At 33.8% G+C, this 115,343-nt stretch carries 95 protein-coding genes, 1 tRNA gene and 1 pseudogene (2 of these 97 running past the window's edge); 51 read left to right on the top strand and 46 right to left on the bottom strand.

Annotated features, from left to right (window positions below):
• Positions 1 to 1,071: the 5' portion of an aminotransferase class I/II-fold pyridoxal phosphate-dependent enzyme gene (locus tag M666_RS12340; RefSeq protein WP_029446091.1), read on the bottom strand. Its footprint begins 54 nt before the window's first position; the window shows 1,071 of its 1,125 coding nt (coding positions 1-1,071); it begins with the start codon at positions 1,069 to 1,071; its stop codon lies off the left edge, out of view.
• A gap of 238 nt (positions 1,072 to 1,309) precedes the next feature.
• Here M666_RS12340 and M666_RS12335 point away from each other — a divergent pair, with 238 nt between their 5' ends.
• From M666_RS12335 to M666_RS20255, 18 genes and pseudogenes are all read left to right on the top strand, one after another.
• Entirely contained in the window at positions 1,310 to 2,707 is a 1,398-nt protein-coding gene (locus tag M666_RS12335) for a nucleotide sugar dehydrogenase (RefSeq protein ID WP_029446090.1), read from the top strand.
• A gap of 554 nt (positions 2,708 to 3,261) precedes the next feature.
• Complete coding sequence (locus tag M666_RS12330) at positions 3,262 to 4,290, top strand: NAD-dependent epimerase (protein WP_029446089.1); 1,029 nt, start codon at positions 3,262 to 3,264, stop codon at positions 4,288 to 4,290.
• 142 nt (positions 4,291 to 4,432) lie between these two features.
• Positions 4,433 to 5,713, top strand: coding sequence for a nucleotide sugar dehydrogenase (locus tag M666_RS12325; RefSeq protein WP_029446088.1), 1,281 nt, complete (start codon positions 4,433 to 4,435; stop codon positions 5,711 to 5,713).
• Positions 5,714 to 6,084: 371 nt separating this feature from the next.
• Positions 6,085 to 8,166 carry an Ig-like domain-containing protein gene (locus M666_RS12320; RefSeq protein WP_029446087.1) on the top strand — a complete coding sequence of 694 codons (2,082 nt, stop codon included), beginning with the start codon at positions 6,085 to 6,087 and terminating at the stop codon, positions 8,164 to 8,166.
• A 137-nt stretch (positions 8,167 to 8,303) separates the two neighbouring features.
• Positions 8,304 to 9,740, top strand: a complete 1,437-nt coding sequence (locus M666_RS12315; protein ID WP_029446086.1) for a lipopolysaccharide biosynthesis protein — start codon at positions 8,304 to 8,306, stop codon at positions 9,738 to 9,740.
• Between the two features lie 484 nt (positions 9,741 to 10,224).
• Positions 10,225 to 10,509 (top strand): annotated as a pseudogene (locus M666_RS20890) (CatB-related O-acetyltransferase); the annotation flags it as partial.
• Positions 10,502 to 11,656, top strand: coding sequence for a glycosyltransferase family protein (locus M666_RS12305; RefSeq protein WP_029446084.1), 1,155 nt, complete (start codon positions 10,502 to 10,504; stop codon positions 11,654 to 11,656). The pseudogene M666_RS20890 and the gene M666_RS12305, both read left to right, overlap by 8 nt.
• Before the next feature lie 15 nt (positions 11,657 to 11,671).
• Positions 11,672 to 12,859: an O-antigen ligase family protein gene (locus M666_RS12300; RefSeq protein ID WP_029446083.1), complete on the top strand. Its 1,188-nt coding sequence runs from the start codon at positions 11,672 to 11,674 to the stop codon at positions 12,857 to 12,859.
• Positions 12,859 to 14,070 carry a glycosyltransferase gene (locus M666_RS12295; RefSeq protein WP_029446082.1) on the top strand — a complete coding sequence of 404 codons (1,212 nt, stop codon included), beginning with the start codon at positions 12,859 to 12,861 and terminating at the stop codon, positions 14,068 to 14,070. Before M666_RS12300 ends, M666_RS12295 begins: the two co-directional genes overlap by 1 nt.
• 119 nt (positions 14,071 to 14,189) lie before the next feature.
• Positions 14,190 to 15,251 carry a glycosyltransferase family protein gene (locus tag M666_RS12290; RefSeq protein WP_029446081.1) on the top strand — a complete coding sequence of 354 codons (1,062 nt, stop codon included), beginning with the start codon at positions 14,190 to 14,192 and terminating at the stop codon, positions 15,249 to 15,251.
• Between the two features lie 7 nt (positions 15,252 to 15,258).
• On the top strand, positions 15,259 to 16,263 hold the full coding sequence (locus M666_RS12285) for a polysaccharide biosynthesis protein (RefSeq protein WP_029446080.1): 1,005 nt from the start codon (positions 15,259 to 15,261) through the stop codon (positions 16,261 to 16,263).
• Positions 16,264 to 16,265: 2 nt separating this feature from the next.
• Positions 16,266 to 16,697 carry a cupin domain-containing protein gene (locus M666_RS12280; RefSeq protein ID WP_029446079.1) on the top strand — a complete coding sequence of 144 codons (432 nt, stop codon included), beginning with the start codon at positions 16,266 to 16,268 and terminating at the stop codon, positions 16,695 to 16,697.
• Positions 16,698 to 16,879: 182 nt separating this feature from the next.
• On the top strand, positions 16,880 to 18,013 hold the full coding sequence (locus tag M666_RS12275) for a polysaccharide biosynthesis C-terminal domain-containing protein (RefSeq protein ID WP_029446078.1): 1,134 nt from the start codon (positions 16,880 to 16,882) through the stop codon (positions 18,011 to 18,013).
• Positions 18,014 to 18,056: 43 nt separating this feature from the next.
• On the top strand, positions 18,057 to 19,190 hold the full coding sequence (gene wecB, locus M666_RS12270) for a non-hydrolyzing UDP-N-acetylglucosamine 2-epimerase (protein ID WP_029446077.1): 1,134 nt from the start codon (positions 18,057 to 18,059) through the stop codon (positions 19,188 to 19,190).
• A gap of 92 nt (positions 19,191 to 19,282) precedes the next feature.
• A complete protein-coding gene (locus tag M666_RS12265; RefSeq protein ID WP_029446076.1) occupies positions 19,283 to 20,479 on the top strand; it encodes a glycosyltransferase family 4 protein in 1,197 nt (398 codons plus the stop codon).
• Positions 20,480 to 20,534: 55 nt separating this feature from the next.
• Positions 20,535 to 21,593, top strand: coding sequence for a hypothetical protein (locus M666_RS12260; RefSeq protein WP_029446075.1), 1,059 nt, complete (start codon positions 20,535 to 20,537; stop codon positions 21,591 to 21,593).
• A 14-nt stretch (positions 21,594 to 21,607) separates the two neighbouring features.
• Positions 21,608 to 22,210, top strand: a complete 603-nt coding sequence (locus tag M666_RS12255) for a sugar transferase (protein WP_029446074.1) — start codon at positions 21,608 to 21,610, stop codon at positions 22,208 to 22,210.
• Positions 22,211 to 22,263: 53 nt separating this feature from the next.
• The gene (locus tag M666_RS20255; RefSeq protein WP_082007910.1) at positions 22,264 to 24,048 is read left to right on the top strand and encodes a NeuD/PglB/VioB family sugar acetyltransferase; all 1,785 of its coding nucleotides are present in this window, start codon (positions 22,264 to 22,266) and stop codon (positions 24,046 to 24,048) included.
• A gap of 30 nt (positions 24,049 to 24,078) precedes the next feature.
• Here M666_RS20255 and M666_RS12240 read toward each other — a convergent pair whose 3' ends face one another.
• From M666_RS12240 to M666_RS12230, 3 genes are read right to left on the bottom strand one after another with little or no spacing between them, the layout of a single operon-like run.
• On the bottom strand, positions 24,079 to 24,792 hold the full coding sequence (locus M666_RS12240) for an acetyltransferase (protein ID WP_029446073.1): 714 nt from the start codon (positions 24,790 to 24,792) through the stop codon (positions 24,079 to 24,081).
• A 26-nt stretch (positions 24,793 to 24,818) separates the two neighbouring features.
• On the bottom strand, positions 24,819 to 26,123 hold the full coding sequence (locus tag M666_RS12235) for a phenylacetate--CoA ligase family protein (protein ID WP_029446072.1): 1,305 nt from the start codon (positions 26,121 to 26,123) through the stop codon (positions 24,819 to 24,821).
• 43 nt (positions 26,124 to 26,166) lie between these two features.
• Positions 26,167 to 26,511, bottom strand: coding sequence for a hypothetical protein (locus tag M666_RS12230; RefSeq protein WP_024480298.1), 345 nt, complete (start codon positions 26,509 to 26,511; stop codon positions 26,167 to 26,169).
• A 206-nt stretch (positions 26,512 to 26,717) separates the two neighbouring features.
• On the opposite strand from M666_RS12230, the gene M666_RS12225 reads away from it, so the two are divergent.
• Entirely contained in the window at positions 26,718 to 28,958 is a 2,241-nt protein-coding gene (locus M666_RS12225) for a TonB-dependent receptor (RefSeq protein WP_029446071.1), read from the top strand.
• Positions 28,959 to 28,962: 4 nt separating this feature from the next.
• Entirely contained in the window at positions 28,963 to 29,325 is a 363-nt protein-coding gene (locus M666_RS12220; RefSeq protein WP_039325712.1) for a heavy-metal-associated domain-containing protein, read from the top strand.
• A gap of 1 nt (position 29,326) precedes the next feature.
• On the opposite strand, the gene M666_RS12215 is transcribed toward M666_RS12220, so the two are convergent.
• The 12 genes from M666_RS12215 to M666_RS12160 form a co-directional block, all read right to left on the bottom strand.
• Positions 29,327 to 30,595 (bottom strand): tyrosinase family protein, encoded by a 1,269-nt coding sequence (locus M666_RS12215; RefSeq protein ID WP_226989909.1) that lies wholly within the window; start codon positions 30,593 to 30,595, stop codon positions 29,327 to 29,329.
• 121 nt (positions 30,596 to 30,716) lie between these two features.
• Positions 30,717 to 33,065, bottom strand: a complete 2,349-nt coding sequence (locus tag M666_RS19985) for a fibronectin type III domain-containing protein (protein WP_029446069.1) — start codon at positions 33,063 to 33,065, stop codon at positions 30,717 to 30,719.
• Positions 33,066 to 33,240: 175 nt separating this feature from the next.
• Positions 33,241 to 34,206, bottom strand: coding sequence for a hypothetical protein (locus tag M666_RS12205; RefSeq protein WP_029446068.1), 966 nt, complete (start codon positions 34,204 to 34,206; stop codon positions 33,241 to 33,243).
• A gap of 2 nt (positions 34,207 to 34,208) precedes the next feature.
• Complete coding sequence (locus M666_RS12200) at positions 34,209 to 35,657, bottom strand: MBOAT family O-acyltransferase (protein ID WP_029446067.1); 1,449 nt, start codon at positions 35,655 to 35,657, stop codon at positions 34,209 to 34,211.
• A 250-nt stretch (positions 35,658 to 35,907) separates the two neighbouring features.
• A complete protein-coding gene (locus M666_RS12195) occupies positions 35,908 to 36,345 on the bottom strand; it encodes a hypothetical protein (RefSeq protein ID WP_029446066.1) in 438 nt (145 codons plus the stop codon).
• A gap of 2 nt (positions 36,346 to 36,347) precedes the next feature.
• Positions 36,348 to 37,490 carry an N-acetyl-alpha-D-glucosaminyl L-malate synthase BshA gene (gene bshA / locus M666_RS12190; RefSeq protein ID WP_024480290.1) on the bottom strand — a complete coding sequence of 381 codons (1,143 nt, stop codon included), beginning with the start codon at positions 37,488 to 37,490 and terminating at the stop codon, positions 36,348 to 36,350.
• Between the two features lie 148 nt (positions 37,491 to 37,638).
• The gene (locus M666_RS12185; protein ID WP_029446065.1) at positions 37,639 to 40,548 is read right to left on the bottom strand and encodes a serine hydrolase domain-containing protein; all 2,910 of its coding nucleotides are present in this window, start codon (positions 40,546 to 40,548) and stop codon (positions 37,639 to 37,641) included.
• Between the two features lie 208 nt (positions 40,549 to 40,756).
• Positions 40,757 to 41,239 carry a hypothetical protein gene (locus M666_RS12180; protein ID WP_024480288.1) on the bottom strand — a complete coding sequence of 161 codons (483 nt, stop codon included), beginning with the start codon at positions 41,237 to 41,239 and terminating at the stop codon, positions 40,757 to 40,759.
• 12 nt (positions 41,240 to 41,251) lie between these two features.
• The gene (locus M666_RS12175; protein WP_029446064.1) at positions 41,252 to 42,043 is read right to left on the bottom strand and encodes a (Fe-S)-binding protein; all 792 of its coding nucleotides are present in this window, start codon (positions 42,041 to 42,043) and stop codon (positions 41,252 to 41,254) included.
• Between the two features lie 12 nt (positions 42,044 to 42,055).
• Positions 42,056 to 43,366, bottom strand: coding sequence for a 4Fe-4S dicluster domain-containing protein (locus M666_RS12170; RefSeq protein ID WP_029446063.1), 1,311 nt, complete (start codon positions 43,364 to 43,366; stop codon positions 42,056 to 42,058).
• A gap of 3 nt (positions 43,367 to 43,369) precedes the next feature.
• On the bottom strand, positions 43,370 to 44,335 hold the full coding sequence (locus tag M666_RS12165) for an MlaD family protein (RefSeq protein ID WP_025614768.1): 966 nt from the start codon (positions 44,333 to 44,335) through the stop codon (positions 43,370 to 43,372).
• A 68-nt stretch (positions 44,336 to 44,403) separates the two neighbouring features.
• A complete protein-coding gene (locus M666_RS12160; protein WP_029446062.1) occupies positions 44,404 to 45,603 on the bottom strand; it encodes an N-acetylmuramoyl-L-alanine amidase family protein in 1,200 nt (399 codons plus the stop codon).
• A 97-nt stretch (positions 45,604 to 45,700) separates the two neighbouring features.
• On the opposite strand from M666_RS12160, the gene M666_RS12155 reads away from it, so the two are divergent.
• The gene (locus M666_RS12155; RefSeq protein WP_051333175.1) at positions 45,701 to 48,481 is read left to right on the top strand and encodes a putative LPS assembly protein LptD; all 2,781 of its coding nucleotides are present in this window, start codon (positions 45,701 to 45,703) and stop codon (positions 48,479 to 48,481) included.
• 11 nt (positions 48,482 to 48,492) lie between these two features.
• On the top strand, positions 48,493 to 48,873 hold the full coding sequence (locus tag M666_RS12150) for a RidA family protein (protein WP_025614766.1): 381 nt from the start codon (positions 48,493 to 48,495) through the stop codon (positions 48,871 to 48,873).
• Between the two features lie 82 nt (positions 48,874 to 48,955).
• Here M666_RS12150 and M666_RS12145 read toward each other — a convergent pair whose 3' ends face one another.
• The 4 genes from M666_RS12145 to M666_RS12130 form a co-directional block, all read right to left on the bottom strand.
• Entirely contained in the window at positions 48,956 to 49,807 is an 852-nt protein-coding gene (locus M666_RS12145) for an N-acetylglucosamine kinase (protein WP_025614765.1), read from the bottom strand.
• 76 nt (positions 49,808 to 49,883) lie between these two features.
• The gene (gene gap / locus M666_RS12140; protein WP_024480280.1) at positions 49,884 to 50,885 is read right to left on the bottom strand and encodes a type I glyceraldehyde-3-phosphate dehydrogenase; all 1,002 of its coding nucleotides are present in this window, start codon (positions 50,883 to 50,885) and stop codon (positions 49,884 to 49,886) included.
• A gap of 35 nt (positions 50,886 to 50,920) precedes the next feature.
• A complete protein-coding gene (pfkA, locus tag M666_RS12135; RefSeq protein WP_024480279.1) occupies positions 50,921 to 51,907 on the bottom strand; it encodes a 6-phosphofructokinase in 987 nt (328 codons plus the stop codon).
• Between the two features lie 158 nt (positions 51,908 to 52,065).
• Positions 52,066 to 56,472, bottom strand: a complete 4,407-nt coding sequence (locus M666_RS12130) for a translocation/assembly module TamB domain-containing protein (protein WP_029446060.1) — start codon at positions 56,470 to 56,472, stop codon at positions 52,066 to 52,068.
• A 108-nt stretch (positions 56,473 to 56,580) separates the two neighbouring features.
• On the opposite strand from M666_RS12130, the gene tsaD reads away from it, so the two are divergent.
• The 3 genes from tsaD to M666_RS12115 are packed head-to-tail and all read left to right on the top strand — an operon-like array spanning position 56,581 to position 58,685.
• Positions 56,581 to 57,618 carry a tRNA (adenosine(37)-N6)-threonylcarbamoyltransferase complex transferase subunit TsaD gene (gene tsaD, locus M666_RS12125; protein WP_025614762.1) on the top strand — a complete coding sequence of 346 codons (1,038 nt, stop codon included), beginning with the start codon at positions 56,581 to 56,583 and terminating at the stop codon, positions 57,616 to 57,618.
• Positions 57,618 to 57,956, top strand: coding sequence for a TfoX/Sxy family protein (locus M666_RS12120; protein ID WP_029446059.1), 339 nt, complete (start codon positions 57,618 to 57,620; stop codon positions 57,954 to 57,956). Before tsaD ends, M666_RS12120 begins: the two co-directional genes overlap by 1 nt.
• Before the next feature lie 12 nt (positions 57,957 to 57,968).
• Positions 57,969 to 58,685: a 16S rRNA (uracil(1498)-N(3))-methyltransferase gene (locus M666_RS12115; protein ID WP_029446058.1), complete on the top strand. Its 717-nt coding sequence runs from the start codon at positions 57,969 to 57,971 to the stop codon at positions 58,683 to 58,685.
• A gap of 27 nt (positions 58,686 to 58,712) precedes the next feature.
• Here M666_RS12115 and M666_RS12110 read toward each other — a convergent pair whose 3' ends face one another.
• Positions 58,713 to 59,474, bottom strand: a complete 762-nt coding sequence (locus tag M666_RS12110; RefSeq protein WP_025614761.1) for a DUF1223 domain-containing protein — start codon at positions 59,472 to 59,474, stop codon at positions 58,713 to 58,715.
• 40 nt (positions 59,475 to 59,514) lie between these two features.
• Here M666_RS12110 and M666_RS12105 point away from each other — a divergent pair, with 40 nt between their 5' ends.
• From M666_RS12105 to M666_RS12095, 3 genes are read left to right on the top strand one after another with little or no spacing between them, the layout of a single operon-like run.
• Positions 59,515 to 60,156, top strand: coding sequence for a DUF4159 domain-containing protein (locus M666_RS12105; protein WP_029446057.1), 642 nt, complete (start codon positions 59,515 to 59,517; stop codon positions 60,154 to 60,156).
• A gap of 3 nt (positions 60,157 to 60,159) precedes the next feature.
• The gene (locus M666_RS12100) at positions 60,160 to 61,260 is read left to right on the top strand and encodes an AI-2E family transporter (protein WP_029446056.1); all 1,101 of its coding nucleotides are present in this window, start codon (positions 60,160 to 60,162) and stop codon (positions 61,258 to 61,260) included.
• A gap of 7 nt (positions 61,261 to 61,267) precedes the next feature.
• The gene (locus M666_RS12095) at positions 61,268 to 62,446 is read left to right on the top strand and encodes a THUMP-like domain-containing protein (RefSeq protein WP_029446055.1); all 1,179 of its coding nucleotides are present in this window, start codon (positions 61,268 to 61,270) and stop codon (positions 62,444 to 62,446) included.
• 3 nt (positions 62,447 to 62,449) lie between these two features.
• On the opposite strand, the gene M666_RS12090 is transcribed toward M666_RS12095, so the two are convergent.
• The 7 genes from M666_RS12090 to M666_RS12060 all read right to left on the bottom strand — a co-directional run bounded on the left by M666_RS12090 (position 62,450) and on the right by M666_RS12060 (position 69,352).
• Positions 62,450 to 63,373, bottom strand: a complete 924-nt coding sequence (locus tag M666_RS12090) for an alpha/beta hydrolase (protein ID WP_029446054.1) — start codon at positions 63,371 to 63,373, stop codon at positions 62,450 to 62,452.
• A 13-nt stretch (positions 63,374 to 63,386) separates the two neighbouring features.
• Positions 63,387 to 64,172 carry a M15 family metallopeptidase gene (locus M666_RS12085; RefSeq protein ID WP_226989908.1) on the bottom strand — a complete coding sequence of 262 codons (786 nt, stop codon included), beginning with the start codon at positions 64,170 to 64,172 and terminating at the stop codon, positions 63,387 to 63,389.
• A 98-nt stretch (positions 64,173 to 64,270) separates the two neighbouring features.
• Entirely contained in the window at positions 64,271 to 64,987 is a 717-nt protein-coding gene (locus tag M666_RS12080) for a gluconate 2-dehydrogenase subunit 3 family protein (RefSeq protein WP_029446052.1), read from the bottom strand.
• Between the two features lie 4 nt (positions 64,988 to 64,991).
• Positions 64,992 to 66,710: a GMC family oxidoreductase gene (locus M666_RS12075; protein WP_029446051.1), complete on the bottom strand. Its 1,719-nt coding sequence runs from the start codon at positions 66,708 to 66,710 to the stop codon at positions 64,992 to 64,994.
• 38 nt (positions 66,711 to 66,748) lie between these two features.
• The gene (locus M666_RS12070) at positions 66,749 to 67,462 is read right to left on the bottom strand and encodes a carboxylesterase family protein (protein ID WP_029446050.1); all 714 of its coding nucleotides are present in this window, start codon (positions 67,460 to 67,462) and stop codon (positions 66,749 to 66,751) included.
• Positions 67,463 to 67,573: 111 nt separating this feature from the next.
• The gene (locus tag M666_RS12065; RefSeq protein ID WP_024480265.1) at positions 67,574 to 68,242 is read right to left on the bottom strand and encodes a bifunctional 4-hydroxy-2-oxoglutarate aldolase/2-dehydro-3-deoxy-phosphogluconate aldolase; all 669 of its coding nucleotides are present in this window, start codon (positions 68,240 to 68,242) and stop codon (positions 67,574 to 67,576) included.
• Positions 68,243 to 68,464: 222 nt separating this feature from the next.
• Complete coding sequence (locus M666_RS12060; RefSeq protein WP_029446049.1) at positions 68,465 to 69,352, bottom strand: LysR substrate-binding domain-containing protein; 888 nt, start codon at positions 69,350 to 69,352, stop codon at positions 68,465 to 68,467.
• A 67-nt stretch (positions 69,353 to 69,419) separates the two neighbouring features.
• Between M666_RS12060 and M666_RS12055 the strand changes: the two genes are divergently transcribed.
• The 5 genes from M666_RS12055 to M666_RS12035 all read left to right on the top strand — a co-directional run bounded on the left by M666_RS12055 (position 69,420) and on the right by M666_RS12035 (position 73,862).
• Positions 69,420 to 70,325: a DUF1338 domain-containing protein gene (locus M666_RS12055; RefSeq protein ID WP_029446048.1), complete on the top strand. Its 906-nt coding sequence runs from the start codon at positions 69,420 to 69,422 to the stop codon at positions 70,323 to 70,325.
• A gap of 149 nt (positions 70,326 to 70,474) precedes the next feature.
• Entirely contained in the window at positions 70,475 to 71,521 is a 1,047-nt protein-coding gene (locus tag M666_RS12050; protein WP_226989907.1) for an alpha/beta hydrolase, read from the top strand.
• A 32-nt stretch (positions 71,522 to 71,553) separates the two neighbouring features.
• On the top strand, positions 71,554 to 71,967 hold the full coding sequence (locus tag M666_RS12045; protein ID WP_029446046.1) for a DoxX family protein: 414 nt from the start codon (positions 71,554 to 71,556) through the stop codon (positions 71,965 to 71,967).
• Positions 71,968 to 71,973: 6 nt separating this feature from the next.
• Positions 71,974 to 72,957, top strand: coding sequence for an NADP-dependent oxidoreductase (locus tag M666_RS12040; protein ID WP_029446045.1), 984 nt, complete (start codon positions 71,974 to 71,976; stop codon positions 72,955 to 72,957).
• A gap of 47 nt (positions 72,958 to 73,004) precedes the next feature.
• Positions 73,005 to 73,862 carry a phospholipase A gene (locus M666_RS12035; protein WP_029446044.1) on the top strand — a complete coding sequence of 286 codons (858 nt, stop codon included), beginning with the start codon at positions 73,005 to 73,007 and terminating at the stop codon, positions 73,860 to 73,862.
• Positions 73,863 to 74,090: 228 nt separating this feature from the next.
• Here the strand turns inward: M666_RS12035 and M666_RS12030 are convergent, their stop codons facing one another.
• The 10 genes from M666_RS12030 to M666_RS11985 form a co-directional block, all read right to left on the bottom strand.
• Entirely contained in the window at positions 74,091 to 74,678 is a 588-nt protein-coding gene (locus M666_RS12030; RefSeq protein WP_029446043.1) for a hypothetical protein, read from the bottom strand.
• 29 nt (positions 74,679 to 74,707) lie between these two features.
• Positions 74,708 to 75,469: a hypothetical protein gene (locus M666_RS12025; protein WP_029446042.1), complete on the bottom strand. Its 762-nt coding sequence runs from the start codon at positions 75,467 to 75,469 to the stop codon at positions 74,708 to 74,710.
• A gap of 387 nt (positions 75,470 to 75,856) precedes the next feature.
• Positions 75,857 to 76,477 carry a DUF6843 domain-containing protein gene (locus M666_RS12020; protein ID WP_029446041.1) on the bottom strand — a complete coding sequence of 207 codons (621 nt, stop codon included), beginning with the start codon at positions 76,475 to 76,477 and terminating at the stop codon, positions 75,857 to 75,859.
• A 45-nt stretch (positions 76,478 to 76,522) separates the two neighbouring features.
• Complete coding sequence (locus tag M666_RS12015; RefSeq protein WP_029446040.1) at positions 76,523 to 77,533, bottom strand: hypothetical protein; 1,011 nt, start codon at positions 77,531 to 77,533, stop codon at positions 76,523 to 76,525.
• A gap of 396 nt (positions 77,534 to 77,929) precedes the next feature.
• Positions 77,930 to 78,724, bottom strand: coding sequence for a DKNYY domain-containing protein (locus M666_RS12010; protein ID WP_029446039.1), 795 nt, complete (start codon positions 78,722 to 78,724; stop codon positions 77,930 to 77,932).
• Positions 78,703 to 79,896, bottom strand: a complete 1,194-nt coding sequence (locus M666_RS12005) for a hypothetical protein (RefSeq protein ID WP_029446038.1) — start codon at positions 79,894 to 79,896, stop codon at positions 78,703 to 78,705. The genes M666_RS12010 and M666_RS12005 overlap by 22 nt, the downstream gene beginning before the upstream one ends.
• 1 nt (position 79,897) lies before the next feature.
• Positions 79,898 to 80,590 (bottom strand): type VI secretion system tube protein TssD, encoded by a 693-nt coding sequence (tssD, locus tag M666_RS19980; RefSeq protein WP_029446037.1) that lies wholly within the window; start codon positions 80,588 to 80,590, stop codon positions 79,898 to 79,900.
• A 288-nt stretch (positions 80,591 to 80,878) separates the two neighbouring features.
• Positions 80,879 to 80,952 (bottom strand) — tRNA-Arg (locus tag M666_RS11995).
• 161 nt (positions 80,953 to 81,113) lie between these two features.
• Complete coding sequence (locus tag M666_RS11990) at positions 81,114 to 81,950, bottom strand: endonuclease/exonuclease/phosphatase family protein (RefSeq protein WP_394331757.1); 837 nt, start codon at positions 81,948 to 81,950, stop codon at positions 81,114 to 81,116.
• 89 nt (positions 81,951 to 82,039) lie between these two features.
• A complete protein-coding gene (locus M666_RS11985) occupies positions 82,040 to 83,491 on the bottom strand; it encodes a sodium:solute symporter (protein ID WP_029446035.1) in 1,452 nt (483 codons plus the stop codon).
• A gap of 244 nt (positions 83,492 to 83,735) precedes the next feature.
• On the opposite strand from M666_RS11985, the gene M666_RS11980 reads away from it, so the two are divergent.
• The 7 genes from M666_RS11980 (at position 83,736) to M666_RS11950 (ending at position 90,338) form a co-directional block, all read left to right on the top strand.
• Positions 83,736 to 84,137, top strand: coding sequence for a response regulator (locus tag M666_RS11980; RefSeq protein WP_024480222.1), 402 nt, complete (start codon positions 83,736 to 83,738; stop codon positions 84,135 to 84,137).
• A 79-nt stretch (positions 84,138 to 84,216) separates the two neighbouring features.
• Positions 84,217 to 84,759, top strand: a complete 543-nt coding sequence (locus M666_RS11975; RefSeq protein ID WP_024480221.1) for a heme NO-binding domain-containing protein — start codon at positions 84,217 to 84,219, stop codon at positions 84,757 to 84,759.
• Entirely contained in the window at positions 84,752 to 87,103 is a 2,352-nt protein-coding gene (locus M666_RS11970) for a PAS domain-containing sensor histidine kinase (protein WP_029446034.1), read from the top strand. The genes M666_RS11975 and M666_RS11970 overlap by 8 nt, the downstream gene beginning before the upstream one ends.
• 4 nt (positions 87,104 to 87,107) lie before the next feature.
• Positions 87,108 to 88,238, top strand: a complete 1,131-nt coding sequence (locus M666_RS11965; RefSeq protein ID WP_029446033.1) for an FIST signal transduction protein — start codon at positions 87,108 to 87,110, stop codon at positions 88,236 to 88,238.
• Positions 88,238 to 89,299 (top strand): sensor histidine kinase, encoded by a 1,062-nt coding sequence (locus M666_RS11960; protein WP_029446032.1) that lies wholly within the window; start codon positions 88,238 to 88,240, stop codon positions 89,297 to 89,299. Before M666_RS11965 ends, M666_RS11960 begins: the two co-directional genes overlap by 1 nt.
• A 1-nt stretch (position 89,300) precedes the next feature.
• Entirely contained in the window at positions 89,301 to 89,621 is a 321-nt protein-coding gene (locus M666_RS11955; RefSeq protein ID WP_024480217.1) for a hypothetical protein, read from the top strand.
• Between the two features lie 3 nt (positions 89,622 to 89,624).
• Complete coding sequence (locus M666_RS11950; RefSeq protein ID WP_029446031.1) at positions 89,625 to 90,338, top strand: LytR/AlgR family response regulator transcription factor; 714 nt, start codon at positions 89,625 to 89,627, stop codon at positions 90,336 to 90,338.
• Positions 90,339 to 90,514: 176 nt separating this feature from the next.
• Here the strand turns inward: M666_RS11950 and M666_RS11945 are convergent, their stop codons facing one another.
• A complete protein-coding gene (locus M666_RS11945; RefSeq protein ID WP_029446030.1) occupies positions 90,515 to 92,584 on the bottom strand; it encodes a tetratricopeptide repeat protein in 2,070 nt (689 codons plus the stop codon).
• 345 nt (positions 92,585 to 92,929) lie between these two features.
• On the opposite strand from M666_RS11945, the gene M666_RS11940 reads away from it, so the two are divergent.
• Together M666_RS11940 and M666_RS11935 are read left to right on the top strand one after the other, a co-directional pair.
• A complete protein-coding gene (locus M666_RS11940) occupies positions 92,930 to 94,168 on the top strand; it encodes an MATE family efflux transporter (protein WP_029446029.1) in 1,239 nt (412 codons plus the stop codon).
• A 129-nt stretch (positions 94,169 to 94,297) separates the two neighbouring features.
• Positions 94,298 to 95,509: a glycosyltransferase gene (locus M666_RS11935; RefSeq protein ID WP_029446028.1), complete on the top strand. Its 1,212-nt coding sequence runs from the start codon at positions 94,298 to 94,300 to the stop codon at positions 95,507 to 95,509.
• Between the two features lie 349 nt (positions 95,510 to 95,858).
• On the opposite strand, the gene M666_RS11930 is transcribed toward M666_RS11935, so the two are convergent.
• From M666_RS11930 to M666_RS11920, 3 genes are read right to left on the bottom strand one after another with little or no spacing between them, the layout of a single operon-like run.
• Complete coding sequence (locus M666_RS11930; protein WP_029446027.1) at positions 95,859 to 97,397, bottom strand: glycoside hydrolase family 2 TIM barrel-domain containing protein; 1,539 nt, start codon at positions 97,395 to 97,397, stop codon at positions 95,859 to 95,861.
• Positions 97,387 to 98,619 carry a hypothetical protein gene (locus tag M666_RS11925; protein WP_151198049.1) on the bottom strand — a complete coding sequence of 411 codons (1,233 nt, stop codon included), beginning with the start codon at positions 98,617 to 98,619 and terminating at the stop codon, positions 97,387 to 97,389. Before M666_RS11925 ends, M666_RS11930 begins: the two co-directional genes overlap by 11 nt.
• Before the next feature lies 1 nt (position 98,620).
• Positions 98,621 to 101,710 carry a putative glycosyltransferase family protein gene (locus tag M666_RS11920; protein WP_029446025.1) on the bottom strand — a complete coding sequence of 1,030 codons (3,090 nt, stop codon included), beginning with the start codon at positions 101,708 to 101,710 and terminating at the stop codon, positions 98,621 to 98,623.
• A 304-nt stretch (positions 101,711 to 102,014) separates the two neighbouring features.
• Here M666_RS11920 and M666_RS11915 point away from each other — a divergent pair, with 304 nt between their 5' ends.
• From M666_RS11915 to M666_RS11905, 3 genes are all read left to right on the top strand, one after another.
• Entirely contained in the window at positions 102,015 to 103,151 is a 1,137-nt protein-coding gene (locus tag M666_RS11915; protein WP_029446024.1) for a response regulator, read from the top strand.
• A gap of 173 nt (positions 103,152 to 103,324) precedes the next feature.
• Entirely contained in the window at positions 103,325 to 104,233 is a 909-nt protein-coding gene (locus M666_RS11910; RefSeq protein ID WP_029446023.1) for a DnaJ C-terminal domain-containing protein, read from the top strand.
• A gap of 10 nt (positions 104,234 to 104,243) precedes the next feature.
• Complete coding sequence (locus tag M666_RS11905) at positions 104,244 to 104,537, top strand: chaperone modulator CbpM (RefSeq protein WP_029446022.1); 294 nt, start codon at positions 104,244 to 104,246, stop codon at positions 104,535 to 104,537.
• A 6-nt stretch (positions 104,538 to 104,543) separates the two neighbouring features.
• Here M666_RS11905 and M666_RS11900 read toward each other — a convergent pair whose 3' ends face one another.
• From M666_RS11900 to M666_RS11885, 4 genes are read right to left on the bottom strand one after another with little or no spacing between them, the layout of a single operon-like run.
• Complete coding sequence (locus tag M666_RS11900) at positions 104,544 to 104,759, bottom strand: hypothetical protein (RefSeq protein ID WP_029446021.1); 216 nt, start codon at positions 104,757 to 104,759, stop codon at positions 104,544 to 104,546.
• A gap of 15 nt (positions 104,760 to 104,774) precedes the next feature.
• Entirely contained in the window at positions 104,775 to 105,452 is a 678-nt protein-coding gene (locus M666_RS11895; RefSeq protein ID WP_025614712.1) for an ABC transporter ATP-binding protein, read from the bottom strand.
• A gap of 8 nt (positions 105,453 to 105,460) precedes the next feature.
• Complete coding sequence (locus M666_RS11890) at positions 105,461 to 106,723, bottom strand: ABC transporter permease (protein WP_029446020.1); 1,263 nt, start codon at positions 106,721 to 106,723, stop codon at positions 105,461 to 105,463.
• Positions 106,723 to 107,799, bottom strand: coding sequence for an efflux RND transporter periplasmic adaptor subunit (locus M666_RS11885; protein ID WP_029446019.1), 1,077 nt, complete (start codon positions 107,797 to 107,799; stop codon positions 106,723 to 106,725). Before M666_RS11885 ends, M666_RS11890 begins: the two co-directional genes overlap by 1 nt.
• A 222-nt stretch (positions 107,800 to 108,021) precedes the next feature.
• On the opposite strand from M666_RS11885, the gene M666_RS11880 reads away from it, so the two are divergent.
• The 6 genes from M666_RS11880 to M666_RS11855 form a co-directional block, all read left to right on the top strand.
• Positions 108,022 to 108,474 (top strand): pyridoxamine 5'-phosphate oxidase family protein, encoded by a 453-nt coding sequence (locus M666_RS11880; protein WP_029446018.1) that lies wholly within the window; start codon positions 108,022 to 108,024, stop codon positions 108,472 to 108,474.
• A gap of 110 nt (positions 108,475 to 108,584) precedes the next feature.
• Positions 108,585 to 110,678 carry a phosphate acetyltransferase gene (gene pta, locus M666_RS11875; RefSeq protein ID WP_029446017.1) on the top strand — a complete coding sequence of 698 codons (2,094 nt, stop codon included), beginning with the start codon at positions 108,585 to 108,587 and terminating at the stop codon, positions 110,676 to 110,678.
• A gap of 31 nt (positions 110,679 to 110,709) precedes the next feature.
• Positions 110,710 to 111,894, top strand: coding sequence for an acetate/propionate family kinase (locus tag M666_RS11870; protein ID WP_029446016.1), 1,185 nt, complete (start codon positions 110,710 to 110,712; stop codon positions 111,892 to 111,894).
• 106 nt (positions 111,895 to 112,000) lie between these two features.
• Positions 112,001 to 113,683 carry an ABC1 kinase family protein gene (locus tag M666_RS11865; protein ID WP_029446015.1) on the top strand — a complete coding sequence of 561 codons (1,683 nt, stop codon included), beginning with the start codon at positions 112,001 to 112,003 and terminating at the stop codon, positions 113,681 to 113,683.
• Between the two features lie 11 nt (positions 113,684 to 113,694).
• Complete coding sequence (locus M666_RS11860; protein ID WP_029446014.1) at positions 113,695 to 114,963, top strand: MgtC/SapB family protein; 1,269 nt, start codon at positions 113,695 to 113,697, stop codon at positions 114,961 to 114,963.
• Positions 114,964 to 115,068: 105 nt separating this feature from the next.
• Positions 115,069 to 115,343: the 5' end (the start) of an exodeoxyribonuclease III gene (locus M666_RS11855; RefSeq protein WP_029446013.1), read on the top strand. Its footprint extends 490 nt past the window's final position; only the first 275 of its 765 coding nucleotides appear in the window; it begins with the start codon at positions 115,069 to 115,071; its stop codon lies off the right edge, out of view.

The raw sequence follows: 115,343 nt of genomic DNA, 5'->3' as shown, positions 1-115,343 counted from the left end.
TAGATTCGAACCACTTGGCAAACAAAGCCCTCTATTAAATAAATCTTCAGAGGTTCCGTTAGAATAGTTTGGTGCATTTTCAAAAATAGGTTGCAAATGCATTGGTTTCCATAAGGGTCTTGACTCTATATTATGGTCTAACAATAATAACCGTACTTTTTCTCTAATCTCAAATGATGGAGTCAAAATACAACTCAACCATCTATTAGAAAAATAACCGGCTGGCTCAGGTAAAAATTCTAATTCGGTACTATATGATAATTCTTTTACGTATAATTCATAATTCGCCCTTCTTGCAGCCACTCTATCGTCTAACACTTCCATTTGACCTCTACCAATACCTGCTAGAATATTACTCATTCTATAGTTGTATCCTACATTAGAGTGTTGGTAATGCGGAGCGTCATCTCTGGCTTGAGTTGCAAGAAAAATTGCCTTTTTTCTATAGGCACTATTTTTAGAGACTAGCGCACCTCCGCCAGAAGTGGTAATAATTTTATTGCCATTGAAAGATAATATTCCTATGTCACCAAAACTACTACATTTAACGCCATTATAGGTACTTCCTAGTGCTTCCGCGCTATCTTCCACTACAGGAATATTATATTTCTCTGAAATTGCTTTAATCTCATTAATCTTATAAGGCATCCCATATAAATGAACAGCCACTATCGCTTTAGGCTTTTTCCCTTTTTGAATGCGATCATTAATTGCTTCTTCCAATAATACAGGACATAAATTCCAAGTATCTCTTTCACTATCTACAAAAATAGGATTGGCCCCTAAGTATTTGATAGGATTAGCTGAAGCAGAAAAAGTAAAACTTTGACATAGCACTTCATCTCCTGAAGACACCCCTAATATTTCTAAGGCCAAGTGTATGGCGCCTGTACCTGAACTTAAAGCAGCTACAGAAACCTCATTCCCAACATAGTCCTGAATAGCTTCCTCAAAAGCATCAACATTGGGTCCTAGAGGGGCTACCCAATTGGTATCAAATGCTTGTTTAACATATTTTTCTTCATTAGTTCCCATATGTGGAGAAGAAAGCCATATTTTTGAGTGTGCCATGTAATAATCTATTAGTGTATAAAATTCGAGGTAAAAATAGACATAGTTTTTTGTTTCCTCTTCTATTACAACCAGAATTCGTTTAAGCTATTAAATTATCGATTAAATACGAGTCCATTTATCGTAATGGTAAATAAACTACACTTTATCCTTTTAAATTCTCAATTATTCCAGAACATAAGGCTCGTTAAAAAATAAAGTTTAATATTTGTATTTTAATTATCAAGATTGTATTCCAATGAAAGAAATCACAAAAATATGTTGTATCGGAGCAGGTTATGTTGGTGGTCCAACCATGTCCGTAATCGCTAAAAAATGTCCACATATTCAAGTAACAGTTGTTGATATCAATGCAGATAGAATTGCACAATGGAACGAGACTGACTTAGACAAGCTTCCTATTTACGAACCCGGTTTAAAAGAAATTGTTGCTGCAACTAGAAATAAAAATCTTTTCTTCTCTACGGAAGTAGATAAGGCTATAGATGAAGCTGATGTAATTTTTATCTCTGTAAACACCCCTACTAAAACCTACGGAAAAGGAAAAGGACAGGCGGCAGATTTAAAATTTATTGAACTTTGCGCTAGAAATATTGCCAAAGTTGCTACCACAGATAAAATAGTAGTAGAAAAATCTACCTTACCAGTAAGAACTGCGGGCGCTATAAAAAATATTCTAGACAACACGGGCAACGGTGTTAATTTTGAAATTCTTTCTAATCCAGAATTTTTAGCAGAAGGTACTGCCATTCAAGATTTACTGCATGCAGATCGTGTTTTAATTGGTGGCGACGAAACCCCTACGGGGCAAAAAGCTAAAGACTTATTAAGTCAAGTATATGAAAACTGGCTACCTAAAGACCGTATTTTACAAACTAACGTTTGGTCTTCAGAACTTTCAAAATTGGTAGCAAATGCATTTTTAGCACAGCGTGTATCCTCTATCAACTCTATTTCTGCACTTTGTGAAAAGACAGACGCCAATGTGGAAGAAGTAGCCAGAGCTATTGGCTATGATTCTAGGATAGGCTCTAAATTCTTAAGTTCTTCTGTAGGCTTTGGTGGTTCTTGTTTTCAAAAAGATATACTAAATTTAGTGTATATCTCTCAAAGTTTGGGTTTACAAGAAGTAGCTGATTACTGGGAACAAGTAATCATTATGAATGATTACCAAAAAAGAAGATTTGCAGATAATATTATCAGCACCCTATACAATACTGTATCAGGAAAGAAAATAGTTTTCTTCGGATGGGCGTTTAAAAAAGACACCAACGATACTAGAGAATCTGCCGCTATTTATGTAGCTGATGCCTTATTGGAAGAAAGAGCTGAATTAAGTATTTTTGATCCTCAGGTAAAAGAACAAACAATATTTAGAGATTTAGATTATTTAAATACTCGTACTCCAGAAGAGAATAAAAATCTTGTGACTGTGGTAGAAAATCCCATGGATCAAGTAGAAAATGCTCATGCGATTGCGGTATTAACAGAGTGGGATGAATTTAAAACCTACGACTGGCAAGAAATCTATGACAAAATGCTAAAACCTGCCTTTATTTTCGATGGCAGACGTCTTTTAGATAAAGCTCAGATGGAAGAAATTGGCTTTAATTATTACAGAATAGGTCAGGTTTAAGTTCCTCTGCAATAAAGACTTAATGGTAAAACCGTAATTAAATTTGATTTTCAAATTTAATTACGGTTTTTTTTATTGCACCAATGTCAGTTCGAGTGATTTTTACGCAGTGCAACGAATTGAAAATTATATCAAACACTCCTAGAAACATGAATACTTCTCGATACTAATTTAAAGCAAAAAAAATGCTTTAAATTCACTCAAAGTGACAATAGTATTCGAGATAAAAATTAAAACACCACAATGTCAGTTCGAGTGATTTTTACGAAGTGTAACGAAGTGAAAATTGTATCGAGAACTTTTGGAAATACAAGTACCTCTCGATACTAATTTAAAACAAGATGAACGCTTTAAATTCAGTCGAAGTGACAACCGTATTCAAAATAAAAATCAAATGACTACAAAATAAACCCATGTTCGCAAGTAGTATCTAATGTGCTATTTCAGTACAAATTACTACTACAAAAAATAGAATCTATGAAACTTAATAATAGATTGTTTACTTTTATATTTTAAAATAAAAAGCATAATTAGCCCACAACAACAAGATTATTATGAAAGTACTCGTAACAGGAGCTGCCGGTTTTATAGGATTCCATACTGCACAAAAATTATTAGCAAACGGACACGATGTTGTTGGTTTAGATAACATCAATGATTATTATGATGTTAATCTAAAATTCGCACGTCTAAATGAGCTTGGCGTTCCTAAAGAAAGTGCTACTTCATTTAACAAAATTACAGAGAGCACTACGTTTAAAGCACGTTATAAGTTTATCCGCCTAAATATTGAAGATCGCGAAAACTTACCTACACTCTTCGCTGAAGAAAAATTTGATATTGTTTGTAATTTAGCAGCGCAGGCCGGTGTACGTTATAGTATTGAAAATCCAGAAACCTATATTGACAGTAATATTGTTGGTTATTTGAATATCCTAGAATGTTGCAGACACCATAAAGTAAAACATTTAGTCTACGCGAGTAGCTCTAGTGTTTATGGTCTGAATAAAGAAATTCCGTTTAAGACTTCTGATACCGTTGATCATCCTATAAGTTTATATGCCGCCAGTAAAAAAGCAAATGAGCTTATGGCACATACGTACAGCCACCTATATGGATTTGCAACCACTGGCTTACGTTTTTTCACCGTTTATGGCCCCTGGGGAAGACCAGACATGGCTCTTTTCTTATTTACAGAAGCGATCAGTAAAAACCAACCTATAAAAGTTTTTAATCATGGAAACATGGAGCGAGATTTTACGTATGTAGATGATATAGTTGAAGGAGTTTTTAGAATCATTGAAAAAGATACCAAAGAAAGAATCGCTACTAATGAAGGGTATAAAATTTACAATATCGGAAATAATGATAGTGTAAAGTTAACCGACTTTATTGCCGAAATTGAAAATAATTTATCAAAAAAAGCAGAGAAACAATTACTTCCAATGCAAGCAGGAGACGTAGCTAAAACTTGGGCAAACGTAGATGATCTTATTAAAGATTATAACTACTCCCCTAAAACTACCGTTGCCGAGGGTATAAAGAAATTCATTGATTGGTATAAAGAATTTTACAAGGCTTAATTGCACTAAAAATAACCAAGACCAAACTTTTTTAATCGCTTCACGTTAAAAAAAATAGTGATAAAGAACATACCAACAAGTCTAAAGATTGGTTTCATCCGTAATTTATGATAGTAGAAATTTTTTCTTTAGATATTAAATTATGAATTCGATAAAAATAGGGGTAATTGGTCTTGGTTATGTTGGCTTACCTTTGGCACGATTATTTGCAACCAAATACGCAGTAGTAGGTTTTGATATCAATCAAAATAGAATTGGTGAATTAAATTCAGGTCATGATACTACATTAGAAGTTGACTCCGAGACGCTAAAGTCGGTACTTAAGTCAAGCTCCAATGATGAAAAAGGTCTATTCTGTTCTGATAACATAGCCGATTTAAAAGATTGCAGCTATTATATCATTACGGTTCCGACCCCTGTAGATAAAAATAATAGACCAGATTTAACACCACTATACAAATCAAGCAAAACTGTAGGTAGCGTACTAAAAAAGGGAGATATTGTTATCTATGAATCTACTGTTTTCCCTGGAGCAACAGAAGAAGAGTGTATTCCCGTATTAGAAAAGGTAAGTGGCTTAGTATTTAACACTGATTTTTTTGCAGGCTATTCTCCAGAAAGAATAAATCCAGGGGACAAAGAACATACGGTTGAAAAAATTTTAAAGGTAACTTCAGGATCTACTCCGGAAATCGGCATTGAAGTAGATAACTTATACAAATCCGTAATTACAGCAGGTACACACCTAGCCCCTACTATCAAGGTAGCCGAAGCAGCTAAAGTAATTGAAAACTCACAACGTGATATAAATATTGCTTTCGTTAATGAATTGGCAAAGATTTTTAATTTAATGAATATTGATACGCATGCTGTCTTAGAGGCTGCGGGTACCAAATGGAATTTTCTCCCATTTAAACCAGGCTTGGTAGGCGGCCATTGCATAGGTGTTGACCCATATTATTTAGCCCAAAAAGCGCAGGAATATGGCTATCATCCAGAGATCATATTAGCAGGAAGAAGACTTAATGACAGTATGGGGAATTATGTCGCTTCAGAAGTTATTAAGTTAATGCTTAAGAATGATTTGAAGATAAAAAATGCAAAAATTTTAGTTTTAGGAATTACGTTTAAAGAAAACTGCCCAGATGTACGTAATACAAAGGCCGTAGATGTGATTACCAATCTAAAAGAATACGGAATAAGTACTACAGTTTATGATCCATGGGCGTCTCCTGAAGAAGTACTACATGAATACAAATTAGAAACTACAAAAAATACGCCTATCGAAAAATTTAGCGCCATTGTATTGACAGTCGCTCATGAAAAATATGAGGATTTAGATTTAAATGAGTTACTGGAAGAAAATGGAGTCATCTACGACGTAAAAGGTGTTTTGAAAGACAGAAGCACCGCACGACTCTAAATACATCACCATAAAAATTAATGAAACCTTATATAAGAAATTCTTATGTAAGGTTTTTTTTATGCCAAAAATTAAAACCAATTATAAATACTTCAACTAGTGATCACTACGTTATAATGTTACCTACTTTACGATACTAAATGACATCCTAATACCATAAAAACTATTTTTTTTACCCCAAATCAAAAAAAATAGTGTATTTCATCGAAAAAACAAGATTTTGAACATCCAAAAAATGAATTCATCCGTAAAAAGATAAGTCGCTTACGGTAGTTCATCGAAAAAAGCAATCTTTTTATCGATAAAGTCAATTTTTTAGAATAGTATTGTAGAACCCAAAGCTTAAATATAGTAATAAAATTGTTTAATTCATGAAAATACCCCATTTCACCAAATGCCTAGGTTCCCTACTAACCTTTGCATTACTAACATTTTCTTGTTCGCAAGATACGGAGACAACCTTTGCCGAGCTTATTGTTGAAGAAACAATAGCTACCGAAACTATCACGCCAGAAGAAGAAGTTACGGAGGAAGCCGCGGAACCTATTATAGATTATCAAAAAGGCACATTAGTACTTTCTGAAGATACAAAGGTAGCTTTAGATATTACTAAAGGAGCTGAAGAAAATTCTACAAGTAAAAAAACCTACTCCCTAAAGAGCATTACGCAACCTAAAAATGGGAAAACGGAAATGAACAATAACAATGAAATTGTATATTCTCCCGCTGCAGATTATAATGGTGATGATAGTTTCAGTTATACCTTAAACATACAAGACTCTACAGAAACGACCGTAGAGCAAGTCAATACTTTCAATATAACTATTACGCCTACCAAAGATGTTGTAGATGATGTGGTTACCACTACGTATGAAACCGCTAAAACCATCGCGCCGTTAGCTAATGACACCTTTGCAGCAAGCTCTAGCGTTAGCATTACAGAAATAAGCCTAGCAAACAAGGGTATTGCGGTATTAAACTCAGACAATACTATTACCTATACTCCAAACAAAGCTACGTCTGGAGAAGATCAAATACAATACAAAACAAGCATCACTAATTCAGATGCCTCAATCTCTACAGAAAATGGAACTCTTAAAGTTACCATATTAAACAATGTACAACCTACGGGGGCTAACATCAAATATGTTACCACTACAGGAAAAAGCACTAACACTGGAGCCACTGAAGCTTCGGCATGGAGTATATCGCATGCTTTTAATACCGCAAAGGCTGGTGATATCGTGTATATTAAAGCAGGTAACTATGGCGCTGTAAATCTAGTTGTGAAAAATTCTGGTAATGCAAGTAATCCAATCCAATTTATAGGATATAAAACCAACCCGGGAGATATAGAAAGTTCAGGTTCACCTACAATTAGCTATGACTCTTATAAGGCTAATGGAAACAAGTTAAACAGCAATGCAATGCCCCTTCTAAGTGGAAATAATAGTGGAATTGCAATTTATTTAGATCGCGATTACGTCAGTGTTAATAACATACAAATTTCGACTTACTCTACCGGTCTATATTCCAAAGGAAAATATATTAAGTTAAAAAATATAATAGGTAATAATTTCGGAAACCAATCGAGTTACAATGCATACGATGGATGGGGTATTATGGTATTTGGTGATTATAGCAGAATTGAAAGTTGTCAGATAATAAATGCTACAGCCGAAGCAATTAAATTATCTGATTCGGATTACTCTCTTGTCGATTATTGCAAAGTTTATGCTGACAATCCAGTTAATCCCACAGATTATTACATACTACTTACAGGAGGAACAAATAATTCAATTGTGCGAAATAGCTATGCCGAAAGAGATATTAATTTAAATCATGGTGGCCATGGAATAGCTTTGAAGGATATAGCAGAAAATAACACAATTGATAATTGTACCGTTAAAAGAACCAGTTTTGAGTTTAATTTCTCTGGAGTTAAATATAACACATTACAAAATTCGTACGTTTATGGAGTTAGCACATCTGCACTAGAATGGCATGCCAGAATTGGCATTTTTAATGGTGCTAATAATAATAACATAAAAAACGTAACGATCCAAGATACTTGGACCGCAATCAATTGGTCTGATTATGATGATGGCTATGTAGGGCCAGATGGTGACAGAGATGAAATTAGCTGTGGATACGATAATACATTTGAATCCCTGAAAATAAAAAATACCAACCGAATCATTAATATAGGTGAAGGCTCTATATTCTCTGCAAAAGCTAAAAGAAATACGATAAGAAATAGCTATTTTGAAAACTTTAACGCAGTTGTTATTTCCAATCTAGGTAGTGAAGATATAATATTTGAAAGCTGTAGTTTCAAAACTGGAAATTACTTAGTTGTTGAAACAAAAGGAATTTATCAATCATACAGTAAAGCCGATATAACGTTTAATAATTGTGATTGGATTGATGTAAATTTCACAATACCTAATTAAATAGATTTACTTATCTTTAAAATATTAATAAAATAAATTTTAGCGTTTAATCGGCACCATTTAAAGTTTTTATTAGTTTACTCTCTATATATTGAAGATATTTGGCCTCAATATATATTTCAACTAATAATTTTTTTATGAGTCTTGGCAAGAAAATGTTTCATGGAATTGCATGGAATGGTATAGAGAGACTATCTACACAATTAATTCAATTTATTATTGGAATAATTCTAGCAAGACTTTTAACTCCTAAAGAGTACGGAATATTAGGGATACTTTTAGTTTTTATTCTTATTTCGAATGTTTTTATTGATAGCGGCTTTACTAAGGCATTAATTCAAAAACAGGATAGAAATGATAACGATATTTCCACAGTCTTTATATTTAATTTTCTAATAAGTCTATTATTTTATTGTATTCTATGGTTTACATCACCGTACATTGCTATATTTTATGATATAGAATCCCTATCATTACTTTTAAAAATATTAGCTATATCACTAATAACGAATGCATTATTTGCAGTTCCCTCTACTTTAATAACTATCGATTTAAATTTTAAGTTACTAGCTAAAATTAATTTTACTTCAAGTGTATTTTCTGGTATCATTGCTATAATTCTTGCCTATATGGGATATGGTATCTGGTCATTAGTCTATCAAACTTTAATAAGATCGACCACCACTCTAATATTGATGTGGTTTTCCCTAAAATGGAAACCTAACTGGAGGTTTTCATCAAAATCATTAAAGTCTTTATTTTCATTTGGGTCAAAATTATTAGTAGCTTCTCTATTAAATGTAGCTGTGAACAATTTATATGCATTGTTTATAGCTAAAGTAATTAGCACAAAAGATTTGGGGTATTATACTAGAGGTACTCAATTTTCAGATGTTGCTTATAACAGCATAACTTCTGTTCTGGATAATGTATTATTATCTGGATTATCGACAATACAAGACAATAAAGAATTGCTAATAAAATATATGCGAAGTATTCTAAAAACTACTACGATGCTGGTAATGCCAATATTTTTATTTTTAGCGATTATGGCAGAACCAATAATTAAGATATTACTAACTGAAAAATGGCTAAGTGCAGTACCAATAATGCAGTTTTTCTGTTTAGCTAGACTTGTAACTATTATTTCTGGAATTAATGTCAATCTATTATACGTTATTGGACGAACAGATTTAGCTTTAAAACAACAATATATTAAAATTACTGTTAGAATAATTTTCTTTATAATTTCATTGAAATATGGTATTATATATATTGCAATGGCCGAACTTTTATCGACCATTATACATTTCTTTATTAACACTTACTATCCCGGTAAATTTATGCAATATGGAGCATTTGCACAATTGAAAGATATGAAATATATAATTTTATCAGGAATAGTAATGTCTTTATTTACTTTAACAACCCTGTATATTACAAATAACATTTTGGTTCAGATTGCTATTGCGCCAATAATTGCCATCGTGGCATACTTTATATCATTGAAAATTTTTAAAATTGACGAACTAAATATTTTAGTATTAAAAGTCAAAGAGATTTTCAAAAAATAAAATATGACTACTTATATTAATTGGTAGAATAATAAAATTTCTTAATCCTAACAGAATGATTAATAAACTAAAAATCGCCTTACTAAGCTCAGAAATAACAAAGAGAATAATTCAATTTATTTTGCAGAAAAAGGTGTCTTATAAAAAAAATATCATCTTTAAAAAAAATGTTTTAATAACTCTTTCAAATGAATATGAAGGGTTTAATTATTTTAATAGAAATACTGTTTTCACAGGTTCTAAAATAGGATATGGGTCGTATTTAGGTGAAAATTGTTTTATAAAGAATACAAAAATAGGAAGATTCACATCCATAGGAGAAAACGTAAAATGTATAATAGGAAAGCATCCTTCTAGTAAATTTGTTAGTACACATCCTGCCTTTTTTTCATTAAGAAAGCAGGCAGGATTTACATTTGTTGATCAACAACTTTTTGAAGAATTTTCAAGACCCTTGATGGAAACGGAAAAATTTACAATATCTATCGGGAATGATGTTTGGATTGGTTACGGTGTTTCTATAATGGACGGTATTACAATTGGTGATGGAGCAATCATCGCTGCCCACTCCCTAGTCACAAAAGATGTACCGCCATATACAATAGTTGGAGGACTGCCTGCTAAGGAAATAAAAAAACGCTTTGAAAACAAGCACGTCGAATTTCTTCTTCAATATAAATGGTGGCTAAAAGATTTAAATTGGATTAAGGCAAATGTCAATAACTTTTCAGATATAGATACATTTTATAAAAAAAATACAAATGAGTAAAGAAATTACACCTATCGTTATCATTGCTTACAACAGGCCAAAATCATTATCTCGTATTTTAAAATCAATATCTCAAGCAAAATACAATACGGAAGATATACCATTAATTATTAGTATAGATTATTCGGATAAAAACAAGGATGTTTTGCAAATTGCTAATGATTTTAACTGGAGTTATGGAGAAAAAATAATTAATTATAATCCGAAAAATTTAGGTCTCAGAAAGCATGTATTACAATGTGGCGATATAGCTTTAGAATATGGGAGTGTAATACTATTAGAGGATGATTTATATGTATCTCCTAATTTCTATCAATTTACAGAACAATCTCTCGCATTTTGTACTGACAAGGCCAATATAGGTGGTATTTCTTTATATAATCATAAATATAATGTACACAAAGGTGTCAATTTCAGCCCTATAGAGGATGGTTATGACAATTGGTATTTTCAATTTGCTTCTTCATGGGGGCAAGCTTGGACTAAAGACCAATGGCTTAATTTCAGAGAATGGTATGAAACTAAAGGAATATTAAAAGCTAAAGATAGTATTCCTGACAATGTTACTTCATGGTCCGAAAAATCATGGCTGAAATATTTTATTGTATTCTTAATAGAAAAAAATAAATATTTTTTATACCCCAAAATTGCTCTTTCAACTAATTTTAGTGATACAGGAACGCATGCGGAATACGATAGCACTTCATATCAAGTTCCTTTGTTAGTGGCCAAAGATAAAAAATACAATTTCAGTACAATCAAAGAATCAAAAGGTGTTTACAATTCTTTTTATGAAAATATCAATATAAGTAAATACCTAAATATAGCAGAAACAGATTTGACTGTAAATTTAAACGATTATAAAATAAACACTAAAACAAAGTTTCTTTTAACAACTAGACAATTAGATTTTAAAATAATTAGTTCGTTCGGTAGATCTCTCAAACCTATTGAAATGAATATTATAAATAAAATTGAGGGGAATGAGATATTTTTATATAATTTGGACGAAACTGCAATAAACAAATTCACAGATAATAAAGTAAAAGAAATATACTACAACTTAAAAATCATCTCATTTGAAAATGTAAAAACATTATTTTTTGCTCAAATAAAAACAAAGATTTTTAAATACTTTAGTAAGTAATATTATTTAGAAATAATGAAAAATCTTATAAAATATATTAAGAGTATTGGCATTGCTCCTCTACTCTTAATAATAATTTATTTATTAAATCCTTTTAATTATGGCTTTTTAATTGGTTATATTTTGGTGCCTGTAATATTATTTGACAGTGATTTTATAAAAAAAAACCTAGATACAGATTTTTATATTCTTTTGCTCTTTTCCGTAATATATGGTTTATTCTATTCATTTGGAGCAGAAAACTCTTTAGGTACCCAGTATATATTTATATATATGATAACCCCTCCCGTTTTTTATCTGTTTGGGAAATATTTAATCAAAGACAAGATCCTAAACCAAAATAATATATTTTACATAATATTATGTGTTGTAACAGTATTTTCTCTATCGGCCGTAATCTCTGTCTTCTTAAATTTTCATGAAGGAGGTTTTGCTCAATTAGACAGGACAATTCCAATGTTTTGGAATGGCGCACCAGTATCTGCAACTATCATGGGTGGTTTCCTAACTTTCAATATGTGTATACCTGCTCTACTTATATCAAATCAAGGTAAAAAAGGAATCATTTTTAATATACTTTTAAGTACTTTATTTGCAATCACATTAGTATGTGTTTTGAGATTGGGTAGTAGAACTCAATTGGGAATATTTTTAATAACTACTATAATTTCTTTAATCTATGTAATCCCAAAACAGTCTTTTAAAAGAAACCTTCTTTTGTTTGTATTTATTGGGGCAATCATTTTTTTTATCACTAAAAACATTTCTTTTGATCTTAATCAAGACTGGTTAACCACATTTGCAGATAGAATGGACAAGGGAGGCAGTGATATAGCTAGCGGTGGAGGCAGAACCGAAAGATGGGAAAAATCTTTTAGAAATTTGTTTGAAAAACCACTTGGTTGGGATGTTAGGGAATTCGGATATTCACATAACCTATGGCTGGATGTCTTAAGAGTTTCCGGCTTTATACCATTTTTTCTACTAGTAATTTTCTCCATAAAATCACTCATTCAAATTAGAAAAATAGTTTTACTTAAGCCCAATAATATACTACTAAATTCTCAGATAATTATTTACTCTATTGCCTTCTTTCTGCTTTTCATGGTTGAACCTATATTTGAAGGTTTATTTACATTCTTTGTGCTTTTTTGTTTGTTTAAAGGCTCAATAAATAAATACTATTTAAACAATTTAAATTAATGAAAAAGAAAATACTATACGTTAGCTCTTTGTGTTCCGAAAAAGTACTGAATTACCTATTTGAATCTTCTAAAAGCAAACCAGAACAAGCCGTCCAAAAATTTCACCGACTCTTAACAACAGGTTTTGCTTTACATAAAGATAAATGTAGTGTAGAGGTATTAAGTTCGTTACCTATTGTCCCGTCTAACCATGACAAAAAAATATGGAATCTAAGGAAAGAGGAATTGGATAATATTACTTTCAATTATATCCCAATGATTAATATTAAATTCTTTAAAAATATTGGAATATTTTTTTATACGTTTTTCAAAATTATATTTTGGTCCTTAACGAATAGAAATGAAGACAAAGTTATAATTTGTGATGTTTTAAATGTATCGATCGCATCAGCTTCACTATTCGCATCAAAAATTTCTTCTTTAAAAATTATTACAATCGTAACAGATTTACCAGGATTAATGGTTACTAATGTCAAAAAGAAAAACTCCATACTAAAAAATATATACACAAAAATCGCGATTTATGTGCTACATAAATTTGATGGTTATATTTTATTGACAATTCAAATGAATGAAATTGTCAACCCATACAATAAGCCCTATATGATCATGGAAGGTTTAGTAGACTTAAATATGAAAGGGGCCCTAAATAATCTTGAGAACAAAAATGAAATAAAGACAGTAATTTATGCAGGTGGTTTATACGAAAAGTATGGTGTTGGAAATTTGATTAATGCATTTCGGAAAATTTCTAATCCAAATATTAAGCTTTATCTCTATGGGTCGGGTGAAATGGTTCCTGAAATGCAGAGCATTACAAAATCTGATTTTAGAATAGTTTATAAAGGGATGGTTCCCAACAAGGAAGTTGTGAACGAACAACTAAAAGCAACCTTATTAATAAATCCAAGACCATCTACGGAAGAATTCACAAAATATTCCTTTCCTTCTAAGAACATGGAGTATATGGTTTCAGGAACTCCCATGATAACCACCAAATTAAAAGGAATGCCTGATGAGTACTTAGAATATGTTTATGTTTTTGAAGATGAATCTGAAGAAGGAATGCACAGAACACTTGTACAAATTTTATCAAAGGATAAAGATGAATTACATAATTACGGATTAAAAGCAAAACACTTTGTTTTGAGCAAAAAAAATAATCTTATCCAAGCAGAACGCATTTTAAACTTCACAGAAAAAATATAAAAACTAAATCAATTCTCACCTTTTGTACCACATAACTAGTAATTTATATACTTCGTAGAAATACAAAGGCTATAAAATAAAATAAATAGTAATTTTGTAACCAATTCATATTGATTTCAATGAAAATTGCTTTACTTTTTCCAAATAATAAATATACTGCTCCATACCTTAAGTACTATACAGATATTCTTAAAAAACAAGAAGTTGAATTCGATTTATATACATGGAACAGATTTAATACGGAAGAAGAAGAATGTATTGCTTTCAACAGTAATTCATCAAAAAGAAATCCTATTAGCTTGATAGTTGATTATATAAATTTCAAAAAATTTATAATAAAAAATTTAAAAAATAACAATTACGATTCTATCATTGTATTCTCTTGCCAATTAGGAATATTTTTACAACCCTTTCTGAAAAAAAAATTTAAAGATAAATATATTTTAGACATAAGAGATTACTCAAAAACAATAGATTATTTCAAAATTAGGTTTAAGAAGTTAATTTCAAATGCTAGTAAAGTTTTTATATCATCTGAGGGATTTAAGGAATGGTTACCAAAAGAAAAAGAATATGTAATGTCTCATAATATTGATTCTCAAATTCTTTCAAACAATGATATAGCAACCAGCAAGAAGGAATATTTCACAAGAAAATCATTAAATATTGATACTATAGGAGCTATTAGAGATTTTGAATCTAACATGAATATAATCAATACTTTAAAAAATAATGAAAATTTTTATTTGAATTTTTATGGAGAGGGTAATGCAACGAGTTTACTAAGGCGTAATAGCGAAAATATAAACAATGTATATTTTCATGGATATTATAAAAAGAAAGATGAACTACCTTTGTTGAAAGACACTGATTTTATAAATATAATTCTAAATGATAATATTCAAAGTAAATTTCTAACTTCAAATAGATTATACTTATCAGCTTTACTTAAAATACCTTGTATTATAATTGAAAAAAATATTGAACAATTTAAAATAGTTCAAAAATATAATTTAGGTGTTATTGTAACAAGTAGTAATGAAATACCTTTAAAAATAAAAGAATTCATAGCAAGCTTTAATCAAACTGAATACATTAAAAATTGCATTCTATTTCTAGATAAGGTAAAAAAAGATCAAGAAATATTTAATCAAAATATATTAAACTTTATAAATAAATAACACTAACATGTTTAAAGATAAAACCTTATTAATTACAGGCGGAACAGGATCATTTGGTAACGCCGTATTAAATCGCTTTCTAGAAACCAATATAAAAGAAATACGTATTTTTTCTCGCGATGAGAAAAAACAGGATGACATGCGTAATTCTTTGAAAAATGAAAAGATTAAATTTTATATTGGTGATGTAAGAGATTATGATAGTATTAATAGAGCCATGAAAGGGGTTGATTATGTCTTTCATGCCGCAGCATTAAAACAGGTACCTTCTTGTGAATTTTTTCCATTAGAAGCGACTAAAACTAATGTTTTTGGGACACAAAATACGATTGATGCTGCTGTTGCCAATAACGTAAAGCGTATTATTTGCCTAAGTACAGATAAAGCAGCGTACCCTATTAACGCTATGGGCATTAGTAAAGCACTAATGGAAAAAGTAGCGGTTGCTGCATCTAGAAATATTCCAAACGATGACACTATAGTTTGCCTTACCAGATACGGTAATGTCATGGCCTCTAGAGGTTCTGTGATTCCTTTATTTGTAAAACAAATTAAAGAAAATTCTCCGCTTACGATTACGGACCCTAACATGACCCGTTTTTTAATGTCGTTAGAAGATGCCGTAGATCTTGTTATTTTTGCCTTTACCAATGGAAATCAAGGAGATTTATTTGTAAATAAAGCTCCTGCTAGTACTATTGGTGAATTAGCAGAAGCCTTAAAAGAAATTTATAAGTCGGATACTGAAATAAAAGTTATTGGTACTAGACATGGTGAAAAATTGTATGAGACCCTTTGTACTCGTGAAGAAATGCAGAAAGCAGAGGACATGGGCGAATTTTACAGAATCCCTGCCGATAATAGAGATTTAAATTATAGCAGGTATTTCTCGGAAGGTGAAACTGATATTAGTAAGATAGAGGATTATCATTCTCATAATACCACACAATTAACTAATGAGGAATTGAAAAGTACGCTATTGGGCTTAGAGTACATCAAAGAGAATAGCTAAGTATGGGGATTACTAAAACCCAGGGAGCTGCACATACCGATGAAAGAGGCAAATTGGTTTTCTTTAATAACTTTTCATTAAAACCCGTTGTACGGTTTTATGAAATAAACCCAAGCAACACTGATGTTGTAAGGGCATGGCAAGGACATTTGAAGGAAACAAAATGGTTTTATTGTTGCGAAGGTGCTTTTTTATTCTATTTAATTGCCATTGACAATAAGGGTAATTTACGACCGGATCTTAAAATAGAACAGTATATCCTGGACAGTGATGACCCTGTAATATTACAGGTACCTGGAGGTTTTGCCTCTGGTTTTAAAGCCTTGAAGGAGCATGCCAAATTAATGGTCTATTCTAATGTCAGTGTAACAGCATCCATCGCTGATGATTTTAGATTTCCTGAAACAGCGCATATAGTAGATTGGACTATTTAATAATTGGCAAGATTTGAAAAAAGATGCCTTTAAAGTCAAAAAAAAATAGCGTATTAGTTTGTGAGACTGCAAACTTAAGATACCAATAGTTGGTATAGCATGATGACGGCGTGCATAGCATTTAATAAATAAAAATATTGATTTAGCTCATTAAGCAAAATCACCATATAAAACACAAAACCATGAAAAAAGTAGGCATCACCGGTCAAGCAGGTTTTGTAGGGAATCACCTCTACACCACGCTATCTTTAGATGATACCATAGAATTAATTCCATTTGAACGTTCTTTTTTTGAAGATTCAAAAGCATTAGAAGACTTTGTTAGCACTTGTGATACCATTGTTCATTTAGCCGCTATGAACCGTCATGAAGATGCCAATGTAATTTACGCGACAAATATTGCTCTAGTAGATCAACTAATTGCAGCTTGTGAAGCTAAAAATGTAACGCCACATATTTTATTTTCTTCATCATCCCAAGAAATAAATGATAACTTGTATGGAAAATCTAAAAAAGAAGGGAAAGAAAAATTAGTAGCTTGGGCAAACACTCAGAAAGCTAGGTTTACGTCTTTGACCATTCCTAATGTTTTTGGTCCTTTTGGAAAACCAAATTACAATTCAGTAGTGGCTACTTTTTGTCATAAAATTACACATGGAGAAGAGCCTACCGTGATCAATGATTCTGAAGTAGGACTAATTTATATTAATGAACTCGTAGCATTATTTATTAATGTTATTAAAGGAACCGAAAAAGGAACCGCTCTTTCTGACTTTAGCACAGAACTAGTTATTGCACCGAAACATTTTAAAAAAGTTTCTGAAATATTAACTTTGCTAAAAAGTTATAAAAAGGATTATATGGAGAATGGTATTTTTCCAACTTTAGAACTTCCTTTTGAAAAAGCATTATTTAATACGTTCAGATGCTATGTACCACAAGATCATTATCCAGTAAAGTTTACAAAACATACCGATCCTAGGGGAAGCTTTGTCGAAATTGCGAGAACACAAACCAGTGGTCAATTCTCATTTTCTACCACCGTACCTGGTATAACTAGAGGAAACCATTTTCATACTAGAAAAGCAGAACGTTTTGCTGTGATTAGTGGCAAAGCTTTAATTCAATTGCGCAAGATAGGTACAAACGACGTGATTGATTACTATTTAGATGGTAAGGAACCCGCTTATGTAGATATGCCTATTTGGTATACGCATAATATAAAGAATATAGGAGACGAAGAACTCATAACACTTTTTTGGATTAATGAGCCTTACAATCCAGAAGATGCTGATACGTACTTTGAAAACGTTTAAAATTTAAGATTTAAAATAGCTAAAAAATACATACATCAAGAAGATGAAAAAATTAAAAGTAGTTACTGTTGTTGGTACAAGACCCGAAATAATCCGTTTAGCCTGTGTATTAACGGCTTTAGAAAATAATGAAGCTATAGAGCATACTTTAGTGCATACTGGGCAAAATTATGATTATGAACTTAATGAAATATTTTTTGAGGATTTAGGAATAAAGAAACCCGATCATTTTCTTAATGCGGCTGGTACGAACGCCACAGAAACCATTGGGAATATCATTATTAAAATAGATCCTATTCTAGAAAAAATAAATCCTGATGCTTTTTTAGTTTTGGGAGATACCAATTCTTGTTTGTGTGCAATTCCTGCTAAAAAAAGGAAAATTCCAATATTTCACATGGAAGCGGGTAACCGTTGCTTTGATCAGCGTGTACCTGAAGAAACCAATAGAAAAATTGTTGATCATGTCTCTGATGTTAATTTAACCTACAGTGATATTGCTAGAGAATATTTATTAAAAGAAGGTTTACCAGCAGATAGAGTCATTAAAACGGGTAGCCCTATGTTTGAGGTACTAATGAAATACAAACCAAAAATTGAAGCTTCTACGGTATTAGATCAATTGAACTTAAAAAAGGGGGAATATTTTGTCGTGAGCTCACACCGAGAAGAAAATATTAGTAATCCCAAAAACTTTGAGGGCTTAATTACTTCCTTAAATTTGATTGCTGAAAAATACGATTATCCTATCATTGTATCTACCCATCCAAGAACACGGAACATGCTAGATGCAAAGAAATTAGAGGTTCATCAGAACATACAATTCTTAAAACCATTAGGCTTTTCAGACTACAATGCCTTGCAATTGCATTCCTATGCGGTATTATCAGATAGTGGTACCATCTCTGAAGAATCATCTATCCTGAACTTTAGAGCACTTAATATTAGAGATGCTCATGAGAGACCTGAAGCTATGGAAGAGGCTTCTGCTATGATGGTAGGACTAAATCCAGAGCGAATACTACAAGGCTTAGTAGCGTTAAAAGCACAAAAGACTAATCCTGAGCGTAATTTTAGACCTGTTGCAGATTATTCTATGCCAAATGTAAGTGAAAAAGTAGTGCGTATTATCTTGTCTTACGTAGACTATGTAAATCGTGTTGTCTGGTCTAAATAGCACCTAAATATTTAGAGGATTTAATAACTAATGATCCATACCATAATTTATGTCTGCACCAGTAATACCATGAGTTGTGTAATTTTATTAAGATGAAAAAAATAATTTTTCTTGCCTTAGGATTTCCTGATGTTGCCAAGTATACTAACTTGTATACAGATCTAATTCATGAATTTCACCAAAACGGACACGATGTTTTGGTGGTAGCTCCAGCAGAGAATTCTAAAGATACAGGGTTAAGGTTAGAGGGCGGAGTGAGCGTATTACGTGTTGCCACCCTACCCTTATTTAATGTAGGAACATTAAAGAAAGGACTTGCAAACTTATTACTTTCTTGGCAATACAAAAAGGCCCTTAAAAAAAATAAAATCACCTTAGATTTTGATCTCATTTTAATGCCCACTCCTCCCATAACATTGACTCCTACGGCTAAATGGGTTAAAAATAAATCTGGTGCAAAACTGTATTTAATTTTACGCGATATTTTTCCGCAAAATGCCGTAGATTTAAAAATGATGGATGGTAATGGCGCTATTCATACTTTTTTTAGAAAAAAAGAAAAAGAATTATATAACGTAGCAGATTATATGGGATGTATGTCTCCTGCCAACATAAATTATATAAAAAAACATAATGCTGATGTAGCGCCATCAAAATTACACCTCCTTCCTAACTGGGAGAATCTTCCCAATTATAAAGAAGGTAAAAGTTCTGAAGCGCTCTTAAATAAATATAAGTTAAAGGATAAATTCATTGTCATCTTTGGTGGAAATATTGGCAAGCCGCAAAAAATGGAAAACATTATTCTATTAGCCAAAGAATGTCAAGACTTTTCTGAAATTGTATTCTTCATTATTGGTACGGGCACGGAAAAACAAAAGTTAACAAATCTTGTGCAAGAAGAGAAATTAGCGAATGTAATTTTGGAAGATAAAATACCAAAAACGGATTATAATGACTTATTAAGGCTTTCTGATGTTGGTTTAATCTCCCTGAGTGAAGATTTTACAATTCCTAATTTCCCATCAAAAGTACTATCCTATTTTGGAAATAAAAAACCTGTATTAGCTTCGGTAGATTTAAATACTGATTTTGGAACTATATTAGAAGAAGTAAAAGCAGGATATTGGGCAGCAGCAGGAGATACTAAAGATCTAAAAAAGAAGTTGCTCCTCATTTACCACGATGCGAGCTTAAGAGCTCAAATGGGAGAAAATGGATATGCTTATATGAAAGAAAACCTACTGCCAGATAAAGCCTACAAAACTATTATCGAAGTTACTACTTAGCAAAAACCATTAAGCATTTTACGCCTTAGTACATAAAGCAATACGAAACAGTCTTATGTTGACGAAAGAAATCAATACCATTGGTTTAGGGTCTTTTTTCCCTAAAACAGATAAAACTACCTTAAAGGAATTTGATGCGCTGCAATCTATTCCAAATTATGAGTTGTTTTATACTGGAAGACATGCTATTAAACATTTGCTTACCTTATTACAAACTCGCAGCACTATTCGAAAAATTTGGCTTCCAAAATATTACTGCCAACATGTTACCAGCTGGTTAAAAGCTAATTTTGATACTATCGACACCTACGACATTGATCCTTTTTTCGAGAATACCACAGTTAATTTTGAGGACTTTTCAACAGAAGAAGACGTCGTTATACTCAATAATTTTTGGGGAATCTATGAGTATAAAATCCCAAATAACACCAAAAGAGCTATCTTTATAGAAGACCATTCACATGGCTGGCAAAGTAAGGCATGTGTAAAAAGTAAGGCCGATTATTGCTTTGCTTCTTTGCGTAAAACCCTTCCTATACCTTTAGGAGGTATTCTTTGGCAACCCAATGGGAATGACCACTTATCAATTAGCAAAAAATCTTCTACTGATGATTTCTCTAGAATTTGGAATTTGATAGATAAAGCCATGATTTTAAAGCAAAATTATAAGGTGAATGGCATCGGCAAAGTAGCGGACTACTTGAACATAATAGGGGAAACTGAAACTTTTTTACACCATCAGTATGATGTTGTACCCGTGAAGAAAGAACACCGTGCCCATTTATTGACGTACCTAAATAAAGATTATTTCGCTGTTAAAAGCACAAATTTTAAGCACATCTTTGAAAAAATAGTACCAAATTCAGCATTTAAAGTTCTTTATAAAGAAAAACATACTTCCTTTGGACTGGAACTGATTTTAAAAGATCGAGATACATTTAATAGCTTAAAACACTATTTGATAGTTCATAAAATTTATCCTTCAGAACTGTGGCCAGACAATACTTTAGAGACCCTATATAAACATGCCCTAAACATACATATTGACTTTAGGTACACTAGAGAGACCATGGATTACATCGCAGATAAACTAAATTCTTGGAATTCTAAATAACAGAAAACACTACCATGTATACACATTTTTTTAAACGATTATTAGATTTGATAATTGCTTTTACGGCTTTCTTACTGCTATCTCCTTTCTTTTTGGGAGTAGCCTTAATTCTGTTATTTACCAACAATGGGAAGCCCTTTTTCTTTCATCCTAGACCCGGTAAAAACGGTGAAATATTCAAAGTAATAAAATTCAAATCTATGAATGATAAAAAAGATGAAAACGGAGAGTTTTTACCTTTTCATTTAAGAGTTACCAAGTTTGGTAACTTCATTCGTAAATATTCATTAGATGAAATTCCTCAATTACTAAATGTTTTAAAGGGTGATATGAGTTTAATAGGGCCTAGACCACTTCTTGTACAGTATTTACCCTTATATAATGCTAAACAAGCAAAAAGACATGATCTAAAACCAGGCATAACAGGTTGGGCACAAGTAAATGGAAGAAATGCCATTTCTTGGGAGAAAAAATTTGAATTAGATGTTTGGTATGTGGAGAACATCTCATTTTTTTTAGATGTTAAAATTTTATTTCTAACGCTAAAAAAAGTACTAATTAGAGAAGGTGTAAATGCTAGCGAAAATGTAAACATGACTACTTTTACAGGTAGTTAAAAAGGCCAAGGTATTTAATTATAACAACCAATAAAAAGCTAAAACATAAAAGCATGAAAAATGCCGTAATATTAGGAGGAGGTACTTATGGTGAAGTATTTTTAACCTATTTGACAGAGCAAGGTTTTAATATTATCGGTTTTATAGATGATAACAAAGAAAGTCTTGGAAAATTAATTCATGGAGTCCCTGTCTTGGGTAATTTTCAAGATTTAGTTAAAAATAATTTTTCTAAAAAAATACACCAGGTATTTTGCCCTATTGGTGATAATATTATTAGGACCAAATACCTAGGAATCTTAAATAGAGAAGGTTTTGAAACCCCAAATTTTATTCATGATACTGCTTTAATTAATAAAGATGTTCAAATTGGGAATGGTGTTTATTTATTACCTGGAGTAATGATTATGCCACATACCAAAATAGAAGATTATGTAATCATTAGTATGGGGAGTCACGTAGCTCATCATACTTTAATTAAGAGAGGATCTTTTATATCTACAGGCGTTAACATTGGAGCCGGAATATTAATAAAAAGAAAAGCATTTTTAGGCATCAGTTCTACCGTGATGACCGGTGTTAAAATAGTTGGAGAAAATACCATTATTGGATCAGGCGCTGTGGTAATCAGAGATGTTGAAGATAACCATGTAGTTGCGGGAGTACCTGCTAAAACCTTAAAAGTTAGAGCTCCTATTAATGATGAAGAACTAATACTAGAGAAACCTAAAAATAAAAACCTTAAATTACTTGGGTATAGCCTGCAGTGTTATAATTTAAAAAGTGAAGATGATATTGCCACCTATAACGTTCATCTGAAAAACTTTGAAGGCTGCGATGTATTCTATAAGACCGCGTTATTTAACATTGAAAATTCTGAAACTGAACATTTAAAATACTTTATTTTAAAGAAAAGAAATACCGTGATCGCTATGATGCCTTTTTCTCTTCGCAAAATTATTTTGCAAGAAAAAAACACAACCTATTATGACGTGAGCTCCTTTTATGGCTATAGCGGACCACTTTTTAACAAAGAAATAAGCCCAACTGACACGGATACCTTCTGGCATTTAGTAGATGATTGGTACATAAACAATAAAGTTATCACAGAGTTTATCCGCTTTAATTTAGAAGGAAATTATAAGCGATATTCAGGAAATTTAATTCCTACCCTAAACAATGTAAAAGGAACTATTTTTTCCGATGAAACTCTGCAATGGGAAGAATTTACACCTAAGGTAAGAAATAATTACCGCAAAGCCGTTTCAAATGGCTTAACTTCTAAAATCTATCATGGTACTATAGATGAAAATTTAATAGAAGTTTTTCATGAAATCTACATTAGCACAATGAAACGTAATAATGCAGATCAGACTTATTATTTTAGTTTAGGCTATTTTAAAAAATTAATACACGCCAACCCCCAAAACACAGTTTTGGCATTAATTTTTAAAGATAAAATTGCCATCTCATCAGAGCTTTTATTACTAAACAGTACTACCATGTATTCTTTTCTTGGTGGCACTTTAGAAAATTACTTTGATTTTAGACCCAATGATTTTTTAAAAATGGAAGCTATTAAATGGGGGCGTGCAAATGGTTACGCTAATTACATTTTAGGAGGAGGAAGATCTAATGACGACAGTTTATATAAGTATAAGAAAAGTTTTTTTCCAAAAAATGATGATGTCATCTATTACACTGGAAGAAAAATAATTAATGAAGTGGTTTATGAAAAATTGACTACGCTAGCTAGAAAATACACATACAAATTAAATAAGAAAGATATCGTCCAAGATTTTTTCCCACTATATCGAAAAGCTGAGAGAGAACAATAGAATAACTTATTTAAAATAAGGTATAAATGGCTATTTTACCTGCTTTAAGACAGCCCTCTTTCCTTTTCGTTCTAAATTAGAAAATAGGTAACGTTCATTTTCCGTACGTGCTCTAATAATTTTAGCAGGACTGCCATAGGCCACAATGCAATTAGGAAAATTTTTAGTAACCACTGCTCCTGCTCCTATAATGGTATTATCCCCTATCGTAATGTTCTCAATAACTGTAGCCCCAATTGAGATTGCACTACAAAAACCTAAATTAAAATTCCCGCCAATTTTTACTCCTGGAGAGATGCTAGAGAAATCTTTCAAAATAGCTTCATGACCTACACTAGCATTGGTATTTACAATGCATGAGTCACCGATCACAGCATCACTATTAATAATTGCCCCTGGCATTACGACAATACCATTTCCCAGAGCTACATTCTTTCCAAGAACCGCAGTAGGATGTATAGCATTAATAAATTGAAGTGTTGGACAAATTTCCTGTACTTTATGCACAATAGTTTTTCGAGTACAATTATCTCCTATAGCCACTATAATACCGTAAATATTGTGTTCTTTTACAAGAGCCGGAAGATCATCTTCATTCCCTAATATTGCATACTCAAATAGGAGCGATTTTTTTGGCTTAAAGGAATCAACAAGTCCAAAAATCTCATATTGGTTTTGCTGCTCGATAATATCAATAACTACCTTAGCATGACCTGAAGCCCCAAAAACGATGACTTTTTTCATTCCTTATTATTTATCAGTTAATAACTTTAATTAAGCATCATATTGATTACTAGTTTCTTTTTTCCAGAATTTAAGGCTGGAATAATATCTACATATTCAATATTCACTTTAGATGCTTCTCCAAAATAAGTCTCATATTCTTCAATAACCTTACGCTCATCTTTAAAAGAATCTTGGTGTAACAATTTTATTTTTATAGTATACGTAGTCTTAGATTCTTGAATAAATTGAAATTGATCTATATTGTCATATTGCAAAATTTTATGGACGATATGCGAAGACAATAATTCTCCGTTTGTTGCTATAAACATATCCATTTTACGTCCATCAATTTTAGAAAAAACAAGATCTCCTTCTATACATTGCATGACACCTACATCTCCAGTATCATAACGAATCATTGGCATCGCATAATTATACAGATCTGTAATTACTATTCGTCCTAATTCTCCTAAAGGAACGGCATCGTCAGAATCAAAAGCTAAAACTTCAACATGATAGCTAGCCCAATTAATTTTATAGTATTTATGAGTTGTATTAAGCTCTTGTTGCCCTAAAATACCATTCTCACTATTCGAGTATCGTGAAATTGCTTGAACTCCAAAATAATGAAATAACTTATCACTGACATATTCATTTAAAGATTCTGCAATACAGATAATAGAACTACATTTATTTAAAATAGGCTTGCTGTTCGTTTTATCTAAGTAATTACACAAATTTTGAAAAGCAGAAGAGTACCCTAGTAACCCAATGGAAGCATGTGTGTCCCTTAATTCTTCTACAGCCTTCTTATTTCCGGAATCATCCATTTCATCTACAGAATACATAGCAATGTTCTGAGTCCATGCCAACCATTTATTCTTTTTATATTGTTTGTCCCACAATCTGAAATAAAAAAGACGATCTCCGATATTATATCCTGCTTTTTCTCCAAAATAAATAGTATCTGCCGTATTTCTATGCCGTTTGTTGTGATCTTGCTCCACAATAAAAGGCTGTCCCGTAGAACCACTAGTAGCCACTCTATGCAACTTTGCTGTTGCGAATTTATCACTCTTAAAATGATTGCCTCCATTTCTAAGTGCCAACTTATTAAGCACAGGAAAAGATGCTAAAGAAAGTGTTTCTCCTGCATAAGATTTGTAAAAAGAAACCGTACTTGTAGCGTGCTGTAGTAGATCTGCTATTTTTGTTGCATTCCTATTTACAAGCGCTTCTCTAGAAGTCTTTTCATGTAATGCCTTTATTTCTTTATAATGAAATGCAACTTGCCCTCCTTTGGCAAAGTCTAACAACCAAAATAACTTTCTACGTAAGTTTCCTAACATATCTTAGATCAAGTATTCTATAAAATTTAACGGGGGAACTATGCTACTTAGTACTAATATAAATAATTTTATTCGCTAAACTATCAATACTAAATGTCACTCTTTCATTATTTGTTTTTGGCAACACCAAATACCGTGCATAATTAACTTCATTATAAATACCGTAAAATAACGGATCTTGCTTTAATGAGTCATAATTTATGGCGGAATAGCTTATCGTATCATAAGCCTTTAATGTGCCAATATTCTTAGAAAAAATAGAAACATTTGTAAAGTGAAGTGCTGTATTATTAACAATTCTATACTTTATTTTCAAAATATCAGAGGAGGGCTTTGAAAAAACACATGACCCTAAAAACAAACAGAAAGACAATACAATGTATTTCATCTTTTTCTAATTATTTTTAAAAATAGACCAAAATGAATTTTAATTTATAACAAAAGGACAAAATACCCAAAAACTCTATGAAGTACCCTCTTCCTAAAATAAAACCAGCGGTGTGATCTCATAGAAAAAAAATAAATTAAATTTACCTCACGTATTACTTTCTCTTACAGCCTTTTTATGTGGTTTAGGAGTTTTAAAATGTTTCAATGAAACCTATCCCCTTTTTCATATTACTTCTACTAACTCAATGCGTATTTTCACAATTGAAAATAACGGGAACCGTATTAGAGCGCACTGAAAAAGGAGATCCGAATACTTTAGCTGATGTGCATATTTCTTGGCTAAATTCATCTGCCGGCACCGTCACCAATAGTAATGGTAATTTTTCGTTAGCCTACAGCACAGTCCATAAAAAAATTGTATTGAGTTATGTAGGGTATGTTTCAGATACCATTACTGTAAACAGACCTAACTTGGGAAAAATATACCTGCAACCTAATATTGCTCTAGAGGAGGTTGTAGTAAGAAAAAAAGTTAACTCCATTCAGAAATCTTTATTCAATCCGCAAAATACCGTAAATGTAGATAGTAGAGAAATGTTAAAAGCAGCTTGCTGCAACCTCTCTGAGAGTTTTGAAACCAACCCTTCTGTAGATGTAAGCATTTCTGATGGTATAAGTGGCGCTAAGCAAATTCAAATGTTAGGGATGAACAGTCCGTATTTACTATTTACCCAAGAAAATATGCCTTTTATAAGAGGTGCCTCTCAGATCTATGGTTTGTCTTTCATTCCTGGATCTTGGATTGAAAGTATCCAAATCACCAAAGGCGCAGGAGCTGTTTTAAATGGTTTTGAAAGTATTTCTGGACAGATAAACACAGAGCTAGTAAAACCGCTCACTGACCAAAAGTTTTTCTTAAATACCTACGCCAATAACAATGAACGCTTTGAACTCAACACACGCTATAATACGGTTCTTAATGACAAATTAGCCACAGGCCTTTATCTTCATGCAAATTCGCGCTCTGGAAAAATAGATAGAAATGATGATAATTTTTTAGATACCCCTATCGCCAAACAGCTTAATCTAATGAACAGGTGGCAATATGTAGATTTAGAAAAAGGATGGGTGAGTTATCTTAATCTACAATACTTAACCGATAATAAACAAACTGGAGAGACCAGTTACGATCCAGATGTTCATGCCTTCTCTAACCAATTTTGGGGTAGTGAAATTGAAACCCATAGGTTTGATGCTTCTGCTAAGATTGGGTATGTCTTCCCGGAGTTACAGTACCAAAGTTTTGGTTATCAAACTGCTTATAGTAATCATAAACAAAACTCGTATTATGGCAACAAGAGATACGACATTAACCATACCTCTTTTTACAGCAATCTTTTATTCAACAGTATTATAGGAAGCACCCAACATAAATTTAAAACAGGGTTTAGTTTTAATTACGACCAATATGATGAACTCGTAAATTCTGATGTTATTTCTAGAATTGACAATGGCGTAGGCTCCTTCTTTGAATACACGTATGATAGTCTAGAAAGATTAAGTTTTGTTGCTGGTTTGCGAGCAGATCATTCTAATAGGCTAGGTAATTTTATCACCCCTAGACTCCATGTACGCTATTCCCTATGGGACAAAGCTAGCCTTAGATTTAATCTAGGCCGTGGTAAAAGAGCTGCGAATATCTACGCTGAAAATCAACAGCTCTTTGCTTCCAACAGAAACATTACTACCATAAATTCCTTAGGAAAAATCTATGGTTTAGATCCTGAAATAGCTTGGAATTCAGGCGTAAATTTCAGTCAAAAGGGCTATTTATTTAACCGCCTTTTTGATATCTCTATAGATTATTACCATGTAAATTTTAAAAACCAAGTAGTGGTAGACTGGGAAACGCCACAAGAAATTTCATTTTATAATCTTAATGGAAAAAGTACTTCTAATAGCCTTCAATTTGATTTAAATTATGAAATAATACAAAATTTAGACCTAAGAGCCACCTATAAGCATTACGATGTGGAGGTTACCTATAACAAAGGGCTTTTAGAAAAACCTTTACAGCCTAGAAATAGAGTTTTCATAAATTTAAATTATGAAACTCAAAAAAAATATGAAGGGAGACAATGGGTGTTCGATTTCACCTCTAATTGGCTAGGAAAACAACGTTTACCAGATACAAGTACAAATCCTACAATATATCAATTAGACGCCTACGCCGTACCATATACCGTTTTAAACACGCAGATTACAAGAATTTTCAACACTAGCTTAGAAATGTATATAGGTGGGGAAAACATCGGGAATACTATTCAAAAACGACCTATTATTGCAGCAACTGACCCTTTTGGTCCCTATTTTGATAGCACTATTACTTATGCTCCTACATTAGGAGGTATTTACTATATAGGATTACGTTATAAAATAAAATAGCATCATGATAAAATTAAAAGTACTCACAATTTTTAGTACAATCTTAGTTACATTTTCCATGTTTTCTCAGGATAAAAACAAAAATGCATCCTTTAAAGTTCAAGGAAATTGTAGTATGTGCGAATCACGAATAGAGAAAGCCGCTATAAAAACGAAAGGCGTAAAATTTGCCAGCTGGAGTTCCAAGACGAAAACTTTTGAAATGATTTTCAATGAAAATATGTGTTCTATAGCAGATGTAAAGAAAGCCATTGTAAAAGCAGGTCATGATGTAGATAGTCTGAGTGCTGACATAAAAGTATATGAAAAGCTACCGCCTTGCTGTCAATACAGAGATCCTAAATCTATGGAAATGGATCATCATTAATCTATAATTTCACAACTCTTTTAGCGATTACAATGTTCCCTTCGTTATCAACTATACGAATTACATAAAAACCAGATGCTAAGCCATATAAATCTTTAATAATGACTTTATCCGTGTTTTGAAAAGACTCATCACGGATTAACATTCCCATCATATTAAAGACTTCTACCTTGCAATCTATCTTTTTATTTAGATTGATATTAATAGTTTCTGTAAATGGATTAGGGTAGGTAGAAATTATAATAGGAGTATCATCTTTATCATCTTCTTCCCAAACGATCACTTGTAAATTGGATACCACGTCATAAGGCTTATACGTTCTATTGGTACTTTTCTTACCTGTATTAGCATTTTGCACATCAATTGCAGCAGTAAAATTAGCACCACTATGTGCTTCAAAGCCTGGCTTTAATACAATTTCATTTACCGATTCTATTACACAATTGGTGCCTGTAGGCACTATAAAGTTATCTCCTGCCTCTACCGTAAATTGATAATAAAAAGATTCTAAAGGTCTGTATGTATTACTTACAATGTAATTGTCTAAGGAAGCTAAGCCATTAGTTGCATAAAAAACGCCCAATGCTCTTGTATCAATAATATCATTAGGGTTTACCACGGGCAGTGTTTCTCCATTAAAACTGTAGGTACCATCAAAACGAATCATATCTGTTCTAATAAACGCAGAATTATGATGTAGTTCTTCCCAAGTATTCCACACATAATCTACATAAGTATGGTGTAGAAAAAACACAGGATCTCTTGGGGATAATGGAGTTGGCATCGCCCCGCCTGTCCAAACATGCGAACCTCTATGTACTGGCCTTCTTTCTAATTCATTTGTAAATTCAAAGAAATCTGACATTCCGTACAAGGTGGCCAAATTTGCAGGTGTAGGCATAGGACCATTACCTCCTAAATTTCTATTCAAACTCCAATTGGTATTAAAACTTCCCATAAACTCATCATCCCATAAGACGGAAGTCGTTTCTTGATCTGTTGGAGATTCCCAATAAGGAATACTTAATTTTGGATTGTAATCTTGCACATAGCGTTCCAATTCAAAAACTGCTCTTCTATGCCACGCTAAAAAAATCTCTTTTTCAGATTCATCAGGTAAGTTAAAGTGCAAATCTAACCTTGATGTATCCGTTGTATTATCAAAATTAAAAAAGTTCATGTGAAAGGTAGCAATATCATCAAAGAAATTGTTTCCCGATCGTATATCATAAAAAGAATCAATTAATTCTGATTTTTCATAATCGGTCATTTCTAAATAATTTTTTCTAATACTTTGAGCGTTACTAACGTTCAGTATCAAAAGAAATATACAAATGGACAAGAGTACTTTTTTCATGCTGGTTATGCTATAATATTAAGCTCAATAATTCTTACTTGTTAGATAATGCTTTTTGAATAGCCGCTACTTGTTGTTCTAACAATTTAATTTTCTTTTCTTGGGTTATGGTATACAAAGTTAACTCTTCTATTTTTCTTAAAAGCTTCGCATTCATTTCACCTAATTGAATTCCGTTTTCTTCTACCTCAGCCGCACTTGGCATGTGAATTAGATACCCATTTTCATTAATATGGTTTTCAACTTGCTCTAAAGAAGGCAAGTTATAGGCTTTATCGAAAACATAATCTGGCCAGTTTACCTGTAAGGCTACTTTTACTTCCTCTGCCACTACGTTACCAGCCACAGCTAATCTATATCCTTGCGTATTTGTAGTACCGATCCCTACATTCTGTTCTGCATACAGATCTCTAGCGGTCCAATCTACCGTTGTTAAATTTGAATTTAAGGAGGTATAATTTATTTCTGGTTGAACACCGGCCAAGGTTACAACCGTTAGTTCTGAGCTCTGCAAAGATGCATTATTAGCTACATCTAAGGCTGCAACAGTAAATATATAGGTAGTTTCAGAAGCAAGTCCGCTTACGACAAAATTGGTGGCTCCCCCTGTTAAACCAATAGTGCTACCATCCTGAAAAATTTCGTAGTCTACAACCCCTACATTATCTGTAGCGGTATCCCAAGAAAGTTCCGTACTTGTTTCTGTAGTATTAGTTGCTAATAGCCCTTCAGGAACCGTTGGTACTTCTGTATCTGATACGGCCAGTGTAAGTACTGTAATACTTTCACTAACTGCGGAACTATTTGCTGCCGCATCTAGGGCCGTAATAGTAAAATCATAAGTTGTTTCAGGAGTTAATCCATTTACTGCAAATACGACACTACCACTAGAAAGGCCAATTGCCACTCCATCTTGAAAAATTTCATAATCAACAACGTCTATATTATCTGTAGCTGCAGTCCAACTTAAATTAACACTCGTTGTAGTAATATTATCTACCACTAAATTGGTTGGGATTGTCGGAGCTTCTGTATCAGGAATAGCTAAGGTGTTTACAGATATACTATTACTTTGTCCTGAGGTATTCGCCGATGCATCTAAAGCGGCAACCGTGAAGTTATAAGCAGTTTCAGGTGTAAGTCCATCCACAAGGAATGTTGTTGTACCACCAGATAATCCTAGAGAGACCCCTTCTTGAAAAACTTCATAATCTGTAACGGCCACATTATCTGTGGCTGCTGTCCAATTTAAAGAAACACTAGTTGTCGTTATATTATTGGCAATTAATGCCGTAGGAACCGTAGGTGCTTCGGTATCTGGTAATGCCAAAGTCGAAATGGAAAGGTTATTGCTCTGTGCAGAGACATTCGTCGCTGCATCTAATGCAACTACTGTAAAGTTATAATCTGTTTCAGGCGCTAATGCACTTACTTCAAAAGTCGCAGTTCCTCCTGTAAGTCCTATAGACACCCCATCTTGAAAGACTTCATAATCTATAACTGCCACATTATCTGTAGCCGCTGTCCAATTTAAAGAAACACTAGTTGTCGTTATATTATTGGCAATTAATGCCGTAGGAACCGTAGGTGCTTCGGTATCTGGTAGTGCTAAAGTAGTTACGGAAACGCTATTGCTCTGTACAGAAGAATTTGCCGCAGCATCGATCGCCGCTATCGTGAAATTATAGGTGGTTTCAGGCGCTAATCCACTTACTTCAAAAGTTGTATTTCCTCCCGTAAAACCTAAAGATACACCTTCTTGAAAAACTTCATAATCTGTAACTGTTACATTATCTGTGGCGGCAGTCCAAGAAAGATTGGTTGTTGTTTCTGTCGTTGCGGTTGCGACTAGATTAGAAGGACTTGTGGGTGCTTGATTATCCAATGCTGTAATGGATACGTTATCTATATAAATAGTGTTTCCTGCCACAAGTCTAAACGGATAATTACTGGTATAAATTCGAATCCTAGGATTGGTACTTGTAGCGGTAACATTAAACACATACTCTGTCCATGTGGTACTGGTAATTGGCGTTACATTAAAGCCAGACATGCCCGACCAAACTGCAAAGGCTGGCGAAACAGTTGGACTAGTAAGTGTGCCTATTTTTGCCCAAATTCGGATCACATATTCTTGTCCCACTACGGCATTAAAATTATAATCTAAAGTTCTACCATCTGTTGCTGTAGACACAGCACGAATAGAAAAAGCTCCATTCTGAACGTCTGTAGCTTCGGAAAACCGCTCTGCTAAACCACTCCATCCCGTAGTTCCATTACTCTCATTTAATGGAGAAACGGCATTACTATCATCGTGTAAATTTTGTGAAATTAAAGTGCTGCTGGCAAAGATAAAAATTAGTAGCGTGTAGAAATACTTCATGGCGGTTGGTTATAAAGGCTAGTGTAAAAACAAAAAATACATACAAAACAAACCAAAAAAGCGATCACCCTAAAGTATTCTCTTCTAAAAGCTAAAAACATCTGTGAAATACACAAATAGTCTTAATAATTTACTATAAAAATTATCTCCTGTTCCTTGCAGGAAAGGCTTTAAACTAATAATTAGTAGCAGATATGTCTAAATAATCTAAAACTAATTTAGCAACTAGACTTCGCCCACTTTTACTCCAATGTTGATCATAAATCAATGTAGTAGGTGTTTTGGCTTTAGAAAATGTGGTATTAATATCTAAAAAATTATATCCGTTGTGGTTAAGATACTCCAAAAACTGAACAGTACATAAACTACTATCTAATAGAAAAGTAAATTTCTCTTTATCAATAGGGTACTCAGCCATTAATGTTTTGAAATTATTTAAGCTAAGTTCATTCTTTAATTTTTCCTGCTTCCTTAAATCCTCTTCAGATAACGAAATTTCTTTCTTTCCGGATATGAAGTTCTTTATTCTACCAGGTAACTGTAGCACAGGATCCAATGCTCCAATATCCTTTAGATAAACTAACAACTTTATTTGTTTCGCAATTCTGCTAAAAGGAGTATCTAAACGTAGCCTGGATGATTCTTGATAAGCATCTCTATCCAAGTCATCTGTAAATCGTATGTAAATAAAAGTATGATCTATCTTCTCAAAAAGATCTTTATACGCATGTATTAAATGTAATTCATCTGCCAAATCATAACCCGCATATCCAAACTCTAAAACCTTAGTATTGGAAAGGTTTTTTTCTATTTGCTGCCCTAATGAATTTGTATAATCTTCATGGAAACCTTCTATAAAAGAATCTCCTACTAATGCAATTTCAAAAGCATCTTCTTTAGGTTCATAATTGTCATGCACAGAATTAAATCCAAAATCGTTAATTCTATACTGGCCTACGTTTTGCTTTCTATTTCCTGTTATGGAATACTCTGATTGATTCGGTACCCATTTCTCGACCCCTTTTGCATCTGCAAACCGATTAGGCATTTCATTATGCAAATGAAAAAGACGCACAAGACCTTCTAAAACTAAAAGAAAAAGAGCTGTGTAAATTATTAGTTTTTTTATGATGCTTCCCATACTTAAAATTGAAAATAAATGAATGATCTATCGACACCATCGTCATAAAACAAAATAATTGCAAATATCATCAGGACATACAAACAGAAACGCAATGCTTTACTCTTGAAATAAAACGGATTCCTTTCATTGTTCCTTATAATATATTCAAATACGACAAAACAAATTAGCATTATAAAATAATCCATCATTCGATAGCCACTCGGATGCACATAAACATCTGCTGTAAAATCAAATAACATTTTCTTCAAGTACAACAGCGCCTGATTAATGCTTTCACTTCTAAAAAATACCCATCCAATGGTAACTAAAACAAAAGTTTGTAAAAACCTTAAAATATCAAGAATAAAAGTCTTTGGTGATTGAAGCACATTAATAGTTCCTGTAAACTTTCTATTGGTACGCGTAATAAAAGATGGTAAAAATAATAAGGCATGAAAAAGCCCCCAAATAACAAAAGTCCAATTAGCTCCGTGCCAAAACCCACTAACTATAAAAATGATGAATATATTTCTAATGTTACTAACTTGTGAGCCCTTTGACCCACCTAACGGAATGTATAGATAATCTCTAAACCATGTAGATAAAGAGATATGCCACTTACGCCAAAACTCTCCTATATTTCTAGAAAAGTATGGGAATTTAAAGTTACTCATTAACTCCACCCCAAACAGTTTTGATGTACCTATCGCTATATCTGAATATCCACTAAAATCTCCGTAAATCTGAAAAGCAAAGAACACGGCACCAATAATCAATGTGGTACTAGAATAGTCTGAAGAATTATTGAAAATATCATTTACAATAGGGGACAAACTATCTGCTATAACTAGCTTCTTAAAGAAACCCCATAACATTAATTTTAACCCATCGGTAATTTGAGTTTTATCAAAGTTTCGCTTTGTACTTATCTGCGGTAATAAATTTACAGCTCTTTCTATAGGTCCTGCAACCAATTGCGGGAAGAAACATACGAATGCAGAAAAGGCTATAATATCTTTAGTAGGCTCTAACTCTTTTTTATAAACATCAATAGTATAGCTTAAAGTTTGAAAGGTGTAAAAGCTAATCCCTACAGGTAAGATAATATTTAACGAGCCCGCATCTATAGTGCTACCAAAAAAGGTGAAGGCATTAACAAAACTGTCTACAAAGAAATTATAATATTTAAAAAAGCCTAAAAAGCCTAAATTGACAACAACACTTACCCATAACAGGGCTTTTCTTCTTGAAATACGCTCTTCATTTCTTAAAAAATTTCCTATGCTATAATCTAGAAGGGTACTAAATATGATTAAACCTAAAAAACGCCAATCCCACCAACCATAAAATAAATAGCTCGCAAAAACAATAAATATATTTTGAACCTTTAAATTTCGATTGCATACAAACCAGTATAAAAAGAAAACAATAGGTAGAAATATGGCAAAATCAATGGAGTTAAATAGCACTTTCTTGGTTAAATTTAATAGGTTATTGGCTTTAAGCTTTAATTTTGGTGTGACCCATCATTCAGATTTATATCAATTTCTCTCTCGTGGCAAAAATTACGTAAACACAGGTATATTTTTACATGAGAAGCGTTTACTTTCACTAATCCAAAATCAAAAAAGTAAAGATATTTTTAGGCAAAGACGTACACAATTAAGTCCTACAATCCGTAAGAATATTCGATATAGCGTAGCTTTAATCAGCCTAACACTAATCTGCTTTTACGAACTGTAGCTGTTTGGCTGTTTTTTTAATCCTATACATGGCAAATGGCGATGCCATTACTTCTGTGGAAGCTAAGGGTTCCTGCGAAGAACATTCAATAAAAACAACGCTGCTATCTTCGTCAACAATACGCAATTGAGGAATAGCTGTACTATAGTTTTCGCCACGGGCATAAATAATAATTTGCTCTTTAGAAAAATCTACTTTAGGAAATGCCAAGCCTGGTTTCCTTGTTTTATTTACCGTAGCAAAAAAAGTTCTAAGACTGGAAACTTCTTCAATCACCAATATCTGCGGTGCAGCTATATTACTATGAAGATCGCTCAGAATAAGAGTTAGATTCTCTTTATTTCCAGAAGCTTTCGTCGATGTTTTTTGCGCGCTACAAGACACAATAAAGAAAAAAAGAATGATATATTTCATAATTAGTGGGCATTTTTAAAGCGTGCATGTAAAGCTCGTTCATAGGCCGCTTCGTACAATGGCAATATTTTTTTGATATCAAATTTATGGGCATTAGCCACTGCATTATCTTTAAACTGCGCTAGAACTTTTGTGTCTCTTAAAATCTTAAGTGCATTTTCTGCCATTTCAGCAACATCTCCTACATCACTTAAGTATCCTGTAACTCCTTGAATGTTTACTTCCGGAATTCCGCCCGCATTACTAGAAACCACAGGCGTTTTATTAATCATAGCTTCTAACGCTGCTAGACCAAAACTTTCTGTTTCCGAAGGCAGTAGAAATAAATCTGAGAAACAAAGAATTTTATCAATCTGATTACTATTTCCTAAAAAAATCACTTTATCTGATATCCCTAATTCTTCACAAAGTAATTCTGCTTTCTCCTTTTCTGGCCCCTCTCCTACCATCAATAATTTTGCAGGAATTTCTTTCTGAACCTTATTGAAGATTTTAATCACATCGGGTATCCGCTTTACTTTTCTAAAATTACTGATATGTGTAATAATAGACTCATCTTCCTTAGCCATCATAGAGCGTTGACAATCCGTGAAGTTGTTATCATGATTATCTACATCAATAAAATTAGGAATTACTTCAATAGTGTTTTCTATATCGAAAAGCTCTAAAGTAGCATCTTTTAAATTTTGAGAGACAGAGGTTACTATGTCTGATTTATTAATGCTAAACGTTACGGCTGGTTTATAAAAAGGATGTTTTCCTACCAAGGTAATATCTGTACCATGCAGGGTAGTAATCATGGGAATAAAAATACCTTCCTCTTGTAGCATTTTCTTAGCCATATATCCGGCGTACGCATGTGGTATTGCATAGTGAACATGCAATAAATCTATACCATATAAACGTACTGTATCTACCAATTTACTAGACAAAGCCAATTCATAAGGTTGGTAATGGAAAAGTGCATATTCTGGAACATGTACTTCATGAAAAAAGATATTGTTATTTAATAATTCTAACCTTACAGGTTGTTTATATGTCACAAAATGAACTTCATGACCTCTATTGGCAAGTGCGATGCCTAATTCTGTAGCAACAACACCACTCCCTCCAAACGTCGGGTAACAAACAATAGCAATTTTCATCTTTATTAAAAATTTTAATCTCAATAGTACGGACCGACTTTCGGGCTGTAACCTGAAGATAATTTATCACTCACAAGTTTCCTTGATGGAGCTATGAATTTGGAATAGGTCGCAAAATCTTACCCCAAATTACACTCAAATCTAGTATTTAATTTTCTATTGCATCGTAAATTGCTCTTTGAATTCTGGTTCTTAACCCAGATTTAACTAAAAGCGTATTGGTAGCTGAAGGAAATGTTCTATTGGACAAGAATACATAGACAATCTCTTCCTCTGGATCTGCCCAAGTATACGTACCTGTAAATCCGCTATGACCAAAACTTTTCTGAGATACACACCCACAAGTAGGCGATCCTGTTCTAGCATCTGGCTTATCAAACCCTACTCCTCTTCTTACATTCTCTTTGCAAAAATAACAGGTATTAAATTTCTTTATGGTTCTTGAACTAATAAAACGGTCTCCCCCATAAAAACCTCCCTGTAAATACATTTGCATAATTTTAGCAATATCACCCGCATTGCTAAACAAGCCCGCATGACCACCTACACCACCTTGCATAGCTGCTCCCATATCATGCACATAGCCTTGCACTCTTTCATAGCGGTAGTAGTTATCTTCTTCACTAGGCACAATACGATCTTTTGCAAATTTATCTAAAGGATTATAGGTAGTTGTCGTTGCCCCGAGTGGCGCATAAAAATATTTATTCGCTAAAACATCTTGCTTATCGTTGTATGTATCCTCTATATATTTATGAAACACATAATAACCTACATCACTATACCTATACCGGTTAGACTTCAAATCTTGCCTTCCAATACGGTTATAAATAGAATCTTTGTAGGCATCTGCTAGAAAAAGCTTATCCGTAACTCTTGTTGAAAATCCTGGTAATGGCTTATCTCTATAAAATTCGCCAGAAGGTTTTCTATTCTTATCTAAAGTACTGGTATAAAAAGCAATCCAAGCAGGCAAACGGCCATAATGAGACAGTGCTTTTAAAACACTTACATTTTTAAGTTCTGTATCTGCGTACGCAGGTATTAACTCTTGAAAAGTCTGATTTAAAGATAACCTACCATCTTCTTCCATTTTCATTAAAAGTGGTAAGGTTCCCAAAATTTTTGTCAAAGATGCCAAATCATAAATATGGTCTAAGGTTAGTGCTTCTTTAGCGTCATACGTAGGTTTTCCAAAGGCTTTTTCATAGACAATCTTTCCTTTCCTGGCTACCAGTATTTGAGCTCCTGGAAACATTAAAGAATCTATCCCTGCTTTTACAAGTCGGTCTATCTCTGTTAATTTAGAAGAATTCAAACCCACACGCTCTGGCAAACTATAGCCTAACCTTAAAATAGAATCAAATTGTATACTCCTATTTACTGGAAGCTCTGGGTGGGCCGTAACAGGCAATTTACCTTTAGCACCTATAGCTCCAAAAATAACTTCGGCTACTTTTTCTTGGGCAATTGTACTATTTTGATAGCCAATAACAACACTATTTATTTTTTCTAAATTTACGGTAGTTAACGCATAGGGCTTTGCAAATTCAGCCAAGATTAAATTAGAGGTTCTTAAGGCTCCGATACTACTTAAGACCTTCAGATCACTGCTAGAATAGCTATACGATTTCCAAGGACTTTCATTACTCTTATGATGTCCTACAATGATCAAATTATATGCTGATAAGCTACTCGGTGATGACAAAACAGTACTCTTATCTACATTTGTTACCGTAGTGTACTTATTTAAAGCATTTAAAAAATCTGCTCCTGAAACATCTCCTAATTCCACATAGGCTATCTTTTTATTCTCTAAGGTTTTCACAGGCAAAAGAGAAAAATCGTTTTTAGCTACTGTAATTGCATTTTCAATAGCTCTTTCATACACCAGATCATTTTCCAAACTATTTAAATCTTCATATAAGTTTTTTAAGGCAATAGGTTTATATTTATCTAAACCAACTTTATATTTTGCCATTAAAATTTTCTTCACAGAAGTTTCTAACCTTTTTTCTGAAATCCTTCCTTTCTCATAGGCTTTAAGTAGCCTGCTTTTGGCTGCCAGAACATCTTTAGGCATTAATAAAATATCATTACCTGCATTAAATGCGGCTAGCTCCACATCACCCGGCGTTTTGGAAACCCCTACGCCATTCATATTTAAAGCATCTGTAAATACCAAGCCTTTAAATCCTAATTGATCTTTTAGGATCCCTGATATGATTTGTTCGGATAATGAAGATGGAATGTCTTTTTGGAATTCTAAACTTGGTACACTTAAATGGGCTACCATTATAGAACTGATCCCAGCATTAATAAGTTTCTTAAAAGGATACATTTCAATACTATCCAATCTTTTTCTAGAAAAAGGTATCTCGGGTAGAGTCTTATGAGAATCTGATGAAGTATCTCCATGACCCGGAAAATGCTTACCACTAGACAATACTTGCTCACTTTCCATTCCTTTCATGAAAGCAATTCCATTTCGTGTTACATTATCTCTATTTTCTCCAAAAGAACGATTTCCTATAATTGGATTTTTTGGATTGGTATTGATATCAATATCTGGCGCAAAATTGATATGTACTCCTAAGCGTTTAGCATGTTTTCCTATTTGTTTTCCTACCCGTTCTACAATTGCACTATCTTTTATGGCTCCCAATGTCATATTCCAAGGGAAAGCGTAGGTAGAATCTAGGCGCATTGCCAATCCCCATTCTGCATCCATCCCTATCATTAATGGTATTTTAGAAGCAGATTGATATTTATTGGTAAGTTTTGCCTGTTGCACAGGTCCGCCATTAGAAAATATAACCCCACCTATATGATGTTCTGATATTAGTTGTTTTACTTTATCTGTTGCTGCTTTATTTTGGTTTGAAGCGACACTTACCATAAATAACTGGCCTACACGCTCTTCGAGAGACATTGCATTGTAGGTTGAATTCACCCAATTTTTTTGAGAAACACTATCTTTTACAATTAAAGGATTTCTTTGCGCTTGTACAAAGAATGATATACCAAATAGGAAAATTACAAGGGAGTTTTTAAACATAAAAAAGAGAATCTAACTGTAGACAACCAAAAATAATGCCTTTTATTGCATTTTGTCGATTGATTATAGTAAAATTAGGGTTTTTGATTGAAACAAAATTAATTAAAACACTAAATTCTATATAAATTTTAGCCTATTATTTATAAAAAAAGCATCTAATTAGAAGGTTCTAATTAGATGCTTTTTCTTTTATTTTCTTAACTCATTTTTACATGAATCTAGCATGCCAACTTTCTTCGGCAGGAACTTCCCAATGGTTTAAATATTCTTCTTTGTTCGTTACCAAATTATTAAATACAATCGTATTTTTAGAAACTGATTTATTTTTTGCCATTTTCTTAAAATCTAGTAATGTTTTATAGGCAACAAATTCTCCCTGCTTGTAAGACACATTCATTTTATCTAACAAATCTACCGAATATTTCTGCTCTAAGGCTTGAATAAAACGAACAGAAGCATCTATGGAACATCCTGTAGCTCCGGCTACATTCTGATCTAAGGCGATAACAATAAATCTATTGTAAGGCATTTCATAACCCGCATTCAAATCGCTTCCATGTGCCGTCCAATCTTTTAAAAAGGCATCTAATTCTGAACGTATCTCTGTAAGTTCTTTCTCAGAAAAACTTCTACTAGCCTGATATATCCAAATTCTAGACGAATCTGGTAAGTCTTTAAAATCTATTAACATCTATCTTTTTTATTAAAGATCATCTGCAGAAGCAATAAGCTCCGCAATATCCATTACAGCAATACTTGCCTCTTTTTCTTTATTCTTAACCCCGTCCGTCATCATCGTATTACAGAAAGGACACCCAGCTGCAATAATATCTGGCTGTGTTTCTAAGGCTTGCTCTGTACGCTCAATATTAATGTCTTTAGCACCTTTTTCTGGTTCTTTAAACATTTGAGCTCCACCAGCACCACAACAAAGACCTCTAGTTTTACAGCTCTTCATTTCTACAAGCTCTGCATCTAATTTTCTAATAAGCTCTCTTGGAGCCTCATAAACATCATTGGCACGTCCTAAATAACAAGGATCATGAAAGGTAATACGCTTCCCTTTAAACTTACCACCTTCCATAGTAATACGCCCCTCTTCTAACAATTGTTTTAAAAATTGCGTGTGGTGTACCACTTCATAAGAACCACCTAAGCTAGGGTATTCATTCTTAAGGGTATTAAAACAATGCGGGCAAGCGGTAACTACCTTTTTTACATCATAAGCATTCAAAACCTCTATATTGGTTACAGCCTGCATCTGAAATAAAAACTCATTTCCAGATCTCTTTGCAGGGTCTCCAGTACAACTTTCCTCTGTACCTAGAACCGCAAAATTTACGTTTGCTTTATTTAATATTTTTACAAATGCTTTGGTTATTTTTTTTGCTCGATCATCAAAACTACCCGCACAACCTACCCAAAAAAGGACTTCTGGTTGCTTACCTTCTGCAAAAATAGATGCCATTGTAGGCACATTTATTTCATTACTCATACCTAATAATTCTTATGATTCGTTAGCCCAGTTTAATCTATCTTGCTGATTAAAAGGCCAAGGTGCTCCATTGTTTTCTATATTTCCCATCATATTATTTAAATCTGATGGTGCAGCAGATTGCTCCATAACTAAATATTGACGCATATCCATAATAATAGATAACGGATCTATACTTACAGGACAAGCTTCTACACAGGCATTACACGACGTACAAGCCCATAATTCTTCATTTGAGATATAATCACCCAACAACTGCTTCCCGTCTGGAACAAATGTTCCTTTGTTAGCATCTATATTCTTACCTACTTCTACCAAACGATCACGTGTATCCATCATGATTTTACGTGGAGAAAGTTTTTTACCCGTAATATTTGCGGGACATTCACTAGTACAACGACCACATTCTGTACAGGTATAGGCATTTAATAATTGTACCCAGCTTAAATCTGTAACATCAGACGCACCAAATTTCTCAGGAACAGGAGCATCTTCTGCTGGCGCTGCAAATGGATCTGCTGAAGGATCCATCATTAATTTTACTTCTTTTGTTACCGCTTCATTATTTAGAAACTGTCCTTTAGGTCTTAGCTTACCATAGTACGTATTTGGAAACGCTAAAAGGATATGTAAATGCTTAGAAAAATACAAATAATTCAAAAACACCAATATTCCAATAATATGAATCCACCATGCGGTGCGCTCAATCATATGCAAGCTTCCTTCAGACATACCATCAAACAAAGGAGCAATAAACTGACTGATAACATTTCCTGAACCTAAATTCTGAAACGTAGTATCTGTCGCATTCATAACTAAGAACAAGCACATTAATACAACTTCAAAATACAAAATAATATTCCCATCACTTTTTGGCCAACCTGTCATTTCAGCACTTAAAAATCGCTTAATTTTTATCACGTTTCTTCGAATCCAAAAAGCAATCACAGCAACTAAAACTAGCAGCGCTAACACTTCAAAAGAACCAATTAAAAAACCATAAACAGAAGCATTCAACACCTGTAAACCTATACGGTGTGTACCAAATACCCCATCAATAACAATTTCTAAAACTTCTATATTGATAATGATAAAACCTACATAAACAATAATATGCAGAAAACCCGCAATAGGTCTTACGACCATTTTGGATTGACCAAGTGCAATTTTAGCCATGTTCTTCCAACGCTGCGGTTTGTTATCACTAACGTCAAGGTCTTTTCCTAAACTTATATTTCGGAAGAGCTTTTTTACATTGGAAGCAAAATAGCCAATACCGGCAATAAGAATAAGGGTAAATAGTATTTGTGAAATGTACTGCATAATTTAGTCTTGAATAGTTTGGGCTGGATCATTCTCAGGCACTTCGTAATCTATCTGTTTTTTTCCAAATACAGAAACATTTACGTAACGCTTAGGATTTAAACGAAAATCTTGAAGTAATAAATCTAATTCTTTAGATGAGTTTGCTAAATTGGTATATAGTTCCTCATCCGTCATCAATTTACCAATCGTACCATCTCCATTTTCCATCTTAGCCAACATAACATCCAAACTTGCAACAGTAGATTCCAAGCTTTTCATAGTTTCTACCAAACCTGCTTTAGAAATAGAGTCTGAAAGGTTTTTAAAATTATCAGTCATGGCAGCCATGTTCTTAATAGAAGTATCTAAATTCCCCTTATTATCTGCTAGAAGACCATTTAAGGCATTAGCACTTCCTTGAAAACTTTTCACTAAAGTATTTAAACCGCTAATGCTTTCCCTTAAATCTTTCTTTGTCTTGGTATCTAAAACCTGATTGAAGTTTATAAGTAACGAATCTGCATTGGTCACTGCTCCTTCTATTTTACTTTGTAAAGGCGCTAAATTCTTCTGGACTAAATCCGTCAGCCCTGGTTTTATGGAAGAGATTAAAGTATCTCCAGATTTTGCTGAGGGCGAACCATCAAACATTGGGATAATTTGAATTCCTTTTCCTCCTATGATACCTGTATCGTAAAGCTCTGCTTTACTATTATTAGAAAAATCAAACTCATTACTCACAGAAAATGTAACCAACAACTTACCAGAATCGTCTTTAAACTTAATTCCGTTTACTTTTCCAACATTATATCCGTTTATAGATACTGGCGTTCCGGTCTGTAAACCACCAACATTATTATACACAGCATAAAATGTTTTGCTATTATCAAACAAGGATGATGATTTCAAATAACTGAATCCCATTAAAAATAATAGGATACCGCCAACAACTATAATTCCCGTTTTAATCTCTCTTGATATTTTCAAATGAATGAATTTAGGATTTGTAACAAAATTAGAAATAATTTATTTAAGACTTGTTATTTATCTTAAACCTATTTGATTGCTTCTTTAATATTGATTCTAACATCATTTTTATAGGCTACAACATAAGCTCCTTTAAACCCCTTATCTTCCGCATCTTTCCTTAAGGTATTCGCATAATCATAGGATGTAGTACTGCCATACATATACCTATAAATATTCTTAAACGCTTCTTTTGATATTGTATTTAATCCTTTAAAATTTGCAGGAGTTAAACCCAAATCTTTAGAACTAGCCATTATTTGAACTTTAAATACTACTTCTGACTTCGGTGCTTCTTTTGCTACTACAGGCACTTCCTTAGGCTTCACCACTTTTGGGGCAACCACTACAGGCTCTTTAACCACTTTAGGCACTTCTTTTACAACCGTTTCTTCTTTTACCACTACTGGCGCCACTGGTTTTACATCCGTTATTTGATCACTTACATTAGAACTAATAGCTTTCTTATATTGAAGAATAGCATTAGCAATAGCATCTCCCATATCATTTTGACCCTTTACAGAATTTAAATATTCTCCTTCTGGCTTATGGGTTAGAAAACCTGTTTCTACCAAAACGCTAGGCATAAATGTTTGATGCAATACAATAAACCCCGCTTGTTTTACTTTACGGTCTACACGCTGTAATTTACCTGTAAAATTATCCTGCATTGTTTTTGCCAACATAATACTTTGGTCCAGAAACTCTTCTTGCATAATAGTTAACCCGATAACGGATTCTGGAGAGTTAATGTTGTATGCCGCATAGCGCGATTCATAATTATCTTCTAAATAAATAGAAGAGTTCTCTTTTTTAGCAATTTCAAAATTTTGCTTGTTCGCATGTAATCCTAATACAAAGGTACCTGCGCCATGTGCTTCTGATGTATGAGAATCACAATGAACAGACACAAAAAGATTAGCATTTGCTTTATTGGCAATTTCTCCTCGCTTGTATAAATCTACAAAAGTATCATCATCTCTAGTATAGATTACTTTGACATCTTTCTCCTTACCTAAAATTGCCCCTACGCGTAAAACAATCTTCAGCGCTATGTTTTTTTCTAAAAAGCCATTCCCTAAATTTCCTGGATCATGACCTCCATGACCTGCATCCAAAACAACAATAAAAGGATCTTGTACTGTTTCAATTTTGTCATTTCCACCAAACGAAGTAAGCGTAAAACCTATTAATAAAAGTAATAGTGGATAAAAACAATTCTTAAGCATATGTTATTATATTTGTAATAATGGTTAAATTAATTGTAATGTATCCTATACAGAACAAAAAATATATGTAAGTTTGACTCCGATTCTTTAGTTAACAATGACAAGACAAACTATTACAAAAATAGGATTTATAGCCTTGCAATCAAACAAACAACATCTACTTTTAATTTTACTGCTATTCAGCGGTATTTCTGGTCTGTTTGGCCAAGAAGGAAAAGTAATTACCTTGCCAACTCAGCGCATTTCTGATTCTGTTAAGATTACCGCAACTACAGATTTTTCGGCAATTGCCATTAAAGATAGCACTCAAACAGATTCAATTCCTGCAGATTCTATATCGAAAAAAGAAACCTTACTTTTAGATAAGATCAAATATAAAGCCAAAGATTACGTAAAACTTAGTCAGAAGGATCAAAAAATCTATTTGTACAATGAAGCTGAGATTCTTTATCAAGATACAGAACTTAAAGCCGGCATCATTATCATGGATTATATTAAGAATGAAGTTTATGCGGGAAGAATTAAAGATTCTTTAGGTAACTACTCGCAGACACCCTATTTTAAACAAGGTGATAATGTGGTGATCCCTGATTCTATCCGTTTTAATTTTGATACCCAAAAGGCATTAATTTGGAATTCGAGAACAGAACAACAAGCAGGCTTGGGCTCACTTGGTAGTGACTCCATGAAAGTTTACGCAGAGATTACAAAAAAAGAAAACGATTCGGTTTACTTTCTAAGCAAAGGAAAATTAACCACCTCAAAAGATACGATAAATCCGGATTACTACATCTTAATAAATAAAGCGAAATTTGTCCCTAAAAAGAAAGTTATCGCTGGCTTCAGTAACATGTATATTGCAGATGTCCCTACTCCCATTGCTTTACCTTTTGCTTATTTCCCTATGAGTACCGGTAGAACTGGAGGATTAATTTTCCCTACTTTTGGTAGCGTTGATGATCGTGGCTATTTTATACAAGGTGGTGGGTATTATTTGCCTTTAAGCGATTATGCCGATTTAGAAGTTACCGGAGATTTATATACCAATGGTAGTTACGGTCTTAATTCCAGGTCGGTATATGTAAAACGTTACAAGTATAGAGGCGGATTTAATTTACAATACCAAAACATCATTAATAGTCAAAAAGGTTTTGATGACTATAGCAGATCTACGAGTTACAATATTCAATGGAACCATTCTCAAGATCAGAAATCTAATCCTAATTCTACCTTTTCAGCTTCTGTAAACTTAGGTAGTAGCCAATACTACCAAAACTCATTACGTCTGCAAGATATTGCTAATACACAAAATAACACTTTAAACTCATCTATATCTTACTCAAAAACTTTTCCAGAATACCCATCTGTAAACATGAGTTTAACAGCCTCTCATAGTCAGTTAACAAGCACCACTATAGAAGGAGATAATATAGACATTACCTTACCTACCCTTCAAGCAAGTATGGAACGTATCTACCCTTTTGCCAAAAGAGACGGGATTAAAAAAGGAGCCTTTCAAAATATAAATTTTCAATACGATGTAAATGCTCAAAACAGGATTTCTACCAATGATGATGATTTCCTAACAGGAAAAATGTTTGATGATGCACGAATTGGAGCAAAACACAACCTACCGATTAGTACTAACTTTAAAATAGCGAAATACTTAAGTGTTACTATGGGAGGTACTTATGAAGATGTGTGGTCTTTACAAACCTACAATCAAACTTATGATAATGATGAGAATGCTATTGTAAGAGATACGATACAAGGTTTTGATAGATTTAATAGCTACAATTTATCTACAAGTATAGGAACTACCGTATATGGTACTTTTAATTTTGGAGAAGACAAAAAAATACAAGCCATACGCCATGTCATGCGTCCTAGTATAAGTTATGGTTACACGCCCGCTTTTGATCAATACTATGACGACCTGTATGATTCTGATGGCGCACCAAGAACAGATACCAATGGTGATATCACTCAATATACTCGTTTTAACGGAACCTTATACGGAGTACCTAGCCTAAGTAAATCTAACTCGGTTAGTTTCTCGCTTGCCAATACCTTAGAAGCCAAAGTACGTTCTAAAGATTCTACCGATTTAGAACCAAAAAAAGTTGATATCCTTAAGAATTTAAATTTCTCAACAAGCTACAATTTTAATGCAGATTCGTTAAAATTGAGTCCAATTAGTGTTAGTGGAGGTACGGCTATCTTGAATAGCAAAATGTCTATAAATTTCGCAGGTACATTAGACCCCTACGCTATAGACAACAACGGAACAAGAATCAACACCTTTAATAAAGCAAATGGCGGTAGCCTATTTAGACTAACAACCGCTAGAGCAAACATGAGCTACAGTCTTTCTAGTAAAGATTTTCAGAAAGACGATAAAGACAAAGGCAAAGAGGACGAGAACAAATATGATTATGCTGCAGCTAGTGGAGGTAGAACAGATGATTTATTTGGAGATGCAGATTTTAGCAACACCAGAAGACCTGGAGACGAAGAGGAAGAAGAGCGCGAAACTAAATTTTATTCCAACGCAATTCCTTGGGATCTTCGTTTAGCCTATACCGTTGGATATACAAATCCTAATAGACAAAATAGCATTAACAGCCACAGTTTAATGTTTTCAGGAAATATTGAGTTAACTCCTAAGTGGAAAGTTGGAGCTTCTTCTGGTTACGATTTTGTAAACAAAGGATTCTCTATTACACAACTACGTTTTCAAAGAGAGTTAGGTAGTTTTAATCTTAGATTTAACTGGACTCCGTTTGGAACGTATGAGCGCTGGGATTTCTTTATCGGGATCTCTAGTTCTATCTTACAAGATCTTAAATGGGATAAACAAAGTAGAAGAAGTAACTAATAGCATACACAATGAAAAAAATAATAAATACTCCTAATGCTCCTGCCCCAATTGGGCCTTACAACCAAGCTGTTTTAGCCGGAAACATGTTATATATTTCCGGACAAATTCCTATAGATCCTAAGACTGGAAATTTGATAGAAGGAGATATTAAAGAAGAAACAAAGCAATCTATGGAGAATCTTAAAGCGATTCTTGAAGAGGCTGGGATGACATTTGAAAACGTCATTAAATCATCTATCTTTATTAAAGACATGAATCAGTTTGCTCAAATAAATGAAGTATATGCTACCTATTTTGATGCTGAGACTGCTCCTGCTAGAGAAACTGTAGAAGTAGCTAACCTTCCAAAGTTTGTAAATGTAGAAATTTCAATGATTGCTATGCTATAATCATCAGCAACTACTATAAAAAAAAGCATCTAAGAACTAAGTTCTTAGATGCTTTTTTTATACTAATAACTAAAGAAGTTTATTAGATACTTTTTTGGTGAAACTTTACTAAACCATCAATAGGTTTTTGCAAAATCTGACCTACAATTAAATCATTACGTTCTAATGCTTTTCTAAGCTCATCACGTAAATAATACGCAATACTCCCCACAAACGATACAGGCACTTTAGTTGCCAGATCAAACTGCATGATGTAATTATTTATAAATTGTTGAAATCCTTTTTCAATAACTCCTTTGCAGTAAGGGTGCTCTTTATTCTCTACAATAAAACGCGCAAAAGTAGCCAGGTACGTATTTGGATTAGGCTGCTTATAAAGATTTTCTTTAATCACATCTGCCTCCAAATTATACTCACTTGCAAATTTCTCTGCCAACTCTTTTGGTATTTTGTTGAAATAATAATCTCGGATTAGTTTTCTACCGAAAAAATTACCACTACCATCATCCATAGGAATATATCCTAACGAAGTTACTTTTTGGTATAATTTCTCACCATCATAATAACTACAATTAGAACCTGTTCCCAAAATACACACAATACTTTGATCTCCTATTGCTGTAGTAGCATACACTGCTGCATAAGTGTCTTCACGCACTTCAGCTATAGCGTTAGGAAAGAATACTTTGAAAATTTCTTTTAAGAAATCTTGCATTCTATCCGTTCCACAACCAGCTCCGTAAAAATATAAAGCAGAAACATCTTCTCTATTTTTAGAAAGTTCAAAATTATTAGCCAACCTATCTTCTATAACAGGTCTTGTTAATACTTCTGGACTTAAGCCTAAGGTCTGCGTCAAAAAAAGTCTTTCCCCTTTTTCCGTTAAAGCAATCCAATCAGATTTTGTTGCGCCACTATCTACAATTAATATCATATGTGTTGGGTATGAGTAGTAAAAAAAATCCTGAAAGTAATCTTAGACTACCATCAGGATTTATTAAGATTAAAAATTATAATTTTGAAACGTGCTGAACTAAATCTAACATTTTGTTAGAAAAACCTGCTTCGTTATCATACCATGATACCAATTTGAAGAATTTAGAGTTTAACTCAATTCCTGCACCTGCATCAAAAATACTTGTTCTAGCATCTCCAATAAAATCTTGAGAAACTACTGCTTCTTCTGTATATCCTAAAATACCTTTTAGGTCACCTTCTGAAGCTGCTTTGAAAACTTTTTTAATTTCTTCGTAAGAAGTTTCTTTTTCTAAACGAACCGTTAAATCTACAACAGAAACATCTGCAGTTGGCACTCTAAAAGCCATACCTGTAAGTTTTCCTTTTAAAGAAGGAATTACTTTAGTTACTGCAACAGCAGCACCAGTAGAAGCTGGAATAATGTTTAACATTGCGCTACGACCACCTCTCCAGTCTTTTCTAGAAGGGCCATCAACTGTCATTTGCGTTGCAGTAGTTGCATGTACTGTAGTCATTAAAGCTTCTTCAATACCGAAGTTGTCATTTAAAACTTTCGCTAAAGGTGCTAAACAGTTTGTAGTACAAGATGCATTAGAAACAATAGTATCAGATGCCTTAGCATCTTTATGATTAACGCCCATTACGAACATTGGAGCATCTTTAGAAGGAGCAGATATAACTACTTTCTTAGCACCACCATCAATATGGTATTGAGCAGTTTCTAAGGTAGTAAAAATACCTGTACACTCTGCTACAATTTCTGCACCAACAGCATCCCACTTAATATTTTTAGGCTCTCTTTCTGCAGTAATACGAACAGTTTTTCCGTTTACTACTAAGTGACCATCTTTAACTTCAACAGTACCATCAAACTTACCGTGAACAGAATCGTACTTTAATAAGTATGCTAAGTGCTCTACATCTAACAAATCATTAATTGCAACAACATCCACACCCTCTTTGGCAACACTAGTTCTAAATACTAATCTACCTATTCTACCGAATCCGTTAATTCCTATTTTTAAATTTGACATTTTAAATTTATTTGTTATTATTATTTGTTTCTAAATTATACGGTCATGATATCTGAAACTCGCATAAGTTCCTTATCTATTTTTGTATGACCTTTTATTGCTTTACTAATTGGCGTAAGCGTTATCTTGTTATCTTGAATACCTACCATTAAGCTAGATTTCCCTTCAAGAAGCGCCTCTACAGCTCTAACACCCATTCTACTTGCCAATACTCTATCAAAACAAGAAGGTGAGCCTCCTCTTTGCATATGCCCTAATACAGAAACACGACAATCATAAATTGGCAAATGCTCCTCTACATATTCTTTTAGTTCAAAAACATTCTTCCCTGTTTTATCCCCTTCAGCAACAACAACAATACTTGAAGATTTCCCTGAAGCTTTACTTCGCTTTAAAGATTCTAACAAGCGCTCTAATCCTAAATTTTCTTCTGGTATAAGAATTTCCTCTGCTCCGGCACCTACTCCTGCATTTAAAGCAATATGCCCCACATCGCGGCCCATTACTTCAACGAAAAATAAACGGTTGTGAGAACTAGCAGTATCTCTAATTTTATCAATTACTTCTACCACTGTATTTAAGGCGGTATCAAAACCTAATGTATAGGTCGTGCCAAAAATATCATTATCAATAGTCCCAGGAATACCAATAATTGGCACATTATATTCTTTATGAAATATTAATGCTCCTGTAAAACTACCATCACCTCCGATAACCACTAAACCATCAATCCCTGCGGCTTGCAATTGGTCGTAAGCTTTTTTCCTACCTTCTTTAGTCTGAAACTCCATAGAACGAGCAGACTTTAAAATGGTACCGCCTTTATTTATAATGTTATTTACACTTCGCGCATCCATAGGCTTGAAGTCGCCTTCAATCATACCTTGGTAGCCACGGTAAATTCCCATGCAATCTATTTTCATATATGCACAAGTACGCACAACAGACCTTATTGCTGCGTTCATTCCGGGTGAATCTCCCCCAGATGTAAATACACCTATTTTTTTTATCTCCACTGTCATTTACTTCTATAAGTAACAAATTTAGGAAACTTTTCGGATTTAAATAAGCTATAAAACCCTTTATTTATAATAGTTACAAGCTATAACGTTTTCGTAACAAAGAGTTACATAAAAAAAGGAAATCGAACATTAGGCGCATCAAATTCTTAAGAATAATCTTACGATTTTGCCTTAGGCTTAAAGCGCATGAGGCTGTCCTTTGCCATTTCTGTACGGATAGAATCTGAAGCTATTGTCTTTTGCTTTTTAGGTTTTCGAACAAATAATTTACTTTTTAGCTCCTTAAAAGAATTAAAATCTACTTGATAAGATAATCCCACTCCCTGGGTATATCCTTGCGTGTCTCCTATTAATTGCTCATCGGCGGTCTCTCTATTAAAGACTTTCCCTTTTAAAGAACCATCTTCATTAAATAAGTACTGCAACTCAAAATCGCCCCCAACATTAGAGTTCGTTAGTCCGTCACCACCACCTACAGGAATCCCCACACTACCACTTAACAACCACTTTTCACTTAAGGTAGTCGCAAAATTAAAAATTGCTTTATTCTCGGTTTGATAACTAGAACTACCACTACTTCCCTGCTCATAAGAGAACCCAATATCTAGATTGTCATCATTATTATCAATCACAGAATTTAAAATCCCAGAAGCAGATTGCAATAAATTCCCCGTCAATGCTTGTTGATTAAAACTACCATTAGCTTCATTAACAAATGTACCTTGTGCTAACAGGAAGAAGGCATTATTAGCCGTTACCGTTGGATCTTGCAACTTATAAGCTAACTCTGATTTTATCACAGAACTCGCTGATGGAAAATCTATTTCATAATCAATAGTTGGGTGTTCTAAAGACTCTGATAAACTAATGATTACATTGGTGGCTATTCTTTTGGTGTAATCAGAATTATCCAATAGCGGCGCAGGATTTGCGTTTAAAGAATAAACCGCCTGCATTTTTAGTTGCGCATCCAAGGGGTCTCCTTCCCAATTTATAGTACCCCCAGGCACTACTTTAAATGTTTTATCTATAACCCCACCTAGTTTAAACCTATATTCTCCTGTAACCACAACGAAATCTCCGTTCATGATAAACTTATCTCTAGTATTCAGTTCTATCTGGACTAAACCTGCCCCAGTACCTTTTAAACTACTTCCTGTTTTCTGATCAACAATAATTTCTACTTCTGCATCTGGTGTAATATCTAAATCAAAGGTCAGTTCTAATCCCTCGTATTTCTTTTCATTACGTCCCGTTTCTTTTTCTTCAACTTTATTTTTGCTGATAAAGTTTATAAAGGAATAATCTCCGACACTAGCTACATCACTAATTGGAATTTTTAAAGATGTGCCTTTTGCCGTTTCTCCTTCTACATTTATAGTCAACGCAGTGGTTGGTCCGTAGATACGTCCTTTCCCATTTAAATATCCTGTACCGTAATACAATTGCTCTTCATCAAAACTAGTATTTAAGATTAAGAACCTTTTGTTATTTGTATCCACATTAAGATCTAAATCCCAATCTCTAAAAAAGCTATGGTTAATGACTCCATTTAAAGAAGCCTTTGTTTTATGCAACACATCGGTAAGTTGAATATTCTGAAAATCGAATGTTTGGTCTGATAATACCACTTGCGAATTAAACCCAAAATCATAATCTACATTCAAATATGGAATACCTAATCCGGCATTAGAAAGGTTTAATACTCCTGAAATATCAGGATTATCTACCCTACCTTCTATTCTAGCATTCCCAGATACATACCCACGTATATTAGAAAGAATAGGCTCTCCCAAAGGAGCAAACGGTTCTAGATTAAAATCATTAAACGTAGCCATCAAATCTGCTATCGTATTTTTACCACTAATATCTAAACTACCATTTACATCTAAACGATCTACCCCTTTATCTGTAAGACGCGTGTTTAGCGTTATCTTGGTTAAATTTTTATTTCCAATAGCATCTATCATAAGATTTCCTAAGTGAATATCATTCACAGAAAAATCTGTAATATCTAAACTAGAAGTTGGTCTGTAGACCTTATTTTTTTGGCGTATGTGTAAGGTACCATCTACCTTCCCATCTAATCGTAAGCTATCTATTCTAGGTGTAATCTTATCTAGAGATACTATCTTGAACTCTAGCTGTAAGTCTTTATATGTAGAATCCGCAATCTGACCTCTTAACCGTATTTGCTCATCATTATCATTATTCATCACAATTTCTTCAATTGTAATGCTATCCAATGTACTGTTTAAAATAACCTTGTTATGAGAATCGCCCTCTTTATTCAGCATCCATTTATTCCCTTTAAAACTTACATCGGATGTTTTTAAACCAATAACAGACTTACGTTGATCATTAAAAGTATGGTAGAAGTTTAAATTAAATTTATCGCTAAAATCTTTACCTCCCTTAAATTCGGTTCTAAAGAACAAAGTATCTTTTAAGGTAGTATTAATCAGGTTAAAATCTTTTACATCATAATAACCGGTAGACAAATCTGCTACAGAAACGAAGGTATTAAAAAGCGGATTTTTATTATCAATCTTTATATCTAAGCTATCTAACGTATTCCCAAAAGCTTTAATACTAGGCGACTTAAAATTCAATTTAAAGTCGCCCTTATCCGCAATAATATCCCCTTTTATAAACGTATTGGTACCAAAAGCGACTTCTGGCAGAAATACTTCTACAATCTTATTATAAATCTTGAAATTAAAGGCTAATTCTTGGCCTTCTGAAATTTCAAAAGGTTTATAGTTAGTATAAATACTTCCTACAGAATTGGCTGCCAATTTACCTAGCTCTGCCACCTTAAACTTACCCTTCATGTATCCTGTGATGATATCTGGAGAGTTTATATCAATATACCGCACCTGATTTTCTTCAAAACGAGAAGACACTTTAAAATCATCAAAATAATAGGTGTCATTTTTATTTTGATAACTGGTTCTAGAGAATTTTATATCTCCAACAATGTTATCTAGGGTATTACCCACGATATCCATATTTACATTACCCTTAAATATAGAAACGCTATCTTTTATAAAGTTTAGCTTTCGGAAATCGGCATATTCCACATCCGCTATAAAGTTGAAGTTATTTTGCGCATCAGAAAAATCTGCCAACCCTTTAAAGGTAAACTTCATATTTTCATCCTTAGAAACCAATAGACCATCAAAAAGCTGTTCCTTTAAAATTCCGGATACTTTTAAATTTTGATAATTGTAATTATTAAAATTGATGGAATACACATCCCCAATGACTTCTGTATTCAAGGTTTCTTTGATAAACCCTTCCCCTTCCACATTTAAATCAAAGGTTGCGTTCCCCAAATCTTCACTGCCCACAAAATACCCTAAATCAAAATCTATCAATGAGAAGAAACCTTTATAGGAAGCATTGTCTATATCCTGAATACCGATCATCTCTAAATCTGAATAACTACTCCCAATAGCGGTATTTAGGTTAACTTTTGAATTTATAGTATTCTCTGTTACTGTTGCTTGCCCACGAATAGTAAATTCTCCTAGACGTTCAAATGATGGGGGTATATTCTCTCCTAAAAGTCTAGGCATTAAACTTCTCAGTTGAAAATAACTACTAGATATATTCTTTATCTGAGCTTCCATTACAAATGGATTATCACGCTTAAATAAATTTTTGAAATTAAAATCGCCACGCACCCCCGTGTTGTCTGAAGTTAGAAATAAATCATCTAAAGTCAAGTCATTTAAAACACCACTAAAATGCGAAGAGAAATAGGCTTCTTTATTTCTTCCAAATTCATTATACAAATGGTTTATTTCGTTAAACGAGAGTTTAGAGTCTACAAAGTCTGCCGTAAATTTCACTTTATTAACGAAGTCCAAGAAATCTCCTGGACCATAATCCATTATCAAGTTTCCTTTCACATCTGATTCTTTAGATTTTATCACGAGTGAATCAAACGTCATTTGCTCTTTAGTATACTTAAATGAAGTAGCCATATGCGTTACTTCCAAATCTCGTTTACTCTTAAATGATAAATCTTTAATATTCGTAGTGACCTCTGGCCCTAAAATTTGCAATTTTTCGGCATCAATTTCTAAATCTGTAAACTTCAATACTTCGCAAGTTTCTAGATTTTCATCGGTAAAGGTAAACTTGCTATTTTCTATAAAAACTTCTGTTGCCGTAAATAAGAATGGTGGTGTTCCTGGATCTCTAGGCTTACCATCATCTAGCTTTGCTATAAAAACATTTATATTAGAAGTGGTTTCTCCCTTATATGTCTTTAATTTAAAATTAAGCTCATCTACTGTAATGGCTCCAAATTCTAAATCGCCATTAATAAGGTTTCTGATACTTACTATTGATGTGTTTAACTTCTTGATGTAAAAAAGTGTGTCTTTCTGATAATCTTTAATATACACACCTTTCAAATCGGTATCCCAAGTAATAAAAGAAACTTTGAGTTTATCTAAAGAAATGTTTGTCTTATAAGTATCATTAATAGACTTTGTAACCTTTGCCGCTAAAGAAGTCTGCACTATGGGGAGCGAAAAAACAAGCGTCGTCAAAACACAGATAATTAATATTACCAGCAGGAAGCGAACTATTATTTTACCCAGTTTTTTGATAGGACTTTTATGTTTTATCTTTGCACTCCAATTATTATTCCAATTTGCATGGAAAACGAAACAATTTATATACTTGCTATAGAGTCTTCTTGTGATGACACATCTGCAGCCGTTTTACACAACAACAAAAGACTCAGTAACGTCGTAGCAACCCAAAAAATTCATGAAGAATATGGCGGTGTTGTCCCCGAACTTGCGTCAAGAGCACACCAACAAAACATAGTTCCCGTAGTTCATCAAGCGTTAGCTAAGGCAAATATCGATAAAAAACAGTTATCCGCCATAGCTTTTACGCGCGGACCTGGACTTATGGGTTCATTATTAGTAGGAACCTCTTTTGCTAAGTCATTATCCTTAGGTTTAAACATACCTTTAATAGAGGTAAATCATATGCAAGCGCATATTTTAGCTCATTTTATTGAAGAAGAAAATAGTAAAAAGCCTGCGTTTCCTTTTTTAGCCATGACCATCAGTGGTGGGCATACACAAATTGTACTTGTCCGCGATTATTTTGATATGGAAATACTAGGGCAAACCCTGGACGATGCCGTTGGCGAAGCCTTTGATAAATCCGCCAAAATACTAGGCCTGCCTTACCCTGGAGGGCCGTTAATTGACAAATATGCGCAATTAGGAAACCCTAAAGCTTTTCCGTTTCCAAAACCGAAAGTAGGTGATCTCAATTTTAGTTTTAGCGGACTAAAAACAAGCATCCTCTATTTCTGTCAAAAAATGGTTAAAGAGAACCCTAATTTCTTAGTAGAAAATAGAGATGATATTTGCGCCTCTATCCAATATACTATCATAGACATACTAATGTCTAAGCTTAAAAAAGCGGTTAAACAAACTGGCGTAAAAAGAATAGCAATTGGCGGTGGCGTTTCTGCAAATTCAGGCATTAGAAAAGCCTTAGTTGATGCAGAGCAGCGGTACGGATGGGAAACGTTTATTCCTAAATTTGAATACTGTACCGATAATGCCGCAATGATTGGAATTGTGGGGTACCTAAAATATAAAGAAAGTAAGTTTTCTAATCAGAATATTAGCGCCAAGGCACGCTATGTAATTACGGAGTCTGCTAATTAATGGCCTATAACGAGCAACTTTCCAAGCGTATTGAAGCATCTTTGCATTATTTTCCCAAAGATATTTCTGAAGCCATCACTCAAAAAAGAATGTTTGGCGGAATAGTTTTTTTATACAAAGGAAAAATGGCGATTGGCGTAATCAAACAAGACCTCATGGTACGTGTTATTTCAGCAAAAATGGATGAGACCATGAAAAAAGAAGCCGTACGCCCCATGGACTTTACAAAAAAGCCTATCAAAGAATATATCTATGTAGGCGCAAAAGGCATAAAAACTGAAGAAGAATTACAATTTTACATCGAACTTGGGTTAGAGCACGCGCTAACTAAAGTATAATACCACAAAAAAATGCAACTTTTTTACAACCCTGATATTGATCAAAATTCTCCTGAGTTTGTCTTCCCTACCGAAGAAAGCAAGCACATTGTAAAAGTTCTTCGAAAAGCAGAAGGTGACATCCTCCACATTACCAACGGAAAAGGGTTTCTATTTGAAGCTCAAATCTTACGTGCAGATATGCGAAAATGTGCTGCTAGCATCACTAAAGCAACTTTTCATGAAAAGACAACACCAGCATTACATCTCGTGGTTGCACCTACAAAAATGAATGATCGGTATGAGTGGTTTTTAGAAAAAGCCACAGAAATAGGTATTGCAGAGATCACTCCCATTATATGTGACAATTCTGAACGAAAAGTTCTGAAATTAGAACGTATGGAAAAAGTACTACAATCTGCCATGAAACAATCGTTGCAATATCACCTACCAAAATTAAACGAACCTATTAGCGCCAAAACATTTATAGCACAAAACAACCCTGATAACAACAAAGAGCAGGAATTCTATATAGCTCATTGTGAAGAAACTGAAAAAACGGATTTAAAAGAACGCTTAACTCCAGGTAATAATGCATTGATACTTATTGGCCCTGAAGGAGATTTTAGCGTCTCTGAAATAGCATTAGCGCTGAAACTAGGCTACAAACCTGTTTCTTTAGGAGAAAACCGACTTAGAACAGAAACAGCCGCCATTTTTGCTTGTGCTACCATGAAATTAGTCAATTAAGAACAAGTATTTAAGTTTCCATTAGCTCTAAATACTAACTTTAGTCGCGCCAGTTATATCAAAGTCATTGTTTTCCGCAATAAGTATGAGTGATAGTTTATCGTTTGCTTTTACAATATCTGGGACCTGAAGAACACCTCTGTGAGTCATTTTTAAGTTTACATACTTTTCAGCAACTACGATATTGCTATTCACTAGGGTTCTATTTCTATTTTCACCACGTTTAACCTCCGTACTTCTCTGATCTAAAACCAAGACCGCCCGTAATTTTTTATCAGACAAATTACCCGTTATTTTATACTCAAAATTTACCGTAGCTGCATCCAATTTCACCATAGATAAAGTTATCTCATTACTCGCTTTTACTTTTCTAAACGTATTGATATTAGCATACATTTCTGATGAATTAGAGCCTACAAAATGAGTCTTTCCATTTACCACCACTTGCGGGGTATAATTGCTCTTGTTTTTGAATTTATGATTATATGCCGTTTGTTTTTCTGTAAACAACGCCTTACTAAATGGGTCTTTCCAACCTATATAATTCCAATAATCTACATGATAAGATAACGCTATCACCTCTTCACTGTAGGCCTTCTTCACTTTATCCAATAAAACATCTGCTGGAGGACAACTAGAACATCCTTGTGAAGTATACAATTCTAACACCACTATACTTTCATTTATTGATGATTTTACAGTAGACTCTTTAGTATTGAACGCAGATTTAAAAGAAGTTATCGCGAAACTTATTAAAAGTAATCCTAAAAATATCCCTTTATTCTTCATAATATTTTAAATTTGAAACTATACAGAATGTCGATTTTACATGAAAGTACTTACCTTTTTAGCGGTCTTTATTAGTTTTTTAACAATGAACGCACAAGAAATTGCCATTTTGAAATACAATGGCGGCGGAGACTGGTATGCAAACCCTACCGCATTGCCCAACCTAATCAAATTCTGTAACACCCATATAGGAACCGCATTAACAGAAAAGCCCGAAATAGTATCAGCCAATAGCCCTGAGGTATTCCAATACCCTTTTTTACATATGACAGGACATGGGAATGTATTTTTCTCACAAGAAGATGCCGATAATTTGAGAACCTATTTATTAGGCGGAGGCTTTTTACATATTGACGACAACTACGGTATGGAACCGTATTTGAAAAAAGAACTATCCAAAGTTTTTCCTGATAAAGAATTAATAGAATTAAGTGCTGAGAATCCCATCTTTAAACAAACTTTTAGTTTCCCTAAAGGATTACCAAAAATTCACGAACACGACGGAAAAAGACCTCAAGCTTTTGGTATCTTTCACGAAAACAAGCTTATACTTCTATTTACATTTGAAAGTGATTTAGGTGATGGATGGGAAGACCCTCAGGTACACAATGATCCGCCAGAAGTACGTTTAAAAGCATTACAAATGGGCGCCAATATTATTCAATATGTTTTTAAAAATTAATTAATGACGTCAAAAATTATCTCTAAGGGCATTTTAAGAGCCATCGGTATCATTACCGCTATATTACTTACCCTATACTTCATTTACCAAATACAGTCTGTCATTGCCTATTTGTGTATTGCAGCAGTCATAGCATTAATAGGCAGACCTGTTGTAATTTTTTTACGTGATAAATTAAAAACGCCCAATACCTTAGCCGTTATAATTACCATGCTATTAATGGTGGGGTTACTATCGGGAATCATTGCTTTATTTATCCCCTTATTAACAGAGCAAGGGAAAAACTTATCCCTTTTAGATATTGATCAATTACAGGAAAATATCAATGATTTATACAATCAAGTTACGCAATACTTTAGCTCTTCTCCTGAAAAGGTGACTAAGATATTGGAAGAATCTCACTTAGAAAAAAACATATTAGAAGGCTTAGATGTAGGATTTATTCCGAATTTCCTAAACACATTTTTAGATGTTTTAAGCACCGCTAGTATTGGTTTATTTTCTGTTTTATTTATATCCTTCTTCTTTCTTAAAGACAGCAATCTTTTACAAAATGGACTTTTAATGTTTATGCCAAAAGGCAAGGAAGGAAAGATGAAAAACTCTATTCTTAAGATTAATGATTTACTTTCTAGATACTTTGTCGGACTTCTTTTACAGTTGTTTATTCTCTTTGTAATTTACACCATAACACTGCTACTAGTAGGCATAGAAAATGCTATTGTCATTGCATTTTTATGTGCCCTATTTAACATCATCCCATACATTGGTCCCATCATCGGAGGAGTGCTCATGATCATACTCACCATGACTACCAATCTAGGTGCCGATTTCAGCACCATTATACTTCCAAAAACAGGTTATGTTATTATTGGTTTGATCGTAGGTCAACTCATTGATAATTTCTTTTCTCAGCCTTTTATTTTCTCTAATAGCGTAAAATCTCATCCCTTAGAAATCTTCTTAATTATCATCATTGCAGGATTATTATTCGGCATTGTAGGAATGATCGTTGCCGTACCAGGATACACGGTAATTAAAGTGATACTAAAAGAGTTTTTATCAGAAAATAAGCTTGTAAAATCATTGACCAATAATCTATAGTATTACTTTGAATAAAAATATATTAAACACTGGTGTACAAGATTTTATATCTAAAAATTGGAATACTGACATCATGTCAGTATTACTCAAAAAACAGCAATTTACCGCAGTAACTCAAAAAGAGCTTACAGAACAGCTAGAAGCTAAAAAAAAGTGTAAAGAAAAGCTCCCTACTTGGTTTAATACTCCTGAAATTTACTATCCTAACAAATTGAATATTGAGCAAACCTCCTCGGAAACTACTGCCCAATATAAGACAAATTTAGTAAATGGAAATTCATTGATAGACCTCACAGGAGGCTTTGGAATAGATAGCTATTTCTTTAGTAAAAAAATAGCCAAAATTCACCATTGTGAACTCAACGAAAATCTATCTAAAATTGCAGCACATAATTTTGAAATTTTAGGCAGAAAAAACATTACGTGCATTCCTGAAAACGGACTTGAATATCTCTCCAAAACAGAGCAATTATTTGATTGGATTTTTATTGACCCATCACGAAGAAATGATGCTAAAGAAAAAGTGTTTTTCCTTGCTGATTGCCTACCCAATGTCCCTGAAAATTTACCACTGCTTTTTTCTAAATCTAAACATATTTTAGTCAAGACTTCTCCCCTTTTAGACTTTACTATTGGAATAGGTGAATTGAAGTTTGTAAAAGAAATTCAAGTAGTTGCACTTCAAAATGATGTAAAAGAATTACTATGGATTTTAGAGCATAATTACTCAAGTGCTATTACCATCAAAACCGTCAATCTTTCAAAGACCGCCACTGAAAAATTTGAGTTTAACCTCCATACAGAAAAAGAAACTATCTCTAGCTTCTCTGAGCCACAAGCCTATCTTTACGAACCCAATAGTGCTATTTTAAAATCTGGTGCTTTTAAGAGTGTAGGAGCGCATTTTAAACTCAACAAATTACATGAACATAGTCACCTTTATACTTCCGATCGTTTAGTAGACTTTCCCGGAAGAATATTTAAGATTACGGCTGTGCTTCCCTACCAAAAAAAAGAACTCCAGAAGCAAAAATTTACCAAAGCAAATATCACGACACGCAACTTCCCAGAGCCTGTGGCGTCTATTCGTAAAAAATTTAAAATTAAGGATGGTGGTGACCAGTATTTATTCTTTACCACAGCTATAAATGATAAGCTCATTGTTCTTAACTGCACTAAAGCATAGAAACTATTGCTTTGTTTCCAAGGAACCAATCCACGTCAGCAATTGATTAGGCCATTCTTTTAAAAACTCATTATGAAGTCCTAGTCCAAATCCATGTCCGCCATCAGGGTAAATAAAAAGAGACGCCAGTACCTTATTTTCTCTTAAGGCATTATAAAACAATAGACTATTCTCAACCGGCACAGCTGTATCATCTGTAGCATGTATTAAAAATGTAGGAGGTGTATTGGCGCTCACCTTCATTTCGTTAGAAAAATATTCCACCCGTTCTTGCGATGGGTTTTTTCCTAAAAGGGAATTTTTAGACCCTTGATGTGTTTTCTCTTTCATGGTAATAACCGGATATACTAAGGCCATAAAATCTGGTCTAGCACTAACATCATCTATACGGTCTTGCTTAGCGTACACCTCTTCATTAAAATGAGTTCCTAATGTAGCTGCTAAATGCCCTCCTGCAGAAAAACCAATAATTCCAATTTCATTAGGATTAATGTTCCATGTTGTAGCGTTTGCTCTCGTCATGCGCATTGCCCGCTGCGCATCTTGTAAAGGCACATTATGTGCTTCTATTAAAGATTTGGAATTAGGTAATCTAGATTTTACAACAATAGCTGTTATACCCTGGGCATTTAAAAATTTTGCCACATCTGTACCCTCCCAATCATACGCTAGAAACTGGTAACCGCCTCCAGGGAATATAAGCATCGCCTTACCATTAGCACTTCTTTTTGCTGGTAAAAATACTTGTATTGTAGGCTCTTGAACTAACCTATACCGCAAAATTTCGCTATATTCTTTTACCTCTCTTTCATCGGTATCAATTCTATTCGGAATTTCCTTAGGCCAAATGGGAAGAATCGTATCTTGAGCCGTTAGCAATCCTACTTCAAGAAAAAGTAAAAAACAACCGATCACAATCTTTGTCATAATTTATAATTGATTAAGACTCACAGTCCCATTTAAAATTAGCAATCTTGGCATTACTCCCTGCACTCAAATTATAATGCCACCACTCTGTTCTAATAGACCAAAAGCCAAAAGACTCCATAGTTTCTTTCAACACTTTTCGATGGGTTAATATTTCTTCTGGCAAATTGTAGTTATCATGATACGCTTTCTTTCCGAAAAAGTCAAAATCTGTTCCCATATCTACTGCTGCTCCTTCCATGGTAACAAGGGTAATATCTACCGCTCCGCCTTTGTTATGAATGGAGCCTTTTACAGGATTTGCAACATATTGCGGGTTTGGCACAATCTCCCACATCTTGTATTGGACAGAATTAGGCCTGTAACAGTCATAAAACTTAATCTTATAGCCTTTCTCCATAAAGGCAGCGTTTGCCTTGAGTAATGCTTTAGCGGTCCTTACACGCGTGTAACATTCCGCACAATCGTAAACTTTAGCTTTTAAAAAATTATTGGTTGTTGCATAACGTAAGTCATATACAAAATCCGCACTATAATCTGCTAAACGAATGAAGGTGGTGTCCGCTAAGCCTGCTAGACTTTTTAACTTAGGTAATACTGGAATTTTAGACGGTACCGTTTTTATTGTGTCTAGTTCTTTTTCCACTACTTTAACGGTATCCTGAACCACTTCTTTGGGTTCGTCTTTACACGATATAAAGAACGAAAAAACGACCATAACACAACTAATTCTAACCCACTGCATACTTAAAGATAATTCAAAAATTGGAGTGTAAATTACTAGAAAGTTTTTAAACATTCCCTTTTTGAAGTCTGAAATATAGTTATTTCATAAATTTCCGAATCCTATGGTACTGTAAAACGCTCTAGCAGGAAGCAAGTCATACACGCAAAATATTAGGTTAATAAATTCCCTTTTTCATCCCATGCTGCTTTTGTATTTCGCTTGCTTTGATCTACACATTTTGCTAGCCATTCTTCCTCATAGGCCATTCCATGTTGCTTCAAAACATCCTCAGGCACCCCATCCCACACATTAGGAGAATTCCCGACATACCCTAAATCTTCAATTCCCATTTTTGAGGTGTAATAACCCGTCAAGGTTAAATTTCTTATTAGTGAGAAAAATTGAACCTCTAAAGGTCTTTCATTTTCAGGAACCTCAACATCTGGATAGGCAATAGCATCTAATAATGTTTTTTGCTGTTCAGGCGTAGCTGCAATAAATTCAACACTAAAATCTGTATTACTCTTATGATCTAACCACATTAAACCACCACGTATAGGGGTTTGAAATTTAGGATAATCTTTAGTCATAAACTCAATAAAATCTGGCACTCCAGCATCTAAAGCACTACCGTAACTTTCATTAGCTGGCAGAATTAACGCTACCAAAACATTTAATGTTGCCATTTCATGAGGGTGTAAAAACTGCTCTGCATTGAGTTTTTCTATCAATTCTTTTTCCTCAGGAGTTCTCCCAAAATGCTTTTCTGCAGCTAAGGCTATATTTTCTCCTGTTGGTTCAACATTTTCGGGCTTACAACCATTGAGCGCTAAACCACCTGCTACTCCACCTAAAATAATCGATTTTATACTTTTTCTTCTATCCATTTCTTTAGATGTTTTGCATTTTAAGCTGTTCTACAATATAGTCTGATGTTCTCCAGGATAGGGCTAGAATAGTCCAAGTAGGATTTTTATCTGCCTGAGATACAAAAGGACCTGCATCTACAATAAAAACATTATCAACCTCATGCAGTTGTTGATGTTGGTTCACGACAGACGTTTTAGGATCATCACCCATTCGGGTAGTACCTACTTCGTGTATAATTTCTCCAGGAGCATAAATACCATTTTTCTGGGCCAATGTTGGTTTATCACCTAAAACAGTACCACCCATATTATGAATTATCTCCTCAAAACTATCATGCATATGCCCTACTTGTTTTATTTCATGGTCTGTCCATTGGTACTTAAACTTCAGCACCGGAATCCCGAATTCATCTACTTTAGTAGGATCTATAGCACACTTATTCTCTTTTTGAGGTATAGACTCTCCACGGCCACCGAAACCAACGGTAGAACCATAGTATTTTTTTACTTCCTCTCTTAATGGGTTTCCGTAGCCCCCCACTTTTATACCGAAATATTTATTAAAATCGTTGTGATTAAATCCAAACCCATAGCTAGGCATTCCCATTCCTCCCCATACTTCAATATGGTAGCCTCTCGCAAAATCTAGTTTTTTATTATCCAACCACCATGGTGTATAGACATGCATTCCTCCTACACCATCTTCGTTATACATTTTACGATTCATTAAATCAGGGATAAAAGCAGACCTACTCCCTCCTGTTGAATCATGTAAATATTTTCCAACAATATCACTACTATTCCCTAAACCATTAGGGTGTTGTTTGCTCTTTGAGTTCAAAAGAATACGGGCAGAGCTGCAGGCTGACGCTGCAAGAACAACGATTTTTCCTTTTAATTTATATTCTTTCCTATCTTCTTTATTAATATAAGAGACTCCTGTGGCTTTCCCTTCTTCATTGGTTGTAATTTCGCGTACCATAGCATTGACAAAAAGATCTATTTGTCCGCCATTTTTTTGAGCAGGGAAAATTAAACAAGTCCCTGATGAAAAATCTGCATGCACAGAACATGCGCGCGAGCATTGGCCGCAATAAAAGCAAATTCCTCGTTCATCATTTATTCTTTTAGTAAGCATGGACATTCGCGATGGAAACACCGGAATATTAGACTTTCTAGCTCCTTTGATATAAAACAACTCATGCAGTCTTGGTTTTGGCGGGGGAAGAAAAAACCCGTCTGGATCATTAGGCAAGCCTTCATTGGTACCAAATACCCCTATTAACTTATCTACTTTATCATAATAAGGCTTTATATCTTCATAGCCAATTGGCCAGTTATCTCCTAAGCCATCAATACTTTTACGTTTAAAATCATTAGGACCAAAACGTAATGAAATTCTACCCCAGTGATTGGTTCTACCTCCTAACATTCTAGATCTAAACCATCTAAAATTTGTCCCTTCTTCATTTGTATAGGGCTCTCCATCAATATCCCATCCGCCATAGGCACTATCAAAATCTCCAAAAGGTCTAACTGTATTCGCCCCTCTTCTAGGAGACTCATACGGCCATTTAAGTTGTGTTTGCTGTTCTGGAGCTCCAGGATCAAAATAAGGACCTGCTTCTACAACAGCTACTTTTAAACCTGCTTCTGCCAGAATTTTGGTCGCCATGCCTCCTCCAGCTCCCGAACCTACGATTATGACATCGTACATGGTAGAATTTTCTATAATCTGCATAAATTGATACGTTTGGTTGCTAATTTATCGGAGTTAAGTTACATCTTTTTTTGATTCTTAAACCATTTATACAATTTTGTATCTTTATAAACTACATCCCAAATGGCATGACCGTAATGTTCATAACTCGTTAAAGAAACATTATATCCTAAAGATTTTAGCCTATGCACCATTTCTTCAGATTCCGCATACGGAATAATAGTATCTTTCTTTCCGTGAAAGACTTTTATGGGTAAATTTTTGTCCATCCAATGCGCATAAGGTGTTGGTGCCATTCCGCAAACAACCGCCAATGCTGCAAATTTTTCAGGATATGCTATAGCTAAGTCCCAAGCCGCAGCTCCACCACGACTCAGCCCTGTTAGATATATTTTTTTTTCATCTATTCGGTTTTTCGAAACCACGGTATCCAACAATTGCATTACAGCTTCTGTATTCCACATTTTTGTAGGCTCTTGTAATTGTGGCACAAGAATTAAAAATGGATATTCAGTACCGTCTATCAAGGCATCTGGTGGAGGCATTTTTTCTTGTCCTTTCTTGGGGATGCTTCCTGAGCCATGTAAGAACAAAAGAATTCCGTATTTTTTTGTTGTCTGTACCTCATAGTCTTCTGGGTAATACAGATAATAATCCATTGGTTTTGTTACTACAGTTTCAAGATGCCCTTCTATAACGGTAGATTGACTAGCACAGGATAGCATTTGAAAAGTAAAAAATAATAGGGCTGTAATTTTCATTATTTTAATCATGTAGCATTTTAAAAAGGAAAAGTTACAAAAAAGACACGTGGCTGCATAAAAAAAGCCCTGATCAACAAAATTGAGCAGGGCTTAGTGGTTGTAGTTGTTTCTATGTAAAACTTACGCTCTTAATCTTTTGATTAAAGCTAATGTTTCTCTAACTGTTTTTTCCAAACCAGCATAATCTTTGTTTGCTAAGACTTCTTTGCTAATAAGTTTAGATCCCATACCTACACAAGTAACACCAGCATCAAACCAACCTTTTAGGTTAGCCTCATCTGTACTTACACCACCTGTAGGCATAATGCTTGTCCATGGTTGTGGGCCTTTAATTCCCTTTACAAATCCAGGACCATATAAATCTCCAGGGAAAAGTTTTACAACTTCACATCCTAATTCTTCAGCAGCATTTATTTCTGTTAAAGAACCACAACCAGGAGACCATAATACTTTTCTACGGTTACATACTTTTGCAATATCAACACGTAATGAAGGAGTAACGATAAAGTTAGCACCCATTTGCATAAACATAGAAGCTGCAGCTGCATCTGTAATAGAACCTACTCCTAAGATCATTCCAGGAAGTTCTTTGATTGCATACTTGTTTAATTCAGAAAAAACCTCAAAAGCGAAATCTCCTCTAGCCGTAAACTCCATTAAACGAGCCCCACCATCATAAACTGCTTTTAATACTTTTTTTCCTAACTCAACATCAGGATGATAAAATAAAGGAACCATTCCGTTTTCCTTCATCACATTCGCTACTTCAATTCGAGTGTACTGTGCCATTTTTTAAATATAGTTTTAGTTTTAAAACTAGGCTGAAATCAAATTAAAATCAACCTACTTATAATTTTATTTGTTGTTAAATTGAATTCAAATGTACAATTTATAATTTTTATTTAAACGATTAACCACCAATAAAAACGCAATAATTTTAAAAATTCACATTTTGATTATCTATCGTATAAAAAATGAAATAGCAAGATACCCTTCTGGAATCTTAGAAAATTACAACTGCTCTAAAAACTGATGAAGGGCGGCATTTTCATTCGCCTTCTTCCATACCGCAAAAAGGGATGTGGTATGACTGACATTAGTTAATTCTATAAATTTTATTTTATAATTAAAGTCGTCTCGCAAAGAATTTGGCACAATTGCAATGCCCATTTTATTTTCTACCAATTTAAAAATAGTAGGCCCGTGAATAGATTTATGAGAAATTTTAGGACTGAAGCCATATTCTGCACATAAATTCAAGATCTGCTGGTAATACAACGGACTATTCTCATTAGGAAACAGAATAAAAGATTCTTCAGAAAGCGCTCCAATATTCTTGAAATTACTGGTATCAATAGCATGATCTTCCGGTAATACTAAAGAAAAATTTTCCCGATACACCAATTTCAACTGCATATTAGAAGTCACCGAATTAGAGCGCATAAAACCAACATCAAGCGTGTCATTTTCCAGCGCTCTTAATTGCTCTTTATTAATAAGCTCTTCTAATTTCAAATTAATCTTAGGGTGCAATGCACTGTATTTTTTAATTATTGGCGGCAAATAGCGGTACATTGCAGAACCCACAAAACCAATAGTAAGCTGGCCTTCTTCTCCTGCTAACTGAGAATGCCAATGTGCAAGAGCATCATCTACTTGTTTTAGTATCTGTTTTGCTTGCGTTACAAACAAGGTGCCTGCCGTAGTGAGTTCTACCTTTCTATTGGTTCTCTTAAATAATTGACGGCCAAGAATTGCTTCCAGCTGTTTTATTTGCTGACTTAATGCAGATTGTGATATAAAGAGAAGCTCCGCACTCTGCGTGTAGTGCAAATTTTCTGCCAACACCAGAAAGTAACGAAGCAATCTAAATTCTAATTGATTTGTTTTACTTATCATTTAACACTTAATAAGAATTGTTTCAAATTAAAAGTACACTTATTTTTGATTAAAAATAAACTTAGCTATGGTTACATCTAAAATAAAAGCCTTAGAGGCTATACTAGAAGCCTTATTTATTCCCTATAGAAATAGCGTCCCTGATGTTTTAAAAGTTACTAATGGAATGATTGCCGAGGGTATAATTACTGAAGAGCGCGAAATTATTAATGATCATATTGCTTTTAGAACATTAGGAGTACCACACTTGGGGATCACTTCTTTTGAAAAGATATTTTTGCACTATGGTTATGAAAAAAAAGACTATTACTTTTTCGAAGGAAAAAAGTTAGACGGCTACTGGTATGCCCCTCCAGCAGATCACCTACCAAGGATTTTCATGAGTGAATTGCGCGTTCAAGACTTATCTGAACAAACGCAACAAATCATCTATAAATACACAAAACACATCACTAGTGACCCTGTAGACGCATTAGACTTAGATGCTACTGAAGCTGTAGGATCTTTTTTTCACAAAGCACTTTGGGAACTCCCTACCCTACCAGATTATTTAGCACTTGCAGCTGAAAGCGAGTATGCGGCTTGGGTTATTTACAACCGCTACTATTTAAATCATTACACCATTAGTGTACACGACTTACCTGACAATTACAACACAGTAGAAAAATTTAATGCCTTTCTTGAAGGCTTAGACATTAAACTAAATACCGCCGGAGGTAAAATTAAAGTAAGTCCAGACGGACTCTTAAAACAAAGTAGTACGGTGGCCAAAACATTTGACGCAACATTCACCAACGGAGAAGTCTATAATATATCTGGAAGCTATGTAGAGTTTGCCGAGCGTTTACCACTGCCTGAATTTGCCGCTAAAGGACTTACTAGTTTTACACGCCAGCAAAGGCGTGATGGCTTTGAATCTGCCAATGCCGATAAAATATTTGAAAGCACGTATAACGAGCAGACAAAAAAATAAAAGATTAAGACTACTTGAACCCACAAAAATCCCTTGATGTAACTCAAGGGATTTTTTTTGTAGCATCCTAGTCATACATATGGCAAAAATGTACTTTTTACGATACGCCAAATATACACACAACTAGAAATTTTGTCAGCTTTGCACCTGTGGCATTATTACTGCAATTAGATGTAAAAGGAAGTTCCTATTTTATAGAAAAATTAAGATCGATGCGTCAAGAAGTTCCCTTAAAAAACAGCAGCTATATACCTGATATTCTGGGTGATGGATTTGAACGATTGACGCTAGAATTCCCCCCTGATTATGAAGGAGAAGTTATCGCTACTTTAATTCGCAGTACTACGCACAAAACATCTGAAAAAGCGGTTTTATATGTTCACGGTTTTAATGATTATTTCTTCCAGAGAGAAATGGCATTAAACTTTAATGATCATGGGTATAATTTCTACGCACTAGACTTGCGGAAATATGGAAGGTCTTACCTGAAGCATCAAAAATTTAATAATGTCCGCGCTCTATCAGAATATGATGAAGAAATACACCAGGCATTACAGCTCATCAAATTAGAAAACAATCATCAGGTACTTTTAATGGGGCATTCTGCTGGCGGACTCATTACCACCAATTATGCGGCAAACCATTTGCACAGTACTTTATTTCATGGCTTGATAGGCAACAGTCCGTTTTATGAGTTTAATTTAGGGTATTTTACTAGAACACTGGTAGTTCCTGTTGTTGCCTTCCTAGGTCACTATTTTCCTAATATTCGTATTTCAGGAATACCTTCTGGAAATTATGGAAAAAGTATCCATGCAGAGAGTCATGGCGAATGGGACTATTCTTTGACGTGGAAACCTCATGAAGTGCCCAAAATAAATTTAGGTTTTATCACTGCCATCTATACTGCTCAAAAAAACATCCGAAGAAAACAAGTTATAGGTATTCCTACTCTTATACTGCATAGCAGCACTACTGTTCATGAAAAAAATTGGTCTGAAAAATTCCAAGAAGGAGACGCCGTCTTGCGTGTAGATCACATTAAAAAATACGCCAACAAATTAAAAGGCAGTATTACCGTAGTGGAGATAAAAAAAGGCTTACACGACTTAATTTTATCAAAAAAACCAGTACGAGAAGCCGTTTATAAGGTATTATTCGATTGGATTAATACTAATTTTAATAGGACGCACTAAATACTATATACCGCCGTACCTATGCAAAAGATATGCAAACAACATCTTTACAACATATATTCAGAGTACTATTAGCACTCTTTATGATATACGCTGGCTATAGCCATTTAACTTTTAATCGGATAGATTTTCAAGCCCAAGTACCTGACTTTATTCCTATAAGTAAGGACTTTATTGTGGTAGCGTCAGGCTTTGTAGAAATAGCATTAGGTCTTGCCTTATTGCTATGGACCCAGCATAAAACAACTATAGGGTGGATTCTTGCCTTATTCTTTATCTTAGTATTCCCAGGAAATATTGCGCAATACTTAAATCAGAAAGATGCCTTTGGTGCTCTAAACTCAGATAAAGCCCGATTAATAAGACTCTTTTTTCAACCTGTGCTCATTGCATGGGTACTTTGGTCTACTGGTGCATGGCAATCTTGGAGAACCGCTAAAAAATAACACATTATGAAAGCATTACAAATAATACAATACGGAACCTTAAAAGACAGTCTATCTATACAAGAAGTAGAAAAACCAGCAATTAAGGCCAATGATATTTTAGTAGAAGTTAAAGCAGCCTCGCTAAACCCTATAGATTACAAACTAGCCGAAGGACACTTAAAAGATATGGTTCCTCTAAACTTACCTACCACCATTGGATATGACGTAAGTGGTATTGTGATGGCACTAGGCGATGACGTTCAAAATTTTGATCTTGGTGATGAAATATACGCTAGGGTTCCTCAGGAGCAAATGGGCACCGTAGCCGATTATGTAGCTATTAACGTTAATTACGCGGCCAAAAAACCACAAAATAGCTCTTTTGAAGAAGCTGCCGCACTGCCTTTAGCCGGCCTTACTGCAATGCAAGCTCTAGAACGTGTAGGTATTAAAAAGGACGATAGAATTTTGATCCATGCGGGGTCTGGCGGTGTCGGGAGTTTTGCTATCCAATATGCAAAAATTAAAGGAGCTATTGTGTATACCACCACCAGTACTAAAAATGTAGATTGGGTAAAAGCCCTAGGTGCAGACCGTGTTATAGATTATAAGACTGAAGATTACCAAGCGGTTGCTGAAAATTTAGATATTGTTTTTGACACCTTAGGAAATGACTATACACTTGATGCCTTTAACATTATTAAAGACGGCGGGAGCGTAACGAGTATTGTTGGGCCGCCAGATGAAGAAACAGCAAAGCAAATGGGAATGACAGATTACACGCTTCCAGAAAAGTTAGCGCAGTTAATAGAAAAAAAATCTGCCACTTACAAGCTTACTTGGATGCAACCAAACGCAGCCCAATTACAAACCGTTGCAACAATGGTAGATGCCGGAGCTATAAAACCTATTATAGATTTAATTTACCCATTTGAAGATGGTGTTTCTGCCTATGAATATTTAGCGGAGGGTAGCGCAAAAGGAAAAGTAATTATTAGCCTTACGTAATCTAAGAATACTACCTTCTAGAAATTATAAAAGCAACTACTACTAGCATGTATACAAACAAATCAAGTCTCTTTAAGTTTCCCGCACTGCTCCTAATCATTACGTGTATCTTTTCAAATAGTGTAAAGGGGCAAACCCTAACTCGTGAGGCATTTAAAGATACCATGCAACAAATTCCCTATTTCACCATTCATAAAGATAATTACTTTATAACGGGTGTACCCACTAATAAGGAGATAAATAGTACTACCGCCAATGCCAAATATCAAGTTAGTTTTAAACAAATGATTACGCGCGATGTTCTGCCTTGGGAAACATATTTGTTCTTGACCTATAGCCAGAAAGCATTTTGGGATATCTACAAGGACTCTTACCCATTCAAGGAAATAAATTTTAACCCTACTCTTGGTGTGGGTAAAGCTTTTTTTGATAAAAACGATAGGATACGAGGTATCGGTAATTTATATTTTGAGCATGAATCTAACGGAAGAGATAGTATTTATTCCAGAAGTTGGAATCGGCTTAGCGCAGAATACCACCGTGCAGTCGGACCTAAAACGATACTGACTATAAAAGGATGGATCCCATTTGGCTATAAAAGTGGAAACCCAGAGTTATTAGACTATGTAGGTTTGGGGGAATTGACGGTAGCTCATGATTTTAGGGAAGATAAATTTAGTCTTGAAGTAAAATTAAGAAAAGGGTTACAATGGGATGCCAAAGGGATGCTCCGAACTCGTTTTTACTACAGACCTTCTAAGCACAAATCTAATCAATATATTATGCTAGAATGGTTTGCTGGGCAAGCAGAAAACCTAATTAATTATGAGCGCTTTACTTCTATGGTTCGGGTGGGGTATGTAATTAAAACTGATGAGCTTAATTTTTTAAAAGGGCGAAAGTGATACTACCCATTTAATGAATAGCACTCGTACAAGTGTTTTGGATAAGGTTAGATCGTATATAGGTCAAAAGCCTAAAATTAAGTCAGTGACAAGAAATTTATTACTTCTGAATTTACAGCTATTTCAAAATTAAATTCATTTATAAAGCAGCAAAAGCAATGTAGATTCTAAATCTAGAGACTTTGAAGAGCGGGAGTAAGCTATTTAGCTGAAAATCTCCATTTTCAATTACTTTTCAACTTTTATCGTATGTCCCAGACCTAATTCATTTTCATAATTATAAAAACTAAAGGAGAGATACCCTCTTATGTCATCAGTAATCTTCTGTTCAAAAAAACAAGCTGCTATTTCACTTTTACTAAGGTCATAGACTTTTCTCCCACCATTTTCCTCTAAATATACGGCATTTTCAAAGAGGCTATTTTTTTCTTTACTTTTAATAAACATCCTATATCCAATGTAAATATCGAAAACCTTAGTATCGTGACCCGAAAACTTAACGCCTGTTGGAGGAGGAGCTAATTTATGCTTATCTGTATAAATCAAATACTTACTGGGATTATGATATCCAGAACCACCTCCGGAATTCATACTAAGCCTGGTTGTTTCTATAGTGCTTGAATAATTACTTTTCACCTTAATTCTATAAGGTTTTAATAAAGTTACATATACACTATCAGCCATGACAATAGACTCCATAATATTCAGGGGCGCATCGGTTTTCTCAAAACTTAATTCTACGTTATCTTCCTGAGATCTGCAAGAAATGACTATTGACACAACTAAAGCAAAAAGGATGTAGGCATGTTTCCCCATTATAGATTTTAGTGTATTAATTAAAAGTCTTAATGTAAGTCCACCGAAATGTCTTGAATTTCTTTAATATCCAAAGCACCTATAGCAATATCAAATTTTAAATAATTCTTGTTCATTTTCAATAGGTTGGAAAACTCACAGGCTTTATTTTCATGCTGAAAATCTTTAAAAGAAGCTTTAACACTAGATCTAAATTTCAACGGTACTCCATTAATAGCAATATTATAATAACTAAGGGTATCTATATTTTTTGCTTTTACCGTTAGTGATATCTTATCAATAATACCGTCCTTGACCTCTTGAACTTCATGGTGGACATTTGTATTTAAAAAAGCTTTGTGATCTAAATAGGTCTGTTCCATTTTAGCCAAGGCCAATGAATTTTCATAGGGGTATAAGTTTGAAACTATAGTTTGTTCTTTTTCAACTCCTATAGTACTTACTTGTATATAATTAATAGTACTTAAAGTAACACCGGTAATTGGAAATGTAGCGGTAACAAAACCACTTTGAGAATTTAAATAGAAATTTGATGCGCTTTTTTGTCCGATAAGATAACTGGAATCTTTTTCCATGTAGCCCATACTTGCCAATACATTCTCTAAACTGTAGTCGTTTTTATTTTCAAAAGATCGCTCGTCTAATTTAAAACTTACTTGAATAGAATCTATTGTACAATTTTTGCTAAAATAACTCTTTAATTCTACTTCATTGGTACTCGAAATTTTATGACTGGTAACTAAATCACATTTTGAACTACTTTGTTGTTGCTCTTCCTTTTTTTTAGGCATGCATGACGAAAGCAGGAGAATGATACCTAGTACTTTTATAAAAATAAATTTCATGGCGATTTAATCAAGGGACTAAAATAATAGTTTGGAAGTTCTCAAACCACCTTCCTCAGAATTAATTCTAAAAAATAAATTATCTACTAGGGAAAATGGACCCAATCCACAACGTCTTCAAACATAGTAAAACAAACAAAGTCGAATATTAAACATAGATCAAAAAATGAAAGAAATGTAGGCACGAGCGTGACGCTCGCGCTAGCGGGGGAATTTAACAATAGTCTTTCTTATTGAATAAATACAACAACTTACATTACTCTTAAAAGCTATCTGTCTTATTTTTACACCAAATGCGTATGGTATTACCTTAATAGAACAATTTTACTTTTTCTATTTATTGCGATAATCGTAAGTATCCCAATTCTCAATTCTTAACCAATCCTGTATTGTTTTATTGGTTAAGTCTACTTTTTTGTAATCAAGTGTATCTCCAAAAAACAATAAATAATCAGCAGATATGTATTTTTCCTTACCATTTCCAAAACCAATAACATTATTAGTTCCTGTTACATTAATTTGATTTTCATCTAAAAATGCCTCATAATTCGCTCCAAAATAAGGTACATAATTTATTTTTTTAACTGGTTTATAGTTATCATCTACGTACAAGAACTGTGCATATTCTCGATACCTACTTACTTCATGAGAAATCCCACCATTTTCTTTAAATAAAAGGTAGCCTGTATTTTCTTTAAATTGAGTTTTCAAAACACCTGAAATAGGTATTTCATAAAGTCTTTTTCCATCTTTCCATTTTTTAGGTTTACCATCTTTACAATTAAATAATATTGATATGTTTCCTTTTATTCCATTAGGAATATAGAATAACTCTTTATCAATATGGCTTCCTGACAAACAAGAATTAAAGATTACACTTAAAACAATTAATAATATTACTCTCGTAAATCTAAATCGTCTGCTGCTGGCCGTGATAAATGCATTGTATTCCATTCATTTATTGTTAAATTTCTAAATGTTTTATTTTGGTAAGTTGGCTTAATCATTTACGAGGTCACGTTTTATCATTTCTCCGTCTTTGTACATTTCCGTATACAATAGAGCGCCTTTGGTGGCTATTGATAAATCTGCTTGCCCTTCCGAATTTCTTTTATACTTGAGTACAAAATAACTCCATTCACCTACAGGCTTCCCATCCTCAAAATGAGCTTCTAAATAAGTAAAATCATTCACATAAGTATTCATTTTTTTCTCTACCCATGGTCCTTCTCTAGTATTATTTTCAACCAGCCCTTCTTCTATTTCATTTTTATAATTTCCATTTTTATCATAATACCTAATAAATTTACCATCATAGGCTATTTTGTGCCTTTCTTTTTTTTCACAACTATATTCACCTTCAATTGCAAAAAAATTCTTAGAAGAAACTATCATTTGATTATCCATAAATGAGTAGGTAGAATATGAGGAAACATAGTCAAATTCTTGTTTGTAAAGTATTAAATCATCAATTATTACACCATCTACTGATACAGTTACGATATTAATAAAATTGTAGGAATTTAAAGCATTATCACTCGTGTGTTTACCTAATAATATAATGAAATCCTTATTTTTAATCTTCCCTATAAATTCATAATTTTCTCTTACAACTTGCTTACCAAAGTTTGAGTACATAGAATACTTTAAAGAATCTTCTATTGTAAGTGTATAGTTAAAGCCATCGGTATTTGATATCTTTTTCCAAGTATCTGTAATCGATTGTATTTTTTTTGTAAAAACATCAGACTTCAAATTTAAATATGCTCCATCTTCATCAGTTTCCAAAGGAAGTCCAAACTTACTAGGGAAAATAGTTTTTAATAAATAAATATTCCCTAATGGTAATTCAAAATCTGGTATTTTAGAGATAAATTCTAGAGGTATGCTTTCTACTTTTACCTGAACCAATGAATCATTACCTTGGATAGTTTGAGGTGGATTCAAATTCTTATTTCCACCTTTACAAGCAATAAATAAAAGAAATAGGATTAAAAAATTCTTTTTCATAGTATATCCTGAATAAAATCATGAGTATTTTGACGGTTAAAATTTGAACTATGTAAATGAGAATTATGAATTCCTACTACATTTACTGCATTAAGTTGTATAGGGTTACAATATCTAGTCCCATGCGTATAATTTCGATTACAAGCAATGTAAGGTAGGTTGAATACATAATGTATTCCCACTCCACAAATTCTCCCGACTTAGCAAAACGAAAAATCGAATCTTAAATTCAGCTCGAAAAGTAATAAATTAAGGACAACTTTAAAATAACACGGGCACGAGCGTGACGCTCGCGCCTGCGGAGGAACATTTACGCAGAAAGAAATAAAATTTTCAAACTATCGCATTTAAGTTTACGAAAAACAGGTCTTTAGTCTCAACAAACATAATCCATTGCTATTTATAAAACGTTTTTCGAACTGCGTCCAAGGTTTTCTTAGGCAATGGTAAATTATTAAAACGTTCCAGATTCATAGGCTCAGCAAAAAAATAAATTTGCTTATTATCATGTACAATGGTAAACGGTTTGCCTTCTTTATCTGCTACTATTTTAGTAGTGAAAGAGTTGGCATCAGCATTTTCAATTTCAAGACCCTTCCAATACACTTTATTTAAATCTTTAATGTAGTCGGTATCAAAAATACGCGCATACTTTTTATTAATTTCTATTTGATAAAAAGGAGGGTAACAAACAGGGTAGTCTCGATAAACATACATGTAATTTTTATCGTAAAAATATACATCACTATGCTCCAACTTACTAAAAGAACCTATATCAACCACATCTTTCAAAAAAGCAATAGAATCATTTAAGGTACCCACAGATTTGTTAAAAGAAAATGGAAATTTTTGACACTTTGATAACTCTCCGCCAAATGGGCTTTTTATTATTTCACGTTGGCGTTTTAGAAAAATATCCGAATTATTATCTTTATATAATAAACCTGCAACCACTTCAGTATATACCGCTGGATCATTTTTACATTTAACTGTATCTTGCTTATTACATATAGAAGTATGTTGATTTAATAATTCATCACTATCCTTAGTTTTATTTCGATTTATTATTAAGTAATCATTATGACCTGTTGAAAAAGTCTCTGGTTTATAAAAATTACTACCATATAATAAATGAAAAATAAAAGCGGAAAGTAATATTGAAAATAATATTATTTTCTTTGAATTCTCCATAATAATATATTTTTAGCGTGCTTATTCTTACTTTCCCAAAATGCCTCTGCGATTATTAAAAAAACACTATCCATCTTAGCAAATTCAATAAATCTAGAATTACTTCCAGAATCTACATACCCCTGATCTAGAATTCGAAAGGTAGGTTCTTTAGGGTCAGTATAATTTATCAACAACAACATCACATGATAATCACCATGCATTGAAAAATAATATAAATGATACCCTTTTCTTTCATTTATTTCTTCTAATATCTTCTTAGATAAGCTAGAATTTAATTTTGTTGGCTTATCAAATGTATTATAATTATTAGTTCTTATTTCTATATAACTTTTAATATAACCCAATTTTGCAATTATCGCAGCTCTAATAGAACCACTTTCAAGCCTAACACCGTTACCTCCCAACTTAATATAATTAGGTTCTTTATAAAAATTGTCAGTATCTTTTAAAATAGCCCCTAAACCTCTATCAGCTGTATTAATACAATAACCATTTCCTGCAAAATCTCCCTTTTTATTAAACTCTTTTGCACTCTTATTTTCCTTGAAAAGTAAGTCTACTTCTTCTAAAGTAAAAACGTCTTTATAATAAGCTATAAAAATTACTTTAAAACACCCACAAAACAAATTTTCATAATCCCCTTCAAACCTATCTTTATCGTCGTTTGCTAAAAACCGGATATAAAATTCAATACTTTTTTTAGTGGTTATATCTATCTCAACATCTATATTATCTTCCCATTTAACCAACACTTTGTCAGAATAATTAGTATCATCCTTTAATTTAATACTAGCAGTTGCGCCTTCTACCTCTACATATTTATCTTTCTCTAGAGATAATTCTAAACTGATATAACCATCATCATCCCCTTTTCCAAAAGTAAAATCTGGACCCCCCTTTTTTACCGTAAAAGGAATAATTGGCTTTTCAAGTTTTGTTATTATTGCTTGTATAGCTTCATTAACTTGACTATCAACAGTTTCAGATAATAAATCGACGAAAATAGGGTTCCCATTTTCATCCATATCCATTAAAAGTTCATCATTTTTGGTGTTATACTTTTGCGGATCTCTTAATGATACTAAAGGAATAAATTCATCCATTTCAGTAGTAACACCTTCATAAGAAACATTACTATCACTTACACTATTTATAGTTAATTTACCCATACTATTCTTTTTTTACAAATGATATAAGATCTACTCTCATAAGGTTAGAAGTAATGTCACAAGATTCTATTATATTATTCTCCAATTCTTGACCATTATACATAAAATTTAGTCGTTCGATACCTAAGTCAATATTCACCTGTTCACCAATCATATTTTGAGTTTTAACAACTAATACTATGTCTTGACCTTTACGTATTTTAGTAATCTTATCTCCTTCTGTATTTTCAAAATAGGAATTTAGTATTTTAAGATTTGTGTCTTCTTGCTCCACAACCACCGGAGCCTCCGCAAAAGGATTACTAGGGTTCCAAACTTTCTCAAAAATTACATCGCGTACACGTTGTATCCCTGGAGTAATTGTCAGTTCCATTTTAAGCGGATCATGACCCGTAGCGCTAAATTGCTCTCGCAATCCTACACAATAGCAATTGGCGAATTCAAAATCGAACAATTTACTCAACCCATCTCTTTTAAAGAAACGGATATACCCATCATACATTTGGTAATCATCTAACATCCATAAATGAAACAAAGAATCATCTCCTGTAGACTCTACCACAAAGTTTAATTGTCCGCCTTCTACGTTTGCTTTAGGCTTTCCCCTAGCATCAAGAAGTTGATGGTATACGTAATTGCCATTGAGAACATTACGTTGTTCTCCGTTGATAAAAAGTTTTGCTAGAAAAGCCATAGGTTACTGGTGCTTGTACTGTTTAACTATAGAAGGATAACGCAATTGTATTAACTATGTATATAAAAAGATGACAGAAATGCTACTTTTTTAGATACCAATACCAAACGCTCACCACTACTGAACAGCTAAAAATAAGATAAATCGGTAAACTGATTGTATAATTTTCCTAATTTACGACGAAATACACGTAAATTTTCTATAGCTACGGAGTACGTATTCATAAACAAGGGACATACGAATGTATAGGAACAAAAAAAGTCTCTGAAAATTCAGAGACTTTTGATGTGATGGCAGAAGGATTCGAACCTTCGACCGCCTGCTTAGAAGGCAGGTGCTCTATCCAGCTGAGCTATGCCACCTACACTGAAAGAATTAAATTTAATTCTTAGAGGATGCAAATATACTGTTTTCAATAAATAATTTGCAATTAAATTTTAAGTAATTTTAAGAATGTTAATTTTAAGTTTGCAAAAACTTAATTTTGAATGCATTAGGGTTTAAAAAAAATTCTGTTCTACCCTCATTTAATTTCAAATTCTATATACACCGGTAAATGATCTGAAGGGTACTTTAAGTCTTTAGAATCGCTCAACACCGCATATTTGTTGACTTTGATTGTAGTTGGAGCTATAAATATGTAGTCTATCCTTCTTTTTACAGCGGTGGTGAACTTAAACGCATTAAAGGTACCTTCCGGTCCAAAAGTCAAGTGCGCCACTTCCTTAGCATCGCTCAAAACGTTTTTCACTGTCGCTATAACTTCATCAGTGGGTTCTAGATTAAAATCTCCTGTTAAGACTACAGGATAGTCTTTTGTGTTTACCTCCTTTATTTTATTCAAAATTAACTGCACCCCTTTGGCTCTAGCTATAGCCCCTTTATGGTCTAAATGTGTATTAAATACCCAAAACTTTTCTTTTGTATCCTTATTGGTAAACAATCCATAAGTACACACTCTATTACAGGCTGCATCCCAACCCATAGAAACTTCTGTGGGGGTTTCTGAGAGCCAAAAGGTATTTTCTTCTGCTACCGAAAATTCTGATGAATTGTAGAAAATAGCAGCATACTCGCCTTTATCTCCCCCATCTCTTCCTACGCCTATAAAGGTGTAATTATCTAATTGTGCCGCTAAATAAGCAGTCTGTTGTGGTGTGCCTTCTTGAATACCAAAAATATCAGGACTATAAAATTTTAACTGATTTACAACAAAATCTTTTCGAAAGGGCCATGCATTTTCTCCGTCTGAGGCTACATCTAAACGGATATTGTAACTCATCACAGAGGTTGTCTGCCCCGCTACAGAAGTAATGTTGAGACCGAACAATGTGCACGTAAAAAACAGCATTAATTTCATCATAAAGTATATTTTATAAGTTGACAATAGTAGGGAATACCACTAAAATAAAGCTGTTCATCAGATTAAGAAAATGATATCTTTTATGTTTATTTCTTACGTAAGAGCAACAAACCTAAAATGGTTAAACCTGCATTTACGGCGATATTCACAAAACCAAAATCGAACTTAAATTTTGCAATTAACACTTCACTCAACGCGTAGGTTACAAAAGGTGCTAAAAGACAAACTACCGGAACCCATTTATCTATGAGCTGCACTTTGGTAAACATTCCCAATAGAAATAAACCTAATAAAGGTCCGTAGGTATACCCTGCAACTTTAAATATCAAAGAGATTACATCGCCTTTGCTATTCGCAAAAAGCATAATAATAGTAAAAACAATTACAGAGAAACCAAGTAGTACTTTGTTTTTTAAACTTTTACGCTGTGCGCTAGATTTTTCCGAAATATCTAAAAAATCATACGTAAATGATGTTGTTAATGCGGTTAGAGAAGAATCTACACTAGAAAAAGAGGCGGCTATAATTCCTAAAAGAAAGAATATAGCGGCAAAAACACCTAAATGATTTAAAGCTAAATTAGGAAATAAGGTATCTGTATGAATTAATTTTCCTTTATCATTTACCGGCAGTGAAATTCCGTTTTTCTCTGCATAGATGTATAATAAAACACCAAGACCCAAAAATAAAAATTGCGTTGCCGCTAATATTAGACTGTAGGTTAATGTATTTTTCTGAGCATCCCACTGATTTTTGCAGGTCAGGGTTTTTTGCATCATATTCTGGTCTAAACCTATCATGGCTATGGCTACTAAAATTCCCGCTATGAACTGCTTGTAAAAATTATTTCCAGAAGCACCGTCCCAATTAAAAATATCAAAATAGCTATGGTCTGCCACTGCAGTAATTGCCGTAGTAAAATTTAAATCTAATGAAGTAGTAATGGCATAAATAGAAATAACAGCTCCTAAAATTAAAAAGGTAGTTTGTAAAGTATCGGTCCAAACAATAGTTTTTATCCCTGACTTATTGGTGTACAACCACACTAGTAAAAGAATAATTATAACGGTAATAAAAAACGGCACATTCAGGGCATCAAAAAGTCCAAATTGTAAAATCTTAGAAGCCAATAACAAGCGGAGGGCTGCGCCAAAAGACTGTGAAATTAGAAAGAATAAAGACCCGGTCTTATAGGAATTTATTCCAAAGCGCTCTTTTAAATACCCATAAATAGAAACCAATTTGAGTTTAAAATAAAGCGGAATTAATACAAAAGTGATAAATAGATAGCCTACCACATTCCCTAATATAAATTGATAAAAATAGAAATTATTATTCCCCACCATACCAGGAAGTGACACGAAGGTGACACCAGAGAGCCCTGCTCCTACCATACCAAAGGCAACCAAAAACCAAGGCGATTGGCGGTCTCCCGTAAAGTAAGATTCATCACTCCCATTTTTAGAGGTAAAATGAGAGATCACCATTAAAATAATAAAGTAAATAGCAATTATGCCTAGGACGTAGTACGGATTCAATTTGATGCGGTTTTAAGAGGTTTAAATTAGCATTTTTTTAAAGAACTTTTACTATCTATTAGCAGATAATCAAAGAATAGGGAGTTCTGTGAAAGTATCCGCATATCTATCAACAAGTTAAAGGAACCTCAACTATGTTTGTCTATATAGATTTACCATTCACCGACACTTAAAAGTTATTCACCTACGTAACGAATTTTAATTCTATTTAAAATGGAATATTTGCAGTCTAATTTATTAAGCTATGGACGTATTATTTATTGAAGACGACACAATTGAGACCATGAAACTACAAAGAACAGTTTCTAAACTACAATTAAAACATAATATCATTGAGGCAAAAAATGGTGAGCAAGCCTTAGAAATTCTTAAATCTAGCACCAAATTACCAGATATTATTCTGTTAGATTTGAACATGCCTAGAATGAGTGGTATTGAATTTCTAGAAATTATAAAAGCAGATGCCAATTACAAATACTTACCTACAATTGTTTTAACAACTTCTGAAAACAGAGCAGATTTACTAGAATGTTATAGAATAGGTATTGCAGGATACGTGATTAAGCCTTTAAAATATGAGGATTACGAAACAAAATTAAAAACTGTTTTTGAATACTGGCAAACGAATGAACTGGTAAAGGCATAAGCTTTTAGCCTTTTCACAACATTTTTTTCATATTAGGTGCTAATTTTCCTACTTTTAAAGTTGAAATTAATATGTACATATGAAAGGTGTTGTCTTTACAGAGTTTTTAGAAATGGTAGAATTAAAGTTCGGCTTAGAAGTCGTTGATACTATAATCGAAAATTCTAATTTACCCTCAGAAGGTATCTATACGTCTGTAGGTACCTATAGCTTTAATGAAATGGTGAGCCTTATTACCAGTCTTAGTGACGAAGTAAAGGCCCCCATGGGCGATCTTATTTATGCCTTTGGTCTCTACCTCTTTAAGGGCTTAGGAAGCTCACACCCCGAAGTAATAGAAAACTACTCCAACCCTATAAGTCTTCTTTACGCTATTGAAGATCATATTCATGTACATGTCAAGAAATTGTACCCTGATGCAGAACTTCCTACATTCAAAATTTTAGATAAATCAGATAACTCCATATCTATGGTATACTCTTCTTCTAGAGGTTTATACCGCTTAGCCCATGGGTTAATTGAGAAAACTTTTGAACACTTTAATGGTACTGCCACAATCACTTACGAACTTTTAAAAGAGGATGGTACTGAAGTAAAATTTGATATTGTCCAGAATGGATAACAAAGAAATCACTTTATTAAAACGTGCACTTGACCGACAAGTAAAAGCTCGTAAACAAGCAGAAAGCATTTTAGAAGCCAAATCTAAAGAGCTCTATGATACGACGCGCCATTTACAGGAAGTTAACAGCCGTTTAGAGAATCTACTCTCTGAAAAATCATCAGAATTAAACGAAATTTTTGTAAATATTGTAGATCCTTATGTAGTTATGGATCTTATGGGCAACATTATAAAAATGAATGATGCCGCAAGAGAATTTCTTGGCTGTGGCCCTGATGAAGAAATAGATTTGAGTTCTTACGTACACAAAGATTATATAGAATACACCTACAACTCTTTTAAATCATTAGTAGAAGTGGGTACCATAAAAAACTACAGACCAAAGTTAGTACTTAAAGATGGTACCATTAGAACCGTTGAAGTTAACGGAAGTATTATCTATGACGAAAATAGAGTGCCTGTTGGTGCGCAAGGCATCATACGCGATATTAGTCAGGAATCTGAAATTAAAGAGCTTTTAGGCAACCAAAGAAAACAATTAGACATTATCGTAGAAAATTCTCCCTTAGGAATTATATTAACGGATAATGAACATATTATAAAAGCAAACAACGCTATAGTAAACTTATTAGGCTACTCTATTGAAGAACTAAAAAAGCAATCGTTAGATGCTATTTCTAGCTCTGAACACACCACAGAGTCTCAAAAATTAATGCAAAAAATGGACGACGGGGAATTGGAAAATTTCTCTGTTGTTAGAACATTTATTAAGAAAAACGGGAAACAGCTTTTTACCAAAACAGCCGTAAGTGCTGTTAAAAATCAACAAGGAGAAATTGATTATAAAGTAATTATCCTTGAGGATATTACTAAAGAACTTGAGGCCGAAGAGCAACTAAAAGCCTCAGAAAATAGACTCTCGTCTTTAATTGCTAATCTACATACTGGAATTTTAGTAGAAGATGAAGATAGAAATGTAGTCCTTGCCAATAAAATGTTTTGTGCGCTATTTGAAATAGAAGCACCTCCCCACAGATTGGTAGGTATTAATTGTGAAAATGCCATGAGTGGTAATGAGCATTTATTTAAAAATCCTGATTTTGAAGTAAGCCGAATTAATAAAATTATACAAAAGAAAGACTTGGTGCTTTCTGATGAAGTTGAAATGGCAGACGGTAAAACGCTGCAACGAGATTTTATTCCTATTTTTAATAAAGGTGTTTACAATGGGCATTTATGGACTTATACGGATGTCACAATTTCTAAAAACTACAAGAGAAACTTAGAGGTACAAAAGGAAAAATACAGTAGTATTATTGCAAATATGAACCTTGGCTTACTGGAAGTAAACCTTGATGAAATTATACAAACTGTAAATCAGAGTTTTTGCAGCATGAGTGGTTACACGGAAAAAGAATTACTGGGTAACAAGGCTACTGATCTTATAAAAATAACCGATACAAATACATTAAACAGTAAATCTGAGAAGAGACTAAAAGGTGAGTCTGATTCTTATGAAGTAGAGGTCCTACAAAAAGATGGCACTACAAGACATTGGCTAATAAGTGGTGCCCCTAGGTATAATGATTCTGGTAAAGTAATTGGTTCATTAGGCATCCATTTAGATATTACCGCACAAAAGCAATTAGAATTACAAAAAGAAGCGCTTGTAAAAGAGTTAGAGAAGAGCAACGTAGGATTACAAGAATACGCGCATATTGTTTCGCATGATTTAAAATCGCCTTTACGAAGTATTAGTGCCTTATGTACATGGTTAAATGAAGATTACCAAGATAAACTAGACGATAACGGAAAGTACAACTTATCAATGATGCAAGAAAAAGTAGAAGCTATGGATAGCCTTATTGACGGTATCTTAAAGTACTCTACTATTAACAGTGATAATATAGAAAACTCTTCTGTAGATGTAAATGAAGTAATTAAAGAAATTACAGATATTATATATATCCCTGAACATGTAAAAGTAGTGGTAACAAGTACGCTACCTACTATTCATGCAGATAGGACTAAAGTACATCAACTTATACAAAACTTCCTAAGCAATGCTGTGGTGCATATTGAGCGAGAAAAAGGCTTAGTAGAAATTGGTTGCATTGAGACAAAGACGCATTGGCAATTTAGTGTAAAAGATAATGGTGTTGGAATTCCTAAGGAATACCATGAAAAAATATTTAAAATATTTCAATCTGTTGGAAACAAAGAAAGGTCTACAGGAATTGGTCTTTCTATTGTAAAGAAAATTATAGACTTGTACGAAGGTCAAGTGTGGCTTGAAAGTGAAATTGGGGAAGGAACAACATTTTTCTTCACCCTAAAAAAATAAAAAAATGAAAATAATTCAAGCTATAAAACATAAAGACCAAGCATGGAAATTTATGTCGGAAAAAACGACATTTAACAATCCACTTGTACTCGTTTTCGGAAATAGATTTTTATTGGAATCTCCCACCCTATATGAAGAAATAAAAACAATGTTCCCCGATGGAAATATTGTGTTTGGTTCTACATCTGGAGAAATATTAGGCGAAAATGTGTTTGATGATAGTATGGTCATTACCGCCATAGATTTTGAAAATAGCACCTATGTCATTCATTCAGAAAACATTATTAATTTTAATTCTGATTCGGAGCAATTAGGCGCTAAACTAGCGAGCAAATTTACAAAAGAAGGTTTAAAACATCTTTTTATAGTGTCTGAAGGCAGTCTGATAAATGGATCCGCGCTAATAAAAGGACTTGAACAACATATGCAAACCACCACAATTACTGGCGGACTCTGTGGCGATGGGGCTTTATTTGAAAAAACGCTGGCCTCACACAATGAAAATCCTAAAAAAGGCGAAGTTATTGCCATAGGTTTATATGGCGAACAATTAGAGATTACCTGTGCCAATTACGGCGGTTGGTCTGCTTTTGGCCCTGAACGAATTATTTCCAAATCTAAAGACAATGTTCTTTATGAGTTGGATGGGCAACCAGCATTAGATTTGTATAAAAAATACCTTGGAGATAAGGCCAATGAGTTACCACAAGCGGCCTTATTATACCCTTTAAGTTTACGCGTAAAAGATAGTACTGAAGTAGTGGTACGAACCATTATAAATATTGATGAGAAGGCTAATACTATGATTTTGGCAGGCGATGTTCCTGAAGGATCTACTGTACAGCTCATGATGTCTACGGTAGATGATATTGCAGAGGGTGCAGCCAAAGCAGGCATGTATGCCATGCGCTCTAGAACAAAAAAACCAGACCTTGCCTTATTGGTAAGTTGTATTGGAAGAAGATTGGTAATGAACCAAAGAACTGAAGAAGAAATAGAAGAAGTTATAGAAGCTATTGGCAAACAAGCTGCAGTAGCGGGCTTTTACTCTTATGGCGAGTTATCTCCGTTTTCTAATCAATTAGGGTGTAAATTGCATAATCAAACAATGACCTTAACTCTGATTAGCGAATAATGCACTCACTCTTAAAAAGACAAATCCGAAAGCACTTACCTGAGAATTTGAAAGATTCTGAAGATCTTGCTGCTTTTTTAGATGCCATTAATAATTCGTATAAGGATTATGATGATAAGGCAGAAATGGTGCAAAGGGCTATGAGTATTAGTTCTATAGAATTAACACAAGCAAATAAAGACTTACGGGCAGAATCTGAAAGTCAGCGTAAAATTTTAAATATATTAGAAAAAGCAATTCGTGTTTTAAATGATTCTGGAAACACAGAACCTGAAGAAAATTCTCCTATGGAATTTTTAGAGGTAGATGCTTTAGAATTAGCTGCTAAGATTGAAAAGCAAGCGAAGGATATTGTGAAAATGACCGCAGAGAAAAATACTATGATGAAGAATTTAGAGCGGCAGAACGCCTCTTTAAATGACTATGCACACATGGTATCGCATGATCTAAAGTCGCCCATAAGAAATATCAACGCATTAATGTGCTGGATTATAGAAGATGAGAAAGAAAAATTCACATCAAATAGTATAAATAACTGTAACCTCGTCTCTCAAAATTTGCAAAAAATGGATGCCTTAGTTGATGGCATATTAAGACATGCTGTTATTGACTCTTTAGAAGAGGAACAAATACACTTAAACTTAAACCATTTAATAGACGAAATAACAAAAACAGTCTTTATTCCTGAACATATAAAAGTTAGAATCGTAGGGCAATTACCCACATTCCTGACCGAAAAATATAAGATAGAACAGCTATTTAAAAATTTAATCACCAATAGTATTACTGCTACGGAACAGGTAGAACATGGCGAAATTATTATTAAACATCTAGAAGATACTAATTTCTGGAAGTTTTCCGTTTCTGATAATGGAAAAGGGATTGCAAAGAAACATCAAGAAAGTATTTTTAATATGTTTAAAAAACTTGAGAATGATTCTAATGCCTCTGGAATTGGATTAGCATTAGTGAAAAAAGTAGTGAATATATATGAAGGAGATATCTGGTTAGAGTCTGAAGAAGGCAAAGGAACTACAATTTATTTCACCCTAAAAAAATAGTATGGAACAACAACCAAATCTTAACTATATAAAAGACTTATCAGGAGATGATAGTGCATTTGAAGAGAAATTTATAGCGGTCTTAAAAGAAGAAATTCCTTTGGAAAAAGAGGAATATATACGCTGTATCACTGCAGAAAATTATAAAGACACTGCTTCTATTGTACATAAGTTAAAACATAAGCTAAATATTCTTAGCTTAACGGAAGATTATAAGCTTGCGGTTATTTACGAAGAAGATTTAAAAAAAGGAGATTCCTCCCTCAACGATAAATTTTTAATTATCTTGAACAAAATTGATGTTTACATTAAAAACCTATAATTTATGAATTGTATTATAGTTGATGATGAAGGTGCAGCACGAATGATTGTAGAACAATTGTGTTCTAAAATTCCAGAATTGGATGTTATAGACTCTTTCTCTAACGCTATGGATGCTATGAAATTTTTAAATCAGCAAACTGTTGATGTTGTTTTCTTAGACATTCATATGCCAGGTTTCACCGGAATAGATTTTGTACAAACATTAAAAAATCCACCTAGAATTGTTTTAACCACTTCTGACACGAATTTTGCTATTGAAGCTTATGAGTATGAAGCTATCGTAGATTATTTGGTAAAACCAATTACGGAAGATCGTTTTGAGAAATCTATCGTAAAGATAAAAACAGCCTTGGAAAAAAGCAAAGCTCCAGCTCCTGTAACTACTAAAGCTGCTTCTAATGCAGAAGATGATATTTACATTAATATAGATAGACGCTTAATAAAACTTAAGTTAAACGAAATCTTAGTCGTTGAAGCAAAAGGTGATTATATAGAAGTAAAGACCACCACAAAAAATTACCGCGTACATAACACGCTAAAAAGTATTAAAGACAAGTTGCCTGAAAACATGTTCTTGCAAATTCACCGGTCATACATTATTAATTTTACGAAGATTATTGATATTGAAGATAATAGTGTGTTAATTGAAAAAAGTGTGATCCCAATAAGCAGATCTAACCGTCCAGAATTAATGAGAAGATTAAACCTTCTTTAATTCTCTCCAACTCGTTTATAACAAGTTTACATAAAAGCTTGATTAACTATAAAACCGTAAAAGAACCAACCCTATAGTGCTATCAGATAGTATAGCAATAATTACCTCAACTACCAAAACTCCGCTAGAATAAATCAGCGGAGTTTTTTTATACGTTAAATTTAAGAGGGTCTTATTTATTCGTTGTTTTTCTTCAGCTTCTTAAAGTAGAAAGGCTCTTTTAAAAACAACCACTTTACTTTTAGTCCGATTTCTGTAAACTCAAAACCAGCAGCAGTAGCAGAGGCAATATTGCTATATTTTCCGTACACTTCGGCACTCCATCGGGTATTAAATTGATGCTTCACTCCCACTTCTGCTCTAAAAATAACCGTCTGTGCATCATCTTCTACTTTTTGTAGTCCTGAAGCCGCACTTATCATATAGGTTGTTTTCTCGGAGAAATTACCTCTCAAATCACCAAACAGTTCAAAGGCTTGATAGGTTTCTGGACTAAAATAAATGGTAGGTAATTGATCTTGAAATGTAATATACTGAAAATTCACACCTACTTTAAAAGCGGGTTTTTTAAATACGTTATAATATAACGAGGTGAAAAGTAAATTTCTGATATTATCATCTGTTTGTCTCGTATGCATTAACTGCGTATACCAACCCAATTTAAAATTAGTGCCCATATTATAATTTAAACCATAATGGTTCATTACAATTTCACGCTCAATTAATTCTGCATTAAAACTCTGCACTTCTCTCTTGTATCCAACATCTAAACTCTGAAGTCTAAATGGTTGGGTTTGCAATTTAATATCAAAAACAGGTTGCGTATAGGAATCCTCTGTGAAATTAGAGGAATTGATTCCTAGTGAGGCTTTCAAATTTGTTTTAGGCATAAGTTTGTACTCAATTCCGGCCATTAAAACATGAGAGCTAGCTTCATGCATGGTTACAGAATTATCTGTCGTTCTGTATTGATAATTTAGCGTAGTAATTAACTTGGTATTTATAGGCACATGAAAATTAGTTGTACTAGAGAAAGCCTCATTGTTTCCATTATCAAAAGTGTAAGCGATATGCTCTTCTACACTTGGCGTAAATTTTAAATTAAGTTTTTCTATAAAACCAAGTGCATCTTTCTGTTTATCAAATATTTTTAAAGTTTGAAATGCCGCATTGTACGCAGGTATAATCCTATCTGATGCAAATAGCGCATTGGCTTTTCCTAGATTACCATCAAAAGAAGTACTATCTCTAGATAATATCATATCATAGTTAGATAAACTCGTTTTAAAATCTGCCGTATACATGCCGCGGGTTGCTTTTAATGCCGCAATCCAATTCCTGTCAGGATACTGCTGTTCCAAAAGTGCTATCTCTTCTTTAGCATCTTTGTATTTATTATTCCATATAAGTGCTTGTACATACCTATCATAGGTAGTTTCTTTTAAAGCTTCATCATCAATGCTAGCCACTTTCTCTTTTGCTTGACCTGCAATACGTAACGCTTCCTTATCATTTTCGCCAATATGTTCCGCCAATGCAATCCCGTTAAGGGCGGTAATAGAATCTTTCTCATTTGTTGCTAAGCGCGCATATATTGCTTTAGCATTAGCTGTTTCCTTTATGATAAGGTATATGTTGGCTAGGTTTAATAAGGCATCTTTATCTTCAGGAAAATCAGTAAAAATCTCATTTAAGTAAGCAATTCCTTTTTTATATTCTTGGTTATTTACAAAAGTATTGGCATAGCCTAGTTTAATAAATTTTCGTGACACTTTTGCACTTCCGTTTTCTGGTTGAATGGCAATAGCTCTGTTTACCATCTCTAAAGCTTGAGGATATTCTTTAAGATTAGATAAGGTATTGGCATACCCAAGTACAGCTCCAAAATTATCTGGATTTTCTGCCACCAGCTTTTTGTACAGCGGTTTAGCCGCAACAAACTCGCGATCCCAAAGAAAAGACTCGTTATAATTGATTTGAATTTCAAAATCGCCAGGATATTCGTCTAATAATCCTTTAAAAATAGTGTTGGCCAGTTTAGGCTCACCACTAAGCCCCACTGCTCTACCATAACAAAGCTTGGCCGTTTTATTATCCGGGTTGCTTTCTAGATAAGATTTGAAGAACGTTTCCGCTTCTTCAAACTTTCCGGTCTCTAATAATTGAAACCCTTGAGTAATAGTGTCTTCTTGCGCCCAAATTAGGTGCGCTGAAAATAGGTATATAAATAGGATGAACTTTCGCATGAATTAGTTTGTACGTTTTTTACTACATTTTAAATAACGGTATTTTATCGAAAATATTAGCATTCATTAGTATTATTTCTAGCTATGGTAAAGCTATGGTCTCCATACTTGTTTTGGAAGTATGCATTTGTCTACTCATCTATTACAATAGGTCATTGACCGAAGCCTAGATAAAAAAGAATGCCAATTGCAAGACATTTGGTAAAATAATTGAAGGATAATGATTTTACATTTTTTAAACAAAATACAAATTATAAGAATTATCTTACAATAATATAGAGTTTTAACGTTATAGATATGTACTATTAAAAGAAGTACCGTAACCAAACCAATTAACCAATCAGCATGTTAACTATTAAACTTTTGCTTAAAAAAATTACGCCCGAACAATTGTTCATGGGTAGTGTTTTGTTAGTGAATGGCGGTAATTATATATACAACTTACTATTAGGACGCTTATTGGGTCCTGCTGCGTTTGCAGAAGCTGCTTTATTAATTACCTTATTATTAGTACTCTCTTTTGTTGGAATGACATTTCAGTTGGCAACAGCCAAATTTGCAGTCCTTTTTTCGGGAGACCAATGGTCTAGTTTTAAAAACAGGAGTTACAAACATGCGACCATTTTTGGTATCATAGCCGGAATTCTAATTATCCTATTCTCTAAAAATTTACAAGAATTGTTTCATACTAAAAGCCATTGGATGTTTATTCTCTTTGGTATTGGCGTGCCTTTGTATTTTTTTATGAGTGTCAATAGAGGAAATTATCAAGGAAATCAAGATTTTAAAAATCTATCTATCACCTACCAAACAGAAATGTGGAGTAGGCTCTTAATTACGCTGGCCTTACTACTATTTGTGCCTTTAGAGTCTTCTTTTTTAGTGGCATTAGGAATTGGTATTTCTTTTATCTTCGGATTAATTCCTTCTGATTTAAAAGGTTTGAGTTTTAGTTCTAAGACAAAATTATTACCTGAGAATGCCAAGCGCGTGACCAAATTTATGGTGCTTACTGCTTGTTATGAATTCACTCAGATTATCATAAACAATAGTGATATCCTTCTTGTGAAGCATTATTTTGATGCGCTTGATGCTGGCCTTTATGCCTCATTGGCATTAATAGGCCGTGTAGTCTATTTTGTAGCTTGGATGTTTGTTATGTTATTGCTGCCTACCGTGGTACAAAAACAAAAAGATGGTGAGCCTACTGCTCCTATTTTATTTAAATATGTAGGTTATATAGGATTACTATCCGCAGTAATCGTAACGGCTTGTTATCTCATGCCAGAGTTTATTATAACCATAATGTTTGGTGATGCTTATATTTCTATGGCCGGTCTATTATGGCAGTACGCTTTAGCCACATCATTATTTGCCATAGGGAACATATTTGCTTACTACTTCTTGTCATTAGATCATTATGTGCCAGTTATTTTATCGGGTTTACTGGGCATGTCTCAGATAGCATTAGTCGTGTTTTATCATGACACCTTAGAAGTCGTAGTGCACGTACAAATTATAGCTATGGCCCTATTGTTAGCAGTACAAATAATTTATTTTTTACTTAAAAAATCAAAACTATAATTATAAAACTATTTATCGACAGAGCCTTTTAATTCATCGATAGAAAAACGAAACTAGACGGAGTTTAAAAAGAATAGAGCCGATAAGAAACCATATTTGTAAAACACAAACCGAATAAAAAGTACAACCATGAAACTAGCCATCGTAACCGCTTATCCTCCAAGTAAAGTAACCTTAACAGAATATGGTTATCATTTAGTAAAACATTTTAGATTACAAGATCAAGTCACAGAGCTTGTTCTAATCTGCGATAAAACAGAAGGAAAAAAAGATTTAGCTTTTACAGAAAACGGTTGTAAAATAACGGTAAAAGAATGCTGGAGTTTTAATAGTTACGGAAACATTTTCAGTGTCAACAAGGCCTTAAACCAAACAAAACCAGATGCCGTACTATTTAACCTTCAATTTTTAAAATTTGGAGATAAAAAAATACCCGCAGCATTAGGTCTTCTTCTACCTGCTATATGCAAACTTAAAGGTATACCTACCATTTCTTTATTGCATAATATTTTAGAGCAAGTAGATTTAGAAAGTGCAGGTTTTACTGAAAATAAAGTATTACAAAAAATATATAATTTTATTGGTACTACGCTAACAAGATTTGTGTTAGTATCAGATGTAGTTGCCGTAACCATTAGCAAATACGTGACCATATTAGAGGAAAAATATAAGGCTAAGAATATAGCGCTAATTCCACACGGAGCCTTTGAGACTCCTCCTACTCCTACCTATGATTTACCTGCTGGCCCTAAACAAGTAATGGCATTTGGCAAATTTGGTACGTATAAAAAAGTAGAGGTTTTAATAGAAGCGGTAGAGCTTATAAGAAAAAGAACCCAAGAAGATATAGAAATAGTTATTGCCGGTACAGACAGTCCAAATACCCCTGGTTATTTAGACTCCATGAAGGAAAAATATAAAACCGTACCACAAATAAGGTTTACAGGATATGTTGCCGAAGAAGATGTAGAAAAAATATTTAAAGATAGTGCGGTGGTTGTATTCCCATATACGTCTACAACAGGAAGCTCAGGAGTTTTACACCAAGCCGGTAGTTACGGTAATGCAGTTGCCTTACCTGATTTAGGAGATTTAAGTATTCTCGTAAAAGAAGAAGGATATAGAGGAGAATTTTTTGATGCGGACAACACGGGATCATTGGCAGACGCCATTCAGAATATTATTACGAATGACACATATAGAAGAAGCTTAGGGCATACGAATTACACCGCTGCTTGTTCTTTACCAATGTCTACTATTGCGGCCATGTATTTAGATCATTTTAATACCATTATAGAAAAAAAATCGCCAGTCCCTAAATTACAAGAGGAACAGGCTTAAAAATATATTCAATTGGTTATTGGTTATGTGTGAAAAGGAGAGGCAATTCAAATTAAATCTCCTTTTTTTTAAAAAAAACAATACACCTTTTAAGAATTTGGTTAGTGGTTATGTGTGTAAGGGAGAGAGATGTTGTGGTCTCCTCTCCCTTCTTTTTAAAACGCATGAGATTCACAACATTAAGAATTCACAACTTTGGTTAGTGGTTATGTGTGTAAGGGAGAGAGATGTTGTGGTCTACTCTCCCTTCTTTTTTAAAAAATATAATAAATCCTAATAAAATATGGACTAGACCTAAGGTATTGCTCCTAGGTATTAAAAGAGAGTGCTCTTAAGCATCACCGCTCTTTTATTTTTGTAACGCAAAATGCTCGTAAGCCGCTTTCTTTTTACCTCTTTTAGTTAAGAAACCAAAATGGTATTGCTTACTTTTTCTCCAAGGTAATTTACCCACTACAGCTGTGGGCACTTCTGAAAAGTCATATAAGGTCCAAGCTACAAATGGAATATTTTTCTCAAGTAATAGAGGCTGAATTTCTGCATAATACTCCGCCTGTCTTTTATCAGAACCTCTATAAAAATTCCATATACCGCCATAAGATGATAGACCATATTCTTGTAACATTATTGGTTTATCTAAAGCTTTCTTCTTTAGAATATCATAAGTCTTGTTAAAATCGGATAGTTCTCTATAGTAATGGTAAGACACAAAATCTACCTGATCTACCAATTCTACGGCAGCTTCCGGAGAAGACCAACCAATAGTAACAGGATGGTTTCTATCCCAAAGCTTAATATTCTCTATCATTTGCTCTAGCCAGCCAATAACGCGTTCACGACCTCTCGAGGCTAAATCTAAATCAGGTTCATTTTTTAAATCCCATGCTAACAACGCTGGGTGGTCTTTTACCGCATGTACAATGGCTTCTGCATGTCTATTGGTCAAGGTCCAATTAGAGACATCGTAATCCCCATAAAAGTCAAATAATGTAAGTATAACATCTAGCTTGTTTTCTTCCGCTAGATCTAACACTTTTATCAAGAGTGCTAATTTATCTTTTTTAACCGTACTCTTTCCAAAATCTTCATATTGTACAAAAATCCGAATCCCGTTCAGTCCCATGTCATGAATAATCTTGAAATCTTCATTAATAACTGTAGCATCAAATCGTTTTCCAAAAGTGTCCCACGGGGTATCTTTAGGATAATAGTTTATCCCTTTTAGATTCTCTATTTTTTTAAGTTCAGCATCAATATCGCGTGCTGCTAAGGTTGTAGTGTCTCTACTATTTTCGATTTCTTTTAAATGGCGAATTCTCCAAAATCCATCCTCCAAGAGCATCATCACATGATAGCTTGTAGTATCTTTTTCCTTATAAAGTAATTCTTCTCCAGTATAAATTTCTTGGTATTCAACAACATTGTGGTCCTTAAAAACAACCATAGTACCGTCTACACTGTAAAAATCTATAGCGCCATTATGCTTTAGTGTGGTACGCTTGTACCAATTATTATTTTTTAAATTGAGGTCTATATTATCATACAAACGTACACGAGCACTGTCCGTATAAAAATCTTTAATCCCGTAGTAGTCATTCTTTTTAAAAGCGATATTGCGTACGTGCCATGCATTTAAATAATCGTTCGTAATCTCCCCTAAGGTTTGTTCCTCTATGGGCCTTCCTGGATTATCTACATTAGACCAAGCAATTTCTGGCCGGTAAACCTCATCCATAGGAACTTCTAAATGTAACATGGAAGTACGGTCTGCCCCTGTATTAAGAAAAACCCATGCCGATCCAATACCAGAAATGATAAGTGCATTTACCGCAATAAATGATGCAATAATGACTGTTCTATACAGTGTTTTATTAAGTTTAAATGCCATTCATTTCTTTTTTAAATTCTTTGGTAATGCCTGCCGCCCTAATCACTAATTTGTAGGTGCCATTTTCTAAGTATTCTGGACTTAAATAAAAATTGCACACCCCTTTTTTGGTGGTGGTCTTTTTTGTTTCTATAAAATCTCCATGTTCCGAAAACACATCCATTTGTACCAAAATACCATCAGGCACTAATTGTCTCATGAAACTTTCCAATGGTCCTATATCTATGTTTCTATTGCCTTTAGAAAAGTACACTTTATAATCTTCAATTGCGGTTCTAAATGTAACATCTATAGTATTGCTTTCAGATGCTCCCGTAATAAATGCTTGAATATTCCAATGCGCTGCTTGAGAAGGGTGCAAAGTTCTGCCTTCTACAATACCATTTATCGTAGTACCTACAGTATATAAATAGGCATCTTTATCGTTCTTAATAATAAATGTCACCAAGGTACCGTCACTTACCGTATTTCCAAATTCATCTTTTATAATATCAGACCTTAACTTTAAAATTTGATTGCCATCTGCATAATCATGATCTTGAAAAGCTGTTATTTTAAAGCTCGTAGAATTTGATGGAAAAACAATCGTGGTAAGCTCTTTGGAAGGGGTGCCATTACATGCTGCTGTAACTAATATTCTACCCGACTTATGCGTAGATCTCACATTATACCATGCCATTAACTCTGTAGTGGCTACCTTATATTCATTTATAGATGCTAAGAATTGGGATTTAACCGTAACCTCAGTGCCTCTGGCTACAGGGTTATCAAAAACATCTGTAGGAGCAATAACTAACATGGAATAATCACTATCGCCTGCTGTAATACTTCTCGGTCCAAAATAAGTGGCCATATTGGTCCCTTTTTGCTCATTAGGATGAATCTCAATTTCTCCTTTTAGAAGGGTTTGACCCTCAGTGATTAATTTCCAACGACACAAACCAGATTTTCGTGAAAAATTGGTAGGAAAAGAAAAAACCATTTCATCGTGTACCATTTCGGGTGCTACTAATAATGTTCCATAAGCATTTTTAATATGCAACTTAAAATTTTCTATTGGAGTCTCAGTTTTAAATGCTATTGTAATTGCATCCCCTGCAGTATATCTGTCCTTTTTTGTCAGTGCTATCGCATTTATTTGCGCACTTTTTTTAGGTTCTTCTTTTTTTGAAGAACATCCAAGCATAATAAAACAGAGTATGATATAAATTGTTTTATGCATATTACTTCGGGTTTCCGATATAACTATTTATCTCAAACTTTATAAATTCAAAGCCAACGCCAGAAAATGGTTGCGTCTGACTAGCTCCATGGGAATAATTTCTATTTGGAAAAACCTTTTCTGCTATGGAGGCATTAGGCATTCCGTTTACAAAGCAATTTTTCAAATCACTACGTATGACTTCTAAACTATCTAACTCTAATGGTTTATAATTAAAAAATTGCTTTCGTTGTATGCGTACCCCCTCAGGCACAAAAGAATGATCTACCCAAAGTAGTTCATTTTCTTTATTGTAGTACGAAATTATTAATTGAGGTATGGTAACTTCCTGAACTCCAGCATTGAAAAGTACCCCATTGAATCCTTGCTCTGTATACTCCATATCCTGCAAAGCAACTCCTTTATACAAATCTGTATTCGCCACATTTCCCGCAGATTGTAAGTTAAAATTTGTGGGTTGATCTTCAAAATTCATTGGTGTAAATTGGTCTGGATCAAAAGTAGGCGGCAAGGTATCTTTAGTAGAGGACCATGCAATTCCTTCAAAATTTATTTTAAAGACCGTAGTTTCTTTAGGCATTAATTTATGCTTCATATGATATTTAGCATTATAATTGGCCAACTCTTTGTTAGCATCATTATACAACGTAGCCTTTATCACCACATCTGCGGGTACATTATCTACATTTTGTATTTCCCCGATGATACTAAACTGCCCCCTATTCTTCACCAATTTGGCACTTAATATTTCTAACACAGGCTGCTTTAACACATCTTCATGATAGGTTTCTTGCGTTGTTATCTTCCTTCTACCATGGTTATAAAAAGTAGTCCCATTTGCTGTAAATAATTGATCTGGAGGAATATCATTATCAAATTTAGAAGGTTTTATATACCATTTGCTTTTCCTCTTTACAAGTTCATGATAATCACTACTGTATAAATTTTCTAATGGAGTAATCCACCGGGTGTGTACTTTGGCTTTAGCGCTAGTAGCTGTTTCATCATAGATTTCTACATGCAAAGAATCCATTTTCGCATAGGAACTTAATATTCCGTCCGTTACAGATACCTCTAGCATGTATTGTGCGATATCTATATTACTGTCTGGATCTAGATAAGAATGCGCTCTATTAAATTCTTTAAAATCTAAAGCATCATAGTAAGCCTCTACCACATTATTTGCAGAGAGTTGCGCTACATTCTTAACATAGAACAAATAAATACCGTACCCTAAACAAATTAAGACAATGAAAGCCCAAAAATGCGAAAAGATTAAAAGTTTATAGGAGAATTTATTATAAGGCAATTCTAACTTCATAAAAGAGGGTGGCTCCAACTTTTTAGACTTTAAAAGCCGTACCCAAATAAGCTGTATATTAATAATAAACGCTAGTAGTACGGTAGTTAACGGAATGATTCCCCACATTATTTTCATAATGGTAGGTACGTCTTCCTTGGGAATTATCTGAGGTATGGGAGGTACATTTAATTTTTCCCACACCATAATTCCGTTTTCTAATTGCTGCAAACGTTGCCATCCGCAATAGTATAATATAGGATCATAAAATTTATCATTAGAAAAGATATACTTTAAATTGTATTTCTCCGGAACCGTTAAAAACTGCTGTAAAGAACCAATACCTTCTACTCCTCTAAATTTAGAATTTTCTATACGTTCAATAGCCCTTGTCGTTAATTCTGGTAAACGTCTCGCAGAATGGTAATTACCATCTACGGTCATCGCCGTTGTTTGGGCTGATAGCCAAGCCATTTGATCTCCAAACCCTAATGGCAAATACCGCCAAGAATCGTGTGAATCTGCCCCTAAAAAATTTACAATAGGCAGCATATTTATTTTAGCAGGTTGCGACGGCCTAAAATATCCTAAGGTCATGGTAAAAAGTACCATAAACAACATACCACCAGCAATTAATCCGCCAATGACTCGATGATAGACTTCGCCGAACTTTTCTTGCACCAACACTTTTAAATCGCCCTCCACCATTCTATAAGCAAACTCTGCAAAAATGGGTAAAGCCATAATAGTCGCCCATAAGGTAAACCTATCTAAAGTAAGAATATTAAAAGCTGTTTCTCCCAACATCATTAAAGGTATCGGCGTCGTACCACCTGTACCCAATATGGTTAATAAAGCAAAAGATAATCCGAAGAAAATATACCGTTTACTAAAATATCTATAGAAGAAATAAGGCAACACGAATAGAAATATCCCCCATGGAATTACAAAAAACACCAAACCTGATGACGTAATTTCTAAAAAATTATCACGAGAGCCATGCGGAATTGCTACTTGCGTTATCGGGTTTCTTTTAGAATTATACCAATAGGGAAAAATACAAAAAACGATTAAAAAAAGACTGGTACCACCAAACTTGGCTATGCGCCAAAAATGCTTTAATGTGGTATTCCAAAATATTTTAAAGGTGAGTTCTTTATAGGAATTTACACGTTCTCGAGAGGCATCCATAACTGCCATTCCTATTAAGGGCGCTATAAAAAACACCATCCCAAAAATTGGCGTTACATGATGAGAGGTTACTGTCACGGCAAGCATGGTAACACTGGTCAAAAAATACCTGATTTTTCCTGTCTTGATCCATAAGTATATTTCTGTCATGGAATGCAAAAGAATAGAAAGCGCTGTAATACTTGGTAATTGCCCAAAAATATGAAGCGTTTCTACAAATGTGGAAGAAAATACGGCTAAGACGGCACCGTAACCGGCTATTCTCCGACTCCCTGTCATTAATAAGGTATACCGGTAAACACCGGTTATAAACAGCACAATAGCCAATAATGCTACCGTATACATTCCAAATTTTAAACCACCAATATAAGAGAGTATGCCTATAACCTGATGTACTAAAGGAGGGTATGATTGTACGGTAAAACCTGTGTACCATCTATATTCCCAAGGATCAAACCAAGAGTCTGCATAATGATCTGCAAAAAATAAATGTATTAAGGCATCATAAGTAGATTCTAAGGTGAAGAAAATTGCGGACCCATGAAATGCGAGTCCAACTATCAAAGCTAAAATTAAAAGAGTATTGGTTTTTTTCTTCATTTAGAAATTGCTGGTAAGAAAATACAACAATATCAAAGATATAAAATTATAAATTTAATAAGGAGATACAACAAGAAACAAAATTTGACGTTATTACATAGTTAATTACTTTTAAAATTGTAAGAATTTACATATGATTTTTCAAATACATACCGATACTAATCCTGTATTCAACGTAAGATTATGCATATTCAACTATAGAAAAAAGTCACTAATCCTCAATGATTACATAAACTTTGGGTTTAATAATATCATTGCATCATACAAAAACCAATACTAAAACCCCATACTCAACCCACAGCTCATGAAAATCTTAGCCATTGACGACCAACTGTTAATATTAATGTCTTTAGAAAAGAGATTAATTGAATTAGGATATGAAGTTAAAACTGCCGATTCTGGAGAAAAAGGAATTGATATTTTCAAAACGTTTCAGCCCGATTTAGTTATTGTAGACATTAATATGCCAGGCTTATCAGGATTAGATGTTGTAAAACACATCCGTTTAGAAGAAAAATCTAAAACGCCAATAGTGGTAATGTCTGGTAACACCGATGAAAAAATTATTGTAGATGGTTTTGATTTGGGAATTGATGATTACATGAAGAAGCCTGTAAGCTTAAGTGAAGTAGCCGCTCGCGTAAAACGCATTATAGGAACCCCTGCCGAGAGCAATACAGGTGCTAAGAGTGAAGGGCAAATGTTACAACAATATTGTGTAGGTGTTGTAATACCTTGTTACAATGAGGAAGAACGCCTATCTGGTGAAGCTTTTAAGAATTTTGTTTACAACAACCTTGGTTATCATTTATGTTTTGTGAACGATGGCAGTACGGATAGTACCTTAGAAGTATTAGAAGAATTACGAAAAGGAAATGAGAATAAAATAAGTGTCTATAATTGCGAAAAGAATGGCGGTAAAGCAGAAGCAGTACGTCAAGGAATGTTGCATTTAGCCAAAGACCCGCAATTGGATTATATTGGGTATTTAGATGCCGATTTATCTACAGATTTCAGAGACTTTGATGATTTGGTGAAAACCATGGAAACCTCCGACTTTAAAATTGTTAGTGGCTCTCGTATGAGTAGAATGGGTGCTAATATCACCAAAGAATCTGCGAGAAAGATAATTAGTATGACCATTAACCTTATCATTAGATCTATTTTAAAAATGCCTTTTAATGATACCCAATGTGGTGCCAAAATAATGGATAAGGAACTCGTGGAACTCGTCTTTCAAAAAAAATTTATTACCCGTTGGTTATTCGATGTAGAAATTTTTATGCGCATGCGTAAACATTATGGTAAGGAAAAAGTACAAAGTATGATTTGCGAACAACCGTTGAAAAGATGGATTCATGCAGATGGTTCTAAACTATCTATGAAAGATTCCATTCAGATTGTGGGCCAACTGGCAAAAATAGCCATTCACTATAAATAGTACATCTTTAACGATTTAAAAATCCAACTCTTTGTAGTTGGATTTTTTTTTGCTTAAATCTTCCTAGTTGTAACTCAAATGATATATATCATTTCATAAGACGATTGCGCTTCGTAAATTTATAGTTACATTATTTATACCTACGGGAACATTAATACGGGATACTAGCGCATATGGAATTCATTGATTATTATAAAGTTTTGGGCATTTCTAAAAATGCTACAGAAGGCGATATTAAAAAAGCATATCGCAAATTGGCACGAAAACACCATCCAGACTTGAATCCGGATAATGAAGAAGCTGAGAAAAATTTCAAGAAAATTAATGAAGCTAATGAAGTTCTTAGCAATAAAGAGAAGCGTAAAAAATATGACCAATACGGAAAGGATTGGCAGCATGCAGACGAATTTGAAAAACAAAAACAACAGCAGCGTCAGCATAGCAGACAAAACCGTGGAGGTGCTGGTGGTTTCAATGGCGGGCAGTCTAATGAAGATTTCTCAGACTTTTTTGAAAGCATGTTTGGCGGTCAACAAGGAAATTTTAACTCTTCTAGACAGAATGCCCGATTTAGAGGTCAAGACTATAATGCGTCTTTAACCTTAAACCTTACCGATACCTTAACTACCGAAAAACAAACTTTAACGGTAAATAATAAAAAAATTAGGATTACAATCCCTGCCGGTATTGAAGATGAGCAGACCATAAAAATTGCAGGCTATGGGGGCCCAGGAGTTAATAACGGACCTGCAGGAAATTTATTTATAAAATTTACGGTACAGAACAATACAGATTTTACACGGGAAGGAGCAAATCTTTACAAAACAATAGAGGTACCGCTTACCAAGGCAATCTTAGGAGGCGATATTACAATAGATACTCTGACCGGTAAAGTAAAATTAAAAGTTAAGCCTGAAACTCAAAATGGTACTAAAGTAAAATTATCCGGAAAAGGCTTGCCTAAATACAAAAAGGAAAATCAGTTTGGAGACTTATATATTACGTACCAAGTAAAAATTCCGACCCATTTAACTAAGGAACAAAAAGAATTATTTGAAGCACTAGCAGCTACCAATTTATAAAGAGAAGCTTATGGATACACAATTGATACATCTTAATGATTTCTGTACTAGTTACGAGATAGAAATAACCTTCATTACCGAGTTATACAATTATGATATTATCGAATTAAAAAGAGTTGATGACCATCAATTCATTCCTTTAGAGGAATTACCTAAAGTAGAAAAGATGGTACGTTTACACCAAGACCTCAACATAAACATTGAAGGTTTAGAAGCCGTACATCAATTGCTAGAACGCAATAGCGCCATGCAAGAAGAACTACGTTTACTCAAACAAAAGCTTAACAGATTAGATGCTATCTGATGGTCATTATTTAGCCTTGGAATGATTTTCAATATGATGTTTTAATAAACTATTCAAATCTGCTAAATAACCCTCAAGCGTATCCTTGTCTAAATCGGGATGCTTTTCTGAGGGTATGGTCACAGGGTTTTCATCTAGAAATTGATACAATTCCGGATAATCTGTTTCAATTGTTTTAATGAGCTGAGAAATAGCTGTAAGAACTTGGTGTACTTTTTTCATTTTTGTTTGTTTAAATTATGAAGTAATAATTCTTCCGTCTTCCATCTGAATGATTCGGTCTGTTTTATGAGCAAAATCTTCATCATGGGTTACGATCAATAAGGATAGGTCTTCTTCTTCTTTCAATTGTTTAAAAATATTAAACACATTATCTGCATTGCGGCTATCTAAATTTCCTGTTGGTTCATCACCCATTAAAAGTACGGGATTATTAATTAAAGCACGCGCAATAGCCACTCGTTGTTTTTCTCCTCCAGAGATTCTTGAAGCGCGCTGCAAGGCTAACTTCTCTATGTCTAGCATTTTTAATTTTTCCATTGCTATATACTCTATTTCTTGATGTGATTTTTCCGCTAGTTTTTTTGCAGGTAACATCACGTTTTCTAATACCGTAAACTCCGAAAGCAAATAATGAAACTGAAACACGAAGCCAACATATTTATTTCTAATTTGAGAAAGTTCTTTTTGGTTTTTCCCTGTGATCAATTCATTATTCAAATACAATTCGCCCGTATACTCGGTATCCATAGTAGACAAGATATATAGTAACGTAGATTTCCCCGAACCAGATTTCCCCATGATAGACGTAAATTCTCCTTTTTCTATTCCAAAGGAGATATCTTTTAAAACATGAAAATCTTTAGGTTTTAAAAAGTGCTTATTTATTTTTTTTGTTTCAAGAACTAAATCCATACGCTTTATTATGTACCTCTAATTATTTTTACTGGATCTATCTTCCTGGCTTTATTTGCAGGTAAATACCCCGCTATAAAAGTAGAAAGCAATGCAAATACAATTCCTATAACATAGTAACTAAGACTAAAATCTACCGGATAAGTATCAATAGTTGGTAATGCTTCTGTTTTGAAAGAAGTTTGATCTATGAGAACAGAAAATCCAAAACCTACCAAAAGCCCCAATAGGCCGCCTACCAAACCTATAATCATTGCCTGACTCATGAAAATAAGCTGAACATCAGTACCTGAAAACCCAAGTGCTTTTAAGATGGCAATATCTTTCATCTTCTCATATATGAGCATATTTAAGATATTGTAGATCCCAAATCCAGCCACAATCAATAGCGTTATAGATACGGCATAAGTAATAAGGTTTCTAATGTTAGTGCCTGTTTCAAACTGTGCATTAGCTTCATTTATACTGGTCGCCGTAATTGAAAACAGAGAGGCTAATTGTTTTGAATATGCTGAAGCATCTTCAATATCATTTAATTTGATATTAATGTCAGTGATATAGTTCTGGGTTTCTCCTAGAATGCGTTGTACCGTTTTTAGGTTTACAAAACTCTGGCTATTATCTACCTCTGCCACCCCACTCTGGTATAATCCTACTATTTTGAGAGGAAAAAGGTCTCCTTTAACCGTACTAACCTGTACCCTATCGCCTACTTTTAAGGACATTTTTTTTGCTAAGCCCGAACCTAGTAAAATACCTGTATCATTATTTTCCAAATCTTCTGGTAGGCCTTGAATAATATTATCTCGAATATTAGACAACCTTATTTCATCCATGATAGACACTCCTATTAAACTGCCTCCTATTTCTATGGAGCCCGAAATGTAGAAGATCTGAGCTCTAGCTTGAGGGGTTACTCCTTTTATTTTTCTATCCTTTTTTAGATAGCTTAAAATAGGCAAAGCATTGTGAATTTTTTTCTGATGCTGTTTTGGCTTAATTGAATGTACAAATTGAAAGGACTGTTGAAATTCATCATACAAGGCTGCAGGTTGTTTTTCTGTAGGCTTTATTTCATTATACAAATGTATATGAGGCGTTTGGTTTAATATTAAATCGTCTAACATTGCATTTAGCCCTGTCATAAAACTAACCAACGTAATATAAGCACCTATACCAAAAGTAACTCCCAAAGCCGCCGTTAATGTTGATTTTAACTTGGTCAGTAAATGCGTCTTTGCAATATTGAGTATTACAGGCCAATTTGTCATTATTCTGGTTTTAATAGTTCCGTAGTGGTTGTAATACCTTTTGTAATTTCTACTTCATTTAAATTCTGCAAACCTATTTCTACAGTTTTTAAACCATCATCCGTTACCACCGAGTTCCCATTCACTATATATTCTTTAGGAACTATTAATGCATCACTCTTTTCATAAATAACAATATTACCTTCTCCAGAAAGTCCTGGATATAATTTTTCAGGCGTCTTTATAAATAAGGCTTCTACTTTAAATGTTTGTGAACGCGAATCTTTCTGAGGGTATATCTTCGTGACTACAGCTTCAAATACCCTATCAGCATAGGCATCTAAACTTACTAATGCTTTTTGCCCTTTCTCTATTTTTACAATATCTACCTCATCTACCAACAGTTCAATGACAAAATTTGACGTGCTCCCTACTAAAGCAAGGGCTTCCATGGTAGTTACAATTTCACCTCTATTTTTATAAAGCGCATATACTTTGCCGTTAATTTTACTAGTAATCGTATATTCTCCTGTAGTTATTTGAGAATTTTTGTAGGTATTTTGTGCCTGTTTTACTTGTGTTTGTAATTCTTTTCTGGTCCGGTTAAATTTATTGTCCAAGACATTCAATTGATTCTTGGACCGTTGATATGCTAATTTTCTAGTTTCATATTCTATTTTGGAACCAATATGCTGACGCCATAAATTTTCTTGCCTTTTATAATTTATAGAATCGTTTGTAAAAGTTAAACGTGCTGTTTCTATATCTTCTTGCAGCTCTTTTAACACCGTAGAATTCCCTTGATAGTTACTTGCGGTTAGTTGCAAAGACAGTCTTGCATTTTCTGCATTCAATGCACTAGAAGAATTGGTGATATGTGCTAAAGGTGTATTTTTATGAACTAAGGCTCCTTCTTCTACCAAATTACGTTCAAGAATACCATTTACGATGGCATATGCTTCATACAAACTATCGGGCTGTATGGTTACTGAGGCATAAACAGATTCTGTTAATTTCTTGACTATGGGAAGTGTTCGTTCTTGTTTACTTCCACAGGAAATACATAATAAGGTAGAAAGGAGGAATACTATTTTCATTGGAAGAATATATTCTTTGTGAACTGCGAAATAAGGCATGAATTTCATCAAAAACAATGAGATAAATCATATCCTATGATTAAATTTAGTTGCAAATTCTGAGCTATTTCTTAACCATAAGAACTCTTAAAATTAAGGACTGACTATTGTCATATTTTAATACCCTGATACAGCTTATTTTTGTCAAATCAATTAGAACAAACAGCTCTTATACCTCACAAAATGATAGATTTAAGCAAAAGTCAAAGCATCAGTATTCTTATTAATAATTACTTTGGAAACCTGGGGGTTATTTCTCAAAACATGCCCTATGTAATTCCCATTACCTATTATTTTGATAAGGAAGATGGTACTATCATAAGTTATACTGCAGATGGTCTTAAACTAAGTGCCATGCGTAAAAACAAGCAGGTATCATTAGCGGTACAAGAAATTACCTCGGTAAACAATTGGCAATCAGTATTAGTTCACGGTACTTTTGAAGAACTAACAGGTATCGATGCAAAACAAAAATTACATGTATTTAGCGAAGGTGTAAAGAAACTAATTTTCGAAAAGGAACAGAAAGAAACTGAATTTATTAGTGAATTTTCTAACAAATCATACCAGAAAGGTATCCCTACCGTTTTTAAAATAAACATTACCGAAATTACGGGAAAAAGAAAAGAAATGTAAACGCTATATATTTAATAGTGAAGCTATAATTAATTCTGAGTTTATGTGCTTTGCCTTGTGCTTAGGTAAAGAATCTCTTAACTTTGAGAAGATCATAATATACCCATTACATGAGTAAAGCCATTTATATTGCCACCACTGAACCCAATAGTGGGAAGTCTATAGTATCCTTAGGCCTAATGCAAATTTTATTAGGAAAAACAGCTAAAGTAGGATACTTCCGCCCTATTGTGGACGACTTAAAAGAAGGGCAGATAGACAATCACATACAAACCGTACTATCGCATTTTGAAGTTGATATGAAACCCGAAGATGCCTATGCTTTTACACGTAGTAAAGTACTTCAGTTAAAAAATCAAGATAAAGACGATGAGATCATCAGCCATATCATCCATAAATTTAAAGCTATTGAAGATCGGTTTGATTTTGTGCTTGTAGAAGGTACAGATTTCTCTGGTGAAGGGGCTATTATTGAATGGGATATAAATGTACTTGTTGCCAAAAACTTAGGAATACCTGCCGTTATAATTACTAGTGGCGCTGGTAAAACGCTAGAAGAATTAGTGGGCAATCTGTATATGGGTTTTGATTCTTTTAGAGAAAAAGGTGTGGAAGTATTACTCACCGTAGCTAATAAAGTGCAACCTGAGAATTTAGAAGTAGTAGTTGCTGCTTTAAAGAAAAAATTACCCGAAAAAGTACTTATCGGTGCTATTCCTGCAAACCCTACTTTAGGGAACCCTACTGTAAAAGAAATAGCGAGCCAATTAGATGCTAAAGTATTATTTGGAGAAGGCTATTTAAACAACCAAGCCAATGGCTTTAGTGTGGGAGCAATGCAACTCCGTAATTATTTAACACATTTAAAGAAAGACAGCCTTGTTATTACACCAGGAGATCGTGCAGATATTATTCTGGGTGCCTTACAAGCAAATATTTCTACCAATTATCCAAACTTATCAGGTATTGTACTTACAGGAGGATTAATTCCTGAAGATTCTATCATAAAACTAATTGAAGGTCTTTCTGATATTATACCTATAATTTCTGTAAATCAAGGAACTTTTGCCGTGACCAATAAAATTGGGGCCATAAAGCCAAAGATATATGCGGATAATACTGAAAAGATAACCACTTCAATTCAGGAATTTGAAAAACATATCCCCGTGAATGATTTAGCAGAGCGCCTAATAACTTTTAAAGCTGAAGGGATTACGCCTAGAATGTTTCAATACAATTTATTGAAAAGAGCTAAGTCTGCCAAAAAACATATTGTCTTGCCAGAAGGTACTGATGAAAGAATTTTAATAGCGGCTAAAAAATTATTGGAAGTAGAGGCCGTAACCCTTACGCTACTGGGTGATAAAGATCAAATTACTGCTAAAATGGAAGAATTAGCATTGGTCTTTAATCCTGGAGAAATAGACATTATTGATCCTAAAAATTCAGCCAACTTTTTAGATTACGCGACCACGCTATATGAATTGCGTAAGCATAAAAATGTAAACTTAGCCATGGCAAAAGATCTTATGGAAGATGTATCTTACTTTGGTACTATGATGGTACATAAAGGTCATGCAGATGGGATGGTTTCTGGAGCAGTACACACTACGCAACATACAATATTACCTGCATTGCAATTTATAAAAACTAAGCCAGGCGTTTCTTTAGTTTCTTCTGTATTTTTTATGTGCTTGCCTAACCGTGTTACCATTTTTGGCGATTGTGCCATTAATCCTAACCCTACTGCAGAGCAGCTTTCTGAAATTGCTATTTCATCTGCTGCAACTAGTGCTGCTTTTGGGATAGAGCCTAAAGTAGCTATGCTATCTTATTCTTCAGGTGCCTCTGGTATTGGAGAAGACGTAGACCGCGTTAGAACAGCTACAAAACTGATAAAAGAAAAACGACCTGATTTAAAAGTTGAAGGTCCTATTCAATATGATGCCGCAGTAGATAGTAAAGTAGGAAAAAGCAAACTTCCTGATTCTGAAGTTGCCGGACAAGCAAGTGTCTTCATTTTTCCTGATTTAAATACAGGGAATAACACCTATAAAGCTGTACAACGAGAAACGGGTGCATTGGCTATTGGTCCAATGTTGCAAGGGTTAAATAAGCCTGTAAATGATTTAAGTCGTGGTTGTACCGTAGAAGACATCTTTAATACGGTGATCATTACCGCTATTCAAGCAGAAGGATTATAATTAACTCAACATCAAAAAAAAATCAATTTACGTGAATATCCTTATTTTAAACTCCGGCAGTTCTTCTATAAAATATCAATTAATAAGTATGCCTACTGAGCTGGTGATTTGCGAGGGTTTGGCAGAGCGCATAGGTAGTGATAATGCCTTATTAAAATATAGCACGAACGCAACAAAACTAGAAGAAGAGCTAGCAATTCCTAGCCATAAAGCAGGCTTATTAAAAATAGCAGATCTTTTATTGGATCCTTCGCTAGGCGTGATAAAAAATACCGAAGAAATTTCTGTAGTAGGCCATAGGGTAGTTCATGGAGGAAAAGCATTCTCTGACACTTCTTTAATTGATGCCTCTGTCAAAGAGAAAATAAAAAATCTTTATTCTTTAGCACCACTACACAATCCCCATAATTTAGAGGGTATAGAATTGGCAGAAGAAATTTTCCCGAATGCCAAACAAGTTGCCGTTTTTGATACAGCTTTTCATCATTCAATTCCAGCTGTAGCTAAGAAATATGCTATTCCTGAAGAATTCTATGAAAATAAAGTGCAAGTTTACGGTTTTCATGGTACGAGTCATAAATATGTATCAGAAAAAGCAATAGAACACCTCAATCAAAAAACGTCTAAAATAATTTCCATTCATTTAGGAAACGGCTGTAGTATAACGGCAATTAAGGATGGTAAAAGTATTGATCACAGTATGGGTTTTGCTCCTTCTAATGGCTTAATAATGGGCTCTAGAAGTGGAGACATTGATCATGCTATAATTTACTATTTAGTAGAAACTTTAGGATACTCCTTAGAGGAAGTGAATGAACTGCTAATTAAAAAAAGTGGTATGCTGGGGCTTACTGGTTTTAGTGATTTAAGAGACATACAAGCAGCCGCTGAAAAAGGGGACAAATCATGTATTTTAGCCTTACAGATGAATACCTACCGCATCAAAAAATATATCGGTGCCTATGCGGCTATTTTAAATGGAATAGATGCTATTATTTTTACTGCGGGAATTGGAGAAAATTCTGCTTTAATAAGAGAAATGGTCTGTACTGATTTAGAGTATTTAGGAATTACACTAGATGCTGATAAAAATAATACCCGATCAAAATCGCTTTTAGAAATAAATAAGACAGATGCTAAGGTAAAGGTATTGATGATCCCTACCAATGAAGAGCTAGAAATTGCAAAGCAAGCATACCGTTTGGTACACGCATAATATAAAAGAATACTTCCTGGTATTTGTAGTGATATTTATCATTTGAAACCAGCTTGTATTCTTTTATTTTTGTTTTACGCTGCAACAAAATGTACCGTAATACCGTATGCCATCATTAAAATTACCAAAAAAACAAGATTTAAAAAGATACGGTACGCTGTTTAGTGTGCTCTCTAAATATGGTTTTGAGGATGTATTGGCGTCAAATCCTATAAAAAAACTTATCCCTGACACCTATTTAAAAAAACACCCAGACACTCATAAGCTTCTCTCCTATTCTACATACGAGCGTATTAGAATGGTCCTTGAAGAGTTAGGCCCTAGCTATGTAAAAATGGGACAGGTGATTAGCAATAGAGAAGACATGCTTCCTCCGGAGTTGCTAAAAGAACTTGTGAAACTTCAGGATAATGTAAAACCTCTGGAAAATTTTGATGTAGCAAAAAAAATAAAAGAAGAATTAGCGCTAGATAGCAATGAATGTTTTTCGTATATCTCCCCCACTCCACTTGCGGCAGCTTCATTAGCACAAGTACATAAAGCACAATTATTAACTGGGGAATGGGTTATTTTCAAAATTCAAAGACCCGATATAAAAGAAACCATTGCTTCAGATATATCTATCATGAAGGATGTTGCTAGTGCCTTAGAGAAATACAGTTCTCAAGCGCAGCAATTACAACCCATGCAATTAATCGCCTCTTTTGAGAAGAGTATTACTGAAGAGCTCAGTTATACCCAAGAACTAAATAATATGCTGCGGTTTTCTAAAAATTTTGAAAACAATGACATAATTTATGTTCCTAAGGCTTATAAAGCCTTTAGCAATGATCATATTATTTGCATGGAGTATATTGATGGTATCAAAGTCTCCGAAATAAAAAAATTACAAGCGCTTAACATTGATACAAAAGCAGTAGCCACATTAGGTGTTGATCTTTACTTAGAGCAGATTCTAGATTTTGGTTTTTTTCATGCAGACCCACATCCAGGCAATATATTTGTGCTACCAGAACAGGAACGCATTTGCTTTATAGATTATGGAATGATGGGCAGTATTATGCCTAAAGACAAAGAAGCCTTAGAAGATTTATTACTTGCATTCTTTAAGAAAGATGTTAAAAAAATTATTGTAGTACTTAAAAAAATTGCGATAAGAACCGATATTCCTGATGAGAAAACCCTTGAATATGATCTCAATGAACTTCTAGAAGGCATCAGTAATATTGCTATTCAGCATATAAAATTAGGAGCAACCCTCAGTCAATTCAAAAACATATTATTTAACAATAAAATTGCTATCCCGCATTATTTGTACATGCTTATACGTGCTTTAGTGATCATTGAAGGTGTTGGATTAAAACTAAATCCTGATTTTAATATTACGGAGAATTTAGAACCCTACATGACTACAATTATTCGCAAACGATTAAGTTTTAAAAGGTTCGTAAAAAAGAGTATCGCTAGAGCACAAGATTACACGAATTTAATAGATACCCTGCCTGAAGATATCAATGATATTATAAGTAAAATAAAAAACGGTAAATTAGTTATTGTCCATGAACACAAAGGCCTAAATGAGTTTAAAGACACGTTGAAAACCGCTATCAATAGAATGGTATTTGCTATAATTATCGCAGCACTATCTATTGGGTCGTCTATTTTAGTAATTGCAGATATGCCTCCCAAAGTAAACGGGATCCCTATTCTGGGTGCTCTAGGGTTTCTCATTTCTGCACTATTAGGTTTTGCCATTTTAATTTCAATTTTTAAAAATCGCAATTTGTAGCACTTCATATCATGGACACGATACACTATTTAAGCGAACTCATGGGAAGTTATATGCTTGGTATACTTATCAGTATTGGCATAGGACTCATTATTGGATTAGAACGCGAATATGATAAATTAAAAAAAGAGGCTGGTTTTGCGGGTATCCGTACTTTTCCCATCGTTACAATTTTAGGCTTTATTATTGGAAATTTAAGCGAATCGTTTACGGTTTGGTTGCCTATTGTAACATTAGTTGCTTTTATCTTATTTCTAGGATTCAGCCAGTTCTCCAAAGCAAACAGTAGCTACTCTAATGATTTAACCACAGATTTAGCGCTGATGACCACTTTCGTCCTAGGACTTATGGCCTCTAAAGGATTGTATCGAGAAGCGGTAGCCACCGCTGTTATTATAACAACGCTTTTATCACTTAAAACAAGATTTAAAATTGTAATCAGTAATATTACGGCAGATGAATTATCTGCCTTCATAAAATTCTCAATTATTGCTCTTTTAATCCTTCCTTTTTTACCAAATAAAGATCTGGGAATCAATAATTTAATAAACCCTTTTGAAATAGGTTCCGTTATTGTAATTGTTTCCTTTTTGAATTTCATAGGATACTTTTTGGTCAAATTTGTAGGCTCAAAAAAAGGAATTTTATTAACCGCATTATTAGGCGGACTCATATCTAGCACCGCAGTGACTTGGAGTTATGCTTCAAAAAGTAAAGAATTTCCAGAGTTATCAAAAAAATATAGCGCAGGGATTTTACTAGCATCGGCCATAATGTTTCCAAGGTTAGCGCTCCTTATAGGTATTTTCAACAGTGCTTTAGTTCCTTCAATACTCATCCCTTTTACGGTGCTTACCTTAATTTGTCTAGGTGCAGCACTACTATTAGTTCATAAACAAACGAGTAAGCCAGACTCAGACATTAAATTAGGAAACCCTCTAAATCTAGTAAATGCCATAGGTTTTGGTGTTATTTATATGATTATACGCTTTGCCGTGTTCTATGGGAAATTATTTTTTGGCGATGAAGGTCTATATTACACAGCCTTAATCGCTGGCTTAGCCGATACCGATGCCATAACCATCAGTATGGCTAAATTTTCAGAGACAACAGGGAATTATGTTACCGCAACAGCAATAATTATTACAGCTATTTTAAGTAACATGGTCGTTAAATTAGGAATAAGCCTTATCAATGGATCAAAAGAAACTCGTAAAATTATCGGCCTCACCTTTAGTAGCATTGTTATCCTCGGCATACTCTATGTCCTATTTGCGTAATTTATTAGGTTGATATTCTACTTTAAGGCTTTAATTTTTAGACTGATTTTAGTACCTTCATCTTCCGAAAATTCTAACGGGATTTATTCACTATAAAATACATCTATGCATATTGTTTCTTGGAATGTTAATGGTATTCGCGCCGTTGTAAAGAAAGATTTTTTTGAAGCTGTGAAAACAATGGCTCCTGATATTTTATGCCTACAAGAAACTAAAGCACAGGACAGTGAAGTTACTAAAGCCTTAGAACCTTTATCAGATTTATCTATAGCTATTAATTCTGCTGATAAGAAAGGATATTCTGGTACGGCCATATTAAGCAAACCTACTCCCTTGAAGACTGTACCTGATATGGGTATTGAGCAACATGATACGGAAGG

Origin of the sequence: Cellulophaga baltica 18, assembly GCF_000468615.2 — a bacterium.
GTDB classification, from domain to species: Bacteria; Bacteroidota; Bacteroidia; order Flavobacteriales; family Flavobacteriaceae; genus Cellulophaga; species Cellulophaga baltica.
The sequence above is the reverse complement of the archived record's forward strand: the minus strand, read 5'-3'. Positions and strand labels throughout refer to the sequence as shown.

Coding starts and splice junctions, on each gene's coding strand:
- M666_RS12335 (WP_029446090.1), top strand. CDS start 1,310: ATGAAAGAAATCACAAAAATATGTTGTATCGGAGCAGGTTATGTTGGT.
- M666_RS12330 (WP_029446089.1), top strand. CDS start 3,262: ATGAAAGTACTCGTAACAGGAGCTGCCGGTTTTATAGGATTCCATACT.
- M666_RS12325 (WP_029446088.1), top strand. CDS start 4,433: ATGAATTCGATAAAAATAGGGGTAATTGGTCTTGGTTATGTTGGCTTA.
- M666_RS12320 (WP_029446087.1), top strand. CDS start 6,085: ATGAAAATACCCCATTTCACCAAATGCCTAGGTTCCCTACTAACCTTT.
- M666_RS12315 (WP_029446086.1), top strand. CDS start 8,304: ATGAGTCTTGGCAAGAAAATGTTTCATGGAATTGCATGGAATGGTATA.
- M666_RS12305 (WP_029446084.1), top strand. CDS start 10,502: ATGAGTAAAGAAATTACACCTATCGTTATCATTGCTTACAACAGGCCA.
- M666_RS12300 (WP_029446083.1), top strand. CDS start 11,672: ATGAAAAATCTTATAAAATATATTAAGAGTATTGGCATTGCTCCTCTA.
- M666_RS12295 (WP_029446082.1), top strand. CDS start 12,859: ATGAAAAAGAAAATACTATACGTTAGCTCTTTGTGTTCCGAAAAAGTA.
- M666_RS12290 (WP_029446081.1), top strand. CDS start 14,190: ATGAAAATTGCTTTACTTTTTCCAAATAATAAATATACTGCTCCATAC.
- M666_RS12285 (WP_029446080.1), top strand. CDS start 15,259: ATGTTTAAAGATAAAACCTTATTAATTACAGGCGGAACAGGATCATTT.
- M666_RS12280 (WP_029446079.1), top strand. CDS start 16,266: ATGGGGATTACTAAAACCCAGGGAGCTGCACATACCGATGAAAGAGGC.
- M666_RS12275 (WP_029446078.1), top strand. CDS start 16,880: ATGAAAAAAGTAGGCATCACCGGTCAAGCAGGTTTTGTAGGGAATCAC.
- wecB (WP_029446077.1), top strand. CDS start 18,057: ATGAAAAAATTAAAAGTAGTTACTGTTGTTGGTACAAGACCCGAAATA.
- M666_RS12265 (WP_029446076.1), top strand. CDS start 19,283: ATGAAAAAAATAATTTTTCTTGCCTTAGGATTTCCTGATGTTGCCAAG.
- M666_RS12260 (WP_029446075.1), top strand. CDS start 20,535: ATGTTGACGAAAGAAATCAATACCATTGGTTTAGGGTCTTTTTTCCCT.
- M666_RS12255 (WP_029446074.1), top strand. CDS start 21,608: ATGTATACACATTTTTTTAAACGATTATTAGATTTGATAATTGCTTTT.
- M666_RS20255 (WP_082007910.1), top strand. CDS start 22,264: ATGAAAAATGCCGTAATATTAGGAGGAGGTACTTATGGTGAAGTATTT.
- M666_RS12240 (WP_029446073.1), bottom strand. CDS start 24,792: ATGAAAAAAGTCATCGTTTTTGGGGCTTCAGGTCATGCTAAGGTAGTT.
- M666_RS12235 (WP_029446072.1), bottom strand. CDS start 26,123: ATGTTAGGAAACTTACGTAGAAAGTTATTTTGGTTGTTAGACTTTGCC.
- M666_RS12230 (WP_024480298.1), bottom strand. CDS start 26,511: ATGAAATACATTGTATTGTCTTTCTGTTTGTTTTTAGGGTCATGTGTT.
- M666_RS12225 (WP_029446071.1), top strand. CDS start 26,718: ATGAAACCTATCCCCTTTTTCATATTACTTCTACTAACTCAATGCGTA.
- M666_RS12220 (WP_039325712.1), top strand. CDS start 28,963: ATGATAAAATTAAAAGTACTCACAATTTTTAGTACAATCTTAGTTACA.
- M666_RS12215 (WP_226989909.1), bottom strand. CDS start 30,595: ATGACCGATTATGAAAAATCAGAATTAATTGATTCTTTTTATGATATA.
- M666_RS19985 (WP_029446069.1), bottom strand. CDS start 33,065: ATGAAGTATTTCTACACGCTACTAATTTTTATCTTTGCCAGCAGCACT.
- M666_RS12205 (WP_029446068.1), bottom strand. CDS start 34,206: ATGGGAAGCATCATAAAAAAACTAATAATTTACACAGCTCTTTTTCTT.
- M666_RS12195 (WP_029446066.1), bottom strand. CDS start 36,345: ATGAAATATATCATTCTTTTTTTCTTTATTGTGTCTTGTAGCGCGCAA.
- bshA (WP_024480290.1), bottom strand. CDS start 37,490: ATGAAAATTGCTATTGTTTGTTACCCGACGTTTGGAGGGAGTGGTGTT.
- M666_RS12185 (WP_029446065.1), bottom strand. CDS start 40,548: ATGTTTAAAAACTCCCTTGTAATTTTCCTATTTGGTATATCATTCTTT.
- M666_RS12180 (WP_024480288.1), bottom strand. CDS start 41,239: ATGTTAATAGATTTTAAAGACTTACCAGATTCGTCTAGAATTTGGATA.
- M666_RS12175 (WP_029446064.1), bottom strand. CDS start 42,043: ATGAGTAATGAAATAAATGTGCCTACAATGGCATCTATTTTTGCAGAA.
- M666_RS12170 (WP_029446063.1), bottom strand. CDS start 43,366: ATGCAGTACATTTCACAAATACTATTTACCCTTATTCTTATTGCCGGT.
- M666_RS12160 (WP_029446062.1), bottom strand. CDS start 45,603: ATGCTTAAGAATTGTTTTTATCCACTATTACTTTTATTAATAGGTTTT.
- M666_RS12155 (WP_051333175.1), top strand. CDS start 45,701: ATGACAAGACAAACTATTACAAAAATAGGATTTATAGCCTTGCAATCA.
- M666_RS12150 (WP_025614766.1), top strand. CDS start 48,493: ATGAAAAAAATAATAAATACTCCTAATGCTCCTGCCCCAATTGGGCCT.
- M666_RS12145 (WP_025614765.1), bottom strand. CDS start 49,807: ATGATATTAATTGTAGATAGTGGCGCAACAAAATCTGATTGGATTGCT.
- gap (WP_024480280.1), bottom strand. CDS start 50,885: ATGTCAAATTTAAAAATAGGAATTAACGGATTCGGTAGAATAGGTAGA.
- pfkA (WP_024480279.1), bottom strand. CDS start 51,907: ATGACAGTGGAGATAAAAAAAATAGGTGTATTTACATCTGGGGGAGAT.
- tsaD (WP_025614762.1), top strand. CDS start 56,581: ATGGAAAACGAAACAATTTATATACTTGCTATAGAGTCTTCTTGTGAT.
- M666_RS12120 (WP_029446059.1), top strand. CDS start 57,618: ATGGCCTATAACGAGCAACTTTCCAAGCGTATTGAAGCATCTTTGCAT.
- M666_RS12115 (WP_029446058.1), top strand. CDS start 57,969: ATGCAACTTTTTTACAACCCTGATATTGATCAAAATTCTCCTGAGTTT.
- M666_RS12110 (WP_025614761.1), bottom strand. CDS start 59,474: ATGAAGAATAAAGGGATATTTTTAGGATTACTTTTAATAAGTTTCGCG.
- M666_RS12105 (WP_029446057.1), top strand. CDS start 59,515: ATGAAAGTACTTACCTTTTTAGCGGTCTTTATTAGTTTTTTAACAATG.
- M666_RS12100 (WP_029446056.1), top strand. CDS start 60,160: ATGACGTCAAAAATTATCTCTAAGGGCATTTTAAGAGCCATCGGTATC.
- M666_RS12090 (WP_029446054.1), bottom strand. CDS start 63,373: ATGACAAAGATTGTGATCGGTTGTTTTTTACTTTTTCTTGAAGTAGGA.
- M666_RS12085 (WP_226989908.1), bottom strand. CDS start 64,172: ATGTTTAAAAACTTTCTAGTAATTTACACTCCAATTTTTGAATTATCT.
- M666_RS12080 (WP_029446052.1), bottom strand. CDS start 64,987: ATGGATAGAAGAAAAAGTATAAAATCGATTATTTTAGGTGGAGTAGCA.
- M666_RS12075 (WP_029446051.1), bottom strand. CDS start 66,710: ATGCAGATTATAGAAAATTCTACCATGTACGATGTCATAATCGTAGGT.
- M666_RS12070 (WP_029446050.1), bottom strand. CDS start 67,462: ATGATTAAAATAATGAAAATTACAGCCCTATTATTTTTTACTTTTCAA.
- M666_RS12065 (WP_024480265.1), bottom strand. CDS start 68,242: ATGGCACAGTACACTCGAATTGAAGTAGCGAATGTGATGAAGGAAAAC.
- M666_RS12060 (WP_029446049.1), bottom strand. CDS start 69,352: ATGATAAGTAAAACAAATCAATTAGAATTTAGATTGCTTCGTTACTTT.
- M666_RS12055 (WP_029446048.1), top strand. CDS start 69,420: ATGGTTACATCTAAAATAAAAGCCTTAGAGGCTATACTAGAAGCCTTA.
- M666_RS12045 (WP_029446046.1), top strand. CDS start 71,554: ATGCAAACAACATCTTTACAACATATATTCAGAGTACTATTAGCACTC.
- M666_RS12040 (WP_029446045.1), top strand. CDS start 71,974: ATGAAAGCATTACAAATAATACAATACGGAACCTTAAAAGACAGTCTA.
- M666_RS12035 (WP_029446044.1), top strand. CDS start 73,005: ATGTATACAAACAAATCAAGTCTCTTTAAGTTTCCCGCACTGCTCCTA.
- M666_RS12030 (WP_029446043.1), bottom strand. CDS start 74,678: ATGGGGAAACATGCCTACATCCTTTTTGCTTTAGTTGTGTCAATAGTC.
- M666_RS12025 (WP_029446042.1), bottom strand. CDS start 75,469: ATGCCTAAAAAAAAGGAAGAGCAACAACAAAGTAGTTCAAAATGTGAT.
- M666_RS12020 (WP_029446041.1), bottom strand. CDS start 76,477: ATGGAATACAATGCATTTATCACGGCCAGCAGCAGACGATTTAGATTT.
- M666_RS12015 (WP_029446040.1), bottom strand. CDS start 77,533: ATGAAAAAGAATTTTTTAATCCTATTTCTTTTATTTATTGCTTGTAAA.
- M666_RS12010 (WP_029446039.1), bottom strand. CDS start 78,724: ATGGAGAATTCAAAGAAAATAATATTATTTTCAATATTACTTTCCGCT.
- M666_RS12005 (WP_029446038.1), bottom strand. CDS start 79,896: ATGGGTAAATTAACTATAAATAGTGTAAGTGATAGTAATGTTTCTTAT.
- tssD (WP_029446037.1), bottom strand. CDS start 80,590: ATGGCTTTTCTAGCAAAACTTTTTATCAACGGAGAACAACGTAATGTT.
- M666_RS11990 (WP_394331757.1), bottom strand. CDS start 81,950: ATGAAATTAATGCTGTTTTTTACGTGCACATTGTTCGGTCTCAACATT.
- M666_RS11980 (WP_024480222.1), top strand. CDS start 83,736: ATGGACGTATTATTTATTGAAGACGACACAATTGAGACCATGAAACTA.
- M666_RS11975 (WP_024480221.1), top strand. CDS start 84,217: ATGAAAGGTGTTGTCTTTACAGAGTTTTTAGAAATGGTAGAATTAAAG.
- M666_RS11970 (WP_029446034.1), top strand. CDS start 84,752: ATGGATAACAAAGAAATCACTTTATTAAAACGTGCACTTGACCGACAA.
- M666_RS11965 (WP_029446033.1), top strand. CDS start 87,108: ATGAAAATAATTCAAGCTATAAAACATAAAGACCAAGCATGGAAATTT.
- M666_RS11960 (WP_029446032.1), top strand. CDS start 88,238: ATGCACTCACTCTTAAAAAGACAAATCCGAAAGCACTTACCTGAGAAT.
- M666_RS11955 (WP_024480217.1), top strand. CDS start 89,301: ATGGAACAACAACCAAATCTTAACTATATAAAAGACTTATCAGGAGAT.
- M666_RS11950 (WP_029446031.1), top strand. CDS start 89,625: ATGAATTGTATTATAGTTGATGATGAAGGTGCAGCACGAATGATTGTA.
- M666_RS11945 (WP_029446030.1), bottom strand. CDS start 92,584: ATGCGAAAGTTCATCCTATTTATATACCTATTTTCAGCGCACCTAATT.
- M666_RS11940 (WP_029446029.1), top strand. CDS start 92,930: ATGTTAACTATTAAACTTTTGCTTAAAAAAATTACGCCCGAACAATTG.
- M666_RS11935 (WP_029446028.1), top strand. CDS start 94,298: ATGAAACTAGCCATCGTAACCGCTTATCCTCCAAGTAAAGTAACCTTA.
- M666_RS11930 (WP_029446027.1), bottom strand. CDS start 97,397: ATGGCATTTAAACTTAATAAAACACTGTATAGAACAGTCATTATTGCA.
- M666_RS11925 (WP_151198049.1), bottom strand. CDS start 98,619: ATGCATAAAACAATTTATATCATACTCTGTTTTATTATGCTTGGATGT.
- M666_RS11920 (WP_029446025.1), bottom strand. CDS start 101,710: ATGAAGAAAAAAACCAATACTCTTTTAATTTTAGCTTTGATAGTTGGA.
- M666_RS11915 (WP_029446024.1), top strand. CDS start 102,015: ATGAAAATCTTAGCCATTGACGACCAACTGTTAATATTAATGTCTTTA.
- M666_RS11910 (WP_029446023.1), top strand. CDS start 103,325: ATGGAATTCATTGATTATTATAAAGTTTTGGGCATTTCTAAAAATGCT.
- M666_RS11905 (WP_029446022.1), top strand. CDS start 104,244: ATGGATACACAATTGATACATCTTAATGATTTCTGTACTAGTTACGAG.
- M666_RS11900 (WP_029446021.1), bottom strand. CDS start 104,759: ATGAAAAAAGTACACCAAGTTCTTACAGCTATTTCTCAGCTCATTAAA.
- M666_RS11895 (WP_025614712.1), bottom strand. CDS start 105,452: ATGGATTTAGTTCTTGAAACAAAAAAAATAAATAAGCACTTTTTAAAA.
- M666_RS11890 (WP_029446020.1), bottom strand. CDS start 106,723: ATGACAAATTGGCCTGTAATACTCAATATTGCAAAGACGCATTTACTG.
- M666_RS11885 (WP_029446019.1), bottom strand. CDS start 107,799: ATGAAAATAGTATTCCTCCTTTCTACCTTATTATGTATTTCCTGTGGA.
- M666_RS11880 (WP_029446018.1), top strand. CDS start 108,022: ATGATAGATTTAAGCAAAAGTCAAAGCATCAGTATTCTTATTAATAAT.
- pta (WP_029446017.1), top strand. CDS start 108,585: ATGAGTAAAGCCATTTATATTGCCACCACTGAACCCAATAGTGGGAAG.
- M666_RS11865 (WP_029446015.1), top strand. CDS start 112,001: ATGCCATCATTAAAATTACCAAAAAAACAAGATTTAAAAAGATACGGT.
- M666_RS11860 (WP_029446014.1), top strand. CDS start 113,695: ATGGACACGATACACTATTTAAGCGAACTCATGGGAAGTTATATGCTT.